At 43.9% G+C, this 82,494-nt stretch carries 80 protein-coding genes, 3 tRNA genes, 1 other RNA gene and 1 pseudogene; 34 read left to right on the top strand and 51 right to left on the bottom strand.

What is annotated here, in order from left to right; all coding sequences use genetic code 11:
* Window positions 1-2: 2 nt before the first annotated feature.
* From MHO82_RS19695 to MHO82_RS19670, 6 genes are all read right to left on the bottom strand, one after another.
* A tRNA-Ser gene (locus MHO82_RS19695) sits at window positions 3-94 on the bottom strand.
* Between the two features lie 205 nt (window positions 95-299).
* A complete protein-coding gene (csrA, locus tag MHO82_RS19690) occupies window positions 300-497 on the bottom strand; it encodes a carbon storage regulator CsrA (protein ID WP_239186680.1) in 198 nt (65 codons plus the stop codon).
* Between the two features lie 81 nt (window positions 498-578).
* On the bottom strand, window positions 579-1,766 hold the full coding sequence (locus tag MHO82_RS19685; RefSeq protein ID WP_239186677.1) for an aspartate kinase: 1,188 nt from the start codon (window positions 1,764-1,766) through the stop codon (window positions 579-581).
* A 195-nt stretch (window positions 1,767-1,961) separates the two neighbouring features.
* Complete coding sequence (alaS, locus tag MHO82_RS19680; RefSeq protein WP_239186674.1) at window positions 1,962-4,544, bottom strand: alanine--tRNA ligase; 2,583 nt, start codon at window positions 4,542-4,544, stop codon at window positions 1,962-1,964.
* 282 nt (window positions 4,545-4,826) lie between these two features.
* The gene (gene recA / locus MHO82_RS19675) at window positions 4,827-5,873 is read right to left on the bottom strand and encodes a recombinase RecA (protein ID WP_239186672.1); all 1,047 of its coding nucleotides are present in this window, start codon (window positions 5,871-5,873) and stop codon (window positions 4,827-4,829) included.
* Window positions 5,874-6,003: 130 nt separating this feature from the next.
* Window positions 6,004-6,486, bottom strand: coding sequence for a CinA family protein (locus MHO82_RS19670; RefSeq protein WP_239186689.1), 483 nt, complete (start codon window positions 6,484-6,486; stop codon window positions 6,004-6,006).
* Between the two features lie 124 nt (window positions 6,487-6,610).
* Here MHO82_RS19670 and mutS point away from each other — a divergent pair, with 124 nt between their 5' ends.
* Window positions 6,611-9,172: a DNA mismatch repair protein MutS gene (gene mutS, locus MHO82_RS19665; protein ID WP_239186670.1), complete on the top strand. Its 2,562-nt coding sequence runs from the start codon at window positions 6,611-6,613 to the stop codon at window positions 9,170-9,172.
* Window positions 9,173-9,255: 83 nt separating this feature from the next.
* Here the strand turns inward: mutS and rpoS are convergent, their stop codons facing one another.
* The 13 genes from rpoS to rlmD form a co-directional block, all read right to left on the bottom strand.
* Window positions 9,256-10,224 carry an RNA polymerase sigma factor RpoS gene (gene rpoS, locus MHO82_RS19660; RefSeq protein WP_239186669.1) on the bottom strand — a complete coding sequence of 323 codons (969 nt, stop codon included), beginning with the start codon at window positions 10,222-10,224 and terminating at the stop codon, window positions 9,256-9,258.
* A gap of 68 nt (window positions 10,225-10,292) precedes the next feature.
* Complete coding sequence (locus tag MHO82_RS19655; protein ID WP_239186686.1) at window positions 10,293-11,282, bottom strand: peptidoglycan DD-metalloendopeptidase family protein; 990 nt, start codon at window positions 11,280-11,282, stop codon at window positions 10,293-10,295.
* Window positions 11,283-11,341: 59 nt separating this feature from the next.
* The gene (locus tag MHO82_RS19650; protein WP_239186667.1) at window positions 11,342-11,968 is read right to left on the bottom strand and encodes a protein-L-isoaspartate(D-aspartate) O-methyltransferase; all 627 of its coding nucleotides are present in this window, start codon (window positions 11,966-11,968) and stop codon (window positions 11,342-11,344) included.
* A gap of 2 nt (window positions 11,969-11,970) precedes the next feature.
* A complete protein-coding gene (gene surE / locus MHO82_RS19645) occupies window positions 11,971-12,723 on the bottom strand; it encodes a 5'/3'-nucleotidase SurE (RefSeq protein WP_239186665.1) in 753 nt (250 codons plus the stop codon).
* Between the two features lie 44 nt (window positions 12,724-12,767).
* On the bottom strand, window positions 12,768-13,820 hold the full coding sequence (gene truD, locus MHO82_RS19640) for a tRNA pseudouridine(13) synthase TruD (RefSeq protein ID WP_239186663.1): 1,053 nt from the start codon (window positions 13,818-13,820) through the stop codon (window positions 12,768-12,770).
* Window position 13,821: 1 nt separating this feature from the next.
* A complete protein-coding gene (gene ispF, locus MHO82_RS19635; protein WP_239186661.1) occupies window positions 13,822-14,301 on the bottom strand; it encodes a 2-C-methyl-D-erythritol 2,4-cyclodiphosphate synthase in 480 nt (159 codons plus the stop codon).
* On the bottom strand, window positions 14,298-15,011 hold the full coding sequence (gene ispD, locus MHO82_RS19630; RefSeq protein WP_239186659.1) for a 2-C-methyl-D-erythritol 4-phosphate cytidylyltransferase: 714 nt from the start codon (window positions 15,009-15,011) through the stop codon (window positions 14,298-14,300). Before ispD ends, ispF begins: the two co-directional genes overlap by 4 nt.
* Window positions 15,012-15,023: 12 nt before the next feature.
* The gene (gene ftsB / locus MHO82_RS19625) at window positions 15,024-15,308 is read right to left on the bottom strand and encodes a cell division protein FtsB (RefSeq protein ID WP_239186657.1); all 285 of its coding nucleotides are present in this window, start codon (window positions 15,306-15,308) and stop codon (window positions 15,024-15,026) included.
* 267 nt (window positions 15,309-15,575) lie between these two features.
* Window positions 15,576-16,877: a phosphopyruvate hydratase gene (gene eno, locus MHO82_RS19620; RefSeq protein ID WP_239186655.1), complete on the bottom strand. Its 1,302-nt coding sequence runs from the start codon at window positions 16,875-16,877 to the stop codon at window positions 15,576-15,578.
* 79 nt (window positions 16,878-16,956) lie between these two features.
* Window positions 16,957-18,597: a CTP synthase gene (locus MHO82_RS19615; RefSeq protein WP_239186653.1), complete on the bottom strand. Its 1,641-nt coding sequence runs from the start codon at window positions 18,595-18,597 to the stop codon at window positions 16,957-16,959.
* A 130-nt stretch (window positions 18,598-18,727) separates the two neighbouring features.
* Entirely contained in the window at window positions 18,728-19,537 is an 810-nt protein-coding gene (gene mazG, locus MHO82_RS19610) for a nucleoside triphosphate pyrophosphohydrolase (RefSeq protein ID WP_239186651.1), read from the bottom strand.
* Between the two features lie 140 nt (window positions 19,538-19,677).
* Window positions 19,678-21,900: a GTP diphosphokinase gene (gene relA, locus MHO82_RS19605; protein WP_239186649.1), complete on the bottom strand. Its 2,223-nt coding sequence runs from the start codon at window positions 21,898-21,900 to the stop codon at window positions 19,678-19,680.
* Between the two features lie 29 nt (window positions 21,901-21,929).
* On the bottom strand, window positions 21,930-23,258 hold the full coding sequence (rlmD, locus tag MHO82_RS19600) for a 23S rRNA (uracil(1939)-C(5))-methyltransferase RlmD (protein ID WP_239186647.1): 1,329 nt from the start codon (window positions 23,256-23,258) through the stop codon (window positions 21,930-21,932).
* A gap of 179 nt (window positions 23,259-23,437) precedes the next feature.
* Between rlmD and barA the strand changes: the two genes are divergently transcribed.
* Complete coding sequence (gene barA / locus MHO82_RS19595; RefSeq protein ID WP_239186645.1) at window positions 23,438-26,221, top strand: two-component sensor histidine kinase BarA; 2,784 nt, start codon at window positions 23,438-23,440, stop codon at window positions 26,219-26,221.
* Here the strand turns inward: barA and acpS are convergent.
* The 11 genes from acpS to rpoE form a co-directional block, all read right to left on the bottom strand.
* Entirely contained in the window at window positions 26,218-26,601 is a 384-nt protein-coding gene (gene acpS / locus MHO82_RS19590; RefSeq protein WP_239186643.1) for a holo-ACP synthase, read from the bottom strand. The genes barA and acpS overlap by 4 nt on opposite strands.
* Before the next feature lie 2 nt (window positions 26,602-26,603).
* Entirely contained in the window at window positions 26,604-27,335 is a 732-nt protein-coding gene (gene pdxJ, locus MHO82_RS19585; protein ID WP_239186641.1) for a pyridoxine 5'-phosphate synthase, read from the bottom strand.
* On the bottom strand, window positions 27,332-28,045 hold the full coding sequence (gene recO, locus MHO82_RS19580; RefSeq protein WP_239186639.1) for a DNA repair protein RecO: 714 nt from the start codon (window positions 28,043-28,045) through the stop codon (window positions 27,332-27,334). The genes pdxJ and recO overlap by 4 nt, the downstream gene beginning before the upstream one ends.
* Before the next feature lie 101 nt (window positions 28,046-28,146).
* Complete coding sequence (era, locus tag MHO82_RS19575; protein WP_239186637.1) at window positions 28,147-29,112, bottom strand: GTPase Era; 966 nt, start codon at window positions 29,110-29,112, stop codon at window positions 28,147-28,149.
* Window positions 29,112-29,783, bottom strand: coding sequence for a ribonuclease III (rnc, locus tag MHO82_RS19570; protein WP_239186635.1), 672 nt, complete (start codon window positions 29,781-29,783; stop codon window positions 29,112-29,114). Before rnc ends, era begins: the two co-directional genes overlap by 1 nt.
* A gap of 10 nt (window positions 29,784-29,793) precedes the next feature.
* A complete protein-coding gene (lepB, locus tag MHO82_RS19565) occupies window positions 29,794-30,696 on the bottom strand; it encodes a signal peptidase I (RefSeq protein ID WP_239186633.1) in 903 nt (300 codons plus the stop codon).
* A gap of 70 nt (window positions 30,697-30,766) precedes the next feature.
* Entirely contained in the window at window positions 30,767-32,560 is a 1,794-nt protein-coding gene (lepA, locus tag MHO82_RS19560) for a translation elongation factor 4 (protein WP_239186631.1), read from the bottom strand.
* Window positions 32,561-32,640: 80 nt separating this feature from the next.
* The gene (locus MHO82_RS19555; RefSeq protein ID WP_239186629.1) at window positions 32,641-33,123 is read right to left on the bottom strand and encodes a SoxR reducing system RseC family protein; all 483 of its coding nucleotides are present in this window, start codon (window positions 33,121-33,123) and stop codon (window positions 32,641-32,643) included.
* Entirely contained in the window at window positions 33,123-34,091 is a 969-nt protein-coding gene (gene rseB, locus MHO82_RS19550) for a sigma-E factor regulatory protein RseB (RefSeq protein WP_239186627.1), read from the bottom strand. The genes MHO82_RS19555 and rseB overlap by 1 nt, the downstream gene beginning before the upstream one ends.
* Window positions 34,092-34,715 carry an RseA family anti-sigma factor gene (locus MHO82_RS19545; RefSeq protein ID WP_239186625.1) on the bottom strand — a complete coding sequence of 208 codons (624 nt, stop codon included), beginning with the start codon at window positions 34,713-34,715 and terminating at the stop codon, window positions 34,092-34,094.
* A gap of 26 nt (window positions 34,716-34,741) precedes the next feature.
* Entirely contained in the window at window positions 34,742-35,320 is a 579-nt protein-coding gene (gene rpoE / locus MHO82_RS19540; RefSeq protein ID WP_239186623.1) for an RNA polymerase sigma factor RpoE, read from the bottom strand.
* Window positions 35,321-35,623: 303 nt separating this feature from the next.
* Here rpoE and nadB point away from each other — a divergent pair, with 303 nt between their 5' ends.
* Window positions 35,624-37,249 (top strand): L-aspartate oxidase, encoded by a 1,626-nt coding sequence (gene nadB, locus MHO82_RS19535; RefSeq protein ID WP_239186621.1) that lies wholly within the window; start codon window positions 35,624-35,626, stop codon window positions 37,247-37,249.
* 56 nt (window positions 37,250-37,305) lie between these two features.
* Here the strand turns inward: nadB and MHO82_RS19530 are convergent, their stop codons facing one another.
* Window positions 37,306-39,132, bottom strand: a complete 1,827-nt coding sequence (locus tag MHO82_RS19530; protein ID WP_239186619.1) for a methyl-accepting chemotaxis protein — start codon at window positions 39,130-39,132, stop codon at window positions 37,306-37,308.
* Window positions 39,133-39,623: 491 nt separating this feature from the next.
* Window positions 39,624-39,884, bottom strand: coding sequence for a succinate dehydrogenase assembly factor 2 (locus tag MHO82_RS19525; protein ID WP_239186617.1), 261 nt, complete (start codon window positions 39,882-39,884; stop codon window positions 39,624-39,626).
* Window positions 39,885-40,066: 182 nt separating this feature from the next.
* Between MHO82_RS19525 and ygfZ the strand changes: the two genes are divergently transcribed.
* From ygfZ to MHO82_RS19505, 4 genes are all read left to right on the top strand, one after another.
* Window positions 40,067-41,044, top strand: a complete 978-nt coding sequence (ygfZ, locus tag MHO82_RS19520) for a tRNA-modifying protein YgfZ (protein ID WP_239186615.1) — start codon at window positions 40,067-40,069, stop codon at window positions 41,042-41,044.
* A complete protein-coding gene (locus MHO82_RS19515) occupies window positions 41,037-41,507 on the top strand; it encodes a YbaK/EbsC family protein (RefSeq protein WP_239186613.1) in 471 nt (156 codons plus the stop codon). Before ygfZ ends, MHO82_RS19515 begins: the two co-directional genes overlap by 8 nt.
* A gap of 309 nt (window positions 41,508-41,816) precedes the next feature.
* Window positions 41,817-42,752, top strand: coding sequence for a LysR family transcriptional regulator (locus tag MHO82_RS19510; RefSeq protein WP_239186611.1), 936 nt, complete (start codon window positions 41,817-41,819; stop codon window positions 42,750-42,752).
* 230 nt (window positions 42,753-42,982) lie between these two features.
* Window positions 42,983-43,186, top strand: coding sequence for a DUF1107 domain-containing protein (locus MHO82_RS19505; RefSeq protein WP_239186609.1), 204 nt, complete (start codon window positions 42,983-42,985; stop codon window positions 43,184-43,186).
* 62 nt (window positions 43,187-43,248) lie between these two features.
* Here MHO82_RS19505 and gcvH read toward each other — a convergent pair whose 3' ends face one another.
* The 4 genes from gcvH to MHO82_RS19485 form a co-directional block, all read right to left on the bottom strand.
* On the bottom strand, window positions 43,249-43,641 hold the full coding sequence (gcvH, locus tag MHO82_RS19500; protein WP_239186607.1) for a glycine cleavage system protein GcvH: 393 nt from the start codon (window positions 43,639-43,641) through the stop codon (window positions 43,249-43,251).
* A gap of 237 nt (window positions 43,642-43,878) precedes the next feature.
* Window positions 43,879-45,093, bottom strand: a complete 1,215-nt coding sequence (locus tag MHO82_RS19495) for an FAD-dependent 2-octaprenylphenol hydroxylase (RefSeq protein WP_239186605.1) — start codon at window positions 45,091-45,093, stop codon at window positions 43,879-43,881.
* Between the two features lie 2 nt (window positions 45,094-45,095).
* The gene (gene ubiH / locus MHO82_RS19490) at window positions 45,096-46,283 is read right to left on the bottom strand and encodes a 2-octaprenyl-6-methoxyphenyl hydroxylase (protein ID WP_239186603.1); all 1,188 of its coding nucleotides are present in this window, start codon (window positions 46,281-46,283) and stop codon (window positions 45,096-45,098) included.
* 21 nt (window positions 46,284-46,304) lie between these two features.
* The gene (locus MHO82_RS19485) at window positions 46,305-46,874 is read right to left on the bottom strand and encodes a YecA family protein (protein WP_239186601.1); all 570 of its coding nucleotides are present in this window, start codon (window positions 46,872-46,874) and stop codon (window positions 46,305-46,307) included.
* 273 nt (window positions 46,875-47,147) lie between these two features.
* Between MHO82_RS19485 and zapA the strand changes: the two genes are divergently transcribed.
* From zapA to serA, 5 genes are all read left to right on the top strand, one after another.
* Window positions 47,148-47,450, top strand: coding sequence for a cell division protein ZapA (zapA, locus tag MHO82_RS19480; RefSeq protein WP_239186683.1), 303 nt, complete (start codon window positions 47,148-47,150; stop codon window positions 47,448-47,450).
* Between the two features lie 5 nt (window positions 47,451-47,455).
* Window positions 47,456-47,639, top strand: a non-coding RNA gene (gene ssrS / locus MHO82_RS19475) — 6S RNA.
* Between the two features lie 3 nt (window positions 47,640-47,642).
* Window positions 47,643-48,218, top strand: a complete 576-nt coding sequence (locus MHO82_RS19470; protein WP_239186599.1) for a 5-formyltetrahydrofolate cyclo-ligase — start codon at window positions 47,643-47,645, stop codon at window positions 48,216-48,218.
* A gap of 139 nt (window positions 48,219-48,357) precedes the next feature.
* Entirely contained in the window at window positions 48,358-49,014 is a 657-nt protein-coding gene (gene rpiA, locus MHO82_RS19465; RefSeq protein ID WP_239186597.1) for a ribose-5-phosphate isomerase RpiA, read from the top strand.
* A gap of 210 nt (window positions 49,015-49,224) precedes the next feature.
* A complete protein-coding gene (serA, locus tag MHO82_RS19460) occupies window positions 49,225-50,454 on the top strand; it encodes a phosphoglycerate dehydrogenase (protein WP_239186595.1) in 1,230 nt (409 codons plus the stop codon).
* Between the two features lie 79 nt (window positions 50,455-50,533).
* On the opposite strand, the gene MHO82_RS19455 is transcribed toward serA, so the two are convergent.
* The gene (locus MHO82_RS19455; RefSeq protein WP_239186593.1) at window positions 50,534-51,241 is read right to left on the bottom strand and encodes an oxidative stress defense protein; all 708 of its coding nucleotides are present in this window, start codon (window positions 51,239-51,241) and stop codon (window positions 50,534-50,536) included.
* Window positions 51,242-51,312: 71 nt separating this feature from the next.
* A complete protein-coding gene (locus tag MHO82_RS19450; RefSeq protein WP_239186591.1) occupies window positions 51,313-52,209 on the bottom strand; it encodes a LysR family transcriptional regulator ArgP in 897 nt (298 codons plus the stop codon).
* A gap of 130 nt (window positions 52,210-52,339) precedes the next feature.
* Between MHO82_RS19450 and MHO82_RS19445 the strand changes: the two genes are divergently transcribed.
* Together MHO82_RS19445 and MHO82_RS19440 are read left to right on the top strand one after the other, a co-directional pair.
* Entirely contained in the window at window positions 52,340-52,975 is a 636-nt protein-coding gene (locus MHO82_RS19445) for a LysE/ArgO family amino acid transporter (RefSeq protein ID WP_239186589.1), read from the top strand.
* A 9-nt stretch (window positions 52,976-52,984) separates the two neighbouring features.
* Window positions 52,985-53,479 carry a YbaK/EbsC family protein gene (locus MHO82_RS19440; protein WP_239186587.1) on the top strand — a complete coding sequence of 165 codons (495 nt, stop codon included), beginning with the start codon at window positions 52,985-52,987 and terminating at the stop codon, window positions 53,477-53,479.
* 68 nt (window positions 53,480-53,547) lie between these two features.
* On the opposite strand, the gene mscS is transcribed toward MHO82_RS19440, so the two are convergent.
* From mscS to tkt, 5 genes are all read right to left on the bottom strand, one after another.
* On the bottom strand, window positions 53,548-54,414 hold the full coding sequence (gene mscS / locus MHO82_RS19435; protein ID WP_239186585.1) for a small-conductance mechanosensitive channel MscS: 867 nt from the start codon (window positions 54,412-54,414) through the stop codon (window positions 53,548-53,550).
* A 317-nt stretch (window positions 54,415-54,731) separates the two neighbouring features.
* Window positions 54,732-55,808: a class II fructose-bisphosphate aldolase gene (fbaA, locus tag MHO82_RS19430; protein WP_239186583.1), complete on the bottom strand. Its 1,077-nt coding sequence runs from the start codon at window positions 55,806-55,808 to the stop codon at window positions 54,732-54,734.
* A 129-nt stretch (window positions 55,809-55,937) separates the two neighbouring features.
* Complete coding sequence (locus tag MHO82_RS19425; protein WP_239186581.1) at window positions 55,938-57,101, bottom strand: phosphoglycerate kinase; 1,164 nt, start codon at window positions 57,099-57,101, stop codon at window positions 55,938-55,940.
* Between the two features lie 95 nt (window positions 57,102-57,196).
* Window positions 57,197-58,231, bottom strand: coding sequence for an erythrose-4-phosphate dehydrogenase (epd, locus tag MHO82_RS19420; protein ID WP_239186579.1), 1,035 nt, complete (start codon window positions 58,229-58,231; stop codon window positions 57,197-57,199).
* A gap of 174 nt (window positions 58,232-58,405) precedes the next feature.
* A complete protein-coding gene (gene tkt / locus MHO82_RS19415; RefSeq protein ID WP_239186577.1) occupies window positions 58,406-60,403 on the bottom strand; it encodes a transketolase in 1,998 nt (665 codons plus the stop codon).
* On the opposite strand from tkt, the gene MHO82_RS25815 reads away from it, so the two are divergent.
* The 3 genes from MHO82_RS25815 to MHO82_RS19405 all read left to right on the top strand — a co-directional run bounded on the left by MHO82_RS25815 (window position 60,402) and on the right by MHO82_RS19405 (window position 62,536).
* Window positions 60,402-60,527 (top strand): hypothetical protein, encoded by a 126-nt coding sequence (locus MHO82_RS25815; protein ID WP_275440684.1) that lies wholly within the window; start codon window positions 60,402-60,404, stop codon window positions 60,525-60,527. The two genes, tkt and MHO82_RS25815, sit on opposite strands and share 2 nt — an antisense overlap.
* A 254-nt stretch (window positions 60,528-60,781) precedes the next feature.
* Window positions 60,782-61,936 carry a methionine adenosyltransferase gene (gene metK / locus MHO82_RS19410; RefSeq protein WP_239186575.1) on the top strand — a complete coding sequence of 385 codons (1,155 nt, stop codon included), beginning with the start codon at window positions 60,782-60,784 and terminating at the stop codon, window positions 61,934-61,936.
* Window positions 61,937-62,041: 105 nt separating this feature from the next.
* Window positions 62,042-62,536, top strand: a complete 495-nt coding sequence (locus MHO82_RS19405) for a SprT family zinc-dependent metalloprotease (RefSeq protein ID WP_239186573.1) — start codon at window positions 62,042-62,044, stop codon at window positions 62,534-62,536.
* Window positions 62,537-62,539: 3 nt separating this feature from the next.
* On the opposite strand, the gene MHO82_RS19400 is transcribed toward MHO82_RS19405, so the two are convergent.
* Both MHO82_RS19400 and MHO82_RS19395 read right to left on the bottom strand, forming a co-directional pair.
* Window positions 62,540-64,327 (bottom strand): GGDEF domain-containing protein, encoded by a 1,788-nt coding sequence (locus MHO82_RS19400; protein ID WP_239186571.1) that lies wholly within the window; start codon window positions 64,325-64,327, stop codon window positions 62,540-62,542.
* A gap of 88 nt (window positions 64,328-64,415) precedes the next feature.
* Window positions 64,416-65,456 (bottom strand): ABC transporter substrate-binding protein, encoded by a 1,041-nt coding sequence (locus tag MHO82_RS19395; protein ID WP_239186569.1) that lies wholly within the window; start codon window positions 65,454-65,456, stop codon window positions 64,416-64,418.
* A gap of 164 nt (window positions 65,457-65,620) precedes the next feature.
* Here MHO82_RS19395 and MHO82_RS19390 point away from each other — a divergent pair, with 164 nt between their 5' ends.
* From MHO82_RS19390 to ruvX, 5 genes are all read left to right on the top strand, one after another.
* Window positions 65,621-66,343, top strand: a complete 723-nt coding sequence (locus MHO82_RS19390; protein ID WP_239186567.1) for an endonuclease — start codon at window positions 65,621-65,623, stop codon at window positions 66,341-66,343.
* 86 nt (window positions 66,344-66,429) lie between these two features.
* Window positions 66,430-67,161 (top strand): 16S rRNA (uracil(1498)-N(3))-methyltransferase, encoded by a 732-nt coding sequence (rsmE, locus tag MHO82_RS19385; protein ID WP_239186565.1) that lies wholly within the window; start codon window positions 66,430-66,432, stop codon window positions 67,159-67,161.
* A gap of 13 nt (window positions 67,162-67,174) precedes the next feature.
* Complete coding sequence (gshB, locus tag MHO82_RS19380) at window positions 67,175-68,125, top strand: glutathione synthase (RefSeq protein ID WP_239186563.1); 951 nt, start codon at window positions 67,175-67,177, stop codon at window positions 68,123-68,125.
* Between the two features lie 81 nt (window positions 68,126-68,206).
* Window positions 68,207-68,770: a YqgE/AlgH family protein gene (locus MHO82_RS19375; RefSeq protein WP_239186561.1), complete on the top strand. Its 564-nt coding sequence runs from the start codon at window positions 68,207-68,209 to the stop codon at window positions 68,768-68,770.
* Window positions 68,767-69,198: a Holliday junction resolvase RuvX gene (ruvX, locus tag MHO82_RS19370; RefSeq protein ID WP_239186559.1), complete on the top strand. Its 432-nt coding sequence runs from the start codon at window positions 68,767-68,769 to the stop codon at window positions 69,196-69,198. Before MHO82_RS19375 ends, ruvX begins: the two co-directional genes overlap by 4 nt.
* A 23-nt stretch (window positions 69,199-69,221) precedes the next feature.
* On the opposite strand, the gene MHO82_RS19365 is transcribed toward ruvX, so the two are convergent.
* The 3 genes from MHO82_RS19365 to MHO82_RS19355 form a co-directional block, all read right to left on the bottom strand.
* On the bottom strand, window positions 69,222-69,635 hold the full coding sequence (locus MHO82_RS19365; protein WP_239186557.1) for a hypothetical protein: 414 nt from the start codon (window positions 69,633-69,635) through the stop codon (window positions 69,222-69,224).
* A gap of 71 nt (window positions 69,636-69,706) precedes the next feature.
* The gene (locus MHO82_RS19360) at window positions 69,707-70,813 is read right to left on the bottom strand and encodes a PilT/PilU family type 4a pilus ATPase (RefSeq protein WP_239186555.1); all 1,107 of its coding nucleotides are present in this window, start codon (window positions 70,811-70,813) and stop codon (window positions 69,707-69,709) included.
* 2 nt (window positions 70,814-70,815) lie between these two features.
* Entirely contained in the window at window positions 70,816-71,853 is a 1,038-nt protein-coding gene (locus MHO82_RS19355; RefSeq protein ID WP_239186553.1) for a type IV pilus twitching motility protein PilT, read from the bottom strand.
* A gap of 23 nt (window positions 71,854-71,876) precedes the next feature.
* Between MHO82_RS19355 and MHO82_RS19350 the strand changes: the two genes are divergently transcribed.
* The 7 genes and pseudogenes from MHO82_RS19350 to hemW all read left to right on the top strand — a co-directional run bounded on the left by MHO82_RS19350 (window position 71,877) and on the right by hemW (window position 76,711).
* Window positions 71,877-72,590: a YggS family pyridoxal phosphate-dependent enzyme gene (locus MHO82_RS19350; RefSeq protein ID WP_239186551.1), complete on the top strand. Its 714-nt coding sequence runs from the start codon at window positions 71,877-71,879 to the stop codon at window positions 72,588-72,590.
* A gap of 23 nt (window positions 72,591-72,613) precedes the next feature.
* A pseudogene (gene proC / locus MHO82_RS19345) lies at window positions 72,614-73,435 on the top strand (pyrroline-5-carboxylate reductase); the annotation flags it as partial.
* Window positions 73,436-73,446: 11 nt separating this feature from the next.
* A complete protein-coding gene (locus MHO82_RS19340; RefSeq protein WP_239186547.1) occupies window positions 73,447-74,004 on the top strand; it encodes a YggT family protein in 558 nt (185 codons plus the stop codon).
* A 1-nt stretch (window position 74,005) separates the two neighbouring features.
* Window positions 74,006-74,302, top strand: a complete 297-nt coding sequence (gene yggU, locus MHO82_RS19335) for a DUF167 family protein YggU (RefSeq protein ID WP_239186545.1) — start codon at window positions 74,006-74,008, stop codon at window positions 74,300-74,302.
* A gap of 79 nt (window positions 74,303-74,381) precedes the next feature.
* Window positions 74,382-74,810: a DUF4426 domain-containing protein gene (locus MHO82_RS19330; RefSeq protein ID WP_239186543.1), complete on the top strand. Its 429-nt coding sequence runs from the start codon at window positions 74,382-74,384 to the stop codon at window positions 74,808-74,810.
* 143 nt (window positions 74,811-74,953) lie between these two features.
* On the top strand, window positions 74,954-75,541 hold the full coding sequence (locus tag MHO82_RS19325) for an XTP/dITP diphosphatase (RefSeq protein WP_239186541.1): 588 nt from the start codon (window positions 74,954-74,956) through the stop codon (window positions 75,539-75,541).
* Between the two features lie 12 nt (window positions 75,542-75,553).
* The gene (gene hemW, locus MHO82_RS19320) at window positions 75,554-76,711 is read left to right on the top strand and encodes a radical SAM family heme chaperone HemW (RefSeq protein WP_239186539.1); all 1,158 of its coding nucleotides are present in this window, start codon (window positions 75,554-75,556) and stop codon (window positions 76,709-76,711) included.
* 102 nt (window positions 76,712-76,813) lie between these two features.
* On the opposite strand, the gene MHO82_RS19315 is transcribed toward hemW, so the two are convergent.
* The 3 genes from MHO82_RS19315 to trmB form a co-directional block, all read right to left on the bottom strand.
* Entirely contained in the window at window positions 76,814-77,593 is a 780-nt protein-coding gene (locus MHO82_RS19315; RefSeq protein ID WP_239186537.1) for a DUF2884 family protein, read from the bottom strand.
* Between the two features lie 38 nt (window positions 77,594-77,631).
* Complete coding sequence (glsB, locus tag MHO82_RS19310; RefSeq protein ID WP_239186535.1) at window positions 77,632-78,552, bottom strand: glutaminase B; 921 nt, start codon at window positions 78,550-78,552, stop codon at window positions 77,632-77,634.
* 88 nt (window positions 78,553-78,640) lie between these two features.
* Complete coding sequence (gene trmB, locus MHO82_RS19305) at window positions 78,641-79,357, bottom strand: tRNA (guanosine(46)-N7)-methyltransferase TrmB (protein ID WP_239186533.1); 717 nt, start codon at window positions 79,355-79,357, stop codon at window positions 78,641-78,643.
* 151 nt (window positions 79,358-79,508) lie between these two features.
* Here trmB and mutY point away from each other — a divergent pair, with 151 nt between their 5' ends.
* The 5 genes from mutY to MHO82_RS19280 all read left to right on the top strand — a co-directional run bounded on the left by mutY (window position 79,509) and on the right by MHO82_RS19280 (window position 82,479).
* Window positions 79,509-80,579 (top strand): A/G-specific adenine glycosylase, encoded by a 1,071-nt coding sequence (gene mutY / locus MHO82_RS19300; RefSeq protein WP_239186531.1) that lies wholly within the window; start codon window positions 79,509-79,511, stop codon window positions 80,577-80,579.
* Window positions 80,576-80,848, top strand: coding sequence for an oxidative damage protection protein (locus tag MHO82_RS19295; RefSeq protein ID WP_239186529.1), 273 nt, complete (start codon window positions 80,576-80,578; stop codon window positions 80,846-80,848). The genes mutY and MHO82_RS19295 overlap by 4 nt, the downstream gene beginning before the upstream one ends.
* 98 nt (window positions 80,849-80,946) lie before the next feature.
* Window positions 80,947-82,083: a membrane-bound lytic murein transglycosylase MltC gene (mltC, locus tag MHO82_RS19290; protein WP_239186527.1), complete on the top strand. Its 1,137-nt coding sequence runs from the start codon at window positions 80,947-80,949 to the stop codon at window positions 82,081-82,083.
* A gap of 121 nt (window positions 82,084-82,204) precedes the next feature.
* Window positions 82,205-82,280, top strand: a tRNA-Phe gene (locus tag MHO82_RS19285).
* A 123-nt stretch (window positions 82,281-82,403) separates the two neighbouring features.
* Window positions 82,404-82,479, top strand: a tRNA-Thr gene (locus tag MHO82_RS19280).
* The last annotated feature ends 15 nt before the right edge of the window (window positions 82,480-82,494 follow it).

Genomic DNA, 82,494 nt, shown 5'->3' with positions numbered 1-82,494 from the left:
AATGGCGGTGAGGGAGGGATTCGAACCCTCGATACGGGATAAACCGTATACTCCCTTAGCAGGGGAGCGCCTTCAGCCTCTCGGCCACCTCACCGTCTTGCGGGGGCTCATATTACGGTTTACCAAAAATATGTCAAACTTTTTTTGATAAAAATACCCGAAATAATCCCAACCGCGTGCAATTCAATCAAAACGCGTTAAAAACAAACAAAACAAGTAAAAAACAACTCATTATTACGAGGAAAGTTGAACTGCACATAAACAAAAGGTCAGCTGGATGCTGACCTTTCGTATACAAATTAGTAGTTACCCTGAGCAGGAGCGTCAGCACCTTTCTCAGCTTGTATACGCATATAGATTTCTTCACGGTGTACAGAAACTTCTTTTGGCGCATTTACACCAATACGAACTTGGTTACCTTTAACACCTAAAACAGTTACGGTAACTTCATCACCGATCATTAATGTTTCGCCTACGCGACGAGTAAGAATTAGCATTCGAGTGCTCCTTGAGTCATCTCAGTCAAGAATTAATGTTTCATATCCAATATAAGGTTACACGCTTGTAACCGGCACTGATCAAGAAACAGCGATAAGTTCGGCATTATCCAGAGATTTAACCGAAACCACAAATGTTTCATGTAAATAATTAGCCGCTTCAATCAAATCTGCAGCATTAATCAATATGGATATGTATCGTTCACTTTGTTGTGATTGACGCACTGTAATGCCTTTGGTGGAAAGCTGATCACAAGCTTTTTCAGCTATTCCTTCAACTTCATGCCCCACTAAGGTCAATGTACATACCGCTTCAATATCTCGTATTTTATCAGCAAAAACTAGATTCAAATGCGGTAAACAATCATTTGCAACCACGCAGTATTCTGAATCTGCATGCGTGATCACATTCCAGTAACTAATCCCTAGCAACTGACATTGCGTACGTAGTACTTCTGCATCACTCACTGACAACTGCAGCAAAGATTGATTCTGTTGTATGGCTAAACCACGGGAATGTGTTGGGTTATTTGGACGTTCAGTAACCAATGTGCCCTCTTCACCTGAAAATGAAGAAAGCACGCGCAAAGGCACGTTATGTTGCCAAGCATAATCCACCGACTGAAGCTGCAATACTTTTGCCCCTTTCTTCGCCATGTGGTGCATGTCTTGAAAAGAGATCACATTCATTTTTTGAGTGTGCTTAACCAATCGAGGATCCGACGTATATATTCCGTCTACATCAGTAAAGATTTGACACTCATCTGCTGATAGCACGCCTGCTAATGTTACGGCACTTGTGTCAGAGCCACCACGCCCAAGCGTTGTGATATCCCCATGTTCATTGATCCCTTGGAAACCTGCAACAATCACTATTTGCTCTTGAGCTAACAAACGGTTAATGGTCGCAGTATCAATGTGTGTAATCGTGGCGTCATTGTGCTGTTCATTCGTCACAATACTCGCTTGAGCTCCAGTCAGAGAGCAAGCTGCATGGCCTAATTTATTTAGCGTCATCGCTAATAATGCCATCGACACTTGCTCGCCAGCTGAGAGCAAAACATCAAGTTCTCGAGCAGTAGGAACAGCATCTATTTGCTTGGCTAACCCCATCAATCGATTGGTTTCACCAGACATAGCAGATACAACTACGACAACTTGATTACCATCATTTTTCGCCTTAATGATGTGCTTGGCTACAGCATGGATTCTTTCAATAGAACCTACTGACGTTCCGCCAAACTTTTGCACGATAAGGGGCTTTTTCACCAGTCTTCACCTTCCCGAGATCTTAGTCTCATTCGTACTGCTTATACCCAATGAGATGATTATTTTGCAGTAGTAAAAATAATAAAAACCAAGTGACTAACTTGCTTGGTCAACACCGCACAATTAAACCACTTGGTTATTTTGGTAGATTCACGCTCAACAGGCTAAATATGTTGAGCGCTTTTCTCTAAGTAATTAAAGACGCTCTTCAACCCAAGCATCTACAGTGGCTAACGCTGCTGGCAATGCTGCAGCATCAGTACCACCCGCCTGAGCCATATCAGGACGACCGCCACCTTTACCACCAACTTGCTGAGCAACCATATTAACTAGTTCGCCCGCTTTTACTTTACCAGTAAGATCTTTCGTCACACCTGCAATTAGACCAACTTTACCAGCGTTAACATTACCTAGCATGATGATACAGCTGCCTAACTGGTTTTTAAGTTCATCAACCATGCCACGGAGTGCTTTATTTTCCGCGCCATCTAATTGAGCAACCAAGACTTTTACGCCCGCAAGCTCTTTTACTTGGCTAACGAGGTTAGCACCTGCTTGAGAAGCTAGCTGGTCTTTCAATTGCTGGATTTCTTTCTCTAGTGACTTCGCTTTCTTAGCCGATTCAGCTAGTTTCTCTTCGTAAGCATTATTCTGAGCTTCAACAGCATCAAGTGCAGCTTCACCCGTTACCGCTTCAATACGACGAATACCCGCAGCGATACCACCTTCAGATGTAATCTTAAACAGACCAATGTCACCCGTGTTTGAAGCGTGGATACCACCACAAAGCTCAGTCGAGAACTCACCCATAGACAGTACGCGAACTTCATCATCGTACTTCTCACCAAACAGTGCCATCGCACCTTTTTCTTTGGCTGACTCAATGTCCATAATGTTGGTTTCAATCACGTGGTTCTTACGAACTTGTGCATTCACCAAACGCTCAACTTCTTTCAGTTGTACTGGTGTAACGGCTTCAAGGTTAGAGAAGTCAAAGCGCAAGTTTTCAGGTTTAACCAAAGAACCTTTCTGAGCAACGTGCTCACCGAGAACTTCACGCAGAGCTGCATGCAATAGGTGAGTTGCAGAGTGGTTTAATGAGATAGCCGCGCGGCGCTCAGCATCAACGATTGCTTCTACTTTATCGCCTTTCGCGAATACACCTTCAACTAACTCACCGTGGTGTGCAAATGCGTTGCCTAGCTTTTGAGTATCTTCTACTTTGAAAAGGCCAGAAGCTGTTTTCAGCGTACCCGTGTCACCACATTGACCACCTGATTCAGCGTAGAATGGCGTCTCTTCCAAGATGATGATTGCTTTATCGCCAGCAGATAGAGAAGACACTTCTTCACCTTCAACGAACAGTGCAGAAACTTCACCAGTACCTTCTGTACCTGTGTAACCACAGAATTCAGTGTTAGTTTCAACTTTAATCGTTGCGTTGTAGTCAGTGCCAAATTGGCCAGCTTCACGAGCACGTTGACGTTGAACTTCCATGGCTTTCTCGAAGCCTACTTCATCAATAGTGAAGTCACGCTCACGAGCCACATCATTGGTTAAGTCAGCTGGGAAACCGTAGGTATCGTAAAGTTTAAACACGGTTTCGCCGTCTAGCTCTTTACCTTCAAGTGCGTCTAGTGCGTCGTTAAGAATAACCATACCGCGATCTAATGTACGACCAAAGTTCTCTTCTTCGATGCGAAGTACTTTTTCAACAAGCTCCTGCTGCTTCTTAAGCTCATCCGCCGCAGAACCCATTACTTCAGCCAATACACCCACAAGTTTGTGGAAGAATACGCCTTGTGCACCAAGCTTGTTACCGTGGCGAACGGCACGACGAATAATACGACGTAGAACGTAACCACGACCTTCATTTGAAGGCATAACGCCATCAGCGATCAGGAATGAACACGAACGGATGTGGTCAGCAATAACGCGTAGCGACTGGTTTGATAGGTCTTCGTAACCGATCGTTTCAGCCGTTGCTTTGATTAGCTTTTGGAATACATCGATTTCGTAGTTTGAGTGAACGCCCTGCATGATTGCAGAGATGCGCTCAATACCCATACCCGTATCTACAGCAGGCTTAGGTAACGCTTCCATTGTGCCGTCTGCGTGACGGTTGAACTGCATGAATACGTTGTTCCAGATCTCGATGAAACGGTCGCCATCTTCTTCAGGAGTACCTGGGCGACCGCCCCAGATGTGCTCACCGTGATCGTAGAAAATTTCAGTACATGGACCACAAGGGCCCGTGTCACCCATTGTCCAGAAGTTGTCAGACTCGAACTGTTTACCGCCTTCTTTGTCGCCAATGCGAACGATACGGTCAGCAGGTACGCCTACTTTCTTATTCCAGATATCGAATGCTTCGTCATCTGTCTCGTACACTGTTACCAGTAGACGATCTTTTGGCAGCTGTAGCGTTTCTGTTAGGAATTCCCAAGCAAACGAGATCGCGTCTTCTTTGAAGTAATCACCAAAACTGAAGTTACCAAGCATTTCAAAGAATGTGTGGTGACGAGCTGTGAAACCTACGTTTTCAAGGTCATTGTGTTTACCGCCTGCACGTACACAACGCTGAGCCGTAGTCGCTCGAGTGTAGGCGCGCTTTTCGGCGCCTAAGAAGCAATCTTTGAATTGGTTCATACCTGCGTTAGTAAATAGCAGGGTTGGATCGTTATGTGGAACTAACGATGAACTGTCTACGATTTGGTGTCCTTTGCTTTCAAAGAACTTAAGGAACGCGTTGCGAACCTCATCAGTGCTCATGTACATGCAGCTCTTCCTGAAAAATAGTCGAGTTAGAATTTTGCCGTATTGTAGATCATGCTTAAAGCTTCGACTAGTTTTCTTACAGAAAAGGCGTATTTGAAGGGAAATAGCTCGCGAATCCATTTATTAACGGTAAATTTAGAGCTAAGCCAAAGCTTCCAACATCCAAACTGCGGTATAAAAACAGAATGGTTTGCTTAACCCAACCCAGTATATACAAACGTTATAAATGACAAAGCCCCGAGCACAGGCTCAGGGCTTTTAAGTGAGGCAGATGGAATTTAATTAAAACTCTTCATCTTTAATTGCGTCTTGCTCACTTTCTGTTTCTGGCTGCTCAACAGCAGGTGTTAACAGTAAGTCGCGTAACTTAGTATCAATTTCTTGTGCAATTTCCGTGTTCTCACGCAAGAATTTACCGGCATTTGCTTTACCTTGGCCAATCTTATCGCCTTGGTAGCTGTACCATGCACCTGCTTTTTCAACAAATTTATGTTTCACACCTAAGTCAATTAGCTCACCTTCACGGTTGAAGCCACGACCATATAAAATTTGAGTTTCAGCTTGTTTAAACGGCGCTGCAATTTTGTTTTTCACAACTTTAATGCGCGTTTCGTTACCAACGATTTCATCCGCTTCTTTCACAGAGCCAGTACGACGGATATCTAAACGAACAGATGCGTAGAATTTAAGGGCATTACCACCCGTTGTGGTTTCTGGGTTACCAAACATTACACCAATCTTCATACGGATTTGGTTAATGAAGATACACATGCAGTTCGACTGTTTTAGGTTACCCGTTAACTTACGCATTGCTTGAGAAAGCATACGCGCTTGAAGACCCATGTGGCTATCGCCCATTTCACCTTCAATTTCTGCTTTCGGTGTTAATGCTGCTACAGAATCGACAACCATTACATCGACGGCACCTGAACGTGCCAATGCATCACAAATTTCTAGCGCTTGCTCACCAGTATCTGGTTGTGAAACCAAAAGCTCATCAATGTTTACACCTAGCTTTTGCGCGTAAACAGGATCAAGAGCATGCTCAGCATCAATGAAGGCACATGTTTTACCTACACGTTGAGCTGCTGCAATTAATTCTAAAGTTAGCGTTGTTTTACCTGAACTTTCTGGGCCAAAGATTTCAACAATACGCCCCATTGGCAAACCACCAGCACCCAACGCAATGTCAAGTGATAGAGAACCTGTTGAAATGGTTTCAACATCCATAGTACGGTTGTCACCCAGCTTCATAATAGAGCCTTTACCAAATTGCTTTTCAATTTGACCGAGTGCCGCTGCCAGTGCTTTTTGTTTGTTGTCGTCCATTAATGTCTCCAGAACAAAACGTCAGTAACTTTGATTGAATTAAGTATACTGTCTATTCATACAGTGTCTATACCTGTACAAAGTTTTTTTTCAATTAAGTGATTATCACCGCATCTGCAATCAATAACATCTATTCCAATAATTGAGTTAATCCTTGCAAAGCGGTTTCTATTGCCTGCTCTCTCACTTGTTTTCTATCACCGATGAAATAATGAGTTTCCACTAATAACTGGCCATCGATATCCGCCCAGCCAAAACACACAGTCCCTACGGGCTTGGTCTCTGTCGCACCACCGGGGCCAGCAATACCACTAATTGCAACGCTCACTTGGGCACCAGAATGTTTCAAGGCACCAGTGGCCATTTCGGAAACCACAGCTTCACTCACTGCACCGTACTTTTCCAAAGTGGAAGTTTGCACTCCCAACATTTCTTGTTTGGATTGATTACTGTAGGTCACAAAACTGCGTTCAAGCCACTGAGAACTCCCTGCTATTTCTGTCGCGCAATACGCCACCCCACCTCCCGTACAAGATTCGGCACTGGTCATCATCCAGCCTTTGGCTTTAAGCCGATTCCCCAACTCTGTCGCTAATCCATAACACTTTTCCAGCCGATTTTCTGTCATCATAATTTTCTACCCATTAATTCCTATTTCTACCCTTTGCCATCAGAGGGGTTTCACGTATCCTTAGCCCATTCTACGAGTAACTGAACACCAACCACTAGGATAATTTGTGACTGTGAAAGCAACGACAAAACATACCCCTATGATGCAGCAATATCTTGGGCTAAAAGCAGAAAATCCAGATATTCTTCTTTTCTATCGCATGGGCGACTTTTATGAGCTTTTTTATGATGATGCTAAACGTGCTTCACAGTTACTGGAGATCTCTTTAACTAAGCGAGGTTCTTCTGCAGGTGAGCCGATTCCAATGGCTGGTGTGCCTTTTCATGCCGTAGAAGGGTACCTAGCAAAGCTGGTTCAACAAGGTGAATCCGTTGCTATTTGCGAGCAGGTTGGTAACCCTGCCACTAGCAAAGGTCCTGTGGAGCGAAAAGTGGTTCGTATTGTCACTCCAGGTACTGTTAGTGATGAGGCTTTACTGCAAGAGCGCCATGATAACTTGGTCGCCGCCATTTATTACCAGGCAGGTAAATTTGGCTACGCCACTCTTGATATTACCTCTGGGCGCTTTCAAGTTTCAGAGCCTGCCACCGAAGAAGCGATGCAAGCAGAGCTTGAGAGAACAACTCCTGCTGAACTGCTATTTCCTGAAGATTTTGAAGCTGTACGCTTACTAGAAAACCGTCACGGTAATCGTCGACGCCCTGTGTGGGAGTTTGAAATTGACACTGCTCGTCAGCAATTAACACAGCAATTCGGCACTCGAGATCTTATCGGTTTTGGCGTCGACCACGCAGAGCTTGGCTTATGTGCTGCAGGCTGCCTTATCCAATATGTAAAGGACACCCAACGTACAGCTCTGCCTCACATTCGCTCGATCACCATGGATCGTCAAGACAACTCGGTGATTCTAGATGCAGCGACCCGACGCAACCTAGAAATCAGCCAAAATCTTTCTGGTGGCTATGATAACACCCTTGCAGAAGTGCTTGATAAAACAGCCACTGCCATGGGTAGCCGCTTGTTAAAACGTTGGTTACATCAACCAATGCGTACTCAAGATGTGCTTAATCAACGCCTTGATGCCATTACGGAATTAAAAGAGACAGCACTCTACAGTGAGCTTACGCCAGTATTGAAACAAATTGGTGATATTGAACGTATCTTGGCTCGTTTAGCACTTCGTTCAGCACGTCCAAGAGATCTCGCTCGTTTACGTACCGCACTGCAGCAACTGCCAGAGCTAAATGTTCTGCTCTCTGAATTATCTCAGTCGCATCTATCACAACTCACCAATGCATCGTCACCTATCGACGATGTTTGTCAGTTACTGGAACAAGCCGTTAAAGAAAACCCACCCGTTGTGATCCGTGACGGCGGAGTTTTGGCTGACGGATACAACGCAGAATTGGATGAATGGCGTGATCTTGCTGATGGTGCAACTCAGTATTTAGATAAGCTAGAAGCCGATGAGCGTGAACGTCACGACATCGATAGTTTAAAAGTCGGTTACAACAATGTTCATGGTTTCTACATTCAGGTAAGCCGTGGGCAAAGTCACTTAGTGCCGCCACACTATGTTCGCCGTCAGACACTCAAAAATGCGGAACGCTATATCATTCCAGAGCTAAAAGAGCATGAAGACAAAGTCCTCAACTCAAAATCAAAAGCACTGGCTTTAGAAAAGCAGCTATGGGAAGAGCTGTTTGATCTTCTTCTGCCTCATTTAGAGCAACTACAAAATGCAGCCGCTGCCATCTCTGAAATTGATGTACTAGCGAACTTAGCAGAGCGTGCAGATACTCTGAATTATTGCCGTCCAACACTATGCTCGGAGCCGGGGATCAAAATCCAAGCTGGACGACACCCTGTTGTAGAACAAGTTATGGATGAGCCCTTTATTGCTAACCCAATAGACTTACAAACCGATCGACGAATGTTGATCATCACAGGCCCCAATATGGGTGGTAAATCCACCTACATGAGACAAACCGCGCTGATTGCTCTACTGGCTCATGTTGGATCGTATGTACCTGCCGAATCTGTGGAAATCGGCCCAATTGATCGTATTTTCACCCGTATTGGCGCTTCAGACGATCTAGCATCGGGTCGCTCAACGTTCATGGTAGAAATGACGGAAACAGCCAATATCCTACACAATGCGACAGAACACAGCTTAGTATTAATGGATGAAATTGGCCGAGGAACCAGCACGTACGATGGCTTATCACTGGCCTGGGCAAGTGCTGAATGGCTGGCAACAAAAGTCGGAGCAATGACGTTATTCGCCACTCATTACTTCGAGTTAACAGAACTACCAAACTTACTACCGCATTTAGCCAATGTCCATTTAGACGCGGTTGAGCATGGTGATGAAATTGCCTTTATGCATGCTGTACAAGAAGGAGCTGCTAGCAAATCCTATGGTTTAGCGGTGGCAGCCTTAGCTGGCGTACCCAAGTCAGTGATAAAAAAAGCCAAAGCGAAACTGCATCAATTAGAGAACGCGGCGCATCAGCAAGCTCTTGAACCAACTCAACCTGTAGAACAACAACTGACTCTACTTCCTGAGCCAACCGAGGTGGAAGAAGCACTAGCCGGTATTAACCCTGATGACTTAACACCACGTCAAGCATTAGACGAGTTATACCGATTGAAGAAGCTACTCTAAATATCACAAGCTATATATACAAAAACAGGGCTATCTAAGCCCTGTTTCTTTTATTAGGTATATTCTATTTTTCGATAATAGAATCACGCTTCCACATTAAAGAGAGACTCAATACTCAAACCTTGATGAGTTAAGATGTCTCGTAAGCGACGTAGCCCTTCGACTTGAATTTGGCGCACACGTTCGCGTGTTAAACCAATTTCACTCCCCACCTCTTCTAAAGTTGACGCCTCATAACCAAGTAAGCCAAAACGTCTTGCCAGCACTTCACGCTGTTTTGGGTTTAGCTCTTCAAGCCAATGTACAATGGAGCTTTTAATGTCATCCGTCTGAGTCGATGTTTCTGGATCAGAATGTTTTTCGTCAGGAATGATATCAAGTAATGCTTTATCCGAATCACCACCAATTGGGTTATCAACCGAGCTGACACGCTCATTAAGACGCAGCATGCGGTTAACATCATCAACAGGTTTATCTAATTGAAGGGCTATATCTTCTGCCGTTGGTTCATGATCTAACTTTTGAGCAAGTTCACGGGCAGTACGAAGATAAACATTAAGTTCTTTTACAACATGAATTGGCAAACGAATGGTACGGGTTTGGTTCATGATGGCACGCTCAATGGTCTGACGTATCCACCATGTCGCGTAGGTTGAAAACCTAAAGCCACGTTCTGGATCAAATTTTTCTACGGCACGAATCAGGCCAAGGTTACCCTCTTCCACCAAATCCAGTAGCGCAAGACCACGATTACCGTAACGTCGAGAGATTTTCACGACTAAACGTAGATTACTTTCAATCATACGTTTTCGAGCGGCCTCATCACCACGTAAAGCGCGGCGAGCGTATAGAACCTCTTCTTCAGCGGTTAACAGCGGTGAGAAACCAATTTCGCCAAGGTAAAGTTGAGTAGCATCTAATGCTTTTTGCGATGCGACAAAATCTGTTTTTTCTTCTTCTGCTATTTCATGAGAAGAATCCCTGGTTGCTTCGAGTTCTGCTGCTGATAAATCAAACTCTTCGACTTTAGTTACTGCGTTGCTTTTACTCATAGTGCCTCCCCATGGCGAGCTAGCAAGACATTACAACTTAGATATGTCGTCCCTAATTATTCCAGTTGTCATGGTAAGTAACGCTGTGGATTCACAGACTTACCTTTAAAGCGAATTTCGAAATGTAAACGAACACTGTTAGTACCAGAACTGCCCATGGTGGCTATTTTTTGCCCGGCTTTTACCTTTTGGCCTTCTTTGACTAACAAACGTTCGTTGTGAGCATAAGCACTGAGGTAATCGTCATTATGTTTAATGATGATTAAATATCCATAACCTCGTAGTGCATTGCCCGAGTAAACAACGGTTCCTGGTGCTGTTGAAACAATTACCTGTCCTCGCTGCCCTGCAATATCTACCCCTTTGTTTCCTTGTTCTGCATTTGAGAACTTAGAAATCACTCTTCCTTTAGTTGGCCATAACCAGCTATCAACTTTATCGGATTGTGACGGCTTTGCTTTAGGTTTGACGACGGTTTCAGTTTTACCGCTAGTTACAGTTTTAACATTCTGTTTACTTTCTTTAGTCTGAGAGTACTCTTTTGATTTCGGTTGATCAACTGTTTTATTGACTGTTTTTTGCTCAGCTGATGTTGGCGCTTTCACAGGTGAGTCCACTTTGGCTGTAGAAGCAGGGGCCTTAGTGCTTACAGGAGGCTTAGTGGGTACTGCTTTTGGAGTAGTAACAACAACAGGCGCAGTGACCACAGCTGGTGCTGTAGTGACTTTTGTTGGAGAAGTCTTACCAGTGACAACTGTTGGCTCTTTTGTATTGGTCAGCTTTCCGTTTTGACCATATGCTGGCGGAATATATTTAGGGCGCCAGAGCTTAATCTTTTGCCCAGGATAAATCGTATAAGGAGCCTGAAGACCATTATAGGCAATCAAGTCTTTGACATCTTTTCCTGTAACATAAGCGATAAAGTACAGTGTTTCGCCTTTATTCACTTTATAATAGCTGCCACGATAGCTGCCACGTTCAACCGTTTCATAATCCGGGGTCACACTGGAAACTGGAGCAGGTTCCGTTGAAGCGCAGGCGCTTAAAAAACCTACGATACATGTTGCTAGTGTCGATTGTAAAAAACGATTGGTACGGACAGCCACAAATATTACCTTTACGCTAATTCACCCGCTACAAGGGGAACAAACCTTACCATCTCAACATCTTGAACGATAAACTCATCACCTTGTCGCACAATTTTTTTCAAATACTGAATATCTTCCCCAACAGGAATAACTAAACAGCCACCATCAGCCAACTGATTTAATAACTCTTGGGGGATTTGAGCCGCAGCGGCTGTCACGATAATGGCGTCGTAAGGTGCTTTACTGCTCCACCCTAACCAACCGTCACCGTGTTTAGTAGAAACATTATATATATCAAGCTGTTTCAGTCGGCGTTTAGCATCCCATTGTAAAGATTTTATTCGCTCAACGGAATAGACATGATCAACCAGCTGAGCAAGAACCGCAGTCTGAAACCCAGAGCCTGTGCCAATTTCTAATACATGACTTTTCGGAGTTAATTCAAGTAACTCCGTCATCTTTGCCACAATATAAGGCTGAGAGATCGTCTGCCCTTTTCCGATGGGTAGCGCATTATTATCATAAGCTTGATGGGCCATGGCTTCAGAGACAAAAGCATGACGCGGTAAAACTCGAATGGCTTCAAGCACCGATTCATCTGTTATGCCTTGAAGACGTAAAAACCCCATTAAGGCATCCGCTTGGTTCCCTAACATCGTTAACTCACCTCCGAATCATTCAACCACTGCTCTACCGTTGTTAGCGATTCATGAGCTGTTAGGTCTACTAATAATGGTGTAATGGACACAAATTTATGATCAACAGCATAAAAGTCCGTTCCTTGGCCAGCATCTTGTCGCTGGCCAGGAGGACCTAGCCAATACACAGTGTGTCCTCTTGGATCTTGCTGCTTAATCATGTCTTCCGCATGATGACGAGCACCTAAACGTGTTACTTGCCAACCCGCCATATCTTCAGGTGTGCAATCAGGAACATTCACATTTAAGATTCGATTAATCGGCAATGGCTTATGTTCAAGATTGGACACTAAAGAGCAAATCACGTCTGCTGCGGTAGAAAAATGACAGCGGCCAACTAAAGACACAGCAATCGCAGGCACCCCTAGAAAGTGCCCTTCCATAGCTGCGGCGACGGTTCCAGAGTACAGAACATCATCACCTAAATTTGCGCCGTGATTAATCCCAGCAATTACTAAATCGGGTAAATCATCTTTCATTAACTCATTCAGAGCAAAGTGCACGCAATCTGTTGGAGTCCCTTGAACTGAATATATATTATGTTCAACCTGCCTAACCCGTAGTGGATTTTCGAGGGTCAACGAGTTCGAGGCTCCGGAACGATTCCGATCAGGCGCAACCATAACAACGTCAGCAATATTTGATAGCTTATTAGCCAATGTATTTATGCCTTCGGCAAAGACACCATCATCATTGCTTAATAAAATTTTCATACGCTTACCCATACATGCTGACTTTCGTTTCAATTGTTCTGCCATTATTGAGCGTAGTGAGGTTCAACAGCTTGCTCTTCGATCAGCTCCCTCACAATAGCCGTTGCGAAACAACCCGCTGGTAATGCAAATTTCAACGTGATGCTATTTCCGTCCACCAGCCACGTCAGCCCTTGTGGTTTTAACGTTAATGAGCGGCGCTCTTGTCTCATTCGGTTGCCTCGAATCAGCTTCATCAAATCGGGTTCTGAATCCAAAATTTGCTGTTCTAGTGCTTCAACATCGCCCTGAGTCGTTAACTCATTATCCCCAGCTAAAGGTCCTGTTACCTGTACGCTACCTTGCTCTAACTGGGCTTGTAGTTCAGACTGATTGTCACTGGTAACTACCACTAAGCGCTCGTTGCTATCAAGTAATAAATCCCCAACGAGTGCAGTAGAAGCAGTACCTTGTTCAAGACGTTGTGAAAGCACATGGTTAAAAATCCACGAGCGAGCCGCAGATAAATAGAAACTGCGCTTATTGTTATCACGAGTGCGAACATTATCACGCCCCCAACGACGAGCTTCCGTTACATTATTTCCATCATGGCCAAAACGCTGAGCGCCAAAATAGTTTGGTAAGCCAGACTCTGCAATGTGTTCTAAACGTTTAACAACATCTTCTACATCAGAGACTTCGGTTAAACGCAGCTCAAATTTATTTCCTTGCAAATCACCTGGACGCAGTTTTTTGTTATGACGAGCAGTCGCTAAAATTTCAACCCCAGGATGTGAGGCAACAAACTCAGTAAGATCAGGATCATCTTGCCCTGGAAGGTGGATACTTAACCACTGCTCTGTTACGGCGTGCCTGTCTTTTAAACCTGCCCAGCTTGCATTTTTAGATTTTACTCCGCATGCCTTTGCCAATTCATTAACGACATATTTTGTATTTTCACCTGTTTTACGAATGCGCACCATAAAGTGCTCACCCTCACCAGTAAAATCAAAACCAAGTGTTTCTTTAACCACAAAGTCCTGTGGTAGAACTTTTATTTTTCCTTGGCTCACAGGCTGACCGTTTAGCCAAGTGAATTCGTTCATAATATCTGACATATCAAGCAACCTTAGTCAATAAAACAACCGCTTCGCAGGCAATACCTTCTTTGCGACCCGTAAAGCCCAATCGCTCAGAGGTGGTGGCTTTCACATTTATATTATCAAGCGTGGTATCAAGGTCCGTCGCTATCGCTTGGCACATTGACTCAATGTGAGGTGCCATTTTAGGTGCTTGGGCAATAATCGTAATATCAGCATTACCTAGCTGGTAACCCTTTTCTTTCACTCGACGATAGACATCTTTTAATAACTCACGACTGTCTGCGCCTTTCCATTTATCATCAGTATCCGGGAAATGACGACCAATATCACCCTCTGCGATGGCACCTAATAAGGCATCACATAACGCATGTAGAGCCACATCACCATCTGAGTGAGCTAATAAACCTTGCTCATAAGGAACAGCAACACCACCGATGATAACAGGGCCTTCACCACCAAATTTATGCACATCAAAGCCATGTCCAATTCGAATCATGTTGTTTCCTTATCTAATCGTTGTAAATAGAACTCAGCCAGTGCTAAATCTTCTGGTTGAGTGATTTTAATATTGTCTGCACGACCACGAACTAATGCAGGGGCCATACCCACAGCTTCTAATGCAGAGGCTTCATCCGTCACGTTAACCCCACTCTCTAACGCCGAACTTAATGCATTGTATAAGCTTGGTAGTGGAAACATTTGTGGTGTTAATGCATGCCACAAATCATTCCGCTCAACGGTTGACGCGATCCCACCCCCCCCATTACCTCGTTTCATTGTGTCCCGTACTGGCGCAGCTAAAATTCCACCAATATGATTATCAAAGCTTTCTGTAATCAGCGCATCCATGTCTTTTAAACGCAAACAAGGTCTAGCAGCGTCATGAACCATGACCCAAGCATAATCATAATGCTGTTTTAAGTAATCAAGACCAGCCAACACAGAATCAGCCCTTTCCTTTCCTCCTTCAACAACACTTACCCGAGCATTTGTATTCAGAGGCAAAGAAGGAAAATAAGGGTCCGTCGCGCTAATCGCGATCACCACCCGATCCACCATAGAATGAGACAACAAACGCTCGACAGTATGCTCTAAGATCGTTTGTCCGTGGATCGTTAAATATTGCTTAGGGCGGTCTGCCTCCATTCGGCTACCAACACCAGCAGCAGGCACCACAACCGCTATAGGTTGAGTTAGTTGACTCATAGTATTCGCTTTTTAATTATCTTGTGAACCACCAATAACTCGGAAAAAGGTTTCACCTTCTTTTACCATACCAAGTTCATGACGAGCTCGTTCTTCAATTGCTTCAAGCCCTTGCTTTAAATCATGGATCTCAGCATACATCTGATCATTACGTTTTTTTAAGCCTGAATTTACTTGCTTTTGGATCTCAACATCCTTTTGCACATTGGTGTACTCACCAAAGCCATTTTTACCAAACCAGAAGGTAAACTGCAGCCAGCCAAGTATCACTAACAACATTAGGGCAAAGAGACGCATATTGACTCCAAATAAAACTCATACCGTCATTCGAACTGGTACTAGCGTAGTGGTATTGGTTAAGAAAAGGTCGAACAGACACATCAAATACGAGTTAATTTCGCATAAAGACGCAGGGCGTAATAATCCCATAAAGTCCGGCAGCTGACTAGCCGAAAGGTAGGGATGATAACGGATAAATCAATAGATATAAAAAAACCGTCTCAGTGAGACGGTTTTTTATTAAGACTAGAAATTAACTAGTTATCAAACTTATCTTCAGAAAGATTAAGCTTGACCTTTAACTTCTTTAAGACCGTTGTAAGGTGCTTTTTCACCTAGAGCTTCTTCGATACGAATTAGCTGGTTGTACTTAGCAACACGGTCAGAACGGCTCATAGAACCAGTTTTGATTTGACCTGCAGCAGTACCTACCGCTAGGTCAGCGATAGTTGCGTCTTCAGTTTCACCAGAACGGTGAGAGATTACAGCTGTGTAACCTGCGTCTTTAGCCATCTTGATTGCAGCTAGAGTCTCAGTTAGAGAACCGATTTGGTTGAACTTGATAAGGATAGAGTTAGCTACGCCTTTCTCGATACCTTCAGCTAGGATCTTAGTGTTAGTAACGAATAGATCGTCACCTACTAGTTGAAGCTTGTCACCTAGTAGCTCAGTTTGGTGCTTGAAGCCATCCCAGTCAGACTCGTCTAGACCGTCTTCGATAGAAACGATTGGGAATTGGTTAGCTAGCTCAGCTAGGTAGTGGTTGAACTCTTCAGAAGAGAAAGTCTTACCTTCGCCTTTCATGTTGTAGATGCCAGCTTCTTTGTCGAAGAACTCAGATGCAGCACAGTCCATAGCTAGAGTAACGTCTTTACCTAGTTCGTAACCAGCAGCGGCAACAGCTTCTGCGATAACTTCTAGAGCTTCAGCGTTAGACTTAAGGTTAGGAGCGAAACCACCTTCGTCACCAACTGCAGTGCTGTAGCCTTTAGACTTAAGAACTTTAGCTAGGTTGTGGAATACTTCTGCACCGATACGTAGACCTTCTTTAAGAGTCTTAGCGCCAACTGGCTGGATCATGAACTCTTGGATGTCAACGTTGTTATCAGCGTGCTCACCACCGTTGATGATGTTCATCATTGGTAGAGGCATAGAGAACTGACCAGCAGTACCGTTTAACTCTGCAATGTGAGCGTAAAGAGGCATGCCTTTAGCAGCAGCTGCTGCTTTAGCGTTTGCTAGAGAAACAGCTAGGATAGCGTTCGCACCGAAGTTTGCTTTGTTGTCAGTACCATCTAGCTCGATCATGATTTGATCTAACTCTGCTTGGTTTTTCGCGTCTTTACCAACTAGCGCTTCAGCGATTGGGCCGTTTACAGCTTCAACAGCTTTAAGAACACCTTTACCTAGGAAACGTGTTTTGTCACCGTCACGTAGCTCAAGAGCTTCGCGAGAACCAGTAGATGCGCCAGATGGAGCTGCCGCCATACCTACGAAACCGCTTTCTAGGTGAACTTCAGCTTCAACTGTTGGGTTACCACGTGAATCGATGATTTCACGACCTAGAACTTTAACGATCTTAGACATTGTGTTTCCTCTCGTACTATTTTGAATTTAAAAGCTAACAGGCAGCGGTGAATGCAGTATTCACCGCTACTTAGAATTCTTATTTATCCAAATCACCACGCTGATTTTCACCAGCTGCTTTCACAAAACCTTCGAATAATGGGTGGCCATCACGAGGTGTTGATGTGAATTCAGGGTGGAATTGACATGCTACAAACCATGGGTGGTTCGGGATTTCAATAATTTCTACTAACTTCTTATCCGCAGACAAACCAGACACTTTTAAGCCCGCTTTCTCAATCTGTGGACGAAGCACGTTGTTCACTTCATAACGGTGACGGTGACGCTCATGAATCGTTGCGTTGCCGTATAGCTCACGTACTTTTGAGCCTTCTTCTAAATGACAAAGCTGAGAACCCAAACGCATTGTACCGCCCAGATCAGATTCTTCCGTACGCTCTTCAACTTTACCTTCACCATCAACCCACTCAGTGATCAAACCAACAACTGGGAATTTCGTCTCTTTCGAGAATTCACTTGAGTGAGCACCTTGCATACCGGCAACATTACGAGCGTATTCAATCAACGCTACTTGCATACCTAAACAAATACCAAGGTAAGGAACTTTATTTTCACGTGCGTATTGTGCTGCTAAGATCTTACCCTCAACACCACGGTCACCAAAGCCACCAGGAACTAGAATTGCGTCTAGGCCTTCAAGTACTTCAGTACCTTTAGATTCAACGTCTTGTGAATCTACATATTTAATTGTGACGCTTAGACGATTTTTCAAGCCTGCATGTTTCAGAGCTTCATTCACCGACTTGTACGCATCTGGTAATTCAATGTATTTACCAACCATACCGATAGTTACTTCACCAGTCGGGTTTGCTTCTTCGTAGATTACTTGTTCCCACTCAGATAGATCAGCTTCAGGAGCCGTAATACCAAAGCGCTTACAAACAAGATCATCAGTGCCTTGCGCTTTGATCAATTGTGGGATCTTGTAGATAGAATCTACGTCACGCATAGAAATAACAGCATTTTCTTGAACATTACAGAACAATGCGATTTTCTTACGCTCATTCGCAGGAATGTTACGATCTGAACGACAAACAAGAATGTCTGGCTGAATACCAATAGACAGAAGCTCTTTTACAGAGTGCTGAGTTGGCTTAGTTTTCACTTCACCTGCTGCCGCTAGGTAAGGAACTAATGTTAGGTGCATGAACATTGCACGCTCACGGCCAAGCTCTACTGCTAGCTGGCGAATCGCTTCCATGAATGGTAGAGACTCGATATCACCAACCGTACCACCAACCTCAACGATCGCAATATCGTGGCCTTCGGCACCAGCAATAACACGCTCTTTGATTGAGTTAGTAATGTGAGGAATAACTTGAATAGTTGCACCTAAGTAATCACCGCGACGTTCTTTACGAAGTACGTCTGCGTAAACACGACCAGCCGTAAAGTTGTTACGCTTAGTCATCTTGGTGCGAATGAAACGCTCGTAGTGACCTAAATCTAGATCAGTTTCAGCGCCGTCCTCCGTGACGAATACTTCACCATGTTGAGTTGGGCTCATTGTGCCTGGGTCAACGTTGATGTATGGGTCTAGCTTCATCATTGTGACTTTTAAGCCACGTGCTTCTAAAATAGCCGCTAATGATGCTGCTGCAATACCTTTACCTAGAGAGGATACAACCCCGCCAGTAACAAAAATGTAATTCGTCGTCATACGTAACCTGAAGTTGGTTTAATGAGGGTTAAAATGGAAATTATCTGGACGGGAAATAAATATACCAGATCCACCTTATCGCCACAACGTGAAAAGTATCACAGTTATCTGATTTATTTTTTGCTTCAAATCAATTCCGCTCAACACGTTTCACATTTTCCCATTCGGCATCCAGCTCATCTAAAGTACAATCTTGTAGCTCTTTTCCTTGCGCTGCCACTAAACTTTCAACCCCTCGAAAGCGGCGTTCAAACTTATTATTAGCCTTACGAAGCGCTGATTCCGGGTCTTGGCCTAGATGACGAACCATATTAACTGTAGCAAATAATAAGTCCCCTAACTCTTCTTCTATTTTTTGTTCTGCGGGGTCGATTTTCAGCGCTTCATCTAGCACTTCATCCACTTCTTCACGTACTTTATCCGCAACTGGACCAAGCGTTTCCCAGTCAAAACCAAACTTAGCACACCGTTTTTGCAGTTTTATTGCTCTTGAAAGCGCAGGTAATGCCTTTGGAATCGAGCTAAGAATACTATCATCGGACTCTTGCTTATTTTTCTGTGCTTTTTCTTTGGCTTTTTCAGCTTCCCAGTTAGCGGCAATTGCTTCATCACTCTCAAACTCAGCATCTGAAAAAACATGAGGATGACGACGGACTAACTTTTCATTGATCCCTTCAACCACATCATTAAAGTCAAACAGCCCTTTTTCTTTCGCTAATTGACTGTAAAACACAACTTGGAAGAGTAAATCTCCTAATTCTTCTTGCAGGTTTGACCAATCTTTATTCTCAATGGCATCCACCACTTCATAAGTTTCTTCGATGGTATGCGGCACAATAGTGTCAAAGGTTTGTTTTTTGTCCCAAGGACAACCCGACTCTTCATCGCGTAGTGCTGACATAATTGAAAGTAATTCATCCAAAGATGTTTGTGTGGTCATCTATTTATCCTCAAAGTTAATTTTGTTTATCACAATATGCTGGGAGCTTATGATGTAAGATTTTCATTCCTACTGTTGATCCAATAAAAAAGCCAGCAAGTGATGCACTTACTGGCTTCTGTTATGTGATAAGAGCAGCCCTAACCTAAACGCTGTGCTGTCACTACGTCTCTGATTTGTTCAACTCGGGTGATCACCCGACTCAGAATATCAATATTGGTGACCTCTAAATCAAAGTCCATTACTGACAACTGTTTTTTATAGTCTGTTCTGCTCTTCATACCAGAGACTTTTATTTTTTCGTTGGCCAGTAACGTCGTAACATCTTTTAGTAGACCTGTCCGTTCCATGGCTGTAACACGTAAAGTTAAAATGTAAGAACCTACAAAGCCGCCCCCCCACACCGTATCTATAATACGCTCTGGTGCGTGATGACGAAGCTCTTCCAGTTGCTCACAATCGCTGCGATGAACAGAAATACCACGCCCTTGAGTGATATAACCTGAAATACCATCACCAGGAATTGGCTGACAACAACGAGCAAGGTGAGTCATCAAGTTATCCACCCCTTCAACCACAACAGCATCGCGCTGTGGTTTGCTGGCTGCTGGGGTCTTCGCTTCCGACTCTTGCAGCTTTTCTAATAACTGCTGATCTTCTTCTTCTGCGCTTGGCTTATTCACTAGCGCATTAATGTGATTAACAATCTGATTAATACGCAAGTCACCGCTGCCGACACCAGCATACAGCTCATCCGGTGTATTTACGTTAAATCGTTTTAATGCGTACTCTTCCGCGTCTTTTAACGTGGCACCAATTTTCGCTAATTCATTTTCAAGAATTTCTTTACCTGCAACGAGGTTTTTCTCACGGCCCTGCTTACGATACCACGCATTGATCTTGGCACGAGCACGCCCAGAATGCACAAAACCTAAGCTCGGGTTTAACCAGTCACGAGAAGGGTTTGGCTCTTTTTGCGTGATGATTTCAACTTGATCACCCATTTTCAGTACATGGGTAAATGGCACGATACGACCACCAACTTTCGCACCGATACAACGATGCCCAACTTCTGAGTGAATATGGTATGCAAAATCCAAAGGCGTTGACCCTGTTGGCAAGTCCACCACATCCCCTTTAGGTGTAAAGGCATACACGCGATCATCAAACACTTGGCTACGAAGCTCATCCAGCATTTCACCAGAATCCGACATCTCTTCTTGCCAATCCAACAGTTTACGTAGCCAAGTGATTTTCTCGTCGTAGCCACTACGACCCGCCGTCGAGCCTTCTTTGTATTTCCAGTGAGCTGCCACCCCTAATTCAGATTCTTCGTGCATTTGCTTAGTACGGATCTGAATTTCAATGGTTTTGCCTTCAGGCCCTAACACTACGGTATGGATAGACTGGTAGCCGTTTGGCTTAGGGTTAGCCACATAGTCATCAAATTCACTTGGTAAATGACGATATTTCGTATGAACAGCACCTAGTGCGGCATAACAGTCTTGCAATTGCGCAGCAATAATTCGCACTGCCCGAACATCAAAAAGCTCATCAAACGCTAAGCCTTTTTTCTGCATTTTTCGCCAAATGCTGTAGATGTGTTTTGGTCGACCGCTCACTTCAGCATCAATGTTCGATTTTGACATTGAATCCGACAGATCAGTAACAAAATCAGAAATGTACTGCTCACGTACAATACGTCGCTCAGACAACTGCTTAGCAATTTGCTTATAGGTGTCCGAATGCTGATAGCGGAACGCGTAATCTTCAATTTCCCACTTCAGCTGACCAATACCTAAACGGTTTGCTAGTGGCGCATAAATATTTGCGCACTCTTTTGCAGCGGCTTGACGTACTTCATCAGGCTCATTTTTTACTTCACGTAGATTACAAATACGCTCAGCCAGCTTAATCACCACACAGCGGAAATCATCAACCATAGAAAGCAACATTCGACGAACGTTATCCACCTGAGACGACGTTGCTGTTCCGTCTTGCGTCACATTAAGGTGACCAATGGCAGCCATTTCATCAACACCATCAATCAACTTAGCCACTTCTTTGCCGTACTGCTCAGTAAGCTCTTCGCGATCCAAAACGCCACCAGCGACCAGCGGAAAGAGTTGAGCTGACATCAACGTCGCACGGTCCATGCTTAAAGTAATGAGGATTTCGATCATTTCTCGTCCTCGCCACAACAGCAACGGCCCTAGATCCAATCCATTTGTAAGCGTTTCACAATACTGATAAACCTTACTCAGCTTCTGTGATGTTTTCGCATCTTGACCTAAGCTATCAATCCAGCCCTGAAGCTCGAATTGCTCATTTTCCTTTAAGTGTGCACCGCGAACCGCGACCATGTCTTCTATCCTGTTTTCTTTAAAGGTGTTTATTTGGCTGCTTGTTTGACAAAAAGTGCCATGGATTCCAAGTGCCCTGTATGAGGGAACATATCAAGCATACCTAACTTATGTAATTTATACCCGCGTTGTAATAATACTTGGCTATCTCGTGCCAGCGTCGCAGGGTTGCAAGAAACATAAACAACTGATTGAGCATTTAATTCTGCCACATATTCCATGACCCCGGCAGCCCCTGCTCGTGCCGGATCGAGTAATATTTTTGAAAATTTGGCCTTTGCCCACACTTGGTTGGTTATATCTTGCTCTAAATCTGCTTGGTAAAACTCAGCGTTAGATAACTGATTTTGTTTCGCATTCTCAGTCGCACGCTCAACCATCTCATCAACCCCTTCAACACCAACCACAGCCGACGCTTTTTGGGCCAAAGGCAAGCTAAAGTTACCTAAGCCACAGAACAAATCTAAAACACGATCGTCCTTTTGAACATCTAACCATTGCAGAGCTTGTGCGACCATTTTTTCATTCACGGTTTTATTTACCTGAATGAAGTTTTGTGGAGAAAAGTTCAGCTTTGCTCCATTCATTGAATAGTAAGGTTCATCCCCAACCACACGTTCACAGTGTTCTGGTGATGATGCTAAATACAAAATCAGATCATGCTGTTGGGCAAAATTCAATAATGCCGTTTTATCTTGCTCTTTCAGCGGCTTTAAATGACGCAGTAAACAAACGCGACCATTTTCTGCTTCAACAAGCTCAACATGCCCAAGATCTTTATAGGCTTTTAGCTGGCTTAACAGGGCATAAAGTTCATTTAACAGCTCATCCAAAGACGGCACTAAAACAGGGCAATGACGTACATCGACAATCTCTTTGCTTTGCTTTTTACGAAAACCCATTTTCAGTTGCTTGGTGTTTTTATCAAACATCAAACTAAAACGCGCACGTCGACGATAGCCTTTATCGCCAGCCACAATCGCCTCAGCTTGTTTTAAATCGGCACCTGCAAACTTATTCATTAACTCCGCTAACGATGCTTCTTTTGCCGCAACCTGCCCTTCGTGGCTTAGGTGCTGTAAGTTACAGCCACCGCACTGGCGATAATGCTGACAAAATGGCTCAATACGCTCATTACTTTGAGATTGCAGCTTTATCAGCTTGGCTTTTGCGTAGCTTTTCTTTTGCTCTGTTAACTGAACCACCGCTTTTTCACCGGGCAACACACCATCAACAAAAATAAGTTTCTTATCAAGAAAACCAATGCCTGCACCTGCATGATCCAAACGCTCGATCATTATTGCTTTGTGTTTTTTATCTACAGTGGTGCGTTTTTGTGGCTTGAAAAAGCGTGCCATAACAGTGTTTACCTACAGTTTAATTGCTTCTGTCATTTAGAAGCTTTACATCTCAAAGTGCGCTATTGATTCACTGTTCAAGCATTGATTGATTGTCGAATCATCATTACTTGATTAAGCTAGCGACTGAACAAGTAGCCATTTTCCCACAGAACATTAATTTTGCAATTAAGAGAATCATGACCAAGTACGGCTTACGCGCGCGCGTCATCACGCTAACTCTAGCTCCAACTCTTATTATCGGTTTGTTATTAAGTGCTTTTTTCACCATGAACCGTTATAAAGATCTCGAATCTCAATTGATTTCGACTGGAACAAGTATTATCGAGCCACTGGCAATTTCCAGTGAATACGGCATGACCGAGCAAAGTCGTGAAGCGGTAAGAAGGCTCATTAGCTACGCCCACCGTAAACATTCTCAAATCGTGCGCAGTATTGCCGTGTTCGATGCTCGCCATGAGTTGTTTGTAACTTCAAATTTTCACCCCAATTTTGAAATGCTGACTTTTCCTAAAGACAAAGCCATTCCTTTGTTAATGGACATCAGTTTGCATGATGATGTACTCATTCTACGAGCCCCCATTTTAGCCGAAGGCCAATTCACTACCCCTTTTGGCAGCCCACAAACCGCCAACCAAGCACTGGGTTACATTGCTATTGAATTGGATTTGTCTTCCGTTCGCTTGCAGCAATACCAAGAGATTTTTGCCGCGCTGGTGGTCTTGATCCTCGGCATGAGTCTATCCGGTTTGTTTGCATACCGCTTAATGCAGGATGTCACCCAGCCAATTTCTCACATGGTTAGTGTGGTCGATAGGATCCGGCGCGGCCATTTGGATGTACGGATTGAGGGAAAATTACATGGTGAACTAGATACCTTAAAAAATGGTATTAACGCCATGGCAATTTCCCTATCTGAATACCATGTCGAAATGCAACAAAGTATCGACCAAGCGACTTCTGATTTACGAGAAACACTAGAACAGTTAGAGATCCAAAACGTTGAGTTAGATATTGCCAAAAAACGCGCACAAGAAGCGGCCCGTGTAAAATCCGAGTTTTTGGCCAACATGTCACACGAACTACGTACGCCACTTAATGGTGTCATTGGCTTTACACGTCAAATGCTCAAAACTCGTTTATCGGCAAGCCAACAAGATTACCTGCAAACCATCGAGCGTTCAGCCAATAACTTACTGACCATCATTAATGACATTCTCGACTTCTCGAAACTAGAAGCGGGTAAACTACTACTGGAAAATATTCCATTTGAATTCCAAGACTCGTTAGATGAAGTCGTTAGCTTATTAGCGCCAAGTGCCCACGAAAAAGGATTAGAAATCACCCTAAAAGTGGATCCTAAAATTCCACCGGGCTTAATTGGGGATCCACTGCGTATTCAACAGGTTCTGACCAACCTCATTGGTAATTCCATTAAGTTTACCGAGCGTGGCAACATTGATATCTCCGTTGAACTGAAAAGCATACGTGATGACAATGTCGAGCTTCAATTTGTGGTTCGAGATACTGGTATTGGTATTTCAGAGCGCCAACAAGCGCAGCTGTTCCAAGCCTTTAGTCAAGCGGATGCCAGTATTTCTCGCCGCTATGGTGGTACAGGATTGGGCCTTGTGATCACTCAAAAACTCGTCTCTCAAATGGGTGGCGAAATTGGCTTAACCAGTCGCCTTCACCAAGGCTCTACTTTCTGGTTTGGTATTCGTTTAAACACTACCGAACTACCACTATCTCAGCCAATTGATAATCAAATTCTGCATAATAAGAAACTGTTATTAATCGAGCCAAATATGCAGTCGGCCTCGATTATCCAGCAGCAATTAATTCGTGAAGGCTTGTTTGTGACTTACCGCTCTGTGATGCCTGATGAAGTAGAACATCACGACTTTGCTTTAATCAATCTAAGTCCAAGTAGTCAGCTGGATTCTGAAATCATCATCAATGTCGTCACTAAAGCGGAACAACATTGTGAGCGAGTGTTAGTGGGCTTACCAAGTACTGAGTTAGCACTTTCTGAACAACTGATCCACTCAGGTGCTGCCATGTGTTTAGCTAAACCGCTGTCGAAGCGAAAACTTCTGGATGCGCTTATTTCTACCCCAGCGTTATTAGAGCACACAAACGAGGCTACAACCGTCTCTGATATGGAGTCTCTGCCTTTAACCGTTATGGCAGTGGACGATAACCCGGCCAACCTTAAACTCATTACCGCCCTACTCAAAGAGCGTGTCAATAACGTCATTTCGTGCAGCAGTGGTATCGAAGCTGTTGAGCAAGCTACGCATACCAAATTTGATATTATTCTGATGGATATTCAAATGCCACAGATGGATGGAGTCACAGCCTGTCAAGAAATTCATAAGCTGGCCCTTAACGCAGAAACCCCCGTTATTGCGGTTACAGCCCATGCAATGAGCGGAGAGAGAGAAAGGCTACTGGATGCGGGCATGGATGATTACCTTACTAAGCCTATTGAAGAGCACATTTTGCAGCAAGTATTGACGCACTGGAACCCTTATACCTCAACCGCATTGGTTGAAAAAGTAACTAACCGCGCGCCAGATACATTACCAACACCAGACATATCCAAACACACGATCGATTGGACAGTCGCCTTGAAGCAAGCCGCAGGAAAAGAAGATCTTGCCCAAGAGATGTTACAGATGTTAATCGACTTTATTCCCGAGGTAGACGCCCAAGTCGAAACAGCGTTGAACGAAAAATCACTGACAATAGATGAGCTGTGCCACTACATCCATAAATTACACGGCAGTTGCTCATATTGTGGAGTACCAAGGCTAAAGCAGCTATGCCAAACCATTGAGCAAGCTCTGCGCTCAGGGAGCAGCCAAGATGACATTGAACCAGAGCTTTTTGAACTGCAAGATGAAATGGAAAAAGTGCTCACTGAGTCTAAACAGTTCATCACACTCAGTGAGGGTTAATTGGATTCAAAAATCACAGTAGCCACCGCATAGTGACGTTCATCAGCAATGGTTAGGTGGATATGAGACACCGCCATTGTTTGGGCCAGCTCAGCGGCTCGGTTCTGTAAAATCAGTATGGGTTTGCCTCTTTCATCATTACTGATCACAAAATCATGAAAAGTGACACCACAAGCAATGCCAGTTCCAAGCGCTTTAGAGGCAGCTTCTTTTGCGGCGAAACGCTTTGCTAGCAAACGGCCTTTCTGCTTAGTTTCGGTAAATTTACCCCACTCTTGCTCTGAGAGTATACGCTTTGCAAAGGTCTCACCAGTACGAGAAAGGGCCTTATCGACCCTTTCTATTTCGGCAATATCAGTGCCTAATCCAACAATCGCCATGATTAACGACGAGCATCCAGCATGATTTGCTTCATATCTGCAACGGCTTTATTTAAACCATCAAATACCGCACGACCAACAATAGAGTGACCAATATTCAGCTCATAGATCTCAGGCAGAGCCGCGATTGGCATCACGTTATGGTAGGTTAGACCGTGACCCGCATTAACCTTAAGACCTTGATCGTCAGCATAACTGGCTGCTGCTGCAATCTTTTTAAGCTCTGCTTGCTGGTCTTCATCTGTTGTTGCATCAGCATAATGGCCAGTGTGAAGTTCAATGTACGGAGCACCACAAGCAACCGATGCATCAATTTGCTCACGATCTGCATCAATAAACAAAGATACTTTAATGCCTGCAGCGGTTAGCTTCTCAGTGGCTTCTTTCACTTTTTCAAGCTGACCTGCAACGTTCAGTCCACCTTCAGTAGTAAGCTCTTCGCGTTTTTCAGGCACTAAGCAAACAAACTCAGGTTTCACTTCCAGTGCAATGTTCACCATTTCATCAGTGACAGCCATCTCCAAGTTCATGCGAGTCTGAATCGTTTCTTTCAGAATTTTCACATCGCGGTCAACAATATGGCGACGATCTTCACGCAAATGAACAGTAATACCATCAGCACCTGCACGCTCTGCAATTTCTGCAGCATGAACAGGATCAGGGTAACGTGTACCTCGTGCGTTACGCAGCGTTGCCACGTGATCAATATTCACGCCCAGTAAAATCGTATTCATTTTCCGATACTCCTTGCTCGGGGGATAAATAATTCCCTGCTTTTTAATGGTTTTCCGCCAAGATACGGCTTTAGTGCTATACGTGTAAAGCGTTTTGCGGCTTGTAGTTGCTGTTTCGTTTCGAATCTGCGTTCACTGATCGCAATGAGTTCATTACCTAAAAAGGAAAAGTTATCCACTCGCATGGAAGCCAAAAAACCTTTCTGTTCTCGATAACGGTAAGTCATTTGTGGATCAACATATTCACCAGAACCTGCGCAATGCAAGAAATCGACACCATAGCCCAGCGCCGATAACATCGCGAGTTCAAAGCGTCGTAATGCGGGCTCAGGGTTCTTGCTTTGAGCTAATTCAGTTAAAGCAGAAAGGTAGTCAAGAAACAGCCCTGGGTAAGGGGTTTCATTTTCCAGTACCCGACCTAGAATCTCGTTCAAGTACATGGCTGAATATAAGGTTAGCCCAGTTAAAGGAAGACCCAAGCTAATGGGCTCTGCATGGCGCAATGTTCTCATTGAGCCTTTACCAGACCATTTCATAAGAAGTGGGGTAAAAGGTTGAAGAGCGCCTTTTAGCTGTGAACGCTTACTGCGTGCCCCTTTAGACATCACAGAAATTCGACCATACTCTTCGCTAAACACATCTAAAATAAGACTGGTTTCGCTGTACGGGCGACGATGCAAAACAAAGCAACGTTGCAGCCCTTCACTCATAATGGGAGTTCCATATTAGTTCGGAGCTGTACTCCAGAATAACGTTAAAATGTTTGTGTTGCCGCTAACCACGAAAGGAAAGTGACAACACAATGACACCGTTATAAATCGTCGATATAACCTAAGCTGCGCAGCGCACGCTCGTCATCCGCCCAGCCAGATTTCACTTTTACCCACAATTCAAGGTAAACGCCACGACCAAATAAATCTTCCATATCTAGGCGAGCTTCACGGCCGATGGTTTTGATCTTTTCACCACCTTTACCAACAACCATTTTCTTTTGACCTAATCGTTCCACTAGGATTAAGCCATTAATATGGAAGCCATCAGTATCTGGGTTGTAATCAAACCGTTCAATCTCTACCGTCACTGAATACGGTAGCTCTTCACCCGTGAAACGCATCAGTTTCTCACGAATGATTTCAGACGCCATAAAACGTTGTGAACGATCCGTTACGTATTCTTCCGGAAAATGGTGCACTGCTTTTGGCAAGTGTTCACGAACCAACTTGCGAATCACATCGACGTTAGTGCCTTTTTTCGCTGAAATTGGCACAACATCTACAAAGTCCATTTTTTCCGATAGAGACTGTAGGTGTAACATTACTTCATTGCGATCTTTTACGTTATCAACTTTGTTCACCAACATGACTGTTGGGAAATTTGATTTACGTAATTTATTCAGCACCATTTCATCGTCAGCGGTCCAGTGAGTACCATCAACAAGAAACAAAACTAAATTAACGTCACTTAATGAGCTATTAGCTGCACGATTCATTAAGCGGTTAATCGCACGTTTTTCCTCAATGTGCAGCCCAGGAGTATCAACATAAATCGCTTGATAATCCCCTTCTGTTTCAACACCCATAATACGGTGACGAGTGGTTTGTGGCTTACGTGAGGTAATCGAAATTTTTTGCCCTAGAATATTATTCAGTAATGTTGACTTACCAACATTTGGGCGGCCAACAATAGCAATGAAGCCACAGTGTTGGTCTTCAGCAGACGATTGTTTTTTTTCAGATGCAAAGTAGGCATCTAAATCAAATTCTTGTTCATCAGACATTAGTTTAGTTGTCCCAATGCTAATTCAGCGGCCGCTTGCTCTGCCTTGCGTCGACTGCTGCCTTTACCAACAACAGGTTTATCCAAACCTGCTACATCACACTGCACCGTAAACTCTTGGTTATGTGCTTCACCTTTAATTTTAGTCACACTATAGACAGGCAACGGTAAACGTCGACCTTGTAAGTGCTCCTGAAGGCGTGTTTTTGGATCTTTTTGTGATACGCCTGGTTCAATGCTTTCTAAGCGGGTGTTGTACCACGCTAAGATCACACCGCGAACCACTTCAATATCACTGTCTAAATAAATCGCACCAATGATCGCTTCAACGGCATCCGCTAAAATTGAATCACGGCGGAAACCGCCACTTTTCAATTCACCAGGGCCAAGCTGTAGGTATTCGCCTAATTCAAATTCTCTGCCCAGTTCAGCCAATGTATGCCCACGTACCAACGTAGCACGCATACGACTCATATCCCCTTCGTCCACTTTCGGGAAACGGTGATACAAATCATCCGCGATCACAAAGCTTAAAATAGAATCGCCTAGAAACTCTAGGCGCTCGTTATGCTTGCTGTTTGCACTGCGGTGCGTTAAAGCCAAGTTAATTAAATCTCGGCTTTTAAATTCATAGCCTAACTTTTTCTGTAGGCGTTCAATAGAAGATGTCATTCTATCTCAATCAGTCAATGCCACCGATGCGGTTAAAACGCACACCAGTAGGGATCCAAGAAGGCAGCACACTATCGCTACTGCGTTCAAATTCAAAGCTGATCCAGATCCCGACCGCTTTACCAACAAGGTTCGCTTCAGGAACAAAGCCCCAATAGCGGCTGTCGGCACTGTTGTCTCGGTTATCACCCATTACAAAGTACTGCCCTTCCGGTACAACCCACTCGTTAATACCTGGGCGAGGTTGGTACGCAGAAACACGATCTCGGCGACTCGGGTTAACCAGAATCTGATGCTCAATATCACTCATCAATTTCTCTGAGTATTTAATGAGAGTGGTGTTATTTTGGTCAAACTCTGAATCTTGCTTATCGGTTAAAGCCACTACCTTACAACGGCTTTCCTCAGCAGATTTAATACAAAGTTGTTTACTGCTGTTGTAGTAAACGGTATCACCAGGTAAACCGACCACACGCTTGATGTAATCAATATTAGGCTGAGGCGGGTATTTAAACACCACCACATCACCACGTTCTGGTTCACCCACTTCTACCAATTTGCTACGCCATACTGGATCACGTAGACCATACGTAAACTTTTCAACCAAGATAAAATCACCAACTAATAGGGTTGGCATCATTGACCCGGATGGGATCTGGAACGGCTCATAAATAAAAGAGCGTAAAACTAAAACTAAGCCAATCACCGGGAAGATAGAAACCGACGTTTCGACCCAACTCGGCTGTGGCGCAATTTTAGCTAGGGTAACAGCATCTACTTGCCCGCCCGCTTCGACATCTGCAGCCTCAATTTTTAGCTTGCGCTTTGGCGCCCAAAGAAACTTATCCAGAGCCCAAACGATACCTGTCACTAAGGTCACAATGACCAAAATGAGCGAAAAAGTATTTGCCATTTATATCCCTTAAATCTTAATCATAAATATGGTTGAGCAGCACTCTACCCAACCACGATGCAATAATAGGTTAATCTTTACCTACATGCAGAATAGCCAAGAACGCTTCTTGAGGCAGCTCTACGTTACCGATCTGCTTCATACGTTTCTTACCTTCTTTCTGTTTCTTCAACAGTTTCTTCTTACGACTCACGTCACCACCGTAACATTTTGCGATTACGTTTTTACGCAGCTGCTTAACGGTGGAGCGAGCAATAATGTGGTTACCAATTGCAGCCTGAATTGCAATATCGAACATCTGACGAGGAATGAACTCTTTCATCTTCTCAACCAACAGACGACCACGGCCTTGCGCGTTGTCGTGGTGAGTGATGATAGCTAATGCATCCACACGGTCACCATTCAATAGTACATCAACACGTACCATGTTTGACGCTTCATAACGGTGGAAGTTGTAGTCTAGCGACGCATAACCACGAGATGTGGATTTCAGGCGATCAAAGAAGTCCAGTACCACTTCTGACATCGGAATATCATAAGTTAGGGCAACTTGATTACCGTGGTAAACCATGTCTACCTGAATACCGCGCTTCTCGACACATAGCGTAATTACATTACCTAGGTAATCCGATGGTACAAGAATGTTACAACGGGCAATCGGCTCGCGGATTTCATCCAAATCATTAACGGCTGGTAACTTCGAAGGGCTGTCTACATACAGTATCTCACCATCGGTTTTTACAACTTCGTATACTACCGTTGGTGCTGTTGTGATCAGGTCTAGATCGTATTCACGCTCTAAACGCTCTTGAATGATTTCCATGTGTAGCATACCTAAGAAGCCACAACGGAAACCAAAACCTAGTGCTGCTGAACTCTCTGGCTCATAGAACAGAGATGCATCATTTAGGCTTAATTTGCCCAGTGCATCACGGAAGTTCTCGTAATCATCAGAAGAAACAGGGAACAAGCCAGCATAAACCTGAGGTTTCACTTTTTGAAAACCTGGTAATGCTTCTTCGCTACCATGTTTCGCATGAGTTAATGTATCACCAACTGGTGCACCTAGGATGTCTTTAATACCACAAACAACCCAACCAACTTCGCCAGTTTGCAATACATCAGTATCAATTTGCTTAGGTGTAAAGATACCAATTCGATCAATACCCCAAACTTGGCCAGTACTCATTACTTTGATTTTGTCATTTTTCTTCAGAGAACCATTTTTGATTCGAACTAAAGAAACAACACCTAAGTAGTTATCAAACCAAGAATCGATAATAAGCGCTTGTGTTGGAGCATCAGGATCGCCTTCCGGAGCCGGAATCGCTGTTACGATGTTTTCTAATACATCCTCAACACCGATACCCGTCTTTGCAGAACAACGAGTTGCTTCCATGGCATCAATGCCAACAATTTCTTCAATTTCTTCTGATACGCGCTCAGGATCAGCTGCTGGCAGGTCAATTTTATTCAAAATTGGCACAACCTCTAGATCCATTTCAATAGCGGTGTAACAGTTTGCTAGGGTTTGTGCTTCAACACCTTGCCCTGCATCAACCACCAGCAATGCCCCTTCACAGGCAGCAAGAGAACGTGATACTTCATAAGAGAAGTCGACGTGTCCTGGTGTATCGATAAAGTTAAGTTGATAAGTTTCACCATCTTTTGCCTTGTAATCGAGCGTCACGCTCTGGGCTTTAATGGTGATACCGCGTTCGCGTTCTAGGTCCATGGAGTCAAGAACCTGCGCTTCCATTTCACGATTGGAAAGGCCACCGCATACTTGGATCAAGCGGTCGGATAAGGTCGACTTACCATGGTCGATATGTGCGATAATCGAAAAATTACGAATGTTCTTCATGGATTGGCGTGACTAACTCAATTAATTAATAGATGGGATCAAACGATCAAGTTGCAGGATTCTACCCAATTTCACTGCTGCTAGCTATCCTCAGATGCTGCATTTGTCGCCATATTTGCAGATAAAGGCATTCCAAGGACGCGAATTAACCGCAATTTATCGGCAGTTTTAGTTTCAATCGCCTTTGCAAGCAGCTTAGCAATGGTAATACCAAGGCCAGTAAACAGTACTGATGTGGCTATGGTAATCAACTCATTACCTGAAAACAGAGCTTCTGATATTCCTGCTCCTAGTATTAAAAATAGCAGAGGAACCATGTAAACCACCAACGCTGATTGCAATACGCTTTTTTCTGGTAAACCAATCTCAACCAGCTCTCCTACGTGCAATTTCGTGTCTGTTGTCAGCTGCCATTGGTGTTCTTTGCCCGGCAGAGCTTTCGAAACGATGCCTGTTCCACAGCTACTGCGAGAAGAACAATGACCGCAGCTGGTTTCTTGCTGACAACCCACTGTCACTCTCTGACTATCAACACGTAAAACGGTGGCGAGTGCTGTCATCATTACTGAGTCACCTTTTTGTTCACATTACGAAATGACACTGACTCAGCGATACGTTTAGCGGTAGATGGAGGAATATCGCCCACTACGGTAACTTCTCGTTGGCCATCAATATGACTATGAAACGTACGGCGGCCTTGTCTTACTAACTGCTCCCGAACAGACAAGCTATCTGCATCAGAAATATACACAGAGAAATTAAATAGCCCATCGGTGTACATTTGACTTTCAACTGCTTTTTCCGTGATAGCAAGGCGGTAGCTATTATAATTGATTGATTCAAAACCGGCTGGCTTCCAAGCTAAAAACCAACCAGCACTGCTGTTGCTTCGTCTTGGCATCGACACCGCAGTCGGAAGAGTTACTTGGTTCAAGCCATCCAACAAATCTGCAATTTTATCATTCACTACATAAGACACGGCACGATATTGCTCTAACGCCTCCCCTTCACGACTCACTAAATCAGTACGTAAGGGTAACTTGCTGCGTTCATCAATCCACACCATATAAGAGTAACGGTTACCGTCTTTTGGTACGACGCGAATCACATCACACGCTGAACCAGCTTCACGTGCTTTTCCCATGGACACAAAGTCATAATACTTAGACAGGTGCTCAATATCACTGTTCATGAGCGGCGGAATTGGGGCCACCATATTACTAGAAGCGATAGTAAATGGGTCTATACCTTGTTCGAAATAGCTGATTTCACTACCACGGCGGATCACTTCACGTACCGGACCGCTTAAATACACTAAGTGTGCTAAGGCTTGTTCATTATAAGTCGCATAGCGATACATCAGTGGCTCAATACTGTTTTGCTTAATCAGTATGTAAGACATTTCATAGTTTAGCTGTGTGCTAGCTTGGCCCATTTGATGCAATAAAGCCTCCGCAGATCTTGACTCTGCAGAGGCTTGAGAAGTCATCAAACTGACCAGTGCCAGCACACTGACCAGAATTTTTTTCATTTACTCCGCCAATATTAATTCTTGCTCTAACAACTCACGGTTAATTGAACCGTCTTGAGCATTCAGCCTTAGCTGTAATTCATAATCTTGTAGCATGGCATTAATACGGCGACGTTGCTCCATAAGCTGAGCTTCATCTGATGCTGAATGCCTAACAGTATCACGAGTTAAACTTACAGGCTCAACTGACCCGGCAAACGGAATAGTGTTTAAAACTGGAAGTTGTTCTGCCGGATTTAACTCGCCCTCGCCACCATTATATTGCTGAACACCAACAATAACAGCAAGAGAGACACAGGCCGCAATTGCTACTTGGCCAAATTGCGTTAACCACGTAGGTAAAGTTCGTTTTACTTCTTGAGGGGTTGGCTGCTCTTCAACGAATGTGTCTACTGACTCAAGCTTATTCACTGAGTGAGCAGGTTCATTTTCCAAAGCTAAAGCCACACTGTCTGCAATATTCCATTCCTTGCATTCAGGGGCATCACCACGCATCACATCACCAACAAGGTGAAAGTTCTGCCATGTTTCAGAGGATTTTTTATCATCAGTTAGAGAAGCAATAAGGCTTGGTTCAATTGCTTCTCCATCCATCAGAGCTGAAAGTTTTTCTTTGTCAGCCATTATCATCACCGTTTAACCGCTGGTTTCTAGCGCTGCATTAAAGGTCGAATTTTCTTTTCAACCGCTTCTCGAGCCCGGAAAATACGTGAACGTACCGTACCCACTGGACACCCCATTATTTCTGCGATCTCTTCATAACTTAAACCATCCAGTTCTCGTAATGTGATCGCGGTTTTTAAATCATCCGGCAGAGACTCTATCGTGCCAAAAACAACTTGTTTCAATTCATCTGACAACGTTAAGTTCTCAGGGTTCGATATTTCTTTTAAAGCGCCACTATTCTCATAGTATTCAGCATCTTCAGCATCGACATCCGTTGCAGGTGGGCGTCTACCCTGGGCGACTAAGTAGTTTTTAGCCGTGTTCACTGCGATACGATATAACCAGGTATAAAAAGCGCTTTCGCCTCTAAACCCTGGTAACGCACGATATGCCTTAATAAACGCTTCTTGAGCTACGTCTGGCACATCACCGGAATTGCTGACATAACGAGAAATAAGGTTACATACTTTATTTTGATATTTTACTACCAAAAGATTAAACGCTTGTTTATCGCCACGCTGAACTCGCTCAATCAATACTTGATCAGTCAACTGCTCGCTCATTCGAGCACGCACTCCTATTCGTTATTATTTATCTTAGCGGATTATTAAAAAGTGAATACTTAGACTGCAAAAAGTCATATTGACACCACCGCTGGTTTGAGCACTATGTAGGACAGTGTTACTACACTGAAGTTCCATCCATAATAAAAATACATTACGGCCCAAATAATCATTACTTTAGGCTGATAAATAGCTATGGACACCATTTTGGGCTCTGTACCCACTAGCTTACACTGGTAAATGTGACGAACAAAGACGGATTTTGATAAGATAACTGGATTACGACAGGGACATGATATTTATATGAACGAAAACCGTGAACAAACTCGTGAACACCTTTGCGATGTATTAGTGATTGGTAGTGGTGCTGCTGGCTTATCTCTTGCGCTTCGTGTAGCACCTTACGGTAAAGTAACCGTATTAAGTAAGGGGCCGCGCAGTGAAGGGGCTACCTTTTATGCCCAAGGTGGGATTGCCGCTGTATTTGATGAGTCAGACAGCATTGAATCTCATGTCCAGGATACTCAAATTGCTGGTGCAGGATTATGCGACGAAGATGTCGTCACTTTCATTGCCGAAAACGCAAAGCACTGTGTGCAGTGGCTGATTGATGGCGGTGTACCCTTTGATCGTGAGGAAAACGACAATAATGGGAACCCTCGTTATCACCTAACCCGAGAAGGTGGCCATAGTCATCGCCGTATTCTTCATGCTGCCGACGCAACAGGCATGGCTGTACAAAATTCATTGCAAGACAATGTATTAAACCACCCCAATATTACTATTTTAGAGCGCCATAACGCCCTTGATTTAATTACGGCTGATAAAATTGGTGGCAGCAGTGACGATATTGTTGGGGCCTATATTTGGAACCGTAATGAAGAGCAAGTGGAAACGGTACGAGCCAAATTTGTGGTGTTAGCCACTGGTGGTGCTTCCAAAGTATACCAATACACCTCTAATCCAGATGTCTCATCAGGTGATGGTATTGCCATGGCATGGCGCGCAGGTTGCCGAGTGGCCAATTTAGAATTCAACCAGTTCCATCCAACGTGTTTATACCACCCTGAAGCGCGCAACTTCTTGTTAACGGAAGCGCTCCGTGGCGAAGGTGCCTATTTAAGACGCCCTGATGGCACACGCTTTATGCCAGACATCGACCCTCGTGAAGAACTGGCTCCTCGTGATATTGTGGCTCGTGCTATCGACTACGAAATGAAACGCTTAGGCGCAGACTGTATGTACATTGACATCAGCCACAAGCCAAAAGAATTCATTGAAAAGCATTTCCCAACCATTCATGAAAAATTGCTTGGCTTTGGCTTTGATATGACCAAAGAGCCGATTCCAATCGTCCCAGCGGCTCATTACACGTGTGGTGGTGTGATTGTTGATCAACAAGGTCAAACGGATCTGAAGCAACTCTATGCCATTGGTGAAGTCAGTTACACTGGTCTTCATGGTGCCAATCGCATGGCTTCTAACTCATTACTTGAATGCGTGGTATACGCTTGGTCGGCTGCCGAAGATATTATTCGTCAAATTAGCGACGTGCCAATGCCGCCAAGCTTACCTAATTGGGATGAAAGTAAAGTGACCTGCTCTGATGAAGAAGTCGTGATTCAGCATAACTGGCATGAGCTACGTCTTTTCATGTGGGATTATGTGGGAATTGTACGTACAGATAAACGCCTAGAGCGAGCACTGCGCCGTATTAAACTACTAAAACAGGAAACGCACGACTATTACAGTAACTTCAAAGTATCGAACAATTTACTTGAGCTAAGAAACTTACTGGATGTGGCAGAGTTAATGATCCGCTGTGCTATGGAACGTAAAGAAAGCTGTGGTTTACACTACACCTTAGATTATCCTGAAGCGAAAGAGCATTCAGGGCCAACCATTCTGGTTCCAGAGCGCAAAAAATAAAACACAGCCGCCAACAACATAAAAAAGGAAGGTTCGATACCTTCCTTTCTTTTTATTTACTCCGCTTTAAATCTCACAATGGCTTTTTCTAACACGGCAGACTGTTCCGCGACCCCTCGCGCCGCCAACGAGTTCTCCGACGCCACTTTACTGTTATGCTCTGTGATATCACGAATTGAAGTTACATTTTTACTCACATCTTCCGACACCAAACTTTGTTCTTCTACCGCAGCCGCGATTTGGGTACTGGTATCCATGATCAATTGCATTTCCACAATAATATCTTGCAGTCTTTGCTGCGCTGCTGTGGCTTGTTCAACACTGTGCTCGCCTTTCTCCCTACACACCGCAATGTGCTCCACCACTTGGCCTGTTTGTCCTTGTAATGAACCAATAATGGATGAAATCTCTTCCGTCGATTGACGCGTCCGCATCGCTAACGCTCGTACTTCGTCGGCCACCACGGCAAAACCTCGTCCTTGCTCACCCGCTCGTGCCGCCTCAATCGCTGCATTTAATGCCAATAAGTTTGTCTGCTCTGAAATATCTCGAATCACACTTAATACAGACCCAATAGAGTCAGATAAAGCCGCAAGGTTAGTCACTTCTTCTGTTGCTTGCTCCAGTTCATGAGATAAAGAACCAATGGTGTCACACGTCCGCTGCACCTCTTCGCTACCTTTGACCGCTTTTAAGTGACTTTGATTGGCTTTATCAGCGGCACTCTCCGTATTTTTGGAAATACCTCCAATAGTGACCCCCATTTGATTAATGGCCGTCGCCACCATATCGGTTTCAGTTTGCTGCTGTCCTAACGCTTCTTCAGCATCATGACTGCGTGCTTGCAACGTATTCGAAGCGATCCCTAATTGATTAATCGCCTGATTCACATCCCCAATTAAGAGCCGTAAACTCGCCAATAGCTGATTAAAATTCATGGCCATGTCAGCCAATTCATCATTACCAGATTCGTCCGCCGTTAGCGTTAAATCATGGCTGGTCGCAATACTCGACATCAATTGAGAAATGACACTAATACGACGTTGAATAATACGGCTGATATACAAACTCGCCGTAATCAGCAAGATCACAACCAGTGCAAGGCTGATCACCGTGGTTGTCCACGTTGCCTTTTTTTGTACCACTAATTCATCTTGGAGTGTGCTTCTCATGACTTTGAATTGTGCCTCAATTTCATGGGAGCCCTTACGGATCAAGCCGCGTAAGCCCGATTTATGATCAAGTCCCACCACCTTTTTTTGGGCCAACACTTTTTCAAATAACCTTTCAAAGTCAGATAAAAGAACTTGTTGTTCACGACTCAGACGCTCAGCAAGGTTCATTGAAAGTTCACGATAAAGCCCTAATAACTCGGTATTATTCGTCGCGAAAATCAGCTCAGCCGTTTGCATCAACGCTTCTGTTTGATAAAACACTTCACCCGATAACTGATTTAATAGCTCTTTCTCTACAGATTGTGTTTGTTTGTATAAACCGGGAATACCTTTAACCCCCAGCACCTTATAACCATCAATTAACTGATTAAATCCCGCAGAATAATTATCCAGCGCCTGAATAACACCATCCACTTGGGGCAAATTAACCCCAGTGGCAGCTAAATTCTCTCGCAACTGCTGAGTGGTTTGATGGAATCGTTGAGTATTTTTACCAAAAGTGGCTTGATATTTAGGGTCTAGGCGGGATAAGAAATCTTTTTCGTTACGACGCAAGTTTAATAGAATAACCTCAAGCTCATTTACTAAAGTGGCATTTTTACTTAGGTTCACCAGCTTATCTTGGGATTTCCAACTCAACCCCGCCACCGCTAATAACGCAACAATGGCTAAGGCGGACAATAATAAAAGTCTGTATTTAATCTTCATCTCTACACATCACTACCGTAGTTACAACTAAAAAATAGATTAATAATAAAACTATAGTTTAGATTAACATGGATGTTATGAATGAATGTTTGTCACAGAGTATATAAAAATTAAGGAGTTACCATTGATGAATTAATCGGGCAAGATTTCGGTATTGCTCATCACTGCAACTGTCCTTCCAGACAAGAATAATCTTACGAGCTCTACTGCCTCGGCTAATTAATACAATAACCCAGCGGGAAAACAGCACACAAGAACAATGCAAATAAATAACGTGCTGCCAATGTATTTTTCTCTCTTTAGTCACGCTTAATAAACCGCACTGTCTCTTGAGCTGCCGACACATTGCACGATATTCTAAAAATAATGGAACCGAGAGAATGAAACTAAGTAGAAATGGAAGGAAAGAAACAAAAAATAAGACCCATAGCGTGAAACAGAAAACAACTGTCGTCACGCTATGAGCTAATTTGGAAGGAGTTACATTAATATCAACGCAACTTGCTAAGATTATGCGCAACAATTTTATCCACCATGGCGGCATGGGTTAAATTTTCACTGCGACCATGCCCCATGATCCAAGTAAACAAATCTGGATCATCACACTCAAGTAAAGAAGCAAAATCTTGTTGTTCTTTTTCGGTCAAATCATCAAAACATTCTTCGTAGAAAGGCATAACAACCACATCTAGCTCTAACATCCCACGGCGGCAAGCCCACTTAATTCGTGCTTTTTCTTCTGCGCTATACATAATAACCTCAGGTTTCTTTATTCTGCTTTCAGTTTACCAGCCCCTATTTATTTGGCCTATTAAGTTAAACGCTTGATGGCTAAAGATGCGACATTAAGCACTGCCCAACCTTGGAGTGCTGACAAACGTGGCCAGTCGATTTAACATAGCCCTATCAATCTTTTCATTTATAGGCACTCTTAATGACTGCGTGGACAAATCAATTCTCTCCTTTGGCACTAACTAGCCAAGAAGCTCTGCCATCACTGGCAATCAGCCATCTGACCAATTGGTCGCTTATCTCAGTCATTGGCGATGATAAGAAATCTTACCTGCATGGCCAAGTAACCTGTGATGTGGTGTCATTGAACAACACAGATTCCACCATGGGTGCTCACTGTGATGCCAAAGGAAAGGTATGGTCTGCTTTTCGCCTATTCCATCACAACGATGGATACGCACTTTTTCAGCGACGTGAAGCCGTTGACACTAAACTGGCGGAAATCAAAAAGTACTCGGTATTCTCTAAAGTTGACTTCACCCTTGCTGACGATATCTTGCTGGGCGTGACCGGTTCAGATGCAGAGCAGTTCATTAATAACTTAAGCAATGAATCTGGTAATGTTCGCACGATCTCTGGTGGTACCGCTGTAAAAGTTGCAGACGAGCAATGGTTACTGGCTTTAAACTCAGCCAAAGCCGAAGAGCTGATCACTGCCAATGAAAGTGACGCCATTTTCAGCACAGACACCCTGTGGGATCTTTACGATATTCGTGCCGCACTGCCACGTATTGAATCTGCAACCATTAATGAATTCATCCCTCAGGCTATCAACGTACAAGCAGTAGGTGGAATTAGTTTCACCAAAGGCTGCTACACTGGTCAAGAGACTGTCGCAAGAGCAAAGTACCGAGGCATAAATAAACGTGCGATGTACATTGTTTCTGGTCAATCAGAACAAGCACCTAAAGCTGGCGATGCTCTAGAGCGCAGTGTAGGTGAAAACTGGCGTAAGGGCGGAACCTTCATTGCTGGTTACCAATTTAGTGATAACACCGCCATTGGTTTAGTCGTGCTGCCCAATGATTTAGATGACGATACACAACTTCGTTTAGCTAATCACGAGGCACTACTGTGGCAAAAACAGCCACTACCATACTCGCTAGACGATAATGAATAATTTTTCAACGTCGATTATTGAGTTTTTGCGTAGCAGGCAGGTGGACTACCGCCTGCTTTGCCACCAAACACCCGCAAAAACCATCGAAGATGCCGCAAAACAACGGGGTGTTTTACCCGGCCAAATGGTCAAATCTATATTACTAAGAGACATGGGCGGCTTATACGCTTTGGCCTGTGTGCCTGGCGATCAACAAGTTGACCCTAAAAAAGTACGGGCATTTTTACAATGTCGGCGAATGACCTGTGTCGATGCCGAAAGCGTACAAGAAGTCACGGGTTTTGCATTAGGCACAGTAGCACCAATCGCTTTGAAAGCCCCGATCCCCATCATCATGGATCCACAATTGCAACAACAGGAATGGGTCAACATAAGCAGTGGTAGTAACATGGCAGGCCTAGAGCTTCGCTTTGCCGATCTTATTCAACTATGTCAGCCAAGCTTTTATGCCATTTGCCGTTAACCGACCAATATTCACTGACCGTACTTACATCATATTACATCGTTATGTAGAGCACAGTCTCAAATAGCACAGTTAATATGTGAATTATTAATCAAAAAAGATGAATAAATAGCAAATATTTATTTTTTGATATAACTTATTTACATCTAAGTTGTTTATCACCAATTTAGATCATCGAAATTGTTTAACTCCGAACAATTTTCTCATGTAATGCATCTGTGACTATTCGCCCGCTCGTTCGGGCATTTTTTTACTTACTTTTCCGCTTTTCATATACTGCCTACCAAACTCTATTTACGTAGCAAACAGATGAAAAACATTAACTGGCGAGGTATCGACCTTAATTTATTGGTTACCTTTTCTGCGCTCATGGATGCCCGAAGTGTCACTAAAGCCGCAGAACGATTGTCATTAGGGCAATCAGCCATGAGCCATAACCTAGCGAGGTTAAGAAAGTTAATGGGGGATCCTCTCTTTGAACGTAAAGGCCATGAGATGTGCCCTTCGAAGCGAGCAATAGAGCTAGACCCTATCATCAAAAATCTGCTCAATACCATTGAAAAAGACATCTTACAGCCCGCTCCCTTTGATCCGGCTACCTGCACAGAACAATTCAATATCGGCTTAACCGATTATGCAGAACTCATTTTTGCTCCTGCACTCTATGACGCTCTGCATAAAATCGCCCCTAAAGCGAGTCTTAGCTTTCACAACATCGATAAACAAAACTTCAACCACAGTTTCGACAATGGCCAAGTAAACCTAATTATTGGCGCCATGGAGCCCAACGATCCGTCTATTAAAAAACGATTTTTATATACAGAAAAACACGTTTGTTTATACGATAAATCAGCAACACATTTAGGTGATACCATTACTCTGGCAGAATACCTGAAAGTCCCCCATGCACTCGTCACCCCTTCGGGTCAGCTACAAAGCAATGTGGATAGTTACTTACATCAGCAGAATTTAAGCCGACAGGTTGCCGTTGGATCTCGCCATTTTCTGACTGTCCGCCAGCTATTAAATAATCGAAACTTGCTCTGTGTCGTGTCTGAACTAATGGCTAAACTCGATACGTTCAATGACAACTTAACTCAAACAAGAGCCCCGATTGATATCCCTGACTTCAACATCAATTTGTTATGGCGACAGCGAGATAATCAGCACCCCACCTTATTGTGGCTCATTGATCTCATTACTCATACCATCACTGATCGTGTAAACTGGCTTCGTACTCGGTGAGTAATTTTTTATTCATCAATGGTACAACCAGATAATAATCTATAATTAGTGACCAAATGGCTCGCAAATTACAAAATTCAGCATTTAATTCTGAGCTGAGAATTAAATGCAAATAACACAACTATCAATCAATGCTAATCATGAATTTAATTCTGCCCTCGTCACATTAATGTCATAGATTGTCATTTATAATCTCTGCGATTTTATTCAATCGTAGAGAGAAGTCTGTAATGCGCCTATTTAAAAGCTATGCGCCGAGCATGATTGCCAAGCACATTAGCCGATTATTCAAAGGAAGAATTTACATCAATGGCAGGGGAAGTTACGAATTTGATCACGGGAAATTGATTATTCCAGAGCAAGCACAAAAAAAACATTTTGTAACCGTGAAAGAAGTAAACCAAGAAATAAGAAAATTAAAACACGCTTACTAAGACTAAATCAGCCCTTGTGATAAGGGCTGATTCTTTTTTAATTAGGAAAGAAAGAGACACATTTACTCTTCATCTTCGATCAATTCTTCATACGCTTCAGCACTGAGCAGATCGTTAACTTCATCTTCATCTTCAGCTTTTACTTTAAATAACCAGCCATCCCCGTAAGGATCACTGTTAACGAGCTCTGGTGCCCCTTCAAGATCTTCATTCACCTCAATGATTTCTCCTGTTAATGGGCTATAAATATCAGAGGCCGCTTTTACCGACTCAGCGACCGCACAGTCATCACCAGCGTTAATACTCATCCCTGCTTCAGGGACATCAATGAACACCATATCGCCTAATAAAGATTGAGCATGATCGGAAATACCGACTACGTAGACTCCATCTCCCTCAGGGCGAACCCATTCATGGGAGTTGGTATATTGTAATTCAGAAGGGACCTGACTCATTCAACTTTCCTTATTCCTAGACTCACCACATTAAATTGCACTGGCGCAGTAATATGACTGCTGCCGTCATTTTCAACGTAAAACATCAGAACAAATTCGCCAAGAAAATAAGCGTTATTTATCCAATAATTTTAACTAAATCAAGCTTAGTGCAGACTATAAAAGCAGCAAAGAAAAAGAAGAGAAAATAATAAAAGGAAGGAAAGAGCAGCGTAATAAAACCCTGCTCTGGGGAAGCTACTTCTTCGCTTTAGCCAACTCAGGAAGGTGCCCTGTTAAGCCAAGCGCTTTACGCATAAATTCATCTTTCACACCTGGCAAGTGATTTGCCATGGTCATACCGATATCGCGGAACAGTTTTTTGGCCGGATTTTGACCTGCAAAAAGATCCTTAAAACCTTGCATGGCGGCGATCATTTTAGCAGCCTCAGCTTTACGCCAGCGCTCATAAGAACGTAGATTGCGCTTTAAGCCAATATCTTGATTTTCTAGCCATAATTGCTTTACCTCTTGAGCCAAAGAGGCGGCATCAAGTAAACCTAAATTCACTCCCTGCCCCGCAAGTGGATGTATGGTATGTGCTGCATCGCCAACCAAAGCCACACGCTCTCGAACAAAGTCTTGGGCATAGCGCATTTTAAGTGGGAAGGCTTGCCTTTCACCTTCAACTTTGCATAACCCTAACTGATTATCAAAGGCTGCTGTCACTGCTTTATTAAATTCCACCTCTGGCATTGCCACCAGCTCATCCGCTTTAACAGGATCAATGGACCATACAATCGAGCACAAATCAGGCTCTGATAAAGGCAGAAAAGCAAGAGGGCCTTCAGGGCGGAAAATCTGGCGAGCAGTTTGCTTATGCTCATCCGCCGTTCTAATGTTAGCGACTAGGGCACTATGGCCATAATCACGATGGGTAAGAGGAATATCTAAGTGATTTCGCAGCCAAGAGTTGGCTCCATCAGCCCCAACAACCAATTTAGCCGTAATTGCCTTACCAGATTCCAACGACAGCCACGCTTCACTCTCACCAAACACCACATTGCTGCAACGCTCTGGCGCTAATAAAATGGCATTCTCTTGCTGACGTATTTGATCCAATAAGGCCAATTGAATCACACGGTTTTCAACAATATGTCCTAGATCCCTTTGAGCTAGCTTCGCGGCATCAAAATCAATGCTGGCAAAGCTGTCTTGTTCCCATACACGCATAGAGTGATACGGTGCACTACGACGTTGTTCAATCCCTTGCCATGCTCCAACGCGACGTAAAATACGCTCACTGGCACGACTCAAAGCAGACACTCGAATGTCTGGTAATGGCGCAAGTTCAGGTTCCGGTAACTTACCTTCAATCACGGCAATTCGTAATTCGGTATCGGCCAAAGCAGCGGCCAATGTTAAACCAACCATGCCACCACCGATGATGGCAATATCTACACTCTGCATCATAATTATCTTTCTACTAGTCCCATCGCTCGTAACGTCAACGGTGATTTTAAAGGTTGGCAATTATCCATCGCCATCAAAGCCAAATTGCGTGTTAGAGCTAAAGGCCACGTTTGATTAGCAAACACATGGACCAAACCCGCAGTCATGGTCACGGTTGCTTGTCGATCAGGTGAACGTCTTTGTTGATAACGGCTAAGCACGTTATATTCACCAATATCTTGCTGTTGCTGATGTGCTAGCATAATTTCTTCCGCAAGCCCCATAACATCTCGTAAGCCTAAATTAAATCCTTGTCCTGCAATTGGATGCAATGTTTGTGCGGCATTTCCTACCACAGCAACACGATGGGAAACCATCTGCGTCGCTTCACGAAGTAACAAAGGATAACTCGCCCGTAAACCTGTTTTTATCAGTTTACCAAGCCGCCACCCAAACGCACTTTGAAGCTCATCAAGAAATTCAGCCTCTTCCAGTGCCATGACTCGTTCTGCATCACTCGGCTTTAAGCACCACACCAATGAGCTACGTCCTTTAGACATGGGCAATAACGCAATAGGGCCATGCTCTGTAAAACGCTCAAAGGCTTTTCCATTATGCGCCTGCTCTGTGGTGACATTAGCTATGATCGCCACTTGCTCAAAATCATGCACTTGATGATCAATGCTCACCGCCTGACAACAATGAGATATGCCACCATCCGCAGCCACCAGCAAAGAGGTCGTCACTTGCTCGCCATCGGATAACGTCACCTGACACTGGGGTTGAGTTCGAGAGACCTCACTGACTTTGGCAGGACACAACAACGAGATCGACTCTCGTTGCTGCATTTCATGGTGGTAAGTTTGGCCAACATCCGCCAGTTCCACCACATAACCTAAACTCGGTAACCCTTGCTGAGAGGAAGTAATGTCCGTCACACCAAAGTGACCACGATCAGACACATGAATATCTTGGATCTTAGTGGCTAGAGGCGCTAATTTATCCCATAGCTTCACCGATTCTAATAATTGAGTAGTACCGTATGACAGCGCAATGCTTCGAGCATCGTAACCCGGGTGCTCACCAAATTGGGGCTCTACCGCTTCAACCACTGCAATGGTTAAATTCGATTGACTTAAGGTATCTAAGGCAAGTGCTAGCGTTGCGCCTGCCATTGCTCCCCCCGCAATCACCACATCATAATGCTTCATACCGCCTACTTCTCTATCTGATTAATGAATCGTTGGTTCTGTTTCTTCTTGTGGGCGCTGGCCCAACTCTGCGTGAATCGTCAATACACACACTCGAACATGCTCAATCACTTGTTCTAATAAGTTCGCTTGCTCTTCCATGTCATCGTCTTCATCAATACCAAGACGGGCCATTTCCTCAAGATCAGTCAGTGCTTCTTTTAACTCATCTGACGCTTCTTTTAGCTTGATGTCTGCTAGACCAAGCCCTGACAAAAAGTGATTAATCCACTCACTCAAGCTGTCTGCACGCTCAACCAAAGAGCCATCTTCATCAGAAAGAAGTAACGACAGTTCTAGATCCGTTCCGGTTAATTCTTGTACGCTGCTTTTAAAAATCGACTCAGCCGTTTGTAGCGCACTATCAGGCCACCCCATGCCATCATTCGTGTAGTCAAACAGTAATGGTTTCCAGCTTTCATCAGTAAACGCTAAGCCACCGCTTAACATTCCAACTAATAAGCCATGTAACTCGGCTGGACTCACCGATAAACTTGCTGACTGTAATGTTGATTCAACAGCAATGTATTCTGGTAGGTTTATTTCACTCATGATGAGCTCACTCTCTGACGTTAGCGAATATTGGGAATGTGTTATGCTATCACTTCAGGTATAGTCAGCAAACTAACTAATCTGGCAAAGTTTTCATATTCCTGTAATAAGTGAACGACTCTGGTTAGCTTTTCACCATATTGCTGCATTCCTGACACTTTAGGCACATAAACACGATAAAGCCTTGAATCTTTTTAAGGGTTTTCCTATAGTTTGCGACCAGCCAAAAGGATGGCTTTTAGGTAGCGTTTGAATAAAGCGAGTTCTGAACTAATGAGTAACCAACCAGTACAAGTCCAAATTTTAGGGCGTACGATTAAGGTCAACTGCCCAACCGGAGAAGAAGACGCTCTCATCGCGGCAGCGAAAGACTTCGATCAACGGTTGCATCAGCTCTCTGAACGCACTAAAGTAACCAATACTGAGCAGCTGCTCATCATCGCAGCGCTTAATGCTTGTCATGATCTACAGACAGCAAAAAAGGAAGCACAAGGCTATTTTTCTCAAGTAAATCAACGTATGCAGCTACTAAGCAATACGTTGGAAAAAGCCTTAATACAGCAAGGACAGCAGTAGCAAAATTTACCCTGGAGTGTGCGTCAGTGGATCTATGTCCCTGAGCCGATAAGCAAATCTAAGGGTTAGTACTTGAATACTATTGAGCATGCTCGGCTTGTACTGAGAAGCCTACGGTAATCATTGCTGATCCGCCTTGAACCGCAGGGTTCAAGGGCTATGATCCCACAACGGCACTCTGGGGCTCTAACAATGCGAACAACCATTCGAAAAAAAATTCGTGAGCAACGCCGCTCATTATCTTCTCTTCAACAACAACAATCCGCGAAACGACTGCTGCGTCAATGCCAGCAATTTGACCTACTGGCAGATGCCCAACACATCGCGATTTACCTATCCGCCGACGGCGAAATTGACACGAAACCCATTATTGAATGGTTATGGCAACAAAATAAAAACGTCTATTTACCTGTGATTCATCCATTTACTGCGGGCCACTTACTGTTTTTACACTACACGCCAAATACCATCATGCACGACAATCAATATGGTATCGCGGAGCCAAAACTAGATGTAACAACGTTAATCCCTATTTCCAAGCTTGATTTGATTGCCACTCCCTTAGTTGCTTTTGATTCAACAGGACAACGCCTAGGAATGGGAGGCGGTTATTACGATCGCACACTGAGCCAGTGGCATCAGCACCAACAAGGTCCCCGCCCTTTTGGGCTGGCTCACGACTGCCAACAAGTGGAATCTCTGCCTTGTGAAAGTTGGGATGTCCCTCTACCTGATATCCTAACCCCTTCTAAACATTGGCAGTGGTGATGGCACTTTCAACAAAGCTATCTTTGTCACATTTTTCGTCAGACAGATCCTAATGAGTAAGCTATAATCGCGGCACGATTTAGCAATCGATTCCCTTTATATTCAATCGATATATTACCGTCATCATTAGGAGAACGGCATGACTCAAGATGAAATGAAAAAAGCAGCTGGTTGGGCAGCCCTAGAATACGTGAAACCAGGTAGCATTGTGGGTGTTGGTACTGGCTCAACTGTGAATCACTTCATCGATGCACTCGCAACCATGAAAGAGCAAATCAAAGGGGCTGTTTCAAGCTCTGTAGCTTCAACAGAAAAACTGGAAGCTCTAGGCATTGAAGTTTTTGATTGCAACGAAGTCTCTTCTCTCAGTGTGTATGTTGATGGCGCAGACGAGATCAATGGCAACAATGAGATGATCAAAGGTGGCGGTGCCGCTCTAACTCGTGAAAAAATCGTTGCCGCAATTTCTGAAAAGTTCATCTGTATTGTTGATGATACCAAAAAAGTAGACGTACTAGGTCAATTCCCGCTGCCTGTTGAAGTGATCCCAATGGCACGCTCTTACATTGGCCGAGAGTTAGTAAAACTTGGCGGAGATCCAGCTTACCGTGAAGGCGTGATCACTGATAATGGCAACGTTATTTTAGATGTTCACGGCCTAAAAATTACGGATGCTAAAGAGCTAGAAGACAAAATCAATGCCCTACCAGGCGTGGTCACTGTGGGTTTATTTGCTCACCGTGGTGCTGATGCTCTGATCGTAGGTACTGCTAACGGCGCAAAAGTTTACGAATAAGCTATCTGCTTTTTCATAATAGAATGACAAACGGTACGACTCAGTACCGTTTTTTATTTGCTATTTCGTAATATTCTTACCAAAACTGTTCGTTTTTTGATACTTTAGTCACATGAATGCAGCCAAGGGGTGGCTTAAGTTCATTCCAGGCTTTTATTTTTTGCCCAAAAATCATTGCGTTAATGATTGTTTTTAAGGATGAGAACCACAATGGCCAAAGTATCATTGGAAAAGGATAAAATTAAAATTCTTCTGCTTGAAGGATTACACCCATCTTCTGTCGAAGTTCTTCAAGCTGCTGGTTACAGCAACATCGAATATCACAAAGGCTCCTTATCGGATCCTGAACTACTTGAAGCCGTTAAAGACGTCCATTTCATTGGTATTCGTTCCCGTACTCAATTAACTGAAGAAGTATTTTCTGCCGCTAAAAAATTGGTTGCTGTTGGTTGCTTCTGTATTGGTACTAACCAGGTTAACCTAACATCCGCAGCAAAACGTGGTATCCCTGTCTTTAATGCCCCATTCTCAAACACTCGTAGTGTGGCTGAACTGGTGTTGGGTCAACTGCTGCTGTTACTTCGTGGTATTCCTGAAAAGAACGCACTTGCTCATAGAGGGATCTGGAAAAAAAGTGCTGACTCCTCTTACGAAGCACGTGGCAAACGCCTTGGTATTATCGGTTATGGCCACATTGGTACTCAATTAGGTATTTTGGCTGAAAACTTGGGTATGCGTGTTTATTTCTACGACATTGAAAATAAACTGTCTCTAGGTAATGCGACCCAAGTTCATAACATGACGGATCTTTTAAATAAGTGTGATGTTATTTCTTTGCATGTCCCTGAAACAGCAGGAACAAAAGACATGATGGGTGCAGAAGAATTCGCACGCATGAAGCCAGGTGCTATCTTCATTAACGCAGCTCGCGGTACAGTCGTTGATATTCCAGCCCTGTGTGCATCACTAGAATCAGGCCACTTAGGCGGCGCAGCCATTGATGTATTCCCTGTCGAGCCAAAAACCAATGCCGACCCTTTTGAATCCCCATTACAGCAATTTGATAATGTAATCTTAACGCCACACGTGGGTGGTTCGACTCAAGAAGCCCAGGAAAACATTGGCGTTGAAGTAGCCGGCAAGCTTGCAAAATATTCTGATAACGGCTCAACGCTGTCTTCTGTTAACTTCCCAGAAGTATCGCTGCCAGAGCACAGCGGCACATCGCGCTTACTGCATATTCATGAAAACCGCCCTGGTATCTTGACCCAAATTAACAGCATTTTTGCTGATGAAGGCATTAACATTGCGGCCCAGTACCTACAAACTAGCCCTGAAATGGGTTATGTAGTGATTGATGTTGAAGCTTCACGTTCAGAAGAAGCACTCACAAAATTAAAAGCGATTGAGGGCACTATTCGCGCCCGTATTCTTCACTAAAGCGAACAAGCTTAAAACGTATAAAAGGCCACATCTCGTGGCCTTTTATACTTGAAGTACACTAAATAGAAAAACTCACTTATTCTTCTAAACGGAATACCACATCCACCTGATCTCGGATCACAATTTCACTGTCTTGATACGACGCCTGAGATTCCATGCTACTGTCCATTAACATTGCTCTCATCAGTACTGGTGGCTGTGAAGGGCCATTGTGGTATCGGATCTGCCATACACCATCAATATGCTCTCCAAAACCTGCCGCCAGTGATTTAGCTTTTTGTTGTGCATCTTTAATTGCAGCTAATCGAGCGGCTTCTTGGTATCGAGCTTCATCTTTTACTTTTAACGAAATTTGATTAATACGATTAATCCCATCACCTAACGCACCATCAAGAATTTCATTTAATTTCTCTAGCTCAAACACTCTTACGGTAATAGTTCGAGTCGCACGATAACCTTCCAACTTAGGCTTAGAGTTTTTCGGATAAGAATATTGAGGGTTCAGCTGAATATTACCCGATTCAATATCATTACGGCTCACTCCCATTTCTTTTAAACGTTGATGAAAAGCCACAACAACTTTATCAGCGGCTTGTTTCGCCTGTTGTGCCGTTTCCTGCTCTTCTACAATTTGAACCGTAAATTCGGCCATGTCTGGTGTTGCAACCACTTCACCAATACCAACTGTTTCAAGGTGTGGGAAATCAACATCTGCCGCTACTACTGAGCTGGCTGCAGTGACACTCGAAAAACCAATTAATAATGCTAAAAGATGTTTTTTCATCAGGTTACCTATATTAAAAGAAGAAATACTGAGTATAAGACCCAACAATTAAAACATCGTTCATAATTATTTTATTTTTGTAAAACTTGCCGACCATACTGAATGACTTGCTCAGAGAGGGAAGACAATGTCTCACTTTCTAGCGCCCAGTGATGCCAGTACATACTGCGGGTGATCATCTTCCCTGGGTACACTTCAACTAACTCACCAGACGCTAATTCCGATTCAATCTGGATTTTGGGAATCAAGCTGTAAGCCACACCTTTTTTAGCTAAGTACACAAACGCTTCTGACGATCGAACAATGTGTTTAGACCACTCCCCTAGCTCTAGCCCAAAATGCTCATGAACATATTGTTGGTGCATAGCATCATGCTGATCAAACGCCACTGCGGGCGCTCGACGTAATGACGCTTTATCTACCCCTTTCGAAAAGTACTTAGCCATAAACTCAGGGCTTGCCACACAAATATAATCCACATCACCTAAGTAGGCACTGTTGCATCCCGTCATGGGTGTCGCTTGCGTACTTAACGATCCTACTACCTCACCTTTACGTAACTTAATGAGCGTGCGGGTTTCATCTTCCACTTGTAAATTAATTTCTATTTTTCGCGCCAATAGCAGAGGGGTAATGGCAGGCAAAAACCAAGTCGCCAAGCTATCAGCATTCACAGCCAAAGAAACAGGCAGCGGCTTATCTTGTGGCTGAGAGCTAAACTCAGGAAACGTTTCTTGCTCCAGTAAACGTACCTTTTGATATAACATGAGTAACTTCTGCCCAGTGTCAGTCAATTTAGGCGGCTGTCCTCGAATCAATAACGGCTGAGCAAGCAATTTTTCCAACTGTTTAATTCGCTGTGATACCGCCGACTGCGTAATACACAACTGCTCCGCTGCCCGCTCAAAACTTTGCTGATCAATCACTGCATCCAGTGCCGCTAACCAGCGATAATCAAGTCCTCTCACCTTCCTTCCTCTTTACTTCATCAGCCATTAGAAACTCTAATGTAATATAAATAATATTAGTTTTACTAACGAACGTGCAAAGCGATAATCTACTTGCCTATCCAAAATACACTATGAGGTTAATAAAGAGATGAGCTGGTTGATTGTTTTACAAGGGTTTGCATTAGGATTAAGCATGATTATCCCCATTGGTGCCCAAAATGCTTTTGTATTAAATCAAGGAATTAAACAGCGCCATCACTTTACAACCGCTACCGTATGCAGCGTTTGTGATATTGTTTTAATCTGTTTGGGTATTTTTGGCGGCGGCGCACTACTGGCCAGCAACCAAACGTTATTGAATACAGTCACTATCGGCGGCATCAGCTTCGTTCTTGTATATGGCATTAGTTCTCTAAGAAGCGCACTTACAACCAATAAAGTAACCAAAGAAGAAAATAGCGCTAGCGTGCTAAGTAGCCGTAAAGCTGTGATTTTGGGCGCTCTCGCAGTCACCTTACTCAACCCACATGTCTACTTAGATACTGTCGTTATTCTTGGTTCAATCGGAGGACAGTTTGCCCAAGATGAGCGAATCGCCTTTGCCGCAGGAACATTAATGGCTTCCTTCACTTGGTTCTATGGCCTTTCTTTTGGTGCCGCCAAGCTATCTCACATTTTGGCCAAAGACAAAGTAAAACGCACTATCGACCTTCTGGTCGCTGCTATGATGTTTTTCATTGCAACGAAGTTAGCCATTCAGCTATTTGAACAATTTAATGGGTAAGGGAATACAATGGGGCACAATACGAGACAAATTTACGATTTTAATGTTTCTTTATTTCATACTACGGGTACAAAATACCAAAGCTGGGAGCATGAGCCGATCCTCGATTATGAAACGGATGAACGTTTAGCGCAGCAATATGGCTGGACCGCAGCCCCAACCAAGAGCTTATTTCTAAAACTAAAGGGAGGCGATCATGCTCTGCTGCTTACACATAAAGAAGCACGATTAGACAGTAAAGCGATAAAACAACTACTCGGAAAGCGACCGTCAGTCTGTACGAACGAAGAAATGATCGAAAGAATTGGCTGTGTTCCTGGTGCGGTATGTCCCTTTGGTTTGCCTGAAGAGATCACTCTCATTATTGATCCTGTATTGCAGCAATACCCTGAACTGATGTTCACTCCAGGGAAGCCCGAGTTTACATTCAGCTTTGCAAGCCAAGACTTAGCACAACTTATCAGCGGATTAGGCAACACCGTGGTATACCTTCCTGAGTCATAAAAATAACAGGTATAAAAAAGGGGCACATCACGTGCCCCTTACTCAATAGCCAACATCTATAAGCTTAATTAAGCCACTTTATTTAAATGCACATCCATTTGCGGGAATGGAATTTCAATCCCCTCTTTATCAAGCCCTTCTTTAATGGCTTGCAACAAATCAAAATACACATCCCAATACTCTGATGTTTTTACCCATGGACGAACCACAAAATTAACTGAAGAGTCCGCTAACTCAGCCACGCCAACAGTCGGAGCTGGTGTCGGCAATAATCGCTCTTCCGCTGCTAAGATTTTCGTGATCACGTCTTTCGTTTTTTGCAGATCTGCCGAATAAGAAACGCCAATCACGTAATCAATACGGCGCGTTTCATGACGGGAATAATTCGTTATAGCACTGCCAATTACATTGGAATTAGGTACAACAACCATCTTATTATCTGGAGTCGTTAAAATAGTTTGGAAAATCTGAATGGAATCGACTGAGCCAGATACCCCGCCAATTTCTACATAATCGCCAGATTTGAATGGGCGGAAAGCCACAATCAGCACCCCAGCGGCAAAGTTCGACAACGACCCTTGAAGTGCTAAACCAATGGCTAAACCAGCCGCACCAATCACCGCCACGACTGACGCGGTTTGAACACCAATACGCCCTAAAGCGGCGATCAATACGATCACAAATAACAGATAGCGAACGAGGCCATGAACAAACTCCACAACCGCTTTATCCATATGGCGTTTATTCAATACTTTTGCCACGCTACCTGCGACGGCTTTAACAACAATATTACCGACAAACAGGATAAAAATAGCGGATAGGACATTAACGCCGTACTGAATCAATAGCTCAGAGTTATTAGTCAACCAATTGCTCATATCCCCAACGCCCATCACCATGTCCAAACCTTCAACCACGGACATTTCATCTGCCATAATTCACTCTCCAAACCTATAAAGTTAAAACCAAAAATATAATGGGCTATACGCCATATCAAACTGCAATCCCTGCCACATCAACAGCAAACAAACCATCGAAGTTATCCTAAGTAATCGGAAAGTCATCACGGCAAAATAACACCACCAATATAACGACTTCCTTCCCCACAATAAACAATTGACCACATTTGATTGACGCAATGAATACCAAATGGATAACGAAAAACGTCCCATAGAAAAAGCCCCTACTCCAAAGAGCAGGGGCTTTATAAAAATACGCTTAACGTGTATGTAATTTAGAGCAAAAGCCTAAATTATAGTACGTCTACTGCGTTAAGGTCAGCAAATGCTTTCTCAAGACGAGTAACCATAGAAGACTGACCAGCACGTAGCCATACGCGTGGATCGTAGTACTTCTTGTTTGGCGCGTCTTCGCCAGTTGGGTTACCGATTTGACCTTGTAGGTAGTCACGGTTTTCCGCTTCGTATGCACGGATACCATCCCATGTAGCCCACTGAGTATCAGTATCGATGTTCATTTTGATAACACCGTAGCCGATAGACTCTTGGATTTCTGCTTCAGTAGAACCAGAACCACCGTGGAATACGAAGTTTAGAGCGTTAGGTGCAATACCGAACTTCTCTGCACAGTATGCTTGAGAGTCACGTAGGATAGTTGGAGTTAGTACAACGTTACCTGGCTTGTAAACACCGTGTACGTTACCGAAAGATGCTGCGATAGTGAAACGGTGTGAAACAGCGTTTAGTTTCTCGTATGCGTAAGCAACGTCTTCTGGAGAAGTATATAGCTCAGAAGCGTCCATGTGAGAGTTATCAACACCGTCTTCTTCACCACCAGTACAACCAAGTTCGATCTCGATTGTCATGTTCATTTTAGCCATGCGCTCTAGGTACTTAGCACATGTTTCGATGTTCTCTTCTAGAGACTCTTCAGAAAGGTCTAGCATGTGAGAAGAGAATAGAGGCTTACCAGTTTGAGCGAAGAACTCTTCACCAGCGTCTAGTAGACCGTCGATCCATGGAAGAAGTTTCTTAGCCGCGTGGTCAGTGTGTAGGATTACTGGTACACCGTAAGCTTCAGCTACAGCGTGTACGTATTTAGCACCAGCTACAGCACCAAGGATTTGTGCACCTTGACCTTCTAGCTTAACACCTTTACCAGCGAAGAAAGCAGCACCGCCGTTTGAGAACTGAACAACAACTGGAGCTTTAACTTTTGCTGCCGCTTCTAGTACTGCGTTAACAGAATCAGTACCTACAACGTTTACCGCTGGAAGTGCAAAGTTGTTTTCTTTAGCTACTTCAAATACTTTCTGAACGTCATCGCCAGAAATCACACCAGGTTTAACAAAATCGAAGATCTTAGACATAACAATAGTCCTATTTACTCTGTCGTCTTAAATAAAAAAGAATTCTGCAAACGTTTGCTTACAACAATCACTATTGTATCAACAAACGCAATAAAGCGGGAATCTATTTTATTCCCGCCTCAAAATTAATTATGCTTTAGCACGCTCTTCAAGCATAGCAACGGCTGGAAGTACTTTACCTTCAACAAACTCAAGGAAAGCACCGCCACCTGTAGAGATGTAAGATACGTCAGCTTTAATACCGAACTTGTCGATAGCTGCTAGCGTGTCACCACCACCTGCTACAGAGAAACCTGCAGATTCAGCGATTGCTTTAGAGATACCCGCAGTACCCGCTTCGAAGTTCTTGAATTCGAATACGCCTACAGGGCCGTTCCAAAGGATAGTTTTTGCGTTGCCAATAATTTCAGCAAGTGCCGCTGTAGATTCTGGACCTAGGTCGAAAATCATGTCGTCGTCTGCTACTTCAGAAACGTGCTTGATTTCAGCTTCTGCGTTCTCGTCGAATGCTTTTGCACATGCTACATCAGTTGCAACTGGGATAGCACACTCTTTCATTAGCTTTTGCGCTGTTTCAACTAGGTCTGCTTCGTACAGAGACTTACCTACGTTGTGACCTTCAGCAGCGATGAATGTATTCGCGATACCACCACCAACAACCAGTTGGTCAGCCACTTTAGATAGAGACTCAAGAACAGTCAGCTTAGTAGAAACTTTAGAACCACCAACGATAGCCACTAGCGGACGCTCTGGGTTGTCCATTGCTTTACCTAGTGCTTCTAGCTCAGCAGCAAGAAGAGGGCCTGCACATGCTACAGGAGCATGAGTACCAACACCGTGAGTAGATGCTTGTGCACGGTGAGCGGTACCGAATGCGTCCATTACAAAGATGTCACATAGTGCAGCGTATTGCTTAGAAAGCGCTTCTTCGTTCTTCTTCTCGCCTTTGTTAAAGCGAACGTTTTCAAGAACAACCAGCTCACCAGCGTTTAGCTCTAGGCCATCTAGGTAATCTTTGGCTAGTTTAACGTCGTAGTCTAGTGCGTCGTTTAGGTAGTTAACTACAGGGGCTAGAGAGAACTCTTCGTTGTATTCGCCTTCAGTCGGACGACCTAGGTGAGAAGTAACCATTACTTTCGCGCCAGCTTCTAGGCAACGCTTAATCGTCGGTAGAGATGCAAGAATACGTGCATCTGAAGTTACTTTACCATCTTTTACTGGCACGTTTAGGTCAGCACGGATAAATACGCGTTTACCTGCTAGTTCCAGGTCAGTCATCTTGATTACAGACATGATTTGTCCTCTCAATTATTAAAAACAAAAAGATTAAATATCCATTATTAGCTCAGCTTACGGCCCAACTAATTAAATCTTATTACACTCTAACGCTACTTCTCTTGTAACTTGTGCATGGCCAACGCAGTATCTAACATCCGGTTGGCAAATCCCCATTCATTGTCACACCATACGAGCATCTTAATGAGATGGTGGTTACTGACACGAGTTTGCGTGCCGTCGACTATCGCGCTATGGGGGTCGTGATTAAAGTCGATAGAAACCAGTGGTGCCTCGGTATAATCCACTATATGACGTAATGTACCCTGAGATGCATTAACAATAGATTGATTTACGTCATTAACTTTCACATTTGTGTTTACTGTAACACTTAAATCCATCGCAGTGACATTTATTGTAGGAACTCTAACCGAAATCGCTTCAAATTTGTTAGAAAATTTCGGAAATATTCTTTCAATACCTAAATGCAATTTAGTATCAACGGGAATGATAGACTGGCTCGCCGCTCGGGTTCGTCTTAGATCTGAGTGGTATGCATCAATAACCTGTTGGTCATTCATCGCAGAGTGGATGGTCGTGATAGTGCCAGATTCAATGCCAAACTCTTCGTCTAAGACTTTGATGATAGGTATAATGCAGTTCGTTGTACACGACCCATTAGACACTAAACGATCACTGGCTTTTAAGGTGTTTTCGTTAACCCCAAAAATAATCGTATTATCAAGATCATTACCGCCAGGGTGTGAAAAGAGAACCTGTTTTGCCCCTGCTTCTAAATGGGCCTCACCATCTTTACGATCGCCATAAACACCAGTGCAATCTAAAACGATATCGACTTCTAAATCATGCCACGGCAACAATTTAATATCGGGCTGATGCAGAATACGAATTGCATCGGCTTGGTCGTTCTGGTGCTGAATAAATAAGTGTTCTTGATCATGGGAAACAGATTTGAAAAAGCGACCATGGCTAGAATCAAACTGCAAAAGGTGCGTCATTGCCTCGGGCTCAGCAAGCTCGTTAACCGCAACAACTGTGATGTCTTGATGTTTGCCGCTTTCGTATAGGGCGCGTAATACACTCCTACCGATCCGGCCAAATCCATTGATGGCTACTTTTAGTGTCATATCCGTGCTACAAAAGGGAAAAGCGGCCTCAGTGTATACCAAGCTATTATAAGAATCATCACTCTGTATAACATTTCTTTACCACCAGACCACAAGCATAAAAAAGGCCTCCACTATAGGAAGCCTTAAACATTACTTAAAACTCACGTTACGCTTTCAAAGCGTACGAAAATATTAAGCGAGAAGTTCTTTTGCAGTATTGACTACGTTTTCAGTGGTGAAACCAAACATCTTAAACAATTCGCCCGCTGGAGCAGATTCACCAAACGTTGTCATACCGATGATCTTGCCGCCAAAACCAACGTACTTGTACCAGTAGTCAGCAATACCCGCTTCTACAGCGATACGTGCAGTAACATCAGATGGAAGTACAGATTCACGGTACTCAACATCTTGCTTGTCGAATGCGTCAGTTGCAGGCATAGATACTACGCGTATTTTCTTGCCTTCTGCTGTTAGCTCAGCTGCAGCGTTAACCGCTAACTCAACTTCAGAACCTGTCGCAATAAGAATAAGCTCTGGTTTGCCATCGCTGTCTTTTAAGATGTAACCACCTTTCGCGATGTTCGCTACTTGCTCTGCGTTACGGTCTTGCTGTGCAAGGTTCTGACGAGAGAAAATCAGTGAAGTAGGGCCATCTTTACGCTCGATAGCTAGCTTCCAAGCCACTGCCGATTCAACCTGATCACACGGACGCCATGTACTCATGTTTGGCGTTAGACGTAGAGAAGCAATTTGCTCAACAGGTTGGTGAGTCGGGCCATCTTCACCTAAGCCAATTGAATCGTGTGTGTACACCTGAATGTTTTGCACTTTCATCAGAGCAGCCATGCGCATTGCGTTACGCGCGTATTCCATGAACATTAGGAATGTTGCACCGTATGGTACAAAACCACCGTGCAAAGCAATACCGTTCATGATAGCCGTCATACCGAACTCACGAACACCGTAGTGGATGTAGTTACCTGAAGCATCATCCGCCGTTAACGACTTAGAGCCAGACCACATAGTCAGGTTAGAAGGAGCTAAGTCAGCCGACCCACCCATGAATTCAGGCAACATTTGACCAAACGCTTCTAATGCATTTTGAGATGCCTTACGTGATGCAATGTTCGCAGGGTTAGCTTGAAGATCAGCAATGATTGCGTTTGCTTTTTCTTCCCATTCCGCAGGTAGATCACCGTTTACACGACGTTTGAACTCAGCCGCTAGTTCTGGGTGTGCTGCCGCGTAGGCTGCAAATTTCTCATCCCATGCGGATTCTTTGGCTGCGCCTGCTTCTTTTGCGTCCCACTCCGCTGCGATTTCAGAAGGGATTTCAAATGGGCCGTGGTTCCAACCAAGGAATTCACGAGCCGCTTTAATTTCTTCAGCACCTAGTGGCGCGCCGTGGCAATCGTGAGAGCCAGCCTTGTTTGGAGAACCAAAACCGATAATAGTTTTCGTACAAATCAGGGTTGGCTTGCCTGTTTCTGCTTTTGCTGCTTCAATCGCTGCGTTAATCGCTTCAGGATCGTGGCCATCAACAGCCGGGATCACGTGCCAGCCATAAGACTCGAAACGTTTTGGTGTGTCGTCTGAGAACCAACCTTCAACTTCACCGTCGATAGAGATACCGTTGTCATCCCAGAATGCGATCAGCTTGCCTAGGCCTAATGTGCCCGCAAGCGAACACGCTTCGTGAGAAATACCTTCCATCAAACAACCGTCACCCATAAATACATAGGTGTTGTGGTCAACAATCTCGTGACCTTCACGGTTGAACTGTGCAGCAAGGGCCTTTTCTGCCATCGCCATACCAACACCATTTGTGATGCCTTGCCCTAGTGGACCGGTTGTTGTCTCAACACCTGGCGCATAACCATATTCTGGGTGGCCTGGTGTTTTAGAATGCAGTTGACGGAAGTTTTTTAAGTCTTCAATAGATAGGTCGTAACCTGAAAGGTGAAGTAAAGAGTAAATCAGCATGGAACCGTGGCCGTTAGACAGAATAAAACGGTCGCGATCTGCCCACTCTGGGTTTTGTGGGTTATGGTTTAAATGACTACGCCATAATACTTCAGCGATATCCGCCATACCCATAGGTGCACCTGGGTGACCAGAGTTTGCTTGTTGAACACCGTCCATGCTTAGTGCACGGATCGCATTTGCTAATTCTTTACGGGAAGACATGTCTACTCCTGAGTGCGAAAGACTTGTTTGTGTTGAGCAGTTAGCCACTGACTATTCAGGGCAACCTTTATTGGCGGGCGCATTGTCGCAAAGCACCACCGCCTCTGCAAACGTTTTCCTGTAGAAATTAGGTGCTTTTTGTCACTAATTTCTCATAACATCCATAAATAATGAAAAAACACAACACATAAACGCAAACGTTTGGTTATAGCTAATAGATGAGTAATAAAAAAAATAAATTGTAATTCATTCATATTTACCTAAAATAGACGTCTAGATGTAGAAACACCTACATAGATAAACGTATATACGCACATCGTTCTGCTCTATGATTAAGAACGGTTTGTATCATTAACCTTGATAGAAGTGGAAACTCTCATGGCAAAACACCTGTTTACTTCTGAGTCTGTATCAGAAGGTCATCCAGACAAAATCGCAGACCAAATCTCGGATGCAGTTCTTGATGCAATCATTGCGCAAGATCCTAAAGCACGTGTTGCTTGTGAGACTTACGTAAAAACCGGCATGGTAATGGTTGGTGGTGAAGTTACCACTTCTGCATGGGTTGATATTGAAGAACTGACTCGTGAAACCGTTCGCGAAATTGGTTACGTACACTCAGACATGGGCTTTGATGCTGACTCTTGTGCGGTACTAAACACAATCGGCAAGCAATCTCCAGACATCAACCAAGGCGTTGATAAAGCCGACCCGAAAGAGCAAGGCGCGGGCGACCAAGGCATCATGTTCGGTTACGCAACAAACGAAACTGAAATTCTAATGCCAGCTCCAATTACTTACTCTCACCGTCTTGTTGAAAAGCAAGCTGAAGTACGTAAAAACGGTACACTTCCTTGGTTACGCCCTGACGCAAAATCTCAGGTAACGTTCCAATACGACCAAGGAAAAATTGTTGGTATCGATGCAGTGGTGCTTTCTACCCAGCACTGTGATTCAGTAAGTACTCCTGACCTACGTGAAGCGGTCATGGAGGAGATCATCAAGCCAGTACTTCCTTCTGAGTGGATCAACCAAGACACTAACTTCTTCATCAATCCAACTGGCCGTTTCGTAATTGGTGGCCCAATGGGTGACTGTGGTCTAACAGGTCGTAAGATCATCGTAGATACTTACGGCGGTGCAGCTCGTCACGGTGGTGGTGCTTTCTCTGGCAAAGATCCATCAAAAGTAGACCGCTCTGCAGCCTACGCAGCACGTTACGTAGCGAAAAACATCGTTGCCGCTGGTATGGCTGATCGTTGTGAAATCCAACTTTCTTACGCTATCGGTGTTGCGGATCCAACGTCTATCATGGTGGAAACGTTTGGTACTGAAAAAGTATCTCACGACATCATCATTGAAGCCGTTCGTCAAAACTTCGATTTACGCCCATATGGCCTACAAGAAATGCTGAACCTACTTCAGCCTATCTACAAGAAGACGGCTGCATACGGCCACTTCGGTCGTGAAGAGTTCCCTTGGGAAGCAACGGATAAAGCGGTTATCTTGGCTGATTTCGCTGGCCTTAAGTAAACTATTGCTTGAACTGAATTTAAAAAGGAGGCTTCGGCTTCCTTTTTTGCTTTTACGTTTCAAGGAACATAAGATAACCCCTTCTGAAGCCAAGAACTCCTTATCATGACCCCTTTGCAGCGCCAAGCCATTGATAAAGCAACACAATGTATTGAAATTGCATCTCAATTTTTCAACCGCTCTTTTGAAAACCCTGAAATTCATTTTAACCAGCGAGGAAAAAGTGCTGGGACAGCCAGGCTACAGACATGGGAAATCCGCTTAAACCCCACTTTGCTGGAAGAGAATCAACAGGCTTTTATTGATGAAGTGGTGCCCCATGAAATCGCTCACCTCATTACTTTCAAGCTTTATGGACGTGTTAAGCCACATGGAAAAGAATGGCAAGGCATCATGAACTCAGTATTTCAACTACCCGCCAATACTACCCATCAGTTTGATGTTAGCTCCGTTGCGGGTAAAACCTTTCGTTATCATTGCCAATGCAACAGCTATGATCTCACTATTCGTCGCCACAATAAAATCCAACGCCAGCAAGCGACCTATCAGTGCAAGCAATGCCGCCAACCTTTGAACTACTCACCGACTGCTGAGCCGTAACACCTACCCATCAAGCACTGCTTGATCTCGCCCTCTGTCTTTGGCTAGATACAGGCGCTGATCCGCCACCTCTAAAATGTCATTGGGATTGAGATGGCTCTTTCCTTCCACTAAAACAGCCCCGACACTCACCGTTAAATAGCCACGGCTCACATTACCTTTATGCTCAATACGCAAATCCCTTACCCGCTGGCATAGGCTATTCGCGATCTGCTGCATGTCTTTTTCATTCACATCAGGCAACAGCGCAGCAAACTCTTCTCCGCCAACACGGGCTACGACGTGATGTTTATTGGGCAATGCGACCTCTAATGCCGCAGCCACTTGTTTTAATGCAATATCCCCTTGTAAATGGCCATAAATATCGTTGTAAGCTTTAAAGTGATCCACATCGATCATCATGACTGAAATCATTTTGTCGCCACGTAAAGATCCTGCTAAAGCAAACTCCAATTTTGTTTGGTAAACTCGGCGGTTCATCAACCCAGTTAACTCGTCCGTTTCTGCCAATTTCTGATAGCGTTTATTGGTTTCCATTAACGCACTTTGCAGCTCTTCTACCGCAAGTGCATGTTGCTCACGTAACCTCAACTCACTGATCGCTGATGAAAAGCGCGTTAAAGCCACACTTTTTTCCTTATTCCATTGAAGTGGATCCTGAAAATTAGCAGCAGAGACAAAGCCTTGTACCTTTCTATGGTGGCTGATTGGAAACAGAGCAACAGAACAAATACCAAGCTGAGATAAAAACTGATATTCCGACTCCCCCTGCTCTTTCAGTAAATCAGTAATATCGGAGTACACCACCGATTCAGAAACTAATAAGCGCTCTTGTAACAGCGCCAGTTCTGACCAATTAAATGAAGCGGGGGCAACAGGCTCAGGATCTAAATTCGGCTTTTGCCAAAAGTAGTGATAATGCGCGGTTTCTTGTTCAAATAAAATCACATTCACTCGATCGGCTTGCAGCAACTCACCTAAGACACATAAACCTTCTTCTACTGCTTTTTTCGCTTCACTCTCATCGTACGTTAAAAACTTCAAGGACATGTCAGCCAGTAACTGATTCAGCTTTAACTGCCAATGCAATGCCTCTGTTCGTTCATCGACTAGATCCGATAAACGACGTTGATGGCTACGTAGCTGACGCTCCACAAGCTTACGCTGCACTAACTCTTCACGTACTCGTGTCTGTAAATTGCAAATAGAACTCGTCACATGACCAATTTCATCTTTACGTTGGATCAACTCTTCAGGAACTTTCGTTTTTTTATGCCCAGCAAGATCAATGCTGTCGGTCACAGAAGAAAGTAAAGCAAGATGACGAGTAATAAGGCGCTGGACAATGGCTAAAATAATAAACACCATCAAAAAAGTTTTAACGCCATTACTTAATAAAATCACCACAAATTGATTCCACAGCTCATTATAAATCTGAGCCATTTCAAGCTGTACATTCAGCCAACCAATCCGCTTGCCATCATGTACCAAAGGGTAATCAATGCCTCTGTCTACTTGTATTTGATCAACCAACTCAATGCTAGTGCCATCATTACCAAACAACCTAACATTACGAACATGAGGCAATTCATACAGAGACGTTAAATGCGTATTTAACTGATCTAAGTCGATATCCCATAATGATTGGCTGATGCTGGGTAAATTCGTTACGTTATAGGCATCCACCTGTGCCGATGCGGATGACAAGGTATCGTGGTACAAAAAATACATTTGTACCGCTATGGTCAACATAGCAAATAAGGTACTGGCGGCAATAATTAAGCTCGCCATTCTCCGCCCAATAGCATAGGGAAACAGCAATTTATTTTTTATCATTCTGCTTAAAATCTACTCTGTATAATGATGAGCTGATAACCGATTACGAATTATCTGACGGAAACCTTGAGGTATGGACACTAATAGGTTTGATACCCAATGATTCAAAAGACATTCCCTGCCAATTACTGTCCAATAAACGCTGGAACAAATCAGTTTCTGGTTCGATCAAACGAAATAACGGCAATTCCATAGGCCAAGTTACCGCTTTTCCTTGGGCATGTTGCTTGATCATAAACAAGGCAAGTCCCCCTGCAGCAAAATGCCCCCCCGCCAATACTGACACTTTCCCAGCTTGAAGCGCTTTTAAAACACGATGAGACGTATTAACCGTGCTAATAACAATATCTTTCCCTAACCTTTTCGAGCTTTCCTCAATGGCTTTAATCGCGCCAAAAGCCATCAAATCATTCGCAGTCCATACATATCTCAATTTGGGGTAGCGCCTTAACAGCACTTTCGTTTGTCGATATGCTAGCTTTTCTCGCCAGTCACCATAAATCACTTGGGTTAATTCAAGTTTAGGCTGCAACTGAATAAAATCGAGAGCGCCTCGACTTCTCATTATAGAAGCTGGTGTCGCTCTATCTCCGGCAATAATGGCAATTTGTCCTGCTGCTCGCTCTCCTTTTTCAAACAAAGATTCCGCCGTTGTGAATCCCGCAAAATTATTATCAGGAATAATGCTTGGTAATAAGTATTGCCGCCAATAAGGAGACAAAGTGCTTTTTTGCTGAGGGGTCAGATCATTTAAAATAAGCTGCACATAAACAAATTGGTTTTCTAGGACACTCAGCATTTTTAATGCCGCTTGCTTTTCATTCACGAGTAAAATATAGCGAGGTAAGTTGTCTTCTCTAACCCGCTGCTCTAAATACTCAATCATCGCAATATGATCACGATTTGCATGATAGGTAGAAAGCGTCAATCCTAATGTTTCTGCGCTATTTAAATTGAAACTATCCACATCCTGCCAAAAACTTTCTGTTGGGTATCCAGGATTAATAAAAAGGACATCCGCAGCTTTCGCAGAGTAGACACATACTGATAAAACCACACACAACATGATCAGTATTTGTTTCATAACCCTTGCCCATCAACCATTCCCCGTTTTTATATAATAATCGCATTCCGTTCAGTTTTCATACACATACACAAAAGTTGTGATTACACTCGAACCAGAAGTTAGTAAATCATCACTAAGCTGCTACTCTAACTAGCATTAATCATCATAAAATCAATAGTGTTATGACTTACTTATTTTTTAAACGCTTCTGTCTCACGTCTCTTTGTTTAACCTTCACTCTTGGAACCACCGCTAGCCATGCCGCTCCCCCAAGTTCTTTTTCTAAAGCTAAAAAAGAGGCCGTGAAAATCTATTTAGATCACCCTACCTCTTTTTACTGTGGCTGTGACATTACTTGGAAAAACAAAAAGAAAGGCATTCCAGATTTAGAAAGTTGTGGTTACAACGTTCGTAAGCAGCTCCCACGCGCTAGTCGTATTGAGTGGGAGCATGTGGTGCCAGCTTGGCAATTTGGGCATCAGCGCCAATGCTGGCAAGATGGCGGACGAAAAAATTGCTCCAAAAACGATAAAACCTTTCGTTTAATGGAAGCTGATCTACATAACCTAACCCCGGCAATCGGGGAGGTGAACGGCGATCGTTCCAACTTCCGATTCAGTCAATGGAACGGAGACAATGGGGCCTACTATGGCCAGTGCGAATTTAAAGTGGACTTCAAACAGCGTGTCGCAGAGCCACCAGAACAAGCTCGTGGTGCCATCGCCCGTACTTATTTATACATGAATCAAGAGTATCGTTTTAACTTATCCAAAGCACAGCGCCAGTTAATGGAAGCGTGGGACAAACTGCACCCTGTGAGCCCATGGGAATGTGAACGAGACCGCCGTATTGCGAAAATTCAAGGCAACCACAACCAATTTGTTTATAGGTCCTGTACGCCATAACCTTTATAGGGTTGTAATTATGCCCTCTAGCATCCATGTTAGAGGGCATACCCTTGTTATTTCAGAAATAGGCGCGAATCACAGCCATGAGAATTCCAAGAATCCACCACCCAGAGTTAATCACTACTCTGGGCATTGTTGCGCTTAGTGAAGATGCAGCAGGCCACGTTGGCCGAGTCTTACGTATGGCGGCTGGACAAGAAGTCCTGCTTTTTGATGGCTCAGGTGCTGAGTTCCCAGCCGTTATCCACTCAGTATCAAAAAAGAAAGTTGATGTTGAGGTAACACAACGCGTTGAACGCAGTAGTGAATCCCCATTAGATATCCACTTAGGTCAAGTGGTGTCACGTGGCGATAAAATGGAATTTACGATTCAAAAATCCGTCGAGTTAGGTGTAAATACCATTACCCCTCTTATCTCTGAGCGCTGCGGTGTGAAGTTAAACGCTGAGCGCTTTGAAAAAAAACTTGCGCAATGGCAAAAGATTGCGATCAGTGCATGTGAGCAATCAGGCAGAAATACCGTACCCGTTATTCGCCCTATCATGCACTTGGAAGAATGGTGCGCTGAAGAATACGACGGTTTAAAGCTGAACCTACACCCACGTGCAAAATATTCCATTAATACCCTACCAGAGCCCGTGAAAGACGTACGTTTATTAATTGGCCCTGAAGGTGGCTTGTCTGCCGATGAAATCAGCATGACAGAACAATACCAATTTGAAGAAACGTTGCTTGGTCCTCGTGTTCTTCGCACTGAAACTGCAGCACTCACTGCTATTACTGCCCTACAAGTTCGTTTCGGCGATCTTGGCTAAACTGGAGAAAAAAATGATCAAATTAGGCATTGTAATGGACCCGATCTCGTCCATTAACATTAAAAAAGACTCTAGCTTTGCCATGATGCTGGAAGCACAACGCCGCGGTTGGGAAATCCATTACATGGAGATGAGTGACCTTCACCTCGATCAAGGCAATGCCGTTGCAGACACCAAAGTGGTTACGGTTAAAGAAGATCCAAACGGTTGGTACGAATTTACCTCAGAGCAAAGCATCAACTTATGCGAACTTGACGCAGTATTAATGCGTAAAGATCCACCATTCGATACTGAATACATCTACGCGACTTACATCCTTGAGCGTGCAGAAGACGAAGGTGCTTTGATCGTCAACAAACCACAAAGCCTACGTGACTGTAATGAAAAACTGTTCACAGCGTGGTTCCCAGATCTAACACCAACCACAGTCGTGACCCGCAAAGCAGAAAAGATCAAACAATTCCAAGAAGAACATGGTGATGTGATCTTAAAACCTTTAGATGGCATGGGCGGCGCATCCATTTTCCGTGTAAAAGCCGGGGATCCAAACCTTTCAGTGATCATCGAAACGTTAACCAACCATGGTCAAACTTACTGCATGGCGCAAACTTTTGTGCCTGACATTACCAATGGTGATAAGCGCATCTTAGTGGTGGATGGCGAACCAATGCCTTATTGCTTAGCCCGTATTCCTGCTAAAGGGGAAACACGAGGCAACCTAGCGGCTGGTGGCCGAGGTGAAGCTCGCCCATTGAGTGAAACAGATCGTCAAATAGCTGAAACAGTTGCGCCTATACTAAAAGAAAAAGGGTTAGTCTTCGTTGGTCTTGATGTAATTGGCGACAAGCTAACGGAAATTAATGTCACTAGCCCAACGTGTATTCGCGAAATTGAAGCCGCCTTTGCTGATATTTCGATTACTGGTAAGTTAATGGACGCGATTGAACGCCGTATCAATCAATAACCAACACTGCACTTACAGGTAGAACCTTTCCGTTTTACCTGTATTACGAGCCACCATAATACACAACAATAAGGACGCTATATGGATCTCACTAACCACTTTTTGGTGGCAATGCCTAATATGAAAGACCCATTGTTTCAGCGTGGGGTTATCTATATTTGCGAGCACGATAGCGATGGCGCTATGGGCCTGCTGATCAATCAGCCGATTGATATTTCCATTGGCGAAATGCTGGATCAAATCGAAATCGAACGTACTTTGCCAATTAATAACGAACACAGCCTTAAACAGCCAGTATTAAGTGGTGGCCCAGTCGCAGATGATCGCGGTTTTGTACTGCACTTACCTAAAGACGACTACGGCTCTAGTCTTAGCATGACGGATCAAATTACGGTCACGACGTCCAAAGACATCTTAGCCATTTTAGGCACAGAATCAGAACCCGATAAGTTTTTAGTAACGTTAGGCTATGCTGGCTGGGATGCAGGACAACTTGAAAAAGAGTTGAGTGAAAATACTTGGCTAACCATTGAAGCGGATCCTGCCGTTATTTTTAACACCCCAATTAATGAGCGTTGGCAAAAAGCCGTTCAGCAGCTTGGTATCAACGTCGCTAACCTTTCTACCGAAGTAGGACATTCATGAGCAACACAACTCGCACCATTCTTTCTTTTGATTACGGTGTAAAAAGCATTGGGTCTGCCATAGGCCAAGAAATCACAGGGACTGCTAGCCCATTAAAAGCGTTTAAGGCCAACGATGGAATTCCTAATTGGGATGACATTGAAGCCACCATTAAAGAATGGCAGCCTGATTTGATCGTGGTAGGTTTACCGCTGGATTTAGAAGGCAAAGCATTGGACGCCATCACACCACGTGCAAAAAAATTCGCTAACCGTTTGCATGGTCGATTTGGTCTTGCGGTTGAGTTGCATGATGAACGCTTATCAACCGTAGAAGCTCGTGCGGAATTATTTAGCCATGGCGGTTACAAAGCACTATCTAAAGGGAATGTGGATTGCCAATCTGCGGTCGTCATTTTAGAAAGCTGGTTTGAACGCCAGTGGGGCTAATCCCCCAGTTCACTTTTAGTGCCTCACGGCTTCATTTTGTTGCCTTGGTTTAAGCCGCAGAACAACCCATTTGCGGCTAAACTCCCCGTAAAAATATTCAAAAGTACAATCAGCACTTGAATATAATCATCTAAATTCTCTTCATTTAAGCCAATCCAACTCACTTGAGCCCATGACGCCGCCATTTCTCCTTTCGACATAATGATGTCGAGAGAAGCTAAGGTCCCAAAAAAAATCAATGAACAGCTGTGTACGATGTAGTGCCATTTTAGGTGGGCATAATTAAGTGCCACCAGCATACCGACAATCACACCGCTGTAGCCAATAAACGAGAACACCGGAAAAGTCAGGTAAATTTTTGTGGCTAAACTAAAGAACAGCAGGCTAAAGAACATCAGCCAAGTAAAAGCGAAACTTTGCCAAAAACGATCCTTCATCAACCTCAGCCTCCTGCTTTTATGCTCATCGCCCTATCTGCTACCATCGCTTAATGGTTTTGCTTCATTCTCTAATCCATATCTAACGTTACGTTATCTAATGAACCACCACCATACCCATCACCACGTTTTGTTTTCAGCATTAAACGCAAATCATTGGCAGAATCTGCACTGTGCAAGGCGTCATTTTCATTCACTTTGCCAGCAATAACTAGGTCATATAGAGATTGATCAAACGTACACATGCCTGCTTCACGGGATTTTGCCATGGTCGCTTTCAACTCATGTAGCTCTCCACGACGAATTAAATCCGCCATACGAGGAGAATTCAGTAAAACTTCAAACGCCCCATGACGACCATTGCCATTAATATCCGGGATCAACTGCTGAGCAATCACCCCTTTTAGATTCATCGACAAATCAAATAAAAATTGCTCACGACGCTCTTTCGGCACCAAATGTAAAATTCGCTCCAGTGCTTGGTTGGCATTATTCGCATGTAAGGTTGCCATGCAAAGATGCCCTGTTTCTGCAAACGTCATGGCATATTCCATCGTCTCACGAGAACGGATCTCACCAATCAAGATCATATCTGGCGCTTGGCGTAGCGAATTTTTTAACGCCACTTCATAGCTGGCGGTGTCTAATCCCACTTCACGCTGAGTTACTATGCACTTATTGTGAGGGTGCACAAATTCAATCGGATCTTCCACCGTTAGAATATGACCAGTTCGGTTATCATTACGAAACCCAGTCATGGCAGCCATGGTGGTGGATTTACCCGATCCTGTCGCCCCCACCACTAGAATTAACCCACGTTTGGCAATCGCAAGATTTTGCATCACCCCGGGAAGTTCCAGCTCCTGCATGGTAGGGATTTGCGTTTCAATCCGACGGATCACCGCCCCCGGCTGCTCACGCTGCCAAAATGCGCTAACACGGAATCGACCACAGTCACGAACAATGGCAAAGTTCGCCTCTAAAGACTCATAAAATTCCTCATGACGCTCTTTATCCATCATCTCAGCCAGAAGCTTATCTACCCCTGCCCGATTCAACTTTTCACCATTGGCTTGCAGCTGACCATGTACCCGTAGTAAACAAGGTGCGTCCACTGTAATGTACAAATCAGACGCTTTTTGGCTGATCATTTGTTCCAGTAGTCGATTCAGTTCCATAATTAAAACCCTACGCCCGATGACTCAACTTTATTATTGATTTCTTCCATATCCACTAACCCTTGCGCCAGTAGTAGCTTAGAGTTTTGCTCCATGGTTTGCATACCCATTGCAGAGCCTGTTTGAATAATAGAATACATTTGAGCCACTTTGTCTTCACGGATCAGGTTACGAATCGCTGGGGTCGCGATCATAATTTCATGGCAAGCAACACGGCCACCACCAACACGTTTTAACAGCGTTTGGGCAACCACAGCACGCAAGGATTCAGACAGCATCGAACGCACCATGGCTTTATCATTACCAGGGAACACATCAATGATCCGATCCACCGTTTTCGCCGCGGAGCTGGTGTGTAACGTACCAAACACTAAGTGACCCGTTTCCGCCGCCGTTAATGCTAAGCTAATGGTTTCTTGATCACGAAGCTCCCCCACTAAAATCACATCCGGATCTTCACGAAGGGCTGAGCGAAGGGCTGCTTTAAAGCTGTTGGTATCGCGGTGAACTTCACGCTGATTTAACAAACATTTCTTATTTTCATGAACAAATTCAATCGGATCTTCAATGGTCAGAATGTGTTTGTTGTAGTTTTCATTAATGTAATTCACCATCGCGGCCAACGTCGTTGATTTACCTGACCCTGTCGGCCCAGTCACCAATACCAAACCCTTTTGGTAATTCGCCATTTGCGTGAAAATTTCAGGAGCACCAAGGCCTTCTAATGTAGGGATCTCAACGGGAATAGTACGAAAGACAGCCGCACAACCACGTGCCTGATTAAAAGCGTTAACCCTAAAGCGCCCCACATTAGGCAATTCAAAAGAAAAGTCGACTTCGAGATTTTCCTCATATTCACTGCGCTGACTATCGTTCATAATATCGAAAACCAAACGATGCACATCGGCGTGGCTAAAAGGAGGTAAGCTGAGCTTTCTTACTTCACCATCCACACGAACCATGGGTGGAACCCCCGCAGAAAGATGTAGATCTGACGCATTATGCTTTACACTAAAGTCCAATAATTCGGTGATATCCATAACATTCCTCAGTAAAGTCAATTATGTCTAGTATCAAGCAAAACATTGAGCAGGTCATCAATCAGATACTTGCTACCGAACAAAAATGTGGTCGAGTCTCCGGTTCTGTGCAATTACTGGCGGTAAGTAAAACCAAACCGATAGAAGCACTGGAAGCGGCAATCGAGGCAGGCCAAACAGAATTTGGCGAAAACTATGTTCAAGAAGGCGTTGAAAAAGTTCAGCACTTTAACGAACACGATACAGCCACGAAATTAAAATGGCACTTTATTGGCCCTATTCAGTCCAATAAAACCAAGCCTGTTGCTGAGTACTTCGATTGGGTACACTCAGTAGATAGATTAAAGATAGCTCAACGGCTTAATGATCAGCGACCTGCGCACATGCCTCCACTGCAAGTTTTGATTCAAGTAAACACCAGTGGAGAAGCAAGTAAGTCAGGTACCACTGATGAGCAGGTGCTTGAACTGGCAGCCGCTATCGAAACAATGCCGAATATTGAACTACGCGGATTAATGTCTATTCCAGCCAATGTGAGCACCTACGATGAACAACTTGCCGCATTTTCACATTTGGCAGCGTTACAAGAACAACTCAAAGAGCAGTATCCACAAATCGATACCCTCTCTATGGGGATGAGTGGAGACATGGATGCTGCGATTACAGCTGGCAGTACCATGGTACGGATCGGCACCGCGATTTTTGGTGCTCGAGATTACAATAAAACCAATAAGTAAAACGCGTTAGGCAAGGAGCCGAACACATGGAACAACGAAAGATCACGTTTATTGGTGCGGGTAATATGGCTCGCTCCATCATTGCGGGGTTAGTAGCAAGTGGTTATGCCGCCGATAAGATCACCGCAACCGCACCCAGTGCTGCACGCCGTGAGCCTTTAGCCACTGATTATGGCATCAACACCGACTCTAATAACTTAAAAGCGGCACAAGAAGCAGACGTTATTGTGCTCTCAGTCAAACCCCAGTTAATGGAAGAGGTTGCCAAAGAGCTTCATGCTGTTGACTTTAGTGGCAAACTGGTGATTTCCATTGCCGCTGGCATTTCCGTTCAACGTTTGAACGAAATGTTTAACACCCAACTGAATTTAATCCGTGTAATGCCAAATACACCTTCTTTGATCGGTAAAGGCATGAGTGGGCTATTTGCTGCTTCTGAGGTCCCTGAAGTCGATAAAACCTTCGCATCAGATCTGATGACCGCAGTAGGAGAAGTATCTTGGGTAGAGCAAGAATCTGGCATTAACGCCATTATTGCTGCCGCAGGCAGCGCACCTGCGTACTTTTTCTTATTCATGGAAGCCATGCAAGCCGAAGCCATCAAGCAAGGTTTTGATGCCGACACTGCTCGCCAGCTAGTACAGCAGTCCGCATTAGGTGCGGCTGAAATGGTCGTTGCGAACCCAACCACCGAACTTTCAACCCTACGTGAACAAGTCACTTCAAAAGGTGGCACGACCGCCGAAGCGCTACGCACGTTTAATGAACATCAACTCAGTGAAATTGTGGCAAAAGCGATGCAAGCTGCCGTAATTCGTGCTGAAGAAATGGAAAAACTTTTTTAAGGTTTATAGCTATGAATGCAATGCAATTTCTAATCTCGACCGTTTTTGATCTTTACATCATGGTGGTACTACTGCGCGTTTGGCTGCAAGTGGCACGTGCGGATTTCTACAACCCATTCTCTCAGTTTGTGGTAAAAGCCACTCAACCAGTGATTGCACCACTGCGCCGAGTGATCCCGTCTATCGGCAACGTAGACATGGCAACAATCTTATTTGCGTACGTACTAAGCGTTCTGAAATTTGTGTTACTGCAGCTGGTACTGACAGGTGGCAACGTTGGCTTCAGTAGTGCGTTCTTCTTCATCGGATTAGCGTCTCTGATCAAAGCCGCTGGTGGCCTGCTCTTCTGGGTACTGATCATTCGAGCAATTCTAAGTTGGGTAAGCCAAGGCCGTAGCCCAATTGAGTACGTCATGCACCAATTAACCGAGCCTATGCTTGCGCCTATCCGTCGTGTAATCCCACAAATGGGCGGTTTGGATCTCAGTGTTCTAGTTCTGTTCATCGTTCTGCAATTTGCTAATTTCCTTGTAGGCGATTTAATCGGTCCTGTGTGGTATCAGCTGTAAAATGAGCACAGCTCCAGCCGTTAAAAAAGACCAAGGCGATCTGATCTTAAGGCTTTATATTCAACCTAAAGCCAGCCGAGATAAGATCGTCGGTTTACATGGTGATGAAATCAAAATCGCCATTACCGCACCACCGGTTAATGGCAAAGCCAATAGCCATTTAAGTAAATATTTAGCCAAACAGTTTAAGGTTGCCAAAGGGCAAATAATCATAGAAAAAGGCGAACTGGGCCGCCATAAGCAGGTTCGTATCATTCAGCCTATGATGATCCCTGCCCTTATCAACGAACTACTGTAACTAACACAAAAAGACCGAGCCTAGTCAGCCTAGGTTCGGTCTTTTTATATACTAAGAATAAAAATATTAGGAAGCCGCAATGAAAAAACTGTTCAGCCTACTCGTGTTTCTGTCTTTATCTTTCGGTGTCCAAGCCGAGCAAGTAAAAACCATCGACAGTATTGATGTGCACTATTCTGCGTTTACGTCGACCTTTTTAACACCAGAAGTGGCCAAAGCCTATCGGATCAAACGAAGTAAATACTCAGCGGTGCTCAACATCAGTGTGCTTGATAACAGTGATCCTGAAAAATCAGCAGTTCCAGCCAATATCACTGGCACCGCTAAAAATTTAGTTGGCCAGATCAAGCAGCTGCACTTTCGCGAAATTCGTGATGGCAACGCCATTTACTACATCACTGAAGTACCTTTTACCGATCAAGAAGATTACACCTTCAAAGTGAAGGTTGCCGCTGGTAAAAAAGGCAATGGTGAAGTCAGGTTTGATCAGAAATTCTACGTAGACTGATCCCCGTCCTCTTAATATAAGCCGTAAATTCATGTCATGTCTTTACGGCTCTCCTCCCCGACAAGACGCTTTCTCTTTCCCCTAATGCGTTCCCCCGCTATCATACGCCCCCATTACTTTTTCAATTATCAAAAGGGCGTGCTATGAAAAAAATCGTATTGGCAACAGGCAACCAAGGCAAAGTAAAAGAAATGGCCGATCTACTGGCTGATTTTGGTTTTGATGTTGTTGCACAAAGTGATTACAACGTTTCTTCTGTTGCTGAAACAGGCACAACATTCATTGAAAATGCCATCATCAAAGCACGCCATGCCGCCAAAGAAACAGGCCTACCTGCCATTGCCGATGATTCAGGCTTAGAAGTGGATTTCCTAAAAGGCGCACCTGGTATTTATTCTGCTCGCTACGCAGGTGAAGACGCTTCTGATCTGGATAATCTCACTAAACTATTAAAAGAGATGGAAGGTGTTCCCGCAGAGCAACGCACAGCCCGTTTCCACTGTGTATTAGTGCTAATGAAGCATGAAAACGATCCAACGCCGCTGGTTTGCCATGGTGCTTGGGAAGGCACGATTACGACACAAGCCATTGGTGAAAATGGCTTTGGTTATGATCCCGTGTTTTGGGTTGAAGAAGATAACTGCGCCTCTGCACAGTTAGAACCAGCACGTAAAAAGCAACTTTCTCATCGTGCTCAAGCCCTGAAAAAGCTTTTTGCAGCACTACAATAAGGTTTTAGAACAATGTTACAGCCACCACCACTGAGCTTATATATTCACATTCCCTGGTGTGTACAAAAATGCCCATACTGTGATTTTAACTCACACGCGCTGAAAACCACGATCCCAGAGCAGATCTACATCAATGCACTGATCGATGATTTAGACGTCGACCTTGCTCGTTTTAATATGAAGAACGAGAAAAGGAAACTGCACTCTATTTTCATTGGTGGTGGCACGCCAAGCCTTATTTCAGCCAAAGAGATTGGCCGTTTGTTAAAAGCCGTAGAAGAGCGTTTACCCTTTTCTGATAACATCGAAATCACCATGGAAGCCAATCCAGGTACGGTGGAAGCGGGAAGGTTTATTGAGTACCGCCAAGCAGGGGTAAACCGAATTTCTATTGGTGTACAAAGCTTCCAGCAAGCCAAACTGGAACGCCTTGGCCGCATTCATGGCCCTCAAGAAGCTATTAACGCTGCCAACCTTGCCCATGAAGCAGGGCTAAACAGCTTCAACTTAGATCTCATGCACGGTCTTCCTGAGCAAAGTATTGACGACGCCATTCAAGATCTAGAACAAGCCATCAAGCTTAATCCTCCCCATTTTTCCTGGTATCAGCTCACCATTGAGCCAAATACCCTCTTTTATTCGAAACCTCCTACATTGCCTGACGACGATGATCTCTGGGATATTTTTGAGCAAGGCCATCAGCGATTAACTGATGCTGGCTATGTGCAATATGAAATTTCAGGCTACAGTAAGCCGGGTTATCAATGTCAGCATAACCTCAATTATTGGCGCTTTGGGGACTACCTTGGTATTGGCTGTGGTGCCCACGGAAAAGTAAGCTTTGAAGAGGGCCAAATCATCCGAACCACAAAGGTAAAACACCCGCGTGGTTACATGGACTTAACCAAAGCTTACTTAAGTGATGAACAAAGCGTGGATAAAGAAGATCGTGCGTTTGAATTCTTTATGAATCGCTTTCGTTTACTAGAAGCCTGCCCAAAACAAGATTTTGTCACCCGAACAGGGCTCCCTATTAGCGAAATCCAAGGCACTATTGACTGGGCGCTTGAGAAAAAATACTTAAGTGAAACCGAAAGCCACTGGCAGATCACCGAACATGGCAAGCTGTTTTTAAATGATTTACTGGCCGCCTTTATGCCTGAAGAATAACGCAGTACATTTTTACTCTTAGGCCATCTCAGACTGGCCTAAGAGTAAAAAGATCATGGTAGGCCAAAAGCTTTCTATCCATTTTCACCAATGGGGGAAACATTAAATCGCATTTCGCTCTACGGTCACAGTGCTCCACTGCTTCAATGCTGGAATCTGCGATTGGATTTGCTCTTCTTGTGCCTGCCACTGTGCAAACAACTCACAAAGCTCCCCTTCTACTTTACGGACTCTGAACCACTCATCTTCTAACTGATTACGAAACTGACGCTGGAATAAATACACATGCTGCGCGGATGCGTGAAGAGGATCCATTTCGCTCCCCGCTCGATTCACAAAATTAGCCAAGCCACTTTGTACCAGCTGTTCGGAAAACACTAACCACCTTGGAGATAAATATTGGCTCCAACGGGCTAATTCATGATGCTGAAGACGCTCAGTGTTATGCTGATGAGAAGTAAAAATATCAAACAGACGTTGCTGCATATGAAGATGAAATTGTGCTAGCTCAGAACGCATGGCACTGTCTGCGCCAAACTGCGCCACCAACACGTGATCCAAATTCACCCAAGTAAGCTTCAGTTGATCACTCAACGCTGAATTAATCACGCTCAAATCACGCCGAAGAGTTTGACTGTATTGCTGTAATAACCTTGTTTGCTGATCATCCAAACCAACTGGGTTTACACCAAAATAAAGCCGACCTTCAGGAGACACCGTAAAAGGGTGTCCACCGGAAAAAAACTGCACATCCCCAGCACGAATTAAAAAGCTATTATGAAAATCTGAATGACATTCAGAGGTAGGTAATGCATTTGAAAAAGAATAACTAGGTAGTGCCAATACAATGATTAAAAACAGACGAATAAGCCTAACAGCCATCGTAGCTCTCCTCTAAAATATTGGCACCATGATGCCAATTAGAATATGGAGCGACCTATTCTTTCAGCTAATAATTCCAATGCAGCAGTGCCTGCTAATGAGTTACCAGACGCATCCAATTCAGGAGACCACACCGCAATACTCATTTCACCAGGAACCACAGCAACAATGCCACCACCAACGCCCGATTTACCCGGCATCCCAACGCGATAAGCAAATTCACCTGCACCATCATACAAACCACAAGTCGCCAGCAACGCATTCAGTTGCTTAGATTGAGTCTGGCTGATAATTGTTTTTTCTGCGCCTAAAGGAAGTCCTTTGTTTGCTAAGTAGCTGAATGTTCTTGCTAAATCAACACAGCTCATTTTCAGCGCACAAGCATGGAAATAGTTATTCAGCACTGGCATCACTTCGTTATCAAAGTTACCAAATGACCGCATTAAATACGCAATCGAAGCATTACGATCACTGTGTTCCATTTCAGAAGCCGCTACCGCTTTGTCGTAAACAATATGAGGGTCACCCGATAATTCACGCACCAACTCTAATAAACGATGCCTTGGTGCTGACAAACGGCTATGGAGCAAATCTGCCACCACGATCGCTCCGGCATTGATAAACGGATTACGTGGGATCCCTTGCTCCATTTCCAGCTGGATCAGTGAATTAAATGCCTGACCTGAAGGCTCTTTACCAACTCGGTGCCAAATTTCTTCTGGCTTATACAACATCATGGCCAGCGTTAAACTCAGTACTTTCGAAATAGACTGAATCGAAAATGCTTCATCAGCATCGCCAGCTTTAATAATATCGCCATCATTCGTACACACAGCGATTGCCAGCTTATGATTGGGTACACAGCCTAACGCAGGAATGTAATCAGCAACTTCACCTTCACCAATCAGTGGGCGAACTTCATCAAGAATTCCAGACAGTAATTTGGCAGTTGGTTTCATTTTTACCTCCAAGGGCAAAAAAGCCAACGCAGAGGTTGGCTTTTATTATTTCACGAATGATCAAACAGTTACGTTGATTCCAGTGTTATTATTTTACGCGTGCGAATTTTAAATCCCACACACCATGGCCTAAACGGTGACCACGCGCTTCAAATTTAGTCAAAGGACGATCATCCGGACGAGGAATGTAGTCGTTTGTTTCTGATGTATTCGAGTAACCCGGAGCAACGCTCATAACTTCTAACATATGCTCAGCGTAATTTTCCCAGTCTGTTGCCATGTGGAAAATACCACCATCCATTAGCTTCGTGCGGATCATTTCAGCAAATTCCGCTTTCACAATACGACGCTTATGGTGACGTTTTTTATGCCACGGATCAGGGAAAAACAATTGCAGCGTCGCTAAGCTGCTGTCTGGGATCATGTGTTCAAATACTTCTACCGCATCGTGACACATAACGCGTAAGTTAGTAAGGCCTGCTTCACGCGCTAAGCTTAAACACCCGCCGACACCTGGGCTATGTACTTCAATACCAATGAAGTTTTTCTCAGGCGCGTTTTTAGCCATTTCAACTAATGATGCACCCATACCAAAACCGATTTCCAGAACAACTGGATTATCGTTACCAAAGACTTCGCTCCAAACAAGCTTTTCTTCAGAAAAATCAATGCCCATTGTTGGCCAACATTCCGTCATTGCCGACTCTTGACCTTTTGTTAAACGGCCTTCACGACGAACGAAACTGCGAATTTTACGTACTATTTTACCTTCTTCGGTAAATTCATCTTTGGTGACTTCAGTCATAATCGGGTTGCCTGCACATTACCTGAACAATTGTTTGTGGATCGGGCATTATCCAAAGATCTTGCAAGGGTGCAAGAGTTATCTTTAGTTTTACTTATCCTGCGCCCTATGTTGCAATTGTGTTATTAATAATAATATTACAGAGCATGTCGTGACTCCATTCTCCGAGGCCATTTTAAACTGGTACGATAAATACGGTCGTAAAACCTTGCCGTGGCAATTAGAAAAAACACCATACAAAGTTTGGTTATCTGAAATTATGCTTCAGCAAACTCAGGTCACCACGGTAATTCCTTATTTTGAACGTTTCATGGAACGTTTTCCTACCGTGCACGATCTGGCTAATGCCGAACAAGATGAGGTACTTCATCTCTGGACAGGTCTTGGCTATTACGCCCGCGCACGAAATTTACATAAAGCGGCAAAAACCATTGTGGAACAATATGATGGGGTTTTCCCAACGGATATTGATGAGGTACAAGCCCTACCGGGAATTGGCCGTTCAACCGCAGGGGCCGTTTTATCTTTATCGTTAAAACAGCACCACCCAATTTTAGATGGAAACGTAAAGCGTACCCTATCACGCTGTTTTGCTGTTGAAGGCTGGCCGGGTAAAAAAGCGGTTGAAAACCAACTGTGGGACATCGCAACGGAGCACACACCACCGGAAGGAGTGGAACGCTATAACCAAGCCATGATGGACATGGGAGCAACGGTCTGTACTCGCAGTAAACCCAAATGTGAACTGTGCCCAGTTGAAGGCATGTGTAAAGCCAAAGCTCAGAGCAGGCAGCTTGATTTTCCTGGTAAAAAACCGAAAAAAGACAAGCCCGAAAAACAAGCGTGGTTCGCCATTTTGCATCATGATAACCAAGTATGGTTAGAGCAACGCCCACCATCGGGCATTTGGGGCGGGTTATGGTGTTTCCCAGAAGAAAGCCATGACGATCTAAACCAGCAATTGCTACACCGTGGTATTGATCCTGAAAAAGACATTAAACAACGTGAAACACTTATTGCGTTTAGACATACATTCAGCCATTACCATCTTGATATTGTTCCAGTACTGATTGATCTCAACCGTAAACCAGATTTGGTCATGGAAGCGGGAGCAGGTCTTTGGTATAACTTGTCGCAACCAGCCAAGGTTGGCTTAGCAGCACCTGTTCAGCGTCTGCTTGATAGCCTGCCTTATGAATTAAACCAAGGAGAAGCTCAATGAGCCGTACCGTTTTTTGTGCCCGTTTAAAAAAAGAAGCCGATGGCCTAGATTTTCAGCTGTATCCGGGCGATCTGGGTAAACGCATTTTTGACAACATTTCAAAAGAAGCGTGGGCCGAGTGGCAGGGAAAACAGACCATGCTGATCAATGAAAAGAAATTGAACATGATGGATCCTGAGCACCGTAAATTACTTGAAACTGAAATGGTGAACTTCTTATTTGAAGGCCAAGACGTTGTTATTGATGGTTATACACCACCATCAGAGTAATTCCTGAGCTCTAACTCTCTGGAAAAACTGCTTACATCAGCGGCCATAAAATGACATTATCTCTTCAAAGATAATGTCATTTTTTATACAGATTGCTAATGAAAAAACTGCTTTTCCTACTCTCTAGTTTAATCATCTTAACAGGCTGCAGCCGCGAATTTATCGAAGGCTTGTATGATGTTAACTACGATACAACCAATCGATTTGCCAAAAATTTAGCCCCATTACCCGGTCAATTTGAAAAAGACGTCAATGCCCTTGATTCCCTGATTCAAAGCTTTTCCGGCAACATCGAACAGCGTTGGGGGAAAAAACAAGTCCTCATGGCCGGTAAGCGTGATTACGTAAAATATACCGATGGTTATTTAAGTCGTGCCCATGTGAATTTCACCAATGGCATTGTAACCATTGAAACTGTCGCAGGCACAAATCCCAAACAGCACCTAAAAAAAGCCATTGTGACCACCCTATTAACTCCTGACGATCCTGCGCACGTTGATCTCTTCTCTTCTTCTGAAATCACCCTTTCAGGAAAACCCTTCTTATACCAGCAGGTTTTAGATCAGGATAAAAAGCCCATTGAATGGTCATGGCGTGCTAACCGTTACGCTGATTACCTGATAGAAAAAGGCTTAAAGAAAAAGAAAGTCGACTTTAAGCAAGCATGGTATGTTGAAATTCCGATGGTAGAAGGCCACGCCAACCTTCGTAGTTATAAGTACGCTGATATTGTCCGTGATGCCTCACGCCGCTACGACATTCCAGAAGATTTGATTTATGCCATCATAAAAACGGAAAGTAGCTTTAACCCTTATGCGGTAAGTTGGGCGAATGCTTACGGGCTGATGCAAGTAGTTCCTAAAACCGCAGGACGAGATGTATTTAAGCTGGTAAAAAAGCGTTCCGGTCAACCTAGCCCTGAATATCTTTTCAACCCTGCCCAAAACATAGATACCGGCACCGCTTACTTCTACATCTTAAAAAATCGTTATCTCAAAGATGTAAAAAACCGCACTTCTTTAGAGTACAGCATGATTTCTGCTTATAACGGTGGTACAGGCGGAGTGCTAAATACATTTAGCAAAGACAGAAAACGCGCAATGAGAGACATTAACTCACTGCAAGCAAACCAAGTATATTGGGCGCTGACCAAAAAACACCCAAATGCAGAAGCTCGCCGTTACTTGGAAAAAGTCACCAAATTTAAAAAAGAGTTTAACAGCGGAAAAATCTAGTTTAAAAAAGAGACAAAAAGCGCTTTTTTGCTTATTAAAACAACAAACAAGCGCTTTTTTGCCATTTTATTTAAAAAGGGGTTGACGCTAAAGACAAAAATCCGTTTAATAGCGCCCCGTTGCCCAGATAGCTCAGTCGGTAGAGCAGAGGATTGAAAATCCTCGTGTCGGTGGTTCGATTCCGCCTCTGGGCACCATATTAAATAATTTGGTGCTTTGAAAGAAACGTCAAATTAGAGTGAAAAAAATGCTTGATTATCAAAAACTGAATCAGTATATTATCGCTCCCTAAGCAGAAATGCTTAAACAAAATTTAGCGTGCCGACTTAGCTCAGTAGGTAGAGCAACTGACTTGTAATCAGTAGGTCACCAGTTCGATTCCGGTAGTCGGCACCATTTATTTTGCCCAGA

The organism is Vibrio sp. Of7-15 (genome assembly GCF_022347565.1).
In the GTDB taxonomy this organism is placed as follows: domain Bacteria; phylum Pseudomonadota; class Gammaproteobacteria; order Enterobacterales; family Vibrionaceae; genus NORP241.
Note: the sequence above shows the minus strand (reverse complement) of the source record. Positions and strands in the feature narration are given on the sequence as shown.

Bases quoted from the DNA above. Each gene is read 5' to 3' on its own strand.
- csrA (WP_239186680.1), bottom strand. From the start codon at position 497: ATGCTAATTCTTACTCGTCGCGTAGGCGAAACATTAATGATCGGTGAT.
- alaS (WP_239186674.1), bottom strand. From the start codon at position 4,544: ATGTACATGAGCACTGATGAGGTTCGCAACGCGTTCCTTAAGTTCTTT.
- recA (WP_239186672.1), bottom strand. From the start codon at position 5,873: ATGGACGACAACAAACAAAAAGCACTGGCAGCGGCACTCGGTCAAATT.
- rpoS (WP_239186669.1), bottom strand. From the start codon at position 10,224: ATGAGTAAAAGCAACGCAGTAACTAAAGTCGAAGAGTTTGATTTATCA.
- MHO82_RS19650 (WP_239186667.1), bottom strand. From the start codon at position 11,968: ATGTTAGGGAACCAAGCGGATGCCTTAATGGGGTTTTTACGTCTTCAA.
- surE (WP_239186665.1), bottom strand. From the start codon at position 12,723: ATGAAAATTTTATTAAGCAATGATGATGGTGTCTTTGCCGAAGGCATA.
- truD (WP_239186663.1), bottom strand. From the start codon at position 13,820: ATGTCAGATATTATGAACGAATTCACTTGGCTAAACGGTCAGCCTGTG.
- ispF (WP_239186661.1), bottom strand. From the start codon at position 14,301: ATGATTCGAATTGGACATGGCTTTGATGTGCATAAATTTGGTGGTGAA.
- ispD (WP_239186659.1), bottom strand. From the start codon at position 15,011: ATGAGTCAACTAACTCAACCTATAGCGGTTGTGGTGCCTGCTGCTGGT.
- ftsB (WP_239186657.1), bottom strand. From the start codon at position 15,308: ATGCGTCTCTTTGCCCTAATGTTGTTAGTGATACTTGGCTGGCTGCAG.
- eno (WP_239186655.1), bottom strand. From the start codon at position 16,877: ATGTCTAAGATCGTTAAAGTTCTAGGTCGTGAAATCATCGATTCACGT.
- MHO82_RS19615 (WP_239186653.1), bottom strand. From the start codon at position 18,597: ATGACGACGAATTACATTTTTGTTACTGGCGGGGTTGTATCCTCTCTA.
- mazG (WP_239186651.1), bottom strand. From the start codon at position 19,537: ATGACCACACAAACATCTTTGGATGAATTACTTTCAATTATGTCAGCA.
- relA (WP_239186649.1), bottom strand. From the start codon at position 21,900: ATGGTCGCGGTTCGCGGTGCACACTTAAAGGAAAATGAGCAATTCGAG.
- rlmD (WP_239186647.1), bottom strand. From the start codon at position 23,258: ATGGCACGCTTTTTCAAGCCACAAAAACGCACCACTGTAGATAAAAAA.
- barA (WP_239186645.1), top strand. From the start codon at position 23,438: ATGACCAAGTACGGCTTACGCGCGCGCGTCATCACGCTAACTCTAGCT.
- acpS (WP_239186643.1), bottom strand. From the start codon at position 26,601: ATGGCGATTGTTGGATTAGGCACTGATATTGCCGAAATAGAAAGGGTC.
- pdxJ (WP_239186641.1), bottom strand. From the start codon at position 27,335: ATGAATACGATTTTACTGGGCGTGAATATTGATCACGTGGCAACGCTG.
- recO (WP_239186639.1), bottom strand. From the start codon at position 28,045: ATGAGTGAAGGGCTGCAACGTTGCTTTGTTTTGCATCGTCGCCCGTAC.
- era (WP_239186637.1), bottom strand. From the start codon at position 29,112: ATGTCTGATGAACAAGAATTTGATTTAGATGCCTACTTTGCATCTGAA.
- rnc (WP_239186635.1), bottom strand. From the start codon at position 29,783: ATGACATCTTCTATTGAACGCCTACAGAAAAAGTTAGGCTATGAATTT.
- lepB (WP_239186633.1), bottom strand. From the start codon at position 30,696: ATGGCAAATACTTTTTCGCTCATTTTGGTCATTGTGACCTTAGTGACA.
- lepA (WP_239186631.1), bottom strand. From the start codon at position 32,560: ATGAAGAACATTCGTAATTTTTCGATTATCGCACATATCGACCATGGT.
- MHO82_RS19555 (WP_239186629.1), bottom strand. From the start codon at position 33,123: ATGATGACAGCACTCGCCACCGTTTTACGTGTTGATAGTCAGAGAGTG.
- rseB (WP_239186627.1), bottom strand. From the start codon at position 34,091: ATGAAAAAAATTCTGGTCAGTGTGCTGGCACTGGTCAGTTTGATGACT.
- MHO82_RS19545 (WP_239186625.1), bottom strand. From the start codon at position 34,715: ATGGCTGACAAAGAAAAACTTTCAGCTCTGATGGATGGAGAAGCAATT.
- rpoE (WP_239186623.1), bottom strand. From the start codon at position 35,320: ATGAGCGAGCAGTTGACTGATCAAGTATTGATTGAGCGAGTTCAGCGT.
- nadB (WP_239186621.1), top strand. From the start codon at position 35,624: ATGAACGAAAACCGTGAACAAACTCGTGAACACCTTTGCGATGTATTA.
- MHO82_RS19530 (WP_239186619.1), bottom strand. From the start codon at position 39,132: ATGAAGATTAAATACAGACTTTTATTATTGTCCGCCTTAGCCATTGTT.
- MHO82_RS19525 (WP_239186617.1), bottom strand. From the start codon at position 39,884: ATGTATAGCGCAGAAGAAAAAGCACGAATTAAGTGGGCTTGCCGCCGT.
- ygfZ (WP_239186615.1), top strand. From the start codon at position 40,067: ATGACTGCGTGGACAAATCAATTCTCTCCTTTGGCACTAACTAGCCAA.
- MHO82_RS19515 (WP_239186613.1), top strand. From the start codon at position 41,037: ATGAATAATTTTTCAACGTCGATTATTGAGTTTTTGCGTAGCAGGCAG.
- MHO82_RS19510 (WP_239186611.1), top strand. From the start codon at position 41,817: ATGAAAAACATTAACTGGCGAGGTATCGACCTTAATTTATTGGTTACC.
- MHO82_RS19505 (WP_239186609.1), top strand. From the start codon at position 42,983: ATGCGCCTATTTAAAAGCTATGCGCCGAGCATGATTGCCAAGCACATT.
- gcvH (WP_239186607.1), bottom strand. From the start codon at position 43,641: ATGAGTCAGGTCCCTTCTGAATTACAATATACCAACTCCCATGAATGG.
- MHO82_RS19495 (WP_239186605.1), bottom strand. From the start codon at position 45,093: ATGATGCAGAGTGTAGATATTGCCATCATCGGTGGTGGCATGGTTGGT.
- ubiH (WP_239186603.1), bottom strand. From the start codon at position 46,283: ATGAAGCATTATGATGTGGTGATTGCGGGGGGAGCAATGGCAGGCGCA.
- MHO82_RS19485 (WP_239186601.1), bottom strand. From the start codon at position 46,874: ATGAGTGAAATAAACCTACCAGAATACATTGCTGTTGAATCAACATTA.
- zapA (WP_239186683.1), top strand. From the start codon at position 47,148: ATGAGTAACCAACCAGTACAAGTCCAAATTTTAGGGCGTACGATTAAG.
- MHO82_RS19470 (WP_239186599.1), top strand. From the start codon at position 47,643: ATGCGAACAACCATTCGAAAAAAAATTCGTGAGCAACGCCGCTCATTA.
- rpiA (WP_239186597.1), top strand. From the start codon at position 48,358: ATGACTCAAGATGAAATGAAAAAAGCAGCTGGTTGGGCAGCCCTAGAA.
- serA (WP_239186595.1), top strand. From the start codon at position 49,225: ATGGCCAAAGTATCATTGGAAAAGGATAAAATTAAAATTCTTCTGCTT.
- MHO82_RS19455 (WP_239186593.1), bottom strand. From the start codon at position 51,241: ATGAAAAAACATCTTTTAGCATTATTAATTGGTTTTTCGAGTGTCACT.
- MHO82_RS19445 (WP_239186589.1), top strand. From the start codon at position 52,340: ATGAGCTGGTTGATTGTTTTACAAGGGTTTGCATTAGGATTAAGCATG.
- MHO82_RS19440 (WP_239186587.1), top strand. From the start codon at position 52,985: ATGGGGCACAATACGAGACAAATTTACGATTTTAATGTTTCTTTATTT.
- mscS (WP_239186585.1), bottom strand. From the start codon at position 54,414: ATGGCAGATGAAATGTCCGTGGTTGAAGGTTTGGACATGGTGATGGGC.
- fbaA (WP_239186583.1), bottom strand. From the start codon at position 55,808: ATGTCTAAGATCTTCGATTTTGTTAAACCTGGTGTGATTTCTGGCGAT.
- MHO82_RS19425 (WP_239186581.1), bottom strand. From the start codon at position 57,101: ATGTCTGTAATCAAGATGACTGACCTGGAACTAGCAGGTAAACGCGTA.
- epd (WP_239186579.1), bottom strand. From the start codon at position 58,231: ATGACACTAAAAGTAGCCATCAATGGATTTGGCCGGATCGGTAGGAGT.
- MHO82_RS25815 (WP_275440684.1), top strand. From the start codon at position 60,402: ATGTCTACTCCTGAGTGCGAAAGACTTGTTTGTGTTGAGCAGTTAGCC.
- tkt (WP_239186577.1), bottom strand. From the start codon at position 60,403: ATGTCTTCCCGTAAAGAATTAGCAAATGCGATCCGTGCACTAAGCATG.
- metK (WP_239186575.1), top strand. From the start codon at position 60,782: ATGGCAAAACACCTGTTTACTTCTGAGTCTGTATCAGAAGGTCATCCA.
- MHO82_RS19405 (WP_239186573.1), top strand. From the start codon at position 62,042: ATGACCCCTTTGCAGCGCCAAGCCATTGATAAAGCAACACAATGTATT.
- MHO82_RS19400 (WP_239186571.1), bottom strand. From the start codon at position 64,327: ATGGCGAGCTTAATTATTGCCGCCAGTACCTTATTTGCTATGTTGACC.
- MHO82_RS19395 (WP_239186569.1), bottom strand. From the start codon at position 65,456: ATGAAACAAATACTGATCATGTTGTGTGTGGTTTTATCAGTATGTGTC.
- MHO82_RS19390 (WP_239186567.1), top strand. From the start codon at position 65,621: ATGACTTACTTATTTTTTAAACGCTTCTGTCTCACGTCTCTTTGTTTA.
- rsmE (WP_239186565.1), top strand. From the start codon at position 66,430: ATGAGAATTCCAAGAATCCACCACCCAGAGTTAATCACTACTCTGGGC.
- gshB (WP_239186563.1), top strand. From the start codon at position 67,175: ATGATCAAATTAGGCATTGTAATGGACCCGATCTCGTCCATTAACATT.
- MHO82_RS19375 (WP_239186561.1), top strand. From the start codon at position 68,207: ATGGATCTCACTAACCACTTTTTGGTGGCAATGCCTAATATGAAAGAC.
- ruvX (WP_239186559.1), top strand. From the start codon at position 68,767: ATGAGCAACACAACTCGCACCATTCTTTCTTTTGATTACGGTGTAAAA.
- MHO82_RS19365 (WP_239186557.1), bottom strand. From the start codon at position 69,635: ATGAAGGATCGTTTTTGGCAAAGTTTCGCTTTTACTTGGCTGATGTTC.
- MHO82_RS19360 (WP_239186555.1), bottom strand. From the start codon at position 70,813: ATGGAACTGAATCGACTACTGGAACAAATGATCAGCCAAAAAGCGTCT.
- MHO82_RS19355 (WP_239186553.1), bottom strand. From the start codon at position 71,853: ATGGATATCACCGAATTATTGGACTTTAGTGTAAAGCATAATGCGTCA.
- MHO82_RS19350 (WP_239186551.1), top strand. From the start codon at position 71,877: ATGTCTAGTATCAAGCAAAACATTGAGCAGGTCATCAATCAGATACTT.
- MHO82_RS19340 (WP_239186547.1), top strand. From the start codon at position 73,447: ATGAATGCAATGCAATTTCTAATCTCGACCGTTTTTGATCTTTACATC.
- yggU (WP_239186545.1), top strand. From the start codon at position 74,006: ATGAGCACAGCTCCAGCCGTTAAAAAAGACCAAGGCGATCTGATCTTA.
- MHO82_RS19330 (WP_239186543.1), top strand. From the start codon at position 74,382: ATGAAAAAACTGTTCAGCCTACTCGTGTTTCTGTCTTTATCTTTCGGT.
- MHO82_RS19325 (WP_239186541.1), top strand. From the start codon at position 74,954: ATGAAAAAAATCGTATTGGCAACAGGCAACCAAGGCAAAGTAAAAGAA.
- hemW (WP_239186539.1), top strand. From the start codon at position 75,554: ATGTTACAGCCACCACCACTGAGCTTATATATTCACATTCCCTGGTGT.
- MHO82_RS19315 (WP_239186537.1), bottom strand. From the start codon at position 77,593: ATGGCTGTTAGGCTTATTCGTCTGTTTTTAATCATTGTATTGGCACTA.
- glsB (WP_239186535.1), bottom strand. From the start codon at position 78,552: ATGAAACCAACTGCCAAATTACTGTCTGGAATTCTTGATGAAGTTCGC.
- trmB (WP_239186533.1), bottom strand. From the start codon at position 79,357: ATGACTGAAGTCACCAAAGATGAATTTACCGAAGAAGGTAAAATAGTA.
- MHO82_RS19295 (WP_239186529.1), top strand. From the start codon at position 80,576: ATGAGCCGTACCGTTTTTTGTGCCCGTTTAAAAAAAGAAGCCGATGGC.
- mltC (WP_239186527.1), top strand. From the start codon at position 80,947: ATGAAAAAACTGCTTTTCCTACTCTCTAGTTTAATCATCTTAACAGGC.